Origin of the sequence: Flavobacterium humidisoli (assembly GCF_023272795.1) — a bacterium.
In the GTDB taxonomy this organism is placed as follows: domain Bacteria; phylum Bacteroidota; class Bacteroidia; order Flavobacteriales; family Flavobacteriaceae; genus Flavobacterium; species Flavobacterium humidisoli.
Map to the genome: position 1 here is coordinate 749,210 of NZ_CP096829.1, position 115,343 is coordinate 864,552.

Sequence of the window (115,343 nt, forward strand, 5' to 3'; positions counted from 1 at the left end):
TGAAGAGTCATCCCTAAAAACTTTAACGTGCTTCTCTATTATCACATCAAACTCTCTTCGATGAATCTGTCTAATAATATCTCCATACGTTAGATTTACTGCATCTTTAAAATTCACACCATTGAGGCTAATTGCAGAAACGATTTTATTTTTTTCAAAAACAACTTCTCTTTGTTTAAATATTTCTGTAGGGTTCTGAAAACAATCTTTTAATATTTCAAAAATACTTCTTGGAGTTTTTATCTCAAACATATAAAGTAATGCAGATTGACTAAAAAGAAGCAAAAAGAGAACCAATATAACCCTATAAGTTTGTTCTGCAATTACAGATTCTTTTCCTAGAAATATTCCTATAAAAAATGATACAGCACAAATCAATGATAAAATTACCAGCCTACTCCTATTAGTTCCAGCGTAGTAACAAAATTCTTCTTCAGAGTATAAATTTACCAGCAGAGGTTTAACAATGAAAAATAATCTGCAAAGCAGATAAATAGGAACGATAATTTTTGCAAAAATTATGATAAATGACAAGATGTAGATATAAATGGTCATATTATAAATCATTAACTTATATAAAAGTAAACAAAACTAATTGATTATAAAACAACTAATGTTCGTCAAATGCTCGTCAGAAGAAAACAAAAAAACCTTTACATTTCTGTAAAGGCTTGATTTTGCTAGTGGTCCCACCTGGGCTCGAACCAGGGACCACCTGATTATGAGTCAGGTGCTCTAACCAGCTGAGCTATAGGACCGGTTTAGAGGATGCAATATTACTACTATTTTTCATTCACTCCAAATATTTTAAGACATCATTTTAATTTAATTTTTAAATCTTTCTTCGAATCTCAAAAACGAAATTGATTTTCAACATCTTATTCAAAAATTAAAATGACATTTTTTTATTTAATTTCTTGGCAAAGCTCCACCAAAACGCCATTTGTGTTCTTCGGATGCAGAAAAACGACCAATTTATTGTCTGCTCCTTTCTTCGGAACTTCATTGATCAAAACAAAACCTTCGTTTTTTAAACGTGTAATTTCAGCTTCGATATCATCAACATCAAAAGCGATATGATGAATTCCTTCTCCTTTTTTCTCCAAAAATTTAGCAATAGGACTTTCGGGATTTGTTGCTACCAAAAGCTCTATTTTACTATTTCCTGTCTGAAAAAAGGATGTTAAGACTCCTTCGCTTTCTACAGCTTCCATTTTATAAGACGGAACACCAAGCATTTTTTCAAACAAAACATTCGCATCGTCCATATTTTTTACCGCAATTCCAATATGTTCTATTTTATTTACCATCTTTTCGAAATTATTGATTTACATATGTTCTAAAATAACCGCATTCTGCAATTACATCCTGATAATATTTCGTATCCGAATAGTCTTTTCTTAAAGCTTTGAACGAGTTCCAAGCTATAAAATTAACTTTATCATCTTGAATTTCCCAATAGCTGTTTATGTTAGTGTATTTTTTATTGTAGTAATCGTTTCGCTCACATTTCGAAATCAGATACAAACATTTTGCTTTTTGTTCTTTGTTTGAAGCCGCTTCAAAGGCTTTCTGATAATACATTTTAGAAACTGAATTATTGGTAATCATTTCTTTCATCGAATCTCTAAACGAATACGGGCCAGACCCATACCCCACAATACTCATTTCGTAAAAAGTTCTTCCGTTTCCAAAATGAGAAATATTATAAAACGCATTTCCTAACAAAAGACTGTTGGTGTAAACATCTTCTTTTTGAGCCAATTTATCCTGCATTTCTTTTATTGTGGTCAAGAAATCCATAAAAGTATATTTTCGTTTCTGATACGCCGTGTGCTCACAATCGTGGCAATCTTTTATATTTCCATTAAACGGATTTCCTAAGAATTTAACGTACTGAACAGAATCTGTTTGTTGCATAAAAGCAATTGCTTCTGGAATTTTATTTTTGAAAGTAGACTGAATGGCTTGAAAATTATTAATATCCTTCAGTTTTAAACTATAAATTCCTGCGCCAATTTTCTCAATTTCGGTTTTATTAGATTTTTCCAAAAAGCTTTTTATTGCCAGCAAATTCTTTTCATTGTCATAATATGCATTTCCGTCGTTCCAATAACTATAGCGTGATTCTCCGTAAATCTCGGCCATAACCAAATTGCCTTTTTCTTTATACAAATGCGATAAATAGCTTCTGCTCCATGAAGAAGCATTTTGATAACGAAATACGTCTCCTTTATAATTTTTAGGAAGCTCAGTGTATAACCAATTTAAATCGGCTAGAATTGTTTGCTCATTTTTATCTGTCAACTTATCAATCTTGCTTAAGTTATTTACGAAACGTAATAAACGAAGCTGCATTCCTGCCAATTCTGTTTTTGGAAGTGTTTTTTCAGCTTTGCTGTAATTTTTATCCGCATTGGCATAATCGCCTTTTAGCGTTTGAAGATAACCAAGTGCAATATCCCACAAATATGGCTTTTCGGTATTTCCTGCAGCAGAAATTTTTGCAATTAAATCGACAGCGCTATTATCAACTTTTGCCTTATTCTCTGTTTTATTTTCAGCAACAGTCTGTGGTTTTGGTTTCTGATTTTCTCCTTGTCCGTCTATCTGAAACGAATTGTTTATTTGTTGTTCTAACGAATTAACCAATCTTGTTCCGAGATAATTTAAATGCTCGCTTTTAGGATCCAATTCGTAGATTTTTTCAATCGCTTGTTTTTCATCTTTATAATATCCATGAATTGCCCAAAGTGCCGCTTTTTCTTTATTGTCTTTTGCCAACGCTAAAGCCTTAGTCCAATCTGATTCATTTTTTGGACGGAAACTATAAGCCGTTACAACACGTAATTCTGGACATTTATCAAAAACTTGAGCATATAAATAGTTTGAAGCTGCGTATTTTTTCTGTTTGTAATTAATTCCGGCAACATACGCCAAAGCGCGATAATACAAAGTATTTCTGGCAACAGAACTTTCTGTTTTATTAAAAAAATCAATTGCTTTTTGTTTGTCGTTACTATAAAAACGTGCTTTCATAGTCAAAAACCAATATCTGTTTTTCAAAAACGGATCTGACAAAGTATTATATACATTTTCTATTGACTGAATCATTTTGGCATCATTGAAAGTTTTTGCCACAACAGGATCATAACTCCAATAATCTTCACCAATCGAAACCGTTTCTATTTTTTGAGCCAAATACAGAAACTCAACAAAGTTTTTTACTTTCTCATCTTTCAGATTAAGCTTTTTGCCCCATTTTTGCGTGCTTTTATTTTCTTTTTTCGTTTTATAATACACATGTAAGCCTTCGATTTCTTCTTTATTTTTAATGACATTTTTGTCATCAGAATAATATCTAGGCTTTTCATCCCCAATCAAAAAATAATTGACTGTTGTGGTATCGACTTTTCCTTTTAAATAATCCGCCCAATCTGATTTTATATTTTTATTAAAACGAGAATTATGCTGGGTATCAAAACCAATTCCGTAAAAAATTCCGCCTGATAAGAACAAAGGCGAATACGATTTGTCGGCAAAAGTTTCTGGAGTAAAATTTGAATTATAAGATCCTAAATAATCCCAATCTCCGTCTGCACACGCATATATAATTCCGAATGCAGAAAGCAAAACGGCACTAGAAGCAAGAAATAATCTGCTTAAAAGTATTTTTTTCATAATTGTTTAAATTGAATTCGTCTAAATCGTAAAATATAATTTCGTTTGGCTTTTCTACAAGATGATCTTGCAAATCTTCTGCCATTTCTTTTAAATCTTTTGGTTTTATTTCTTCTATTTTCAAGAGATCGTTTTCTTCATAAAAAACACCATTTTTATAATTGGAATGTTTTACTCTAAAAAAAATTGGACTCGTTTTTTCAAAATTAGAATCTTTTTCTAGTGCTATGCTATTCATTTTAGAACGAAGTCCGATCACTTTATTATTTCTAATATGAACTCCCCAAGAATAAATTGGAAAAGCAAAATCTAAATGAAGCGGATATCTTTTTAAACTTTTAAGATATCGTTCTGCCACTTTCTTATCGTAAATAGAATTTAGAGAATCGGGCGCAATAGATCCCATATTATAATACATTAAAACTCCAGAATCGACATTTGGAATTTTTGTTTTTTTGAAATATTTGACTTGATGCAGTCGAATAGTTGCTGAAAGTTTCTTCTTCGAAAGCTTTTTAAAAACTTCTATAAATTTTAGATAATTGTCTTTACTTTTTAAGGTCCAATCGCAATCAATTTGAATTTCTTGACACACAATTTTATTTTTAGAATTGATTTGTTCTATAAAATCAAAGGTTTTTTGTGCCAAATCCTTCACATCAAGATTAGGTTGGAGCATCACTTTATTTTGAATAAAAACAACCGGAACAATAGCATATTCTTTCGGGTTTTCTTCAAAACGAATAGGACTGATGGGAATTGGAAAATTAGATTCTGGATGAATTCCAATGTCAAAATACCTTACATAAAGTTTCTGAACATTGTTTTCTTTCAATGCTTCTTTTTCCGTTTCAGAAAACTTGAAGATTGTTTTCCAGTAATAAAAGGAAATTACGGGCTTTTCACTTTTAGTGCATGACAACATTAAAAAGAGAAACAAAACTGGGAAAAATCGCTTGAACAAAACTTAGGAAAATTACATTTTACTTCAAAAGTAAGAAATTATAGCATTTTAAACACTAAAATTTTTGAAGATTTCCAAAAGTCTCAAATCCTAATAAATGGATAAAAAATTTCAATTAAAGCAAATATAATCGTTATTTTGTGCAATCAAATTGAAAAACCGTTATGTTGAAAGACACCTTAAAATACATTGCATTTGTAATTCTAATATCAATGATAAGCTGCGCCAAAAGAGGCAGCATTACCGGCGGTTTAAAAGATACGTTACCTCCTGTTTTGGTATCTAGTTTTCCTAAAAATTTTAGCACAGATTTTAAAGGAAATACAATAACCTTAAATTTTGACGAATATGTCAAACTTAAAAACACCAATAAACAGCTTATTATTTCTCCGCCGTTAAAAAATGAGCCGTTAATTACACCTACAAATGTCAGCAAATTTATAAAGATCGAGCTTCGAGATACTTTACAGCCAAATACAACTTACAGTTTAAATTTTGGGCAGGCGATTACAGACAACAATGAAGGAAACGCACTAAACCAATTCAAATACGTGTTCTCGACAGGATCGCATATTGATTCGCTTAAACTGAACGGAAAAATTAAAGATGCGTATGGAAAATATGTTGACAATTTCGTTTCTGTAATGTTATATGAAGTAAATGATAAATTTAAAGATTCTACCATTTACAAAGAGTTTCCGCGCTACATTACGAACACTTTGGACAGTATGCGAACTTTTCAGTTTGAAAATTTAAGAGAAGGAAAATATCTTTTGGTAGCATTAAAAGATAAAGGTTCAAATAATAAGTTTAATCCAAAAGATGATAAAATCGGATTTTTGAAAAGCTATATCACAATTCCGACGGACACGGTTTATGAGGTGGAATTATTTAAAGAAACGTTACCATTAAAAGCTTTCAAACCTATTCAGGCTTCAGGAAACCGTTTGTATCTTCCTTATGAAGGAAAACAGGATTTCAAAAATTCAAAACCAAAAATTACACTTAAAAATGGCGACGAAGTTCTTGAAACTATCGTAACGCAGTTTCCTAAAAAAGATTCGCTTCAAGTTTGGTACAAGCCAATAAAAGCCGATTCGCTATCAATGGAAGTTGAAAAAGGAGATTATAAAAAAAGATTTTCGTTCAAGATTAAAGCCTTGAAAAAAGATACTTTAAATATTAAAGCGATACAAAACGGTCAGATTAATTTTAGAGAACGTTTTACTTTGGAAACCGAAACTCCATTAGTAAAATTTGACAAATCTAAAATTGCTTTGGTTAATAAAGATTCTGTTGCTGTTCCTTATACAACAGAATATGACGAATTTGAACAGAAATTATATTTCGATTTCAAAAAAGAACCATTGGATAAATATAGTTTCACTTTCTTACCAGGTGCTTTGACCGATTTTTATGAAAAGACAAATGATACTTTATCGTATAAACTCAGCACTAAAGAATATGCCGATTACGGAAATCTGATATTGACTCTTAAGAATGTCAAACGTTTTCCTATAATTGTTGAATTGACCAATAAGAAAGGAGATGTAGTTTTAGCCGAAGGATATTCTGAAGGCGAAACTACTTTAGAATTCAATCTATTGCAACCTGATGTTTTTACTGTACGCATTATATATGACGACAATAAAAACAAACAATACGACACTGGTAATTTCTTAGAAAAGAAATACGCAGAAGAAGTATTTTATAATCAGGAAGAATTTGATGTCCGTGCCAATTGGGATCGGAACGAAACAATCGACTTGAGCATTCCTTTTAATCCAGAAGTCGAGAAGAAACAAGACGATAAAAAGAAAAAAGAAGCAGAAAAGAAACGAAAAGCCTTTTAAAACTTAATTTCAAACTGATCTCTATCGCTTAAAAAGTCTAATTTTTTACGCGTTTCATACATGGTGTTTTTGTCTAATTCTACGACAAAAACACCATTTTTTTCTTGTGGCTCTAAAATATAATTGCCCAAAAAATCTATTGCTTGAGAATGACCAATATGTTCATAATCATGAGCATCATTCCCAATTCTGTTTACCCCAACCACATACGAAAGATTTTCTATGGCACGTGCTTTTAGCAAAGCATCCCAAGCATTTGTGCGTACTTTTGGCCAATTGGCGACATACAAAATAAGGTCGTAGTTTTCTACATTACGTACAAAAACCGGAAATCTCAAATCGTAACAAACCTGCAGACATATTTTCCAATCTAGATAATCGACAATTACCTTTTTATTTCCGCACGTATACACTTTGTCTTCGCCTGCGAGAGAAAAAGAATGTCGCTTATCGTAATACTGAATTTCTCCTGACGGAAAAACAAAAAACATCCTATTATAAAACTTTTCGTTTTCTGTGATAACAACACTTCCTGCAACTGCAGCATTTTTTTGTTTTGCTTTCAATTTCATCCATTCAATCGTTTCTCCTTGCATTGTTTCGGCAACTTCAGAAGCATTCATTGTAAATCCGGTCGAAAACATTTCGGGAAGCACAATAAGATTTACTTCCGATTGAATTTCATCAATTTTCGAATCAAAATTTTCTCTGTTTTTACTGGCATTTTGCCAAAGAAGATCGGTTTGGATTAAAGCAATTTTCATCTTAAGAATTTTTATATAAAGGTAGAAAACATAAGCTTATTACTCCTTTATCTCTCTATAATTTTAACATTACAATTGCAAAAAAAACGCAGTTTTTGCAAAAAAAATGCGACATGTAGAATTATTTTATATATTTGAAATTCCAACCACAATTATAACTAACTAAAAACCAACCACCAATCATGAGCATTCTCATACTCACTGCATGCATTATTTTCTTGATTTTACAGATTGCTTGGTTCAAAATTAATCCGTTTATCGCGTTTATCATTACCTCACTCTTGGCTGCACTTTTTCTTGGTTTGCCCATAGAAACGATTTCACCTGTTTTGCAAAAAGGCCTTGGTGAAATGCTCGGATCTATTACCTTAATTATTGTTTTTGGAACGTGTATCGGAAAATTGGCTGTTTCGTCTGGAGCTGCAAATGTCATCGCTAAAACAGTTATGAATTGGACAGGAAAAAAATACGTTCGTTTGGGTTTAATGATTACCGGATTTATAATCGGAATTCCGCTTTTTTATAGCGTTGGATTTGTGCTTTTAGTTCCACTGATTTTTTCCGTTGCGCATCAATTCAAATTATCAAAAGTATATTTAGGAATTCCGATGCTGGCTTCGCTTTCTGTGGCACATGGTTTTCTTCCTCCTCATCCATCGCCAATGGCATTGAGCAGCATTCTAAAAGCAGATATCGGTTTGGTTTTAATTTACGGAATTATAATCGCCATTCCGACCATTTTAATTGCGGGATTATGGTTTTCAACTCGTTTTAAAAACATCAAAACCGAATCGGATCATGAAATTTTAAATGTTGAAGAAATAAAAAACGAAGGCAAACTTCCTAGTTTTGGCTTGAGTTTATTCTCTGCCTTATTTCCCGTTTTCGGATTAACGATTACTTCTCTACTACCATTAATTTCAGATAATGAAAAACTAATTGCTATCTGCAAAATTATTGGAGACCCAAGTATCATTATGCTTTTGTCACTTCTTTTATGTACTTATACTTTAGGAATTAAAATGAATAGAAGCATGTCATCTGTTATGGACGACTATACACAAGCGATAAAAGATGTCGCTTTAATTGTCCTAATTGTTGGCGGTGCGGGCTGTTTAAAAGAAGTTATGATTGTAAGTGGAGTAAACGAAACCATTGTTGCTACTTTAAATCAAGTCAATATTCATCCGTTTTTATTAGCTTGGATGATGGCCGCCATCATCCGTATTCGTGTTGGTTCTGCAACTGCTGCAGGTTTAATGACTGCGAGCGTTTTATTACCTTTACTACAATCAAACGATCTCGACCCCAATCTCTTTGTCCTTTCTGTTGGCGCTGGAAGTTTAATGTGTTCGCATGTAAACGATCCGAGTTTCTGGATGTTCAAAGAATATTTCAACATTAGTCTAAAAGACACTTTTAAATCCTGGACCGTAATGGAATCTTTGGTTTCTGTTTTAGGAATTGTATTTATATTTATTTTAAACGCTTTAATACATTAAAATCATGAGTTTAAATCCGCAAGAAAAATTCGAAAGTCTTGGTTTGTCACTTCCCCCTGCTCCACAGCCTTTAGGAATTTACAAACCCTATTTAGTAGACGGCAAATACTTGTATCTTTCAGGACATGGACCTGTACAAGACGATAAATCTTTAATTATCGGACGCATTGGAGAAGATATGGATATCGAGGCAGGAAAATTAGCAGCAAGGCAAGTTGGACTAACAATGCTTTCTACAATCGTAACCAATTTTGGAAGCTTAAGTAAAGTCAAAAGAGTGATCAAAGTGCTCGGAATGGTAAATTGCACATCTGATTTCTTAAAACATCCTTATGTGATTAATGGATGCAGCGAATTATTTGCAGAAGTTTGGGGACAGGAAAACGGAATCGGAGTAAGAAGTGCAGTCGGATTTGGTTCGCTTCCTGACAATATTCCTGTTGAAGTTGAGGCACTTTTTGAATTGTATTAAGCCTAAAACACTTTTATAAATTGCTAAAAACCAAGATTTATGCAAAAGAACTGGTGGGAAATAAATTCCGAAACACTTATCGACACTCCGTTTTTAGCAGTTTACGAAGATCGAGTACGTCAAAATATCGAAAAGTTGATTTCTTATGTGAAAGGCGACACGCAACGATTGCGTCCGCACATTAAAACACATAAAAATGCCGAAGTTTTAGAGCTTTTTAAAATTTACAACATCAAGAAAATAAAATGCGCTACAATAGCCGAAGCAGAACTTGCCGCAAATCAGCAAATTGAAGATATTCTTTTAGCATATCAACCTGTTGGATTAAAAGCGGAAAGATGGATTTCATTAATTAAAAAATTTCCTGAAACTCATTTTTCAACTATTGCAGACAATCTGAAAACAGCTTCAGATTTAAACGAAATTGCCAAAAGAAATAATCTCGTTCTTTTCGTTTATTTGGATTTAAATACAGGAATGAACCGAACTGGTTTTTCGATTTTAGAAAATTGGACTGGTTTAATTGATGCTATTTCACAATTAAAAAATCTTCAGTTTGAAGGAATTCATATTTATGATGGCCATATAAAAGGAACTGTTGAAGAAAGAAATTTAGAAGCTTCTAAGTCTTTTGAACAGATTATTAATAAAGCAGAAAACTTTAAAATTGTCGCTGGCGGTTCTAATACTTTTCCATTTTATGCAGCGCAGGAAAATGTAGAGTGCAGTCCGGGAACTTTTGTTTTTTGGGATTCGAATTATCAAATCCATTTACCTGAACAAGATTTCAAACCTGCGTTAGTAATCGTTGGAACAATAATTTCTAAACCGACTAAAAATACATTTTGCGTAGATATTGGTTATAAAGCCGTTTCATCTGAAAATCCGATTGATAAAAGATTGACCATTTTAAATGATGAAAACTTGATTCCAATCGCACATTCAGAAGAACATTTAATTCTTGAAAATAAAGGTCAAAACGAATATGAAATTGGCGATATTATTTATGCGGAACCTTATCATGTCTGCCCGACTGTTGCTTTGTACGATAATCTTCAGGCAGTAAACAAAAAACAGCAAATTTATGCGCAATGGCCAGTTGGTGCGCGAGGCCGAAAAAATACTATTTAAATTTTAAATCCTATGTTTATACTAGATGCCCACTTAGATCTCAGCATGAATGCGATGGAATGGAATCGTGATCTGAGAAACGATGTTCCGACTTTACGAAACTTAGAAAAAGGAATGACCGACAAACCAGATCGCGAACGTGCAACGGTTTCTTTTCCTGATCTCAGAAGAGGTAATATCGGAATTGTGGTCGCCACTCAAATTGCAAGATTTGTAAAACCTGATAGTATTATTCCAGGCTGGAATTCTCCAGAACAAGCTTGGTCGCAAACACAAGGTCAGCTTGCGTGGTATAAAAGCATGGAAGAAGCTGGGCAAATGACGCAGATTACAGATAAAAAATCGCTTTTAAATCATTTTAATTTATGGAATGACGGAACTCCAAACGATAATAAACCAATTGGATATATTTTGAGTTTGGAAGGAGCAGATTCCATAATCGATATTTCTTATTTAGAAAAAGCCTATAATTACGGATTGAGAGCCGTTGGCCCCGCACATTATGGTCCAGGCCGATATGCAAACGGCACCGATGCAACTGGAAAAATGAATCAAAATGGCATCGAATTATTGAAAGAAATGGAGCGTTTAAATATTATTCTCGATGCAACGCATTTGTGCGACGATGCTTTTTGGCAAGCCTTGGATCATTTTAATGGCGCGGTTTGGGCAAGTCACAACAATTGCAGAGCTTTGGTTGACCATAATAGGCAATACAGTGATGAAATGATCAAAGCTTTAGTTTCAAGAGGAGCGGTTATTGGCGGCGCTTTAGATGCCTGGATGATGGTTCCAAATTGGGAAAGAGGAATTTCTGATCCAAAAAAAATGAATTGCAGCTTAGAAACTGCTTTTAAGCACATGGATCATATTTGCCAGCTTGCGGGAAATGCAAATCATATCGGAATTGGTTCTGATTTGGATGGTGCTTTTGGAACAGAACAATGTCCGTATGATTTAGATACGATTGCTGATTTACAAAAACTGGTGTTAATTTTTAAAAATCATGGTTATTCCGATGAAGATTTAAAGAAAATTTTTCATCAAAATTGGATTGATTTTTTAGTAAAACATTGGGATTAGATCACAATAAGACTTGGAACGGCGCTTTTGTATTTCTGTAATTTTTCGTGATTGGGTTCTTCTTCGGTAATTACATAATTCAGTTCAGATAAATTAGCAATTTTCATTTTAAGAACTGTATTTAATTTTTCTGTAATAGTCAAAACTGCCGTTTTTTTAGAAGCTTGAATCATTGCTTTTTTTACCTGAACGGTTTCCCAATCAGAATCAGAATAACCGCCATCTACGTCTAAAGCATTTGTTCCCAAAACCAAAAGATCTGCTTTTATATTAGCCAATTGATGAAAAGCTTCTCCACTCACACACATCTGACTGTAAGAAGAAATGCTTCCGCCAATCATAATCGTTTTAATATTGGGTTTGTCTAAAAGCTGAACCGCTGTTAAAGCCGTAATCGTAAAAACAGTTAAATTAAGATCGTTTGGAATTAATCGGATGAACTCCCGAATGGTAGTTCCTCCGTCAACAATTAAAACCATTCCGTCATGAAGAAGACCAACAGCTTTTTGCGCAATAACTTGTTTGGCTTCGACTGCATAAGTCTGGTTCGATGAAGAATAGTGATATCCTTTGGTCATGGCGCCACCTTTAACTTTAATTAAAAGTGCGTCAGCGTCAAGTTCATTAATATCACGGCGAACAGTATCTTCGGAAACACCAAGTTTAGCCGAAAGAGTTTCAAAACTCACACGTGTGTGCAAATTGATCTCTTTTAGAATATGATTTTTACGTTCTTCTTTACTGTAATTTAAAACTTCATTTTCAGTGCTCATGCCGATTGTTTTTTTCTAATTACAAAAATAAACATTTCATTAAATAATTCATCGAAACCAAAAGCCGTATTGGCAATAAAAATTTTCAATAAATTAGTTTTAAAAGCATTTCGATGTATTTCAAACTGTTTTTAATAAAAATCTAAAGTTTTTCTCCTATGAAAAAATTCCTTTTTTTATTTTTTGCTGTTTCTTTTTTAAATGGAAAAGCACAAAACTCCCAACAAAACATTTCTATTATTCCTGCTCCAAATTTGTACAAATTAACTGGAGACAGCATTCGGATAAATGGAAAAGTTCAAATTAATTTTAAAAATAAAAATTATAGTGAAAAGGAACTAAAATCGGCTAAAATTTTAAAATCAGCATTGAATGCAAAGGCCAATTCGAAAAAATCGAATCTTAAAATTGAATTTGATTCCAGCAAAAATCTTACGTCAAAAGAAGGATATAAAATTGAAATTACTTCGAATAAAATTACAATTACGGGTCAAGAAGAAGGACTTTTTTATGCCGTTCAATCTTTATTGCAGCTTCTTCCAAACAAAATTGTTACAGAAATTAAACTTCCTTGCGTAATTATCGAAGATTCACCTCGATATTCTTACCGAGGCTTGCATTTAGACGTGTGCCGTCATTTCTTCTCTGTTGATGTTATAAAAGATTTTATCGCACAAATGTTCAGTTATAAATTAAATAATTTCCATTGGCATTTAACTGACGATCAGGGATGGAGAATTGAGATTAAAAAATATCCAAAACTGACCGAGGTTGGTTCAAAAAGAGCTCAAACTTTAGTCGGAAATAAATTCGAAAGAACTCCTTTTTTCTTTGACGGAAATCCGTATGGAGGATTTTATACACAAGAAGAAATCAAAGAAGTTGTAAAATTTGCCGAAGATAATTATGTGAATGTAATTCCAGAAATCGAAATGCCAGGACATGCTTCGGCGGCGGTTACGGCTTATCCAAATTTGGCTTGTTTCCCTGATCGCAATTATAAGGTTGTAGAATCTTGGGGCGTTTTTGAAGATGTTTTCTGCGCAGGAAAAGAGGAGACTTTTACATTCTTAGAAGATGTTTTAACTGAAGTTATGGCTTTGTTTCCAAGTAAAAACATTCATGTTGGCGGAGATGAATGTCCAAAAACAAGATGGCAAATTTGTCCAAATTGTCAAAAACGAATCAAAGATTTAGGTTTAAAAGACGAGCATGAACTGCAAAGTTATTTCATTAAAAGAATTGAAAAATTCCTGAATGCTAATGGAAGACAGATTTTTGGTTGGGATGAAATTCTCGAAGGAGGATTGGCTCCAAACGCGGCGGTGATGTCTTGGAGAGGAGAATCGGGCGGAATTCATGCCGCAAAACTGAAACACCCCGTTGTAATGACTCCAGAAGGAACGGTTTATTTTGATTACAATCAAGGTTATTCACCAAACGAACCTCTTACAGTGGGAAGATTGAGTACTTTAGAAAAAGTATACAGCTACAACCCAACTCCGGTTGATAGTTTATCGGTGGAAGAACAAAAATATATTATCGGAGTTCAAGCCAATCTTTGGTCTGAATATTTAACTAGCCCAGCAAAATTGAATTATATGCTTTATCCGCGTGTTTTGGCTTTAGCAGAAATCGCTTGGACAGAGCCAAAAAATAAAAACTACAACCATTTTATTCAAAATCAACTGTCCTATCATTTAGAAAAGTTAGAGGTACAAGATCGATTATATAAAGCTCCAACTCCTTTTGGTGCCGATGAAACGGCTTTAATTGCATCAAAATATATTTTAGATTTAAAACCAACCATCAAAAACGGAAAGATATTTTATACGATTGATGGTTATAATCCCGATGAAACGGCAAATTGGTATCAAAATCCTGTCACTATAAACATTCCGAAAGGAGAATATCGAATTATCAAAACGATTCAAATTAGCGAAAGTGGCAAAAGAAGTTCCATCAATAAAATTATTGTTCGAAACCCAGATTTAAAACCTGCTTTGACTATTCAACCCAAAAAAAATGGTTTGAAATATGAATATTTTACTGGAAATTTTTCGCAGGTTCAGGATTTAGAACTTACAAAACCTGTTTCTTCAGGAATTTTAGAAGGGAAAATAAGTGCTGAAAAATGGAAAACAAAATTAGAGCGTTATATAGGCTTAAAATTCAACGGATATATCTTTATTCCAGAAACAGAAAATTATACTTTTTCGACACTTTCAGACGATGGATCGAAGCTTTTTATAGATGATGAACTCATTGTAAATAACGACGAGATTCATTGGGCAAATGAAGCTTATGGAGCTGTTAAACTAGAAAAAGGTTTTCACAAACTTAACATCAGTTATTTTGACTTAACTGGCGGAACGATTTTAAACTGTTTCATTCAGAAAGAAGGTCAAAAGAAAGAAGAAATAAGCGCTTTGCAATTGTATTATGAATAGAAACAAAAAAACGCTTCCGTCGTAACGGAAGCGTTTTTTAAAATATACTAAATTGTGTATTATCCTTTTAAGCTTGCCGCTAAATACTCACGGTTCATACGTGCGATATTTTCAAGCGAAATTCCTTTTGGACATTCGATTTCACAAGCTCCTGTATTAGTACAGTTACCGAAACCTTCTAAATCCATTTGGTGAACCATGTGTAAAACACGATCCGTTGCTTCAACTTTACCTTGTGGCAATAATGCATATTGAGAAACTTTTGCAGCAACGAATAACATTGCTGAAGAGTTTTTACAAGTTGCTACACAAGCTCCACAACCAATACAAGCAGCAGCATCAAATGATTTATCTGCATCGTCTTTTGGAACTGGAATAGTATTCGCGTCGATTGTATTTCCTGAAGTATTTACAGAGATAAATCCTCCTGCGTGCTGAATTCTGTCAAAAGAACTTCTGTCAACCACTAAATCTTTAATTACAGGGAAAGCTTTTGCTCTAAATGGCTCAATAAAAATTGTATCACCATCTTTAAACATACGCATGTGCAACTGACAAGTTGTAACTCCTCTGTCTGGTCCGTGTGCTTCACCGTTAATAAATAAAGAACACATTCCGCAGATTCCCTCACGGCAATCGTGGTCAAATGCAACTGGTTCTTCTCCTTTGTTAATTAGACCTTCGTTAAGAACATCTAACATTTCAAGGAAAGACATGTCCGGCTCGATTCCGTCAATAGGATATTCTACAATCCCTCCTTTATCTTGAGCGTTTTTTTGACGCCATATTTTTAATGTAAGTTTCATACCTTTTTCGTTTGAAAGTCATAAAGTCGAAAGTCGAAAGTCGCTTGGCACATTTTGCCTTTTGACTTTAAGACTTTGGGCTTTCGACCAAATTCTTATTTATAACTTCTTTGAACTAATTTAATGTTTTCGTAATTAAGAGGTTCTTTGTGTAATACTGCATCACTTGGTTTTCCTTTGTATTCCCAAGCTGCAACGTATGCAAAGTTTTCATCATCACGAAGTGCTTCTCCTTCTTCTGTTTGGTATTCCTCACGGAAGTGACCACCACAAGATTCGTTACGGTGTAAAGCATCTTTCGCAAACAATTCTCCTAATTCTAAGAAATCGGCAACACGAGTTGCTTTTTCTAATTCCTGATTAAATTCGTAAGCGCTTCCAGGAACTTTTACATCTCTATAAAACTCTTCACGTAAGGCAGCAATTTCTTCGATAGCTTCAGTTAAACCTTTAGCATTACGAGCCATACCTACTTTATTCCACATAATTTTTCCAAGTTTTTTATGGAAATAATCTACAGAATGTTTACCGTTATTATTGATGAATTTATTGATTTGATCTACAACCGCTTTCTCAGCCTCAACGAATTCTGGTAAGTCTGTCGAAATTTCACCCATTTTAATATCTGGAGCCAAATAATCTCCGATAGTATATGGCAATACGAAATATCCATCAGCTAAACCTTGCATTAAAGCAGAAGCTCCAAGTCTGTTTGCTCCGTGGTCAGAGAAGTTAGATTCTCCAATTGAGAAACATCCAGGAATTGTCGTCATTAAGTTGTAATCAACCCAAGTTCCACCCATTGTATAGTGAACTGCTGGGTAAATCATCATTGGTGTAGTATAAGGATCTTCATCGACGATTTTGTAATACATCTGGAATAAGTTTCCGTATTTACTTTTCACGATTGCAGCTCCTAATTTAGTTACCAAAGCAGCATCTTTATCATCTAAACCTTTTACATAAGCATCTTCAGTTCCGTAACGTTTGATAGCTGCTGCGAAATCTAAGTAAACTGCTTCTCCCGTTTTGTTAACTCCAAAACCAGCATCACATCTTTCTTTAGCTGCACGAGATGCAACGTCACGAGGCACTAAGTTACCAAACGCAGGATATCTTCTTTCTAAGAAATAATCTCTTTCGTCTTCAGATAAATCTGTTGCTTTTTTCTTTCCTTCACGGATAGCCTGAGCATCTTCTAATTTTTTAGGCACCCAAATACGACCATCATTACGTAAAGACTCAGACATCAAAGTCAATTTAGACTGGTGATCTCCTGAAACTGGAATACATGTTGGGTGAATTTGTGTGTAGCAAGGATTTGCGAAAAACGCTCCTTTTTTATGAATTTTCCAAGCTGCTGTTGCGTTACTTCCCATAGCATTTGTTGAAAGGAAAAATACGTTTCCGTATCCTCCAGAACCAATTACTACCGCGTGAGCAGAATGTCTTTCTATTTCTCCAGTAATTAAGTTACGAGCGATAATACCTCTCGCTTTTCCGTTCACGATTACAATGTCAAGCATTTCGTGACGGTTGTACATTTTAATTTTTCCACGACCAATTTGACGGTTCATTGCAGAATAAGCTCCTAACAATAATTGCTGTCCAGTTTGTCCTTGTGCATAAAATGTACGAGAAACCAAAGTTCCTCCAAAAGAACGGTTATCTAAAAGTCCGCCATATTCACGAGCCAATGGCACCCCTTGAGCCACACATTGGTCAATAATATTACCCGAAACTTCAGCCAAACGATAAACGTTTGCCTCACGAGCACGGTAATCACCACCTTTTACAGTATCGTAAAACAATCTGTAAATAGAGTCACCATCACCTTTATAGTTTTTTGCTGCGTTGATACCTCCTTGTGCCGCAATAGAGTGCGCACGACGTGGAGAATCTTGAAAGCAGAATGCTTTTACGTTATATCCTAACTCAGCTAAAGTAGCCGCAGCCGAACCTCCAGCTAAACCTGTACCAACTACGATAATATCTAAATTACGTTTGTTAGCAGGGTTTACTAAATTAATATGATCTTTATAATTTGTCCATTTGTCCGCTATAGGACCATTTGGAATTTTTGAATCTAATGCCATTATAATTGATATTAATTATTGAAATGATGAAATAAAGCGATAATTACAAAAAGCGCTGGAACTACAACTGCGAACCAGTAACCTACTTTTGATAAAAATCTAGAGTATTTGTTGTGCATCCCTACAGATTGAAGAGAAGATGCAAACCCATGCCATAAGTGGAATCCTAAAAGGATAAACGACACACAGTATAATGCCGTACGAATTGGGTCGTGAAATTTGTGAACTAACTCACCATAATACCTCGTAGCATCTGGTGCCGTACCAGCTATATATTTATAGCTAACTTCAGGAAACCAGAAATCATAAAAGTGCAATCCTAAGAAAGCCAAAATAACCAATCCAGAAATAATCATATTTCTAGAACTCCAAGAAGCGTTTGCCGCTCCGTTGTATTTAGCGTACGCAATTGGTCGTGCCGCGCTATTTTGAGCGGTAAGAATAAATCCCATTACGAAATGGAAAATTACTCCGAATGCCAAAACTGGCTGCATTACATATTGTATCAGCGGATTGTATCCCATAAAGTGAGAAGCCTCGTTGAAAACATCTTCACTCAAAATAGAAATAAAATTTAAGGAAACATGCAGCGCTAAAAACGTGATTAAGAATATTCCCGAAAGAGCCATAGCTACTTTCTTTAAGATGGAAGCATTCAATAGTGCAGATTGTGCCATAAGTGTTAAGTAGTTTGTTTTAAAAAATTAGACAAAAATAACTCAATTACAAAAGAACTACAACCATTTCGCTGTTATTTATAATGATTTTAAAATAGCATGATTCTACGTATTTTTACGTACAAAATTAAAACTGGTAAAAAATAATTTACTATAGAAAACTTCAAATCATTACTTTGTAAAACAGAATCAAGGATTTCGACTCTAAGTAGATTACCAAAAATTTATGATATTGTTATTTTATTCGAAGTTTTGATTTGTTTTCTTCAAAAGTGTAGGGTCATCAAAATTTTATCAAAGTAAAAAATTGTCATTCCGCAACATAGTTTTACCTTTAGCGGCTCAAAAAAATAAGAATGAAAACAGGAATTGATGCTATTTCATTTGACGTAGCAAACATACATTTACCCATAAAAACTTTGGCCATTGCCAGAAATATTGAACCTGAGAAACTAGAAAAAGGTCTTGGTCTATTAAAAATGACTTTCCCAGATGCACATCAAGATGCGGTTGTTTTTGGAGCAAATGCTTTAACAAAACTTATCATTGACAATAAAATTGACTTAAAAGAAATCAGCCGAATCTATGTTGGTACCGAAAGCGGCATTGACAGTTCTAAACCAATTGCTTCTTATTTAATTAGTTTAATGGAGCAGAAATTTGGCGAAGATTCACTAGCAGAATGCGATGTTGTAGATTTTACTTTCGCTTGTATTGGCGGTGTAGACGCTTTGCAAAACTGTCTTGATTTTGTAAAACTAAACCCTACCAAAAAAGCAATTGTCGTTACAACTGATTTTGCAAAATATGATTTGAACTCTGGAGGAGAATATACTCAAGGTGCTGGAGCTGTTGCAATGCTGATTACCGCAAATCCAAAAATTATTGCTTTTGATGATAATTGGGCAACGAGCACAAAAGGTGTTTTTGACTTCTTTAAACCATATAGAACTATTTCTAAAGAAGAAATTACACAAAACAGCAACAACGATTCTTGGTTTGACAATTTAGAAGCCGAAATCGAAATCCATAAAGACCAGCCGGTTTTTGACGGTCAATATTCTAACCAATGTTATATGGATCGTACGCGAAATGCTTACTTTTCATTCAAAAAATTAAAAAATACAACCGAAACTCTTTATAACACTTGGCATAGTATCGTGATGCACTTGCCTTATTCTTTCCAAGGAAGAAGGATGTTATCTGAAATCTATGCTTTAGACAGCGCTGAAAAAATTATTGCTGATGATATTGCTCCTGCAGATTATCAAGTTAAAATTAAGGAAGTAGCAAAATCTGATGATTACAGAAGTTTTGTAACTGAGAAATTACAGCCTGCTGAATTAGCTTCTTCTTTAATTGGAAACCTTTATACAGGTTCTATTTTCATGGGATTGTTGTCGACTTTGGCGCATTTTTATGACACCAATAAAGAAGTCGCTGGAACTAAATTCGGTTTCCTAGCTTACGGAAGCGGATCGAAATCTAAAGTTTTTGAAGGAACAATTCAGCCAGAATGGAAATCAGCTTTAGAAAATGTAAAGCTTTTTGAAAATTTAGCTGAAAGCGTAGAAATTGATTTCAACACTTACGAAAGTCTTCATAAAAAAGAACAAAAACAAAGCATAAGAACTCCAAAACAAGAATGGGTTTTAGACAGAATCGAAAAAGAAATTCCTGTTCTGATTGGGGCGAGATATTATAAATGGGTGGAATAAATTTTTAAATTCCAATAAAGAAATTCCAAATTCCAATAGAAAACCGAAGTATTTTACTTCGGTTTTTTTATTTTATAGATATCGTTTGTCATTTCGACTGAAAGGAGAAATCACACTAGTAATTCGACATGCAAAATCGCCAATCCTTGTAGAGCTTCTAGTGTGATTTCTCCTTTCAGTCGAAATGACAAAACTAGACTGATAATTCTTTATTTATAAATCGTAAACTTATTATGACTCAAAGTAAAACCTAGATTTTCATAAATCGCAACGTTCTCTATTCGTTTTTTATTTGTTGTGACTTCAATACTTTTTAGATTATTTTGAGCAGCAAAATTCTTGATTTCATTGATTAATAAACGTCCGACGCCTTGACCTCGGTATTTTTGATGAATGAAAAACTCCTGAATCTCACCAACCAATCCGCAATGATGGAGAAGATTTTGAGTATGAAAACTAATAAAACCTAAACCTTCATTTTCATTTTCGGCAATTAGATAAAGATTTTTTGGGTTTGAGATATTTTCATTCAAAATTTCTTCAAAAACTTTAAAATCTAAAACTTCATTTTCGAGTTCGCAAATTGCTTTGTAGACGAAGTCGAAGTCGTGATTTTCTACTTTTCTAATGTTTACTTTTAGATTCATAACTCTAACTAATATCAGTCAGTTTTACAATCTTATCGTCCAAGAATTGAAAAATCGATTTTCCCTTCATATTTAATTCTTGACCTGCTTTTAATCCGTTTGGAAAATCTATTGCAAGAACTGCATAATAATCAATATCGATTATTGCTGTAATTTCATCTTGTATTAGTGATGTAATGGTTTGTTTTCTTGCCGAAAAAAATTCTTTCCCTTTTTCGGCCTGAGCTGTAAATTCTTTTATTCCATTCAAAGTCAGGTTGACTTCGCCATTTTGAATGTTTTCAAAAATAACCGATTCATCAAAATCAGCAATCATTTTATTGATATCAAATTGATTATACCCTTCGATATAATTTTGGATTATTTTTTCTTTGTTGGTCATGGTATTTTTTATTAAATGCTTTTAGAAATCAAATTATCTGCTATTGTCTTCCAAATCAATCAGCCACTCAATTCTAATGTATTGAGTACTAAATTTTTTCAAAAAATCACTTCTATCGGTTATTATAGCAGATCCAGTATTTCCAATTTCTTCCTTTACAATTTTTGCTGCGTGTTCCATTCCTTCCCAATCTTGTGCTATCAAATCAAAAATAATGTTATTTGTTTTTGATAATACAGAATATAATGAAATTAGCTTTCTAGGATTTCCTGGCAATCTATTAACATTTGTCTTTTTATTAATCCAATCAATTTCATAAATCTTATTGACAAATTTACTTTTCGGATTAGCATTTTTCCTCAGATATTCTCCAACCGTGGTAGGAAAAAATCGATATCTAAATTCTGATTCTTTAAAATGTTTTACAAAAGTATGCGGTTTGTTGATAGTAACATTTTGATGTTTTTCTTTTCCAGCAAAAATTGCAATAAGTTTTTCTTCAACATCGCAAGACGCAATATGATTTTCAAGATGAATTAAAACAAAATCACCTTCTCTAACTTCAAAAGGCGGTATAAAATATTTATCTGTTTTTATTCCTTTACTTTCAATTAGTAGCTCTTTCATTTCTCAAGTCTTTCAAATTTATTTTTATATTTCTGAACATACTTACCCCATTCCGCTTTATGCATTTCATTATCATAAACAGAAGCTGCATAATCTGCCGTTTCTTGGCTAAAATGATTTCCAAAAATAGTATCCAGATATTCTATTCCAGAGTCGATTGCTTGTTTTAAAACCTCCAACTTATCAATTCCAGTTGCTTTACAAGCTTTATCAAGCCACAAGCCCTTTCCAATTTTTACATATTCTACCAGAAGACTTTCGGTAATATATTTAGACGGAACATCATTAATATCCGGCTCATGTCTTCCGTTTTTAAAAACTAACAGAATCAATTCTTCAGAATAATATTCCTCTGGAATTAATCTTAACAGTGTACCACTTTTGGAAGCTTTAAAAGAAAGTTCTTTTGTGATAAACTCATCAGGAATAGCCTGAATTGCAAAACCATCTTTACTGACTAATCTTTCGCAGAGTTCGTATGTTATTAAATCCTGATCGATAAATGGCAGAGCGTGAAAGGTGTTATTCAATGCCAAATTACAAAGTTCTTCGGTTTTAAATTCCTTCGGAACGAGTTTTAGATTTCTATAATTTTCTGAAACACGATTATGCCAATATTCGTAAGTTTTGACTGGCGGATTATTATGTTTTAAAACCAATTCGCCTCTTGCCAAATCTCTTTCTAATTCTTCAAAAGTTTCAATTAACGGATTATCTAGTAATTTTCGGAGTTCGTTTGAAATAATTTCTTCCTCTGTTTCCTCATCACATTCACATTCATTTTTCGGGTCAACATCATTATGCCTATCACTATAATAAAACAAATCATTTTTTCTTTCTGCAAATGTTGTATTGTGATCTGTTACTATAAAAACTGGAGCTTCAATTAAACCTGTACAATTAAAACTACCATGATTATAATAGGTCATAACAGCTTCCTTTACTGTAATTTCCCCTTTTATTTCAACATTAGCACCACCAAGTAAAAGACTTTGACAATTCACATTTCCGTTAATGAAAACATACGGACCATAATCGCCTTCTGCATTAATAATTGAACCGCCAACAGAAAAATTTCCATTTATAAAAATGCCTTCAATTCTTATTTCTTCGATTTTCTTTGGGGGAAGATTTAATAAATTGGCAAGCCATTTTTTCCCTTTCTCTTCATAAAGATCTAAATAAAAATTGTCATCAAAATTTATATCTTCGTCTGCAATTAGAAAAAAATCTTCATTTTCCCAATCTTCAAAATAATCGAATTTTTCATCTTCTGTTAAAAAAGGATATTTTGTTTTGATTTCGGCTATTGTGATTAATTTGAAATTGGAAGTTTGCATTTTATTGATATTAATCGAAGTTGATTTTTTTGAATATCAAGATTACACAATTCTAAATTCAAAACCAATTCGATAGTCAGAAAAATTGTATTTTTACTCCACAAAAAAGAACTTGCAACTGCAAACTTGTTTTCTGCATAAACCAAAAAAGTAAAAGAATTTTAAATATCTTTGAATCATGAGCACAGCAATAAAACCAAAACATATCGGCAGAAACATTAGCCGAATTAGAGAACTGAGAGATATGAAGCAGGAAGCGCTTGCTATTGCAATTGGCACAAACCAACAATCGATCTCTATTATTGAAGGAAGCGAAAGTGTTGATGAAGAAAAATTAAAGAAAATTGCAGAAGCTTTGGGCGTTACACCTGAAGCAATAAAAAACTTTTCTGAAGAAGCTGTTTTTAATATTATCGGGAATACTTATAATGATGATTCTTCATCTATAAAAAACTATAATTGTACTTTTAATCCGTTAGATAAACTTATCGAATCTATTGAAAAGAATGAAAAACTTTATGAAAGATTGATTCAAGTTGAAAAAGATAAAGCGGCTTATTTGGAAAAGTTGCTTGATAAGAAATAAATTCTAAGAAAGACATATTTATAGAAAAACCGAAGTTTTCAAATTGAAAGCTTCGGTTTTTTCTTTTATTTTATTTCACAAATCAATCAAAAATCATAAACATAAGTTACGATACTATTTATTAATAGAGATTCTTTAATTAATGGTTCAACTTTTTCCCAAGTTCCCCCTGCAAGACCACAGCCAATTCTTGGCATATGAACAGATGCTTTGTTTTCTTTTGCAAATTGGGCAACTTTTTCAAGTCCTACTTTAATAGCGTCATAACGAATTGGTACATTTCCATTTTCATCTTTATTTATTTTATGCTGACCTATTATGTTTGACACCCAAATATTATCTTCTACTTTTACGATTTGTACTTCTCCAAGTAAAAAATTCTCTTTAGACTTAAACCATTTTCTATATTCGTGCTCAGGTTCTTTCCAACGTTTAGAAATTGCCATTACAAATCCTTTTCCCCAACCACCAATATCATTACAGATGTGTACAATTATTTTATTTCCTTCCACATTTGGAGCGGTTGCGTCTCCAATGACATAACTTATCATCCTTTCCATTGCTCATCAAAATCTTTTTTGGTAATTGTAAAATCCTTAAATTCAATCAAATCTATTTTTTGATCTGAAAGAAAACCAAACTCATCTCCTATAAACTCTTCGCTGTATTTTAACTTTTTCCCGTTTTCATAAACCTCAATCTGACGAATTATTTCTCCATCCTCATTTGATTCCAAATAATAAATAGAACTACCCCAATTCTCATTTTTTTCAATCCGAGGTTCGTAAAAATATCTTCTGAAATATAACATCTTTTACTTTTTTAAGCCAATATACAAAATCTACAATTGAATATAATTTCTTTCAGAAACAATAATTTTCCTTATAAAAACGTGAGCGTGAGGGATAGAGGCGGTATCCTTTTATGCAGCGGAGCGGAATAAAAGATATAGCCGAAAGCCCGACCCCGGAGGGGCACGCCCAAATTAAAATTATGAGATTTTTTCCAATCTTTGCCGAGTTTCTAGTGTGATTCTTCGTTCCTCAGAATGACAAACTTTGTGTTTATCAATCTTTATAGAGTTACTTGCGAAGATTTCTCTCCCGAAGTCTCGGGATCGAAATGACAAGATTGCGGTTAATCGTAAATTTGAAAAGAAAAAAATCTGCAGAATCTGCTAAATCTGCGTGAGATAAAATTGCCAATCTTTGTGGAGTTCCGAGTGTGATCTCTCCTTCGTTGAGATGACAAGATTGGGTAAATAATTTCCTTAGATTCTTCGACTTCGCTCAGGAACACAAAACAAAACTTATACTTCGTATTCTTTGTAACAAAAAAACTTTGCGACTCCGCGTCTTTGCGAGCAAAAATCTCTTGCGCCCTTTGCGTAAAACCTTAGCGCCCTTTGCGGTTAAAAAAACTTCGTGACTTAGCGCCTTAGTGGCAAAAACAACAAATAAGAAAACTTTAATAAATCTGCTATACGTCACTAAATCAAAAATTAGTAATTTTGAAATTCGAAGTTCAAAAATGAAATAATTATGAAATATCATCAAATAAACAGCGCTCTTTTTGTAAAAAACCGCAGAAAGTTCATGGCTGAAATGAAACCTAATTCTGTTGCAGTATTCAACTCAAACGACATTTACCCAGTTAGTGCCGATAGTACTTTACCTTTTGCTCAACACAGAGATATTTTTTATCTGAGCGGTGTAGATCAAGAAGAAAGCGTTTTGCTTTTGTTTCCAGATGCGCCTTATGAAAGTCAGAGAGAAATTCTTTTCTTGAGAGAAACCAACGATCATATCGCCGTTTGGGAAGGTGAAAAATTGACTAAAGAACGTGCTTTTCAGGTTTCAGGAATTAGAACGGTTTATTGGTTACAGGATTTTCATAAAGTTTTGAACGAAATGATGACGTATGCTGATACGATGTACATTAATACAAACGAACATTACCGCGCTAGTGTTGAAACAGAAACTCGTGAAGCTCGTTTTGTAAAATGGTGGAAAGAGCGTTATCCTGCACACAATGTGGCAAAAAGTAACCCAATTTTACAAAGATTGCGTTCTGTAAAAGAAAGCGAAGAAATCGATTTGATTCAGCACGCTTGTGATATCACAGAAAAAGGTTTCCGCAGATTATTAGGATTCGTAAAACCAAATGTTACGGAATATGAAATTGAAGCCGAATTGGCGCACGAATTCATCCGTAACCGTTCTAAAGGTTTTGCTTATACTCCAATTATCGCTTCTGGAAACAATGCAAATGTTTTACACTACATCGAAAACAATCAACAATGTAAAGAAGGAGACTTGATTTTATTAGACGTTGCTGCTGAATATGCTAATTATTCTAGCGACATGACGAGAACAATTCCGGTTTCGGGTCGTTTTACAGATCGTCAGAAAGCAGTTTACAATGCGGTTTTAAAAGTAAAAAATGAAGCTACTAAAATGCTTACGCCAGGAACACTTTGGAAACAATATCATGTTGAAGTAGGTAAAATCATGACTTCTGAATTATTAGGTTTAGGATTAATTGACAAAGCTGATGTACAGAACGAAAATCCAGAATGGCCTGCTTACAAAAAATATTTCATGCACGGAACGTCTCACCATTTAGGACTTGACACGCACGATTACGGATTGCTTCACGAACCAATGAAAGCGAATATGGTTTTCACGGTTGAGCCAGGGATTTACATTCCAGCAGAAAAATTCGGAATTCGTTTGGAGGATAACGTTGTGGTTCAGGAAAAAGGAGAACCTTTTAACTTAATGCGCAACATTCCGCTTGAAGTAGATGAGATTGAAACTTTGATGAATGCATAACTAAACCACTCTGCACTGAAAGTGCAGAGGTTTGTTTGACCAGAGACTGAAAGTCTCTCAATTTTGAAAACTTTTTATCAAAACTAAAAAAGTCAAAAGATTATATTTTTTCATATTACTAAAGTACTGCAATAAATTGCAGGGTTTTAAACCCCGATCTGAGACCAATAAAGAAAGCCCTTAATAGTAATTATTAAGGGCTTTTTAAATTATATAAATCGGTTAATTATCCGATTTTAGAAATCTGAAGGTCTAATTGGAATTTACCGTCAGCTTCGTTTCCGTTAATTAGTTCGAAAAGTTCTAATGCTCTTCTTGCGTTTTTCTCTTCTTCTCTTTGCTCAGCTACATACCACATCATGAAATCTTCTGTAGCGTAGTCATTTTCAGCTCTACATTTTGCGATTACTTTATTGATCGCCTGAGTAACTGCAATTTCGTTTTGCAAAGCAATTTCGAATACTTCTTTAAAAGAAGCAAATTCTTGCTGTACCTCTGGAACAGATGGCGTAATTGCAATCCCTCCCATATCTGTAATGAATTTGAAAATTTTCAAGAAATGCTCTCTTTCTTCTTCGGCTTGCTTATACAAATACTCCGCTGTATGTGCAAAACCGTTTCTATCCAACCATGAAGCCATAGCTAAATATTTGTTTGAAGCGTCGCTTTCTAATTTTGCTTGTAAATTCAATATATTTTCTACACCTTCAGTTAATGAAGTGCGTGTTCTTAGTAAATCTTTCATAACCTTTAATTTTTATACGTGTAAAATTACAAAAATTAAAGAAGCCGATCGTAACCCCTTGAAAATTTGGATTTAATCTAAGTAAGAATCTAAATAAGCTCGACGTTTACAATATTGCAAAGCATAGAATGCAGGTTGAGGGTAAATTTTGTTCCGTTTAATAAATCTCTTAATTGCACTATTTCACAGATAGTAAGATTTCTAGAAAAATTTCTTTTGGTAGTTTCAATCAGCTGTGCATCCGATTGATCAGATAAGTCATAAAGCATGTTGAGAATGTCCACACTATTAACCTTTCTTTGAAAAATCAAAAAATCTTGAATTTTATAACTTGACGTAGTATCAACAAAATTGATGATTATACTATCGGTCAAATCACATTGGTAACTGTATCCTTTTTCGGTTTCAAATAATACTTTGGTGGTCAAATCGCTAACTAATGACATTCTGATAAAATTATAACGATGCAAAAATATAGAATTTAAAGCAAATAAGCACATAATTAAGACTAATTTAAAATAACAAAATCACATAAAGTTCTTAAAAACAGCCAACGTACGTTAAACACTGTAACATTCTACAGCATTTTTTGTCTAATTTTAAAAACAAATACCTAAGAAATTATGCAAGCACACGAAATAGATTATCAGATTTTTGGAGAAGAAATGCAGTATGTGGAAATAGAACTGGATCCACAGGAAATTGTAATTGCCGAAGCAGGCAGTTTTATGATGATGGAAAACAATATCCAAATGGAAACTATATTTGGAGACGGTTCTCAACAACAAGGTTCGGGTTTGTTTGGCAAACTTTTAAATGCTGGCAAAAGAGTTCTTACTGGCGAAAGCTTGTTTATGACTGCATTTTTAAATCAGGGCCATACCAAAAGTAAAGTTTCATTTGCATCACCTTATCCTGGAAAAATTCTTCCAATTGATTTAACTCAATTTCAAGGTAAATTTATCTGTCAAAAAAGCTCTTTTTTATGCGCTGCTAAAGGCGTTTCTGTCGGAATTGAATTTTCTCAGAAACTAGGTCGCGGCTTATTTGGTGGCGAAGGTTTTATCATGCAGAAAATCGAAGGAGACGGTATGGCATTTGTACATTCTGGGGGAACAATGGCTAAAAAAGAATTAGCTCCCGGTGAAGTCTTAAAAGTAGATACTGGATGCATTATTGGTTTTACCAAAGATGTAGATTATGACATTGAATTTATTGGCGGCATTAAGAACTCTATTTTTGGTGGCGAAGGTTTATTTTATGCCACTTTAAAAGGTCCGGGAACAGTCTTTATACAATCGTTACCTTTCTCAAGATTGGCTGACCGTATTATTGCATCGGCACCGCGATCTGGCGGAAACAGTCGTGATGAAGGAAGCCTTCTTGGTGGACTAGGAAATCTTTTGGATGGTGATAACCGATTTTAATTTTAAAATGGCTTTCAGAAATGAAAGTCATTTTTATTATTTTACAAATATAATTTTGTCATAAATAAATTTATAACTCTTTTAAAGATTTCCCAATTAAATCAAGACATCATGATATTTTACTTCAGCTTTCTTAACTTTGTGCTTCACAAAAAAAATCTTCATTTTGAAAACGATTTTATATAAAAACACTAAAATATCATACTCAGATTCTGGAATTGGAAACACAATAGTTTTACTTCACGGCTTTCTTGAAAACAAAAAAATGTGGTCAGAATATAGTAATCTGCTTTCAGAAAAAAATCGCGTTGTAGCAATAGACTTATTAGGTCATGGCGAATCTGATTGCTTAGGATACATCCATAAAATGGAAGACAATGCAGGTGCTGTAAATCAAGTTTTAGAACATTTGAATATTGAAAAAGCTTCAATTGTCGGACATTCAATGGGGGGTTATGTTGGTTTGGCTTTTGCCGAATTATATCCAGAAAAAATTCAGAAATTAGTTTTACTAAACTCTACTTCAAAAGAAGATAGCGCAGAAAAAAAACTAAACAGAACACGAGCCATTAAAGCTGTAAAACAAAATTATGTCAATTTTGTAAGTTTAGCGATTGCAAATCTATTCAGCGAAAACAACAGAATTCGATTAGCAGAAGAAATCGAAAAAGTAAAAACGGAGGCTTTAAAAACACCTTTACAAGGAATTATTGCTTCTCAGGAAGGAATGAAAATTAGAAAAGACCGAGAAGAACTACTTCGCAAAAATTTATTTCCGATTTTACTGATATTAGGCAAAAAAGATCCTGTTTTAAATTACGAAGAAAGTCTTTCTCAAATCGAAGATACGACAGCAGAATTGGTTTCTTTTGAAGACGGACATATGAGCCAAATTGAAAACAAGGAAGCTCTAAAAGCTGTTTTATTAGATTTCTTCGAATAAAAACCAAACTATTAAAATCAAAAAAGGCCATTTCTAACCTAGGGTTGAAATAGCCTTTTTCTCATTCTTGGGGGCAAAATATCGTTATAACTTTGAAGTAATGTCTTTCTTGTATTTAGATAAAGTCGCTCTTGTTAATCCAAGATTTGCTTTAGTAGAATCTACCGCTAAGTAGATAAAATATCTTCCATCTTCAGAAACATCAATAATATGAATCTGATCTGTAAGGGTAATTAAAATATCATTAATTTTTTGATTTAATCCTAAAGCTCTAAGCGCATTTAATTTAGCTTTAACAACTTCTAAATTATAAGCCGAAGCCAATTCTGGATCAAAATCAGATTTTACTGTTAGGGAGCAGTAAGACATTCCTGTTTCAACTTCTGTAACCGAAACAGCGATAAATCCGTTAATATTTTCTTTTAAATCGTTTTGAAAATTTTGCAAAAAATCTGACATGTGTATTAAAATATTTGGTTTTTAAATTAGTTGTTAAAAATAGAATCCATTCTTCTCAGCAATAGACCCATTTTGCTTAAATCTTTAGAAAGCAACGCGATGCAATTATCATCTTGATTTTTGCTTGCTACAACAATTCCGTCGTTATTTTTTATCATAACTTGTTTAAGATCTCCATTATTAACGTCTTCAGACATTTCAAGGCACATCTTTAAAATCATTCCGATCATTGCTGCAACATTCCCGTCGTATTCTAAATTAACAGACTCATTCAAGATTCCATCAATATTAAAACTTAGTCCAGACTCTGCGCCAGTCTCTTCTACTAGTGTTTGTAAATCAATCATTTTCTTATTTGTCATGTTTTTGGAAGCCCCAAAGATATTTTAATATTGGTAATTGTGCGATGAACACTTGTTAAAAAAAAGTGCAGTATAACGTACTGATGCACTTTTATTTATCACTTAATTAATCCTATTTTTTTGCAAAAAATCTGCAAAAAAAATTAACATAAAAAACAAATAATACTAAAAACGTAACATTTCACTTAACAAAACTCATTTCTAAAATTAACATTTGCAGATTGTTGCATTTGACAAAAGTTTTTCTATAGCTTTGCAAAAAAATTTAATAAAATGAAAACTGTTGACGAATTACGCTTTGACTTAAATGTAAAACTGGAGAAGTTTAGAAGATTTCGTATTGAAAACGGACACATTAACAACTCGACTTCTGGAGAAAAATCTAAAAAAGGTTTTTTCAAAAAAATATTCAGCTAAAAGCATCTAAAAAATTGCCGAATTTATCAGATAACCTTTCTGTAAAAGTTCGGCTTTTTTATTGATTACCTGCAACTTACCATTATGTAATATTCTTAAATCTGTTGCAATTTCCATAACACTTCTATAATTGTGATCTGTAACAATTATACCTTTTTCTTGAGAATTTTCTTTAATTAGCAACATTACAACCTCTATCATTTTAGGAGACAAACCACTAAACGGCTCATCCAATAATACAAATTTTGACTGATTGGAAAGCATCAATTTAATCTGGAGATATCGCAATTCTCCAAAAGACAAATCCCTAATTTTTTGATTTAAAAGAGATTTAAAAAAATCATCTTCACAAACAGAATGCGCTTTTTGTTTATCGACAGATAACAAAATGGTTTGCAAAACCGAAAAATGATTTGGAATAAATTGGTTTTGATGTAGATAACCAATTTCATTTAACAAAGTAGAAGCATTATTTTTTGAAATTCCGTTAATAAAAATACTTTTATCCAAAGCGGGCACTATTCCAAATATAATTTTTAACAGTGTAGATTTTCCGGAGCCATTTCTACCAAACAACCCTATTATTTGACCTGTTTCCAATTTCAAATAAATATCCGAAAGCAATAATTTATTATTATAGCTTTTTTTAATTCCGCTTACTTCAAGAAATATATTTTTTCAAGATATTTTTTGAATTAAAACCCAAATCGTCGAAAACAGAAATACAAAAACAAAATTTAGCAAAAGACTACAAAACAAAAGTCTTCTTTTTGAAAGACCATTGTTCCTATAAAACAAATATTCATTTTGGCGATACGCTTCTTTAAATCCAATACTTGAAACAAAACCTAGTGTAGCTATCATCATTAAAAAATGATTAAATCCGCCAAAAAGAAATGCAATGGCAGAAGCGGCTAGATTTACGATCAAAGTCGACTTATAAAATTCAAATATGTTTCTAAATTTCCTGATAAGATGTTCTAGATTTTTTCCTCAAAAGGAATATTAATATCCAAAATCTCACTCAGCAAATTCGCAATTTCTTCCAAATAAGAATTCAAGATTTGAGGTGACACTATAACATCTAGATCTTTTTCTTCTTTAAAACCAAAAGGCAAAAAACCCGATTTTAAGTTTTTGAATGATATAATTCCAACTTCTATAGGAAGTTCGCCAGCCTGTTTTTCGAACATGAAAGCATAAGCCAAAACTTGAATGATTTTATCATTTTTAAGCTCTTGTGTCAATCCATTCCAGGTTTTCAAGACAACATTAGACTTTTCTACTTTTCCAGTCTTATAATCGATAATTCGTATTTTCCCATCTCGACGTTCAATTCGATCGACATTTCCTTTAATTAAAACAGGAAACGGCAATTTTGGATGGACAAACTCTCGTTCAAAAGTCTGCTCTAAAGCAATTATCTGAATCGCCTCATTGTTTCTTACCGATTCTAATTCCATTTTCAAGAAATTAGAAACATTCCGTTTTGCGACTTCAAAAGCCAAAAGATTTCGCCCTTTCTTGATTTCCCCTTCTTTATAAACCAATTTAAATTGCTTGAGAACTTCATCATCTAGCAATTTAAAACATTTTAAAAGATCGTTCTCAGAAATAAATTTCCCAATAAAAGGCTCATAAAGCGTTTTTAATGTTTCGTGAATAATCGTTCCCAAAGTATTCAAAGCAATATTTTCTTCCACTTCTTCCACTTCACGAATTCTCAATATCTTCTGAAAATAAAACTCAATCGGATTTCGAATATAACTCGTCAATGCTGAGGGCGAAAAACCATTAACAGCAATCTCTCTCAATCGCTCCATTACCAACTCAGACTTACGAACAGAAATGGGTTCATAAGCTGTATTTGGAAGATCAGGATTATAAATATCAAAAATAACATTATGTTGCGGTTTCTTTTCTACTTCTAGTTGCGTAATAAAACGACTTCGTTCTCCAGCATCCAATCCGTCATTTTCAGTATTATAAATCAAATAAATATTTTTAGCCCTCTGTAATAAGTGATAAAAATGATACGTATAAATAGCATCCTTTTCCTTGAAAGTTGGAAGTCCAAGTTCTCTTTTTACATCATAAGGAATAAAGGAATTCTGCGATTTTCCGGCTGGAAATTTACCTTCATTCATAGAAGTTATAATGACAGTATCGAAGTCCAAAACACGACTTTCTAAAACCCCCATGATCTGTAAACCTCGTAATGGCTCACCCTCGAAGGATACTTCTGCTAAATCTATAATCTGTTTGTAAATCGAATGCAGTGTATCGATATTATCAATATGATGATGTTTAGAGTAATAATTTATAAGCTTATTTATTACTTTAAAAACGCCATACACAAAAGCTTTGGCAATTTTTTCTTCTTCATTGTCATTACTAAAGTGATCTTTAATTGCGATCAACAAAGTCGAAATGTTTTTTAAAACTGTAACCGAACCATTTTCCCATTTTTCAAATAATAAATTAAAAAAACTTGAAGACTCCGGATGAAGTTCTAAAATTTTCTGATACGTAATAAAAGTATAATTATTCTCTTTTATAATCCTTACCAATCTATGTGCATTCGCATAGGGCTCCACCAAAGGATGTGTCAAAATATCAAGCACGTCTTTATAATAAAAAACATAACTCCCCCCTTTTCGAGAAAGCGCATTGGTATGCATTTTAAATAATTTGGCAACAAATATCTGCGACGGGTTGTTCTTTCCAGAATATCCCATCGTAATATTTAATGCTCCAACAGATGAAGGAAGCGAGTATAAAACTGGCACCAATAAATTTTCCTCACCAAGCACCACTGCAACTTTATCTAGCGAAGCATCAGGATTTTGATCTATTAAATTCTCAATAATACTTCCCGCTAATTTTGCTTGGCCAATTGTTTTTGGAGTTCCTATTATTTGAATGTTTTTTGACTGCGAAAAATCATCAACAATCCATTCAAAAACATTTGACTTATAATGTTTCCAACTTTCTTTAAATCGTCTTAAAAAAAGTCCCGCATCATGATATGGATCATTTAGAAAAGCCTGGTCAGCATCCCAATAAATCCTAGCTTGATCTAAAGCTAATAAATGCTGTACTATTTTTTCTTCGGCAGCATTCAAAGCATTGAAACCAGCAAAAATAAATGTGCGGTTTCCAATAGTATTCGAAAAATGATTAAGATTATTCACCGCTTCTCTATAAATCAAACCTTGATATCCAATTGACTTAAAAAGCAAATGATTGTACAACGACTCGTAGTACAACGGCAGCAACTTCCAGAAATCTATGTAGTTTTCAAGAAGCTTTGTTTTTTGATCTACTTCCAGCCCCCATCTTTTTATATCTTCAATATCTTTCAGATAAGATAGAACATGCGAAGGGTTCAGAAGATATCTGTCAATTTCATTAAAGTCCTGTAGAAGCGTTTTTGCCCAATTTGCAAACAGCTCAAAAGATTGTTGCTGTTTTTTTTCTGTAATAGATAAATAAACTTCATAAAACTCAAACAGAAGCTCAATCGAATCAACCGAACGAATTGAAGCTACATCTTGAACAAAATCTTCTATACTTGTAATCTCTGGAGCAATAATAGTTTTTGAAGTCTCTTTTTTAAGAGCTTCGATCAAAAAAACTTTTGCCCTTTTATTAGGAAGAATTATTGTTATTTCAGAAAGTTTACCTGCAAAGTCCTGAATTACAATAGAGGCAATTTTTTGAAGAAAAGAAGTATTTACCATAGGATAAAAATAAAAAAAGCCATTCAATTAAGAATGGCTTTTCCTGTTTATTTAGAAAACTAATTATAGTTTACCTTGGTATTTAGAACCAATGTGTCTAATTTCAGTTCTTCTGTTTTGTGCTTTACCTGCAGCAGTTTTGTTACTTGCAACTGGTTGGCTAGCTCCAAATCCTTTAGACTCTAAGTTCTCTGGGTTAACACCTCTTTGAACTAATGCATCTAACACAGCTTTAGCTCTGTCTTCAGAAAGTTTTTGGTTGATTTTAGCAGAACCTGTACTATCTGTGTGTCCTTCAATAGAGAATTTCGCGTTTGGATAGTTTTTAAGGATTTCTTTAACAGCATCTAATCTAGCTTGAGTTTCTTTATCTCCAGTTTTGAAAGTAGCTTTTCCTGAGTTGAAGTATACCGCTCTAGCTTGAACTTTAAGATCTTCTAACGCCTCAGAAGTTACTTCTGGACATCCTCTGTTACTAGCAGGACCATAAACTGTAGGACAGTCATCATCTTTATCAGCAACACCATCTTTATCAGCATCTAAGAATGGGCAACCACCGTTTTCTTTAGGACCAGCAACTGTAGGACATTTATCGTCTTTATCAGCAATTCCGTCTCCGTCAGTATCAGGACAACCTTTTAAAGCAGCTAAACCAGCAACATCTGGACAAGCGTCATCTTTATCAGCAATTCCGTCTCCGTCTGTATCAGGACATCCGTTTAATGCAGCTAAACCAAATACATCTGGACAAGCATCAGAAGCGTCAACGATTCCGTCACCGTCAGTATCAGGACATCCGTTGAATTGTTTTAAACCAGCAACATCTGGACAAGCATCGTCTTTGTCATAAATTCCGTCTCCGTCAGTATCTTTACCTCCGAATTTGAAAATTAAACCTGCAGTATGTTGGAAGTGAGATGGAGTATCAATTTCTCCATTGTAGTCATTTCTACCAGGATTATCTCCTGAACCTGCAGCAACAGCCCATTTGTATCTTGTAGCAAGCTCAAGACCAATAGCATCTGTAAACCAGAAAGTAATTCCAGCTCCTGGGTTAACAGTTCCAAAACTGTCATCTCCTAAGAAAGTATAACCTCCACCAATAGATAACGAAGGATCAACCACTTTAGATTTGATTAATTCTTGGAAGCTGTATTTGATAGTAGCATCAATTCCGTAGTACATTAAGTCACCAGGATTAGTTACAACGTTACCTCTTCCATCATGTCCTGGAGCAGTTGGTCTAAAATAAACAGCTTTATCAATTTTGTTTACAGATCCTTGTAAACCAACTGAGAAACCGTGTCCAACATATCTATTTACTCCAATGTAAGATAGAGAAGGAAGAATATTCCAGTTGTCTTTTACAGCGAATGGCTGAGAGAAGTGTTGATCAAAAAACCCATGACCAGCTCCTGAACTTGTTCTAGTATCCACAGCATTAACCCCGAAAGAGATCGCCCATGGATTGTTACTGTCTTGCGCGTGAGAACTTAAACCCATCGCCATCAATACAGCAACTAAAAGTTTGTTAAGATGTTTCATACTTAATTTTTTTAATTACAATTTAGTTAATTACAAGCAAAAGTAACACCAAATTTTTTAAATACAAAATGAAATGTTAAAAAAAACCTACAAAAATTTGACCAAAGTGGTAATTATATAACTTTTAACATTTTACCGACAACTGTGAAGGCTTCTATCGCTTTATCCAAGTGTTCTTTTTCATGCGCCGCAGATAACTGCACACGTATTCTAGCTTTATCTTTTGGAACCACAGGAAAGAAAAAACCAATAACATAAATTCCTTGTTTCAGAAGCTCGTTTGCCATTGTCTGAGACAATTTTGCATCATACAACATTACTGGAACAATAGCAGAATCTCCATCAATAATATCAAAACCTGCTTTTTTCATACCTTCTTTAAAATAGTTGGTATTCCATTCTAGCTTATCACGAAGTGTAGTGTCTTTTTCCAACAACTCAAATACTTTTATTGAAGCCCCAACAATTGCAGGCGCCAATGAATTTGAAAACAAATAAGGTCTAGATCTCTGACGCAATAATTCGATTATTTCTTTTTTCGCAGTAGTATATCCTCCCATAGCTCCTCCCAAAGCTTTACCTAGAGTTCCAGTAATAATATCTACTCTTCCCATTACCCCTTTTGCTTCAAGAGTTCCTTTTCCTGTTGCCCCGATAAAACCAGCGGCGTGACATTCGTCCACCATAACCATTGCATCGTATTTATCAGCAAGGTCACAGATTTTATCTAATGGCGCTACTAGACCGTCCATAGAGAAAACTCCATCAGTAACAATTAATTTAAAACGAGCTCCTGCTTCATTTGCTTTTATTAATTGCTGCTCCAAATCTCCCATATTATTGTTTTCATAACGATAACGAGCCGCTTTACATAAACGAACACCATCGATAATAGAAGCATGATTTAAGCTATCTGAAATAATTGCATCATTTTCTCCCAACAAAGGTTCGAACACTCCTCCATTTGCATCGAAGGCTGCCGCATATAATATGGTGTCTTCTGTACCATAAAAATCAGCAATTTTTTTCTCTAATGTTTTATGAATATCTTGGGTTCCGCAAATGAATCGTACAGAAGACATTCCGAAACCATGCGTATCCATTGCATCTTTAGCAGCCTGTACAACTTCTGGATGCGAAGAAAGTCCTAAATAATTATTAGCACAAAAGTTCAACACTGTTTCACCTGTCGAAATTGTGATTTCTGCTCCCTGAGGAGAAGTAATAATGCGTTCCTTTTTGAAAATTCCATTTTCTTCAATTGCCTGCAATTCTTTTTGCAGATGTTCTTTTATTTTACCGTACATTTTCCATTTATTTAAAACGTTAAAAATTAACAGCTTAACAAAAATAAAGCTTCGTTTTTCTTTAACATCTGATTAATTTTTTCACAAATTTACCACTTCAATTTCTGTTCCTATATACACTAATGCCTTTTTTAGAACCGTGTACCCTAAATCTTCAATTGCATCTTGATACTCCTGAATTTGCTGCTGATATTTTGCATTAACAGCTCCAGTTTTATAATCCAACAAAAAAGCTTGTTTATTTTCCAAAAAGACAACTCTATCTGGCTTTAAAATCCTTCCTTCTTTCTGCACGATGGTCTGTTCATTCAGAACTCTATCTTTTCCATCAAAACAAACATTCAATTCTGGGTGATTGACTATTTCTTTTAGAGTTTTCAAAACCTGATCTACTTGGTCGTACGTTATCAAACCATTCTCGATAGCTTTTGTTACTGCCAAATCAACATCCGATTTATCTTTCACATAAGCCAGAATTTCATGAACAATATTTCCATATGAAATAGCTTCTTGCTGATGCGTTCCCCACATCAAAGCTTCGCGTTGCGCGATTTTAATATTTTTCGAATTTAAAACCTCTCTCACAATAGGAATCGACTTAACCGTATCTACTGTTCTAGTAATTTTTGACAACCTGGTTTTATTTCCAAACTCGTAATTCAATTTTTCTTCCTCATAAACCCCTTCATTGATCAAGAATTTAATAAAAAAAGAAGCCATATTATTCGGATATTCACCATCGCTTTTAGCTTTTAACGATTGAGAAATCACATACAACTGTTCTTCGGCACGAGTTAGAGCAACATACAGCACATTTATATTATCTAAAAGCTCTTCTTGTTTTTTCAAATTGAAAACTGCCGAAGCGCTTTCTCCGAAACCCTCAACAGCGCTGCTATTATCGACCAAAGCTTTTGGAACTCCTAAATCGATTTCCTCCGTATCTAGCCACAACTTATCTTTTGGTTTTCTGTTATAATCTTCATCTGCAAAAGGCATAATTACAACCGGAAACTCTAATCCTTTAGATTTATGAATGGTCATAATACGAACAGCATTATTTCCTTCTGGAGATGGGATGCTAAATTTCTCAGAATTTTTATCCCAGAAAATCAAAAAGTCTGCAACCCCAGATTGATTTCGAATATCTCTTTCTAAAACAATATCTAGAAAAAACTGTACATAAGCATTTCCTTCAGACGGAAGAATAAATTTAGAAATTATGATCTCTACTGCTTCGTACAAAGATTTCTTTCGCACATCTTCGAATGAAAAAGAAACATCAAAAGTCATAAGCCATTCTTCAAATTCTTTCTCAAATCTGTAACTCATTCCCAATGCGATGAAATCATGAACAGGCATTGACAAATCTTTTGTTGAAGAAAGAAAATGCAAAAAGTTGGCTTTCGATTCTAAATCAGCACTATTGTTTAAATATCTTAAAAGATGAATTATCAAACGAACTTCCGATGCATTTTGAATCATCAAAGTTTCTGAAGAAAGAAGCGGAACACCCTGTTCTGTCAAATAATTTGCAACCGCAATTCCTTGATCTCTTTTTCGGGTCAGAATTACAATATCTTTATATTCAAAACCTTGCTTAACTACTTCTCTAATTGTATTTAAAGTTGCCAAAACATACAGATCAGATTTCTCTAAAACCTCTTCTTCATCTACAGATTCATTTTTCTCAGCAATCGGAAGAAAAGAAATATTTACATAACCGCCTTTTTTTGAATTCGTATTTTGAAAACTGTGATTTTCATATAAATCCTTATAATCTTCATTTGTAAATTCAGCCGAAATTAATTTAAAGAAAGCATTATTGAATTCAATAACTTCACTATAACTTCTATAATTGGTATCTAAATGCTTCACTATTTTTTCATGATGAAAAAAAGCGACCTCTTCTTTACTTAATTCGATAAATTGCTCTGCTTTTCCTCCGCGCCAGCGATAAATAGACTGTTTCGGATCTCCCACAATCATCAAAGTTCCTTTATTTCCAAAATCATCTAGACCAGAAAGCGAATTGTCAATAAGCGGAATCAAGTTCTGCCATTGCATTTCTGAGGTATCCTGAAATTCATCGATAAAGAAATTACGATAGCGCTCCCCCAAACGTTCGTAAATAAAAGGCGCTGGCTGATTCTGAATTTCGCGATGAATGATTGCATTGAATTCTGAAATCGATAAGATATTTTGTTCTGACTGAATTTTTGCAAGCTCATTACTCACTGTATTCAGCAAAGAAAGTGGTGTTATGTTTTTTAAAAAAGCTTTATAAAAATCTCTTTTTTCAAAGTTTTGATAAACCTCTTTTAATATTTGAAGCAATTCTGGAATAATATTTTCAATTAACGCTCGGTCCTTTGCCGTTTTGTTAATTGCAATATCATCAAACTCATGAAAGGTCTTATTTTTTGGATTGAATTTCCCATCTCGAATACTTTGCAAATGATTTGGAAAAGTTCCTCTCGAAAATGATTTTAGATCAATTCCGTTTTTATCAATCAATTCAATTGCTTTCGTTGCAAGACCTTCATTTACATCTTCCAATTCTTTGCAAAGCGCTTGCATCTTCTTTTTAATCTCAACAAACTCTTCAATTGTTTTATCTTGAAAATGAAGAATTTCATTTCGATTGTTTTCATTCAAAACCAACCTTCCTGTTTCAAGAATTTCACGAGAAACATCCCAGCTTTTATCATCATCGGTTTTTTCCATTGTAAAATCGATGAGCAGTTTGGTCAATGTTTCGTCCTCCCCAGCTTGTGCGATAATAGCGTCAACAGCTTCAACCAATAAATTTTCGGTATCCAGAGTAACCTCAAAAGTCATTGGAAGATTTAAGTCATGTGCAAATGCACGGATAACTTTATGGGTAAATTTATCAATGGTAGAAATATCAAAAGCGGCATAATTATGAATTAAGTGCTTTATGATCTGCTGCGATTTGGTTTTAATTTTAATAATCGAAAGTCCAGTCTCACGCGATAGATCTTCCATTAAATCAGCTGCCTTTGGAGACGGTTCGTCTTTTGCAAATTCAGATAAATTTCCAACAATACGGCTTTTCATTTCATGAACTGCTTTGTTGGTAAAAGTAATTGCTAAAATATTTCGGTACGCATCGTTTTTTGGAGAAGAAAGAATAATCTTTAAATATTCTTTTACCAAAGTATACGTCTTTCCTGATCCCGCAGAAGCATCATAAATGAAAAAAGACGGACTTTGCATAAGTTTGGTTTTAGTATTGTAAAAATAGCACAATTAAATATTAAATCCCAATAATGAAAAATTCCAAATTCCAATTTTTGAAGCATTAATTGCAAACAAATATTAGAATTTGGAATTTTTTATGTTGTATTTTTAAATAATTAGTGTTTTGGAAAAGCTCTTTTGTTGAAAACTAAAAGTATACCTACACCTGTAGAAATTGCCACATCGGCTACATTAAAAATCGCATTGAAGAAAGCAAAGTGTTTTCCGCCAAATAATGGAAGCCAACTTGGGAGTTCTCCTTCCCAAATAGGAAAATAAAACATATCTACAACCAAACCGTGAAACCATGTCCCGTATGGAACTGGAGAAAAAATAGTCGCTAAGTTATGTGTACTATCATCAAAAATAACTCCGTAGAAAACAGAATCAATAATATTTCCTGCTGCTCCAGCAAAGATTAATGCAATAGCCGCTATTAAATAATTCGAATGACGCTTTTTTACTGAATCAGAAAGCCACCATCCAATTCCAACAACTGCAAAGATTCTGAATACTGTCAAAATTAATTTTCCATATTCTCCAGGAATTTTTGTTCCCCAAGCCATTCCTTCATTTTCAATAAAATGAATTCTAAACCAATCAGCAATAACAAATTCTTCGCCTAAAACGAAATTTGTTTTGACATAAATCTTAGAAAGCTGATCAACAATTAAAACTAGAAATATAAGGAAATACGCTTTTCGTAATGACATTTTATAATTTTTTGATGGGCAAAAATAACAATTTAATCAAAAAAAACGCTCCTAAAGGAGCGTTAATTGTTTTGTAACAAACTAAACAAGTTTATCTGCTAATCTAAACCTAGTAAAGTTTACTTTTTTACAGCAGCTTTTGCTGGTGTCTTTGGACTGTCGGAGAAAAAATCTGAAATAGATTTGAATATCCCCTTACTTTCTTTTCCGGCTGCCAATTTCTTAGCTTCTCCCTTTTTTACATCAGCTTTAAACTTAACGCGCAGTTTTTCAAATTCTTTCATTCTGCGCTCTACATCAGAGTTTACTTCTTTGAATTTCAATACTTTAGCCATAATGTAAGTTTTTGGTAGTAAATAATTTAAATTATTAATGATTTGGCATTACAATGATACATAAATTAATTTATATTTGTTAAACAAAATTAACAGTTGTTTAGGATAATTAACTATTAATTTTAAAAAGAAATACCAAAATAAACTGAATTTAACATTCCTCCCAAAATCCTACAAATCATGAATGAAATCACAACTACACTAAACGACTTTCTTGTCAGCACAAAATCTACTGCTGCATTAATTTTAAATGGAAAAGGAAAACTAATTACTTCCTTAAATCTTGATTATGGCGACAGTATTGCCGCAATGAGTGCAGCTATTCTATCTATGAGCGAAAAATTCTTAATTGATTTGGAAAAAGGCTCTCTAAAACAACTATATCTAAAAAGTGCCGAAGGCGTCATTGTTGGAAACAAAATAAGCGGCTCTAACTTTATCGTTGCTTTCTCTAAAGAAGGAAGTAACTTAGCATTATTGATGCGCTCTACAGAAGAAGTCTCTGTAGAATTAAGCAAAAATTCCCTATTGAAATAATATAAATTCTATTAACAAATTAACCCAAATGAACTATGAGTAATGATTTTTTAAACGTGTTTTTAAATGAAATGAAAACCAACGTAAACGGCTTTATCGCTGTAGCAGTAACAGAAATTGAATCTGGATTAAGCTTTGGAAATTTAACGATTGATCCAAGTTTTGACCCAGAACTGGCCGCTGCCTATAACTTAGAAGTTGTAAAAGCTAAATTAAGCGCTGTAAAAGCATTGAATTTAAACCAAGACATCGAAGATATTTTGATTACTTTATCGAATCAAATTCACATTATCGATATTTCTCCAAACAAAAAATTCATGATCTACCTTGCAGCAGATGCTTCAAAAGCAAACCTTGGTATGACTAGAGCTATTTTAAGAAAGCACAAAGCTGAAGTTGAAAAAAACCTAGCCTAAGTTTCTTGAATATAACGCACTGAAAAACCGTCTTTAAAGACGGTTTTTTTATTTGAAAAGCACACGAAAAACAAAAAAGAATCAAACTAAATAGTTCTTACAAAAACCAACACCTCATCTTTAAAATTATTTTGATTAATTATAAATAATTTCTTTCAAAGCATAAATTCGACCATGAACTCGCTCATAGCTAAATGTTAAACAAAAAAAACGCCCCTTAAAGGAGCGCTTTTCTCTTACGTAGTTTTACGAAATTTTATCTTTGCAAGTTTTTAGCTTCGATACTCATTGTTGCATGAGGAACGATTTTAAGCCTTTCTTTGCTAATTAATTTACCTGTTACTTTGCAGATACCGTAAGTTTTGTTTTCTACACGGAATAAAGCATTTTTTAAGTCACGAATGAATTTCTCTTGTCTGATAGCCAACTGAGAGTTTGCTTCTTTTGACATGGTCTCACTTCCTTCTTCAAAAGCTTTAAAAGTTGGAGAAGTATCGTCAGTACCGTTATTCAAATCGTTCATATAGGCACTTTTGATCAAATCAAGATCTTCTTGTGCTTTTTTAATTTTTGCTTGGATTATTTCTTTGAACTCTGCTAAATCTGCATCAGAGTATCTTGTAATTTCATCTATCATTTTCTAACTATTTTGAAATTAATATAATGGTTTTAATGTCATCAAACTCAATTTCTGTGCCGTTTTCTAAAGCGTCAGCAAAAACCAGTTCGTCTGTTAATGTTTCAGACTTAATATAGTCTTCATTTTTTAAAACAGCTTCTTCTAAAATACCGTTTCTTTTTATTTGAACTTTAATCTTATCCGTAACCTCAAATCCTGAATCTTTACGAATGTTTTGTATTCTATTTACTAACTCTCTAGCGATACCTTCATTTTTTAATTCTTCGGTAAGAGTAATATCAAGCGCAACTGTTATTCCGTTTGAATTAGCAACCAACCATCCTTCGATATCTTGTGATGTAATTTCCACATCTTCTAATGATAAAGTTACACTATTTCCTGCAATAACAATATTTAGCGTTCCTTGCTTGTCCAGCTGATTGATCTGATCTGCAGAAAAACCTTGTATCTCCTTAGAAATCAAGCCCATGTCTTTCCCAAAACGTGGACCAAGAGCTTTAAAATTAGGCTTAATTTGCTTAACCAAAATACCAGAAGCATCGTCTAAAAGTTCTATTTCCTTAACGTTTACTTCGGCTTTTACAAGGTCAGAAATAGCTTCGATTTCAGCACGCTGATTCTCGTCAAGTACTGGAATCATTACCTTTTGCAGAGGTTGACGAACTTTAATCATTTCTTTTTTACGTAGTGACAACACCAAAGAAGAGATTGTTTGCGCCTTCTGCATTTTGCTTTCCAACGTTTTATTAACAAAGTTTTCGACAAATTTTGGGAATTCAGCCAAGTGAACACTAGCAAAATCCTCACTTCCCGTTGAAGTTGTTAAATCACGGTATAATTTATCCATAAAAAATGGAGCTACCGGAGCGCTTAGTTTACTGATTGTAAGCAAACAAGTATAAAGCGTTTGGTAAGCTGCAATTTTATCCTTTGCATATTCTCCTTTCCAGAAACGACGACGACATAAACGAACATACCAGTTACTTAAGTTTTCCTGAACGAAGTCAGAAATTGCTCTTGTCGCTTTTGTTGGCTCATAATCTTCGTAGCATTCGTCAACAAATTTGATTAAAGAGTGTAACTCAGAAATAATCCATTGATCGATTTCTGGTCTTTCATTTAACGGAATTTCAGCTTCTGCATATTTAAATCCGTCGATGTTAGCATATAGCGAGAAGAATGAATAGGTATTGTAAAGCGTTCCGAAGAATTTACGTTTAACCTCAGCAATTCCTTCAAGATCAAACTTCAAGTTATCCCAAGGATTTGCATTCATAATCATATACCAGCGGGTAGCATCTGGACCGTTTTCTGCAATGGTTTTAAATGGGTCTATGGTATTTCCTTTACTCTTAGACATTTTAATTCCATTTTTATCCAAAACCAAACCGTTTGAAACTACGTTTTTGTATGCTATTTTATCAAAAACCAAAGTTCCGATTGCATGCAAAGTATAAAACCATCCGCGAGTCTGATCTACTCCTTCTGCAATGAAATTTGCTGGAAAATCTTTGTTGCCATCAATTTTTTCTTTGTTTTCAAAAGGATAATGCCATTGCGCATAAGGCATTGCTCCAGAATCGAACCAAACGTCGATTAGATCACTTTCGCGCTTCATTGCTTTTCCAGAAGCAGAAACTAAAGTAAGCCTATCAACAACATTTTTATGCAAATCGATCAAATCATAATTTGACTCAGACATGTTTCCGATTTCAAATCCTTTAAACGGATTTTCTTTTTGAAAACCTGCTTCGATTGATTTTTCGATTGCATTGTACAATTCTTCAACAGAACCGATAATAACTTCTTCTGTTTTATCTTCTGTTCTCCAAATTGGCAACGGAATTCCCCAATATCTAGAACGAGATAAGTTCCAATCGTTGGCATTTTTAAGCCAATTTCCAAAACGTCCTTCACCAGTAGATTTAGGTTTCCAATTGATAGTTTCGTTCAGGTCGAACATTCTATCTTTTACATCGGTTACTTTGATGAACCATGAATCTAGAGGATAGTATAATAACGGCTCGTCTGTTCTCCAGCTGTGTGGATAACTGTGCACGTATTTTTCAACTTTAAAAGCTTTGTTTTCTTCTTTTAAACGAATAGCGATTTCAACATCTACAGATTTCTCTGGAGCTTGTCCTGCATCGTAATATTCGTTTTTAACGTATTTACCAGCCAAATCACCTACATGAGAAGTGAATCTTCCTTGTAAATCTACTAATGGAACTGGAGTTCCGTTTTCGTCTAACACCAACATTGGCGGAACTTCTGGCTTTGCTTCTTTTGCTACTTTAGCATCATCTGCACCAAAAGTCGGAGCTGTATGCACAATTCCTGTTCCATCTTCAGTTGTAACAAAATCACCCGCAATTACTCTAAATGCATTTTCAGCATTTTCAAAAGGCAATACATAAGGCAATAATTGCTCGTAACGGATTTCTACTAAATCTGCTCCTTTTGCTTCGGTTAAGATTTTATATGGAAGTTTTTTATCTCCAGCTTTTACGTTATCAAAATCAGCATCGTCTTCACTTAAGAAATATCCTTTTCCGAATTGTTTTCCAACTAAGTTTTTAGCCAAAACAACATTGATTGGCTCAAAAGTATATTGATTGAATGTTTTAACTAAAACATAATCGATTTTTGGCCCAACTGTCAAAGCTGTATTTGACGGAAGTGTCCAGGGAGTCGTCGTCCAAGCTAAAATGTGGATGTCTCCAAAACCTTGCAAGAATGAAGGCAATGTTTCTGGCAAAGTTTTAAACTGAGCTACGATTGTAGTATCTGTTACATCACGATACGCTCCAGGCTGGTTTACTTCGTGAGAAGACAATCCAGTTCCTGCTTTTGGAGAGTAAGGCTGAATTGTGTATCCTTTGTACAACAAACCTTTATCGTAGATTTGTTTCAAAAGCCACCAAACAGATTCCATATATTTAGGTTTGTAAGTCACATACGGATCTTCCATATCTACCCAATAACCCATTTTTTCGGTCAAATCATTCCATACGTCCGTATAACGCATAACGGTTTTTTTACACGCTTCGTTATATTCTTCGATCGAAATGGTTTTACCAATATCTTCTTTTGTAATTCCTAATTCTTTTTCGGTACCCAATTCAACAGGCAAACCGTGAGTATCCCATCCAGCTTTTCTTTTTACCTGAAAACCTTTTTGAGTTTTATATCTGCAAAAAATATCTTTAATCGCACGCGCCATTACGTGGTGAATACCAGGCAATCCGTTTGCTGAAGGCGGACCTTCAAAAAATACGAAAGGCTCAGCACCTTCGCGAGTTGTTACACTCTTTTCAAATATATTTTCTTTCTTCCAAAAATCAAGAACTTCAGACGCTACAGTTGGTAAGTCAAGTCCTTTGTATTCAGTAAATTTTGTACTCATTTTATCCTTTTCTTAAACGAGGTGCGAAAGTAGTAAATTTAAGTCAGAAGTAGAATATCTAAAGCCAAAAGTTGGCACTTTTAAGGCAATTTTTAAGACTCAAAAAGAAATCATTATCAAAAAAAGAAATTACGAGCGCTTTTTTTCAAAAATTCTTAATTCAAATACACTTTTTTAAAAGATTAACAGCATTGCACTTTAGAGTTATGAAATTTTGTTAAATTTTAACATAATGAAATCTATTATTAGGAATTGTAAGATTAATAATTGTAGTTTTATGCCCAACTTTAAAAAATGTGTATGAGAACAAAATTACTTATCCTATGCTTACTTACAGTAAGTTTTGCAAAAAGCCAGAATCTTCTACAAAACGGTAGTTTTGAGAATTTTACTGATACAACTCCTAATTCATGGTTTTTTTTAACAGGAGCGACCTCACAACAAAGTACAATATTTAGCGACGGAATTTCAAGTCTTGATGTTTCGCCTGTAGGATTTTTTCCTGTTCAATTACCTAATGCTATTTTCTCTCAGGATTTCACAGTAAGTGATTTAGAAACTTACACTTTAAAATTTGATTATTTCATTCCTGGCACCAGTTTGACTAATTACATTAGTAGCCTAACATTTGAAATTTCCAAAAATGGCAATGAGGCAATTTTCGCTCCACCACCAACTCCTACAAATGCTATTACTTATGGCACTTGGAAAACGGTAACTTATGATTTTAAAATAGCAATGTTCAATTCTGGATACACTTCCGCAAGTCTTAAACTAAACTATGTTGTAAGTATCGACCAAGATTTGGCAGATCACCACATATACTTTGATAATGTAAGCATCGTTAAAAAATCTACTTTAGGAACTGTTGATTTTGACAAAAAAGCCAACCCGATAGCATCTATGTCTAAAGAAGAAATAAGATTAAACAGCGATTTTAAAAATTCTTCTTATGTAATTTATTCTATTGATGGTAAAGCCGTAAAAAGAGTAAACAACAACTCTTCTGAAATCATCGGAATTTCTGGATTACCAAACGGAGTTTATTTATTAAAATTAAACGACTTAGGCACTTCAGTTAAGTTCATCAAATAATAAGGTTAAGCAACCTCAAACAAAAAAAGGATCGAGTTAAACTTGATCCTTTTTTGTTTATATAATTAAAGAAAATATATTCTTAAGAAAAAACCTCTTTTAAAATCTCCAAAGATTTCGGCCTTTTAAAACCTTCCAAATGCAGACTGTAATAATCAATTAGAATTTTAAGAAGAATCTGTCTTTCTAAAACATGAAAGACTTTTTGATCGTTATCGAATTTTAATTCCAATAGTTTCTTAAACAGATTGGTCTCGTGCTCTGAAAGCACATTTCCTTTTTGAAAAAGTGTAAAAACGCCTTCATTCATTTCAAAAAAAGGCAAATCAATTTCAGAGATATCAGGATAGAAACCAAGATATTTTGTGATTTCTAAAAGCAGAATCAAATGAAAATTAGAAATTTCATCATGATGGTCCAGCCAAGTTAGCGCCGTTTCTAAAAAAAGAAATAGCTGCTCGTTTTTTTCTTCTTCTTGAATGGAATAATGAAGCATTTCGGACAAGAACATTACCATAGTACTTTTCACAATATCAGTATGAATAGTCTGAAACGGAACAGCACTTTTTATTTCTTTAAAATTCTCTAAAGTTCCTTTATTCTTATGAACAGCTTCAATTTCTAAAATCGAAAAAGGCTGAAAATAAGCAATTTTCTGACTTGCCTTTCTGCTTGAAAAAGCATCGCGCACAAAATAAGATTTCAGTCCGCTTGAAAGTGTAAAACATTTTACAATCAAGCTTTTCTCCTGAAATTTTAAAGATGAAATTACTATGGCTTTTGTTTTGACGAGCACAAATTTTTGTTTTTTTGTTTCAAGTTTCAGGTTTCAGGTTTAGCAAATGACGATAAGCTGAAGACTAAAAAAGACTGAACACTCAACACTGATCTTATCGTATAATCATTACTTTCTTAACTTTAGTTTCTCCTCCATCTTCTGCAGAGATAAAAACCATGTAAACACCAGATGCTACTTTATATTTGCCAAAAGCAGTGGTGTCCCATTCGATTGTTCCTCCAGAAGAGGTAACTTCGTAAACTAAATTCCCTTCTATATCTGTTATTTTTACATTTGCCTTATCAATTAATCCGGCCACTTTAACTGTTCCCGAATAAGTTGGACGCACTGGATTTGGATAAACATACACATTGCTTAAATCGTCATTTGCCCCTGTTGCAATTCCACCAAACGAAACCAATCCTTTGTCGGTTGCAATAAAGACCTCTCCCGTTTTAGCATTTATCTTAACATCATTAATATAATTACTTGGCAATGGCGAATTGTTTATTGTAAAATGATATTTTGTCTCCTGACCATTTGGCGAAACCATAAATATTCCAGAATCTGCCGTTCCAATCCATTTATTATTGGCGCCGTCTACTGCTATCGAAGTTACAAACTGTTCATATAATAGCTCTTGAGCCAAATCGTCTTCGGTTATAATAATCGAATTTGCTTTTAACTGACTATCTGTTTGAAAACTAGAAATATTAGAGAGAACTCTCAAACCTTTTGTTGTTCCTATCCAAAGCTGATTTTTTGCATCTAAAGCTATTGCTCTAACATCGGCAATGGGCAGATTTCCAGCATCGGTTCCAAAAGTCATTTTTTTAAAGGTATTTGTAGCTTCATTAAACCCTACAACTCCATTTTTATAAGTTCCAATCCATTTTACATTATTGCGATCTACCACTATACTTGAATAATTATCTTCCCCCACATCGTCTGATATAGAAGTCATCGAATAACTACCCCATTGCCCATTTGTTTTTAAAACTTTCAATCCATTATTGATTCGGCTGTTGGTCACCCAAAGATTTCCAGATTTATCAAAAGCCGTTGCATTGATTCGGACATCTACATAATCTGGCGAAGCTGTTTTAAGTGATTCTAAACCACTATTCTCTTCGTTATATAAATGAGTTGGAATATCGCTTTCAATTTTCAATAATCCAGAGAAAAAAGAACTCGCATAAACCTGTTTTTCGTTATTAGGATTTATATAGATTCTCGTTATTGATTTTGCATCATAAACATCAGAATATGGAAGATTTAACCATCCTGAAGCATTAAATCGACTAATCCCGTAGCTATCCAAAGGGTATGGATTATAAACAGCATCATAATCTCCATAAACTGCCCACAAAACATTTGAACCAGCATCTATAGAAAAAATATCATTACGCACTGGACCGCTAGGTGTACTGTTTTCGAAAGCTGTGGCATTATTTAAAGTAGAGGTAAACAATCCTTTTTCTTTTGTTCCAATAAAAATCTGATTTCCAACTGCAGTTGCACAACTAAAATTCAGGGTATTATCTAAAACTTGAGAATTTGCAATTTGTCGACTCAACACCATTTGATTATTATAAACATATACGGTATTGGCAGTTGTGACAAATAAATTATGATTTTTCGCTCGTGTATCAACAGCTGCTTGAGGCAATTGTAAAAAGCCCACAAAAGTATTGGAGTTAAACCTATGAATATACCCCGCACTATTTATTGCAATAAGTTCTGAATCCAAAGCCTCTACACTTGACCAATCTCCACCATTTACTATTGACCATTGGCTATAATCTACAAGATTAGCATTTGTAATGTCTGCTTTTCTCATACCGCTTGATGTTGCTGCAAAAATAAATCCGTTAAACATTGTGGTTTGCTTTACGCTTATTTCTGCTCCATTATCGCCAATAAAATACGTGTCGCCAAATTGAGACGTTTTAAGATTAAATTGAACAATTCCAAAATTGCAAGAGACATATATCAATCCATTATTTTCCATAAAATGATTGATCTTTTTAGTATTTGCTGGCAATTGCTTATTAATTATATCCACAACCTTTAGAATACTCCCGTCGACTTCATTAATCAATATCATCAAACCATTTTCATAACCGATAATTGTTTTTTTTGATGCTTCGCTGTAATAAACTGCCGAAATGGTCTGGCCCGAAAGTCCGTCAACGGTAGTTGTTGTTTTAAGGACATTTGTTGCTGAATTTTTTGAAAATAATGCATTTTCGGAGGCCGCAAAAACAGTTGTTGCAGATTCTGAAATGTCTTTTATTTCATTAAATGAAAAATATCCCTGCCAAGACAATTTGCTCTGCGCTCCGCAAAACTGAATTAGAAGTAAAAACAAACCGCAGAAAAATACTTTTTTCATCATATAATGTATTCGAATAGACAAATATAATACAAACGGGATTTTATTTAATTTTTAGCACAAATAAAATACCCCCGATATCCTATTAAGATAACGAGGGTAATTCTAATTATTGCAATTAATTCTTAAACCACACCTTGTGCAAGCATAGCATCGGCAACTTTTACAAATCCGGCAATATTAGCTCCTTTTACATAGTTAACATATCCATCTTCTTCTGCACCGTATTTTTTACACTGGTTATGAATTCCGATCATGATTTCTTTCAATCTCAAGTCTACCTCTTCACTAGTCCAGTTTAAACGAATTGAGTTCTGAGTCATTTCTAATCCTGAAGCAGCAACACCTCCAGCATTTGCAGCTTTTCCTGGCGCGAATAACACTTTACTATCTAGGAAAAGTTTAATAGCATCTAAAGTAGAAGGCATATTGGCAGCTTCTGTAACACATAAAACGCCATTATCTATCAATTTCTTAGCATCATCACCATTTAATTCATTTTGAGTAGCACATGGAATAGCAATATCTACTTTTACTTCCCAAGGGCTTTTTCCTTTGTGGAAAATAGCATTTGGATATTTCTCTAGATATCTCTCTGCTCTATTATCTCCAGTAGCTCTCATTTCAACCATATGTTCGATTTTTTCTCCAGAGATACCTTCTTCATCATAAATATAACCATCAGGTCCAGAAATAGTAACTACTTTACCTCCTAGTTCATTTACTTTTAAAGCAACACCCCAAGCCACATTTCCGAATCCAGAAATAGCAACTCTTTTTCCTTTAATTTCATGACCAATTGTGCGAAGCATTTGATCTGTAAAATAAACTACTCCGTATCCTGTAGCTTCTGGTCTGATTAATGAACCTCCATAAGCCAAACCTTTTCCAGTTAAAACTCCTGTAAATTCATTTCTAATTCTTTTATATTGACCAAATAAGTAACCGATTTCACGTGCACCAACACCAATATCCCCAGCTGGAACGTCAAGATCTGGACCAATATGGCGACATAATTCTGTCATGAATGACTGGCAGAAACGCATAATTTCAGCATCAGATTTTCCTTCTGGGTCAAAATCAGAACCTCCTTTTCCACCTCCCATCGGAAGTGTTGTCAAACTGTTTTTAAATACTTGTTCAAATGCCAAGAATTTTAAAACTGATAAGTTTACTGAGTGATGAAATCTAATTCCTCCTTTGTAAGGTCCAATTGCAGAATTCATTTGAATTCTGAAACCTCTATTTACAATAATTTCGCCTTTATCATCTACCCACGGAACTCTAAATATTATTGATCTTTCTGGTTCAGCGATTCTTAAAAGGATATTCTTTCCGTCATATTTTTTACGCTCAGATATAAACGGAATTACAGTTTCTGCGAATTCTCTAACTGCTTGAAGAAATTCTGGCTCGTTTGGATTTTTTGACTCAACAAGAGCCATAAATTCATTTATTTTTTGTTCCATCTTTAAAATAAATTTTCAGATAATTTAGATTTAATTTTTACTCTTATAAAAAATAAGAAACTACGTTTAAGAAAACGTTTTCGTTTTAACGGACAAAGATATATCAAATAATGATTCGATGTTACATTTTTCACTTTTTTGAAGCGATTTGTGTTTTTTTCAAACATTAGAAAAAAACGCATTTTACATGTAGGTGTTTACATGCAAAACACCTTTTAAAAATTAGTAAATTAAGTATTTTGCTAGTTATTTTTCAATACAGTAATTTAATATTTTGAATCGATTATGTTTTTTATATATTTGCCGAGATTTGTAAGCCCCTAAAAAATGCCTAAGCACCTATTTATCACATTATTTGCCTTATTGGGCATCTCAACTGCTGTATCAGCACAAGGATTAGCCCAAGAGATCGGAATCTATGCAGGACCAGTAACTTTACAGTCCGATTTTGGAGAAAGAAACAACTTTGATAATAATGTCGGAAACACAGGTTTTGGCATTGGAATCATGCACTTTATAAACTTTTCTGCCAATAACAATAGAGAAAACTATTTTACAGAACATTTTAAAGTAAGATCTGATCTGTCTTATAGCAAAACTACTTTAAAACACCATGGCCAATGGGTTGATTACAAACCTAACGGAGTATTTGCAACACAACTAAGAAATATGCATGCAAGTTCTAGTATAGTAAGCTTGGGAGCACAGATGGAATTTTCTCCTTTTATGAAAATCCACGATTTCGAAAATACAGTTGGTAGCTTCAGTCCGTATGGAGCTTTAGGGTTTCAGGTGAGCTACTATTCAGCAAAAGTTGGATCACATTTAGGAGACATTACACTTCCTGCTAATACTCCGGGGAAATACTTAACTCCATCTGACGGACGCGCACATGGATTTTCTACTGAAACGGGTATAGCCTTAGCGGCAACAGCGACGGTAGGTGTACATTATAAACTGACTGAAATGAGTGATTTAATGTTTGAAACTCGTTTTCATATGTACAGCTCAGACTGGATTGACGGATTAAACCCAAATAAAGATATTTACAAAGAAAACAAATCTAACGATTGGCAGGTTTGGTTTAACTTTGGATACATCTACTATTTAGAATTCTAAAAAAATTTAAATCTCAAAATATAAAATCCCAAATTCCAAAGCTATTAAATGGAATTTGGGATTTTTTCATTAGACATTTTATCGTCTTCTTCTTTAAGAAATTTTAAAATAAGAAATCCCAAACTGCCAAAATAAAAATTGGAATTTGGGATTTTCTTATTGTAATTTATATTAAGCTAAAGCTTGCTCTAAATCGGCAATTAAATCTTCTGCATCTTCGATACCAACACTCAATCGAACTAAATCATCAGTAATACCTACTTCTGCTCTTTTATCTGCAGGAATAGAAGCGTGAGTCATTAAAGCTGGGTGATTAGCCAATGATTCAACTCCACCAAGAGATTCTGCTAGAGTAAACACTTTCAATTTTTCTAAAAACGAGATAGAATCTTCTTTCTTCCCAGACTTAAAATCAAAAGAAACCATTCCTCCAAAAGCTTTCATTTGTTTCTTAGCAATTTCGTGAAACGGATGATTCTTTAAACCTGGATAATAAACCGTTTTAATTTTAGGATGTTTGCTCAAATATTCAACCACTTTTTCTCCATTTTCACAATGTCTTTGAACTCTTAAAGCTAAAGTTTTGATTCCTCTTAAAACCAAGAAACTATCCATTGGTCCAAGAGTCGCTCCTGTTGCAAATTGCTGAAAATGCAATTGATCTCCAAGGGCTGCGTCTTTTACAATTAATGCTCCAGCAATAACATCAGAATGCCCTCCTAAATATTTTGTTGCAGAGTGCATTACAATATCTGCTCCTAAATCTAAAGGTTTTTGCAAATAAGGTGTTGCAAAAGTATTGTCAACCGCTAGAAGGATTTTTTTCTCTTGAGTAATTTTTGCTATTTCTTGGATGTCTGCCAATTTCATCAACGGATTTGTTGGTGTTTCTACCCAAATTAACTTCGTGTTTTCGTTAATTAAACTTTTCAGTTTTTCGATATTTGTCATATCAACAAAATGAAATTTAATACCCGAATCTTTATACACACGCGAGAACATTCTGTACGTTCCGCCATATAAATCATCCATCGCAATGATTTCGTCTCCAGCTTTAAAAGATCTTAAAACACAGTCAGTCGCGGCAAGACCAGACGAAAATGCCAATCCTCGAGTTCCGTTTTCAATACTAGCCAAAGCGTCTTCTAAAGCTGTACGTGTAGGGTTTGAAGCTCTACTATATTCGTAATCTGCCAAAGGTTTCCCTGGACTTGTTTGTACAAATGTTGAAGTTTGATACACTGGCGGCATAACAGCGCCTGTGCTTGGATCATGATGCTGTCCTCCGTGAATAACTTTTGTATTGAATTTCATATAGTTATAAATTTTAAATCCTTAATTCTTTTACAAATTTACCGCTTAATTTATTTTATCGCGACACAACTTCTTACCTTTGTAGATAATTAACACTTTTTGATATGAAAAATTCATTATTTATACTCTTTTTGTGTTTGATTTTTACAAGTTGCAAAAAAGAGCTTTCATTTGAAAATGAAACGTTTGAAGAGAAATCTACTATACCATGCGCAAATGACTGCCCAAAAATCACCATAGAAGTTCCAATTGCTAAAAATGTTAAAGTAACATCAGACAGCATTAATAAGAAAGTATTTGCCGTCATTAAAGAGATTGTATTTTTTGAAGACGATTCGGTAAAAGTTGATGGTTACAAATCATTAGCGAAATCTTTTATTGACTCCTATCAAGAAATGCATCAAAAGTTTCCGAACGATACTTTTGGCTGGGAAGCAAAAATTATTGGAAATGTCGAATTTGAATCTGACCAGATTTTAAACCTTAAAATTGACCATTATACTTTTACTGGCGGCGCTCACGGTTATCAAGGTTACCGCTCTTTATTATTCGATAAAAAAACAGGAAAAACCATTTTCAATAATCAGTTATTTAAAAACGAAAACGAGTTTAAAACATTCGCTGAAAAAACATTCAGATCAAAATATAAAATTCCAGAAAAAGCCAATATCAATGCCACAGGTTTAATGTTTGAAAACGACAAATTTCAACTGCCTCAAAACATTTTCTACACATCAGCAGGTTTGCTTTTATATTACAACTCATACGAAGCCGCTTCATATGCAGATGGTCCAAAAGAACTTCTATTTCCATACGAAGAAGTAAAAAAATATTTAAATTTTCAATAAATATTTAAGATTAAATAAATTCAGCATCTACACAATCTTTGTAGATATGCTGGATGTAGACGCACTGCGGTTCGCCTCTACAGAAAACCTTTGTCACTTTGTTTCTCTGAACCTCTGCACCTTTTTATTGAACATCATACTTCATTTTACGTAACACCCTCAAAGCCTCTTTAAAAGAAGAATAAACATTTTTATAAGGCTTTAAAAGCAATTTTGCATCTATTAATTTTTGTCGGGCATCCTCAAAACCATTCAAATGACAAATCATAAAAGTAGAAGGAAGATTTTCCAGATCTTTCATTTCACGATCAGATAATGCAATTTCTTTTTGAAGTTTTCCCAGCAATGCCATATTTGAATTATAAATATGATACAGCATTTTTCGGTTAAACTCCGGCGGCTGAAAAAGCATTTGGCGATCTATTTTATAATAACCATTATCAAAGAAATGAATCGTTTGTTCTTCTAACGGATAATAACTCGTTTTGTCATTTAATCCCAACGGAACATATTCTGTAATGGTAAAAGTATCATCGTTATATTCTATTGTAACAACATCTTGTGCGGAATAAAAAAGTTTAATTTGTTCGTTTATCAATTCGATATCTACACGAGACAAATACGTTTTATCGCGTAATTTTTTCGGAACTCCAGCCCAACAAATCACGAATAATTCTTTAAAAACACGGTATTTTGGCGACATATCTTTATGTCTGAAATTCATAAAATCGATAACACCGTCTAAAGTATATTGAATACTATTTCGAGAGCTGTTTTCTATTCCGATAACCGTTTCTGTATTCTGATTATTTTTTTCAATTTCCTCGTGTTCTTCAAGAGGAATCGAATTACTGCCACGTCTTATGAAGATGCTGTTGGCAAGAATAGTATGAATTCCTTTTTTAAAATAAGAAATTTTACTTTTAGGTTTTATGGTAACCAGACCGATTACTTTGTCTTTTGGAAGATTTGGAAAAGGGACGTTTTCGTATTGAATTTTTGGAGGATTTTCTAAAAATGCGTTGACCAGATTCTGAATTCGGCTGTCATCAAAGAAATCATCGCCGACAATTTCGTTATCTTGGTCTTCTACCCCAACAACGATATAAGAATTGTTATTCGGATTTGAATTAGATAATGCGCAAATGTGCTTTAGAAATTTTCCTTTCCCTTCTCTGGAATGTAGGTTCAATTGCCTTTTCTTATCATAAAAACTGCTTTCGTCATTATGAGCAAGGAGATTTTTTATTAAAAGGCGCTTATTGATCATTATTCCCGATTATTAGACTGACTTAGATTTTTAGACTTCTTAGATTGATTTTCAGATTTCTAATTTAAACTAAAGATCTGATTTTCTAAGAAGTCTAATCATCTAGTTTTAAATATTCTTTTTAACAATCGTCGAAGACGCCTGTGCTGTACTCATCACAACCAAATCTGCAATATTTACATGATAAGGTCTTGAGACCACAAAGTGAATAATATCCGCAATATCTTCAGCCTGCAGCGGATCAAATCCTTTGTAAACATTTGCGGCTCTTTCGACATCTCCTTTAAAACGGACTTCGCTGAATTCTGTTGCTACCATTCCTGGGTGAATGCCTCCAACTCGAATTCCAAACGGATTTAAATCGATTCGCATTCCTGCTGTAATCGCATCAACGGCATGTTTAGAACCACAATATACATTTCCATTTGGGTAAACCTCTTTTGCTGCTGTTGATCCAATATTAATGATATGTCCAGATTGTCTCTCCACCATTTGCGGAATTATCGCTTTTGAAACGTACAAAAGACCTTTGACATTAATATCGATCATGGCATCCCAATCGTCTAAATTTCCATTTTGAATCGGATCTAAACCGTGGGCATTTCCAGCGTTATTAATTAAAACGTCTATTGTAGAAAAATCGTTTGGCAAAGCACCTATTTTTTCTAAAACCTCCTCTTTGTTACGAACATCAAATTCTAAAGAATGTACTTCTGTAAAAGCCGAAAGTTCTTTTTGAAGTTCTTCCAAACGGTCTTTACGTCTTCCGCAAAGAATAACTTTATAATTGTTTTTTGCTAGAATCTGAGCGGTTGCTTTTCCAATTCCGCTTGTAGCGCCAGTAATTAAAACTGTTTTTTTCATTTTTAGGTTATATTTTGGTACGCGGATGACGCGGATTTACTTCGTAAAGACACGGATTATTACGGATTTTTTTTTGTAATAAATAAAATCTGCGTCAATCTGCGTCTTTACGAAGTAAATCCGCGTCATCCGCGTTCTATTTTTGCAAATATTTTAGAGTTCTAGCTGAACACTAAAATTCTGAATACTGAAAAACTAAAAATTAAGGCACATCGTCGCCCATACTTTCAGTCCAGATCGCGAACCAGTCTTCTTTATCCATTTCTAATTCAATAGCTTTTGATAGAGATTGAATTCTAGCAATATTTACTGTTCCTGCAATCGGAATTACTTTTGCCGGATGCTTTAAAATCCATGCTAATAGAAGTGTATCTGCTCCTAAGTGATATTTTTCTAACAAAGTAGAAAACAGTTTTTTCAAACGGCGAGTCTGTTTCGTATCTTCTCTAAAAACAGTTCCAAGCGGATTCCATGATAAAGGACGAATGCCTTGCGTTTGCATGTAATCTAAACTTCCATCAAGCATTGGCTCATAATGCGTTGCAGAAAATTGAACTTGATTGTAACTAACTTCTGTTTTCTGACGAATTAATTCTGTTTGAGAACTTGTAAAATTCGAAAGACCAAAATCAATAATTTTTCCTTCTCCTTTTAATTTCTCCACCGCTTCAGCGATTTCGTCAGCCTGCATTAACGGACTTGGTCTGTGAAGCAGAAAAACATCTACGTAATCTGTTTTTAAATTTTTTAGAGATTTTTCTACAGACTTAATAATATAGTCTTTAGAATAATCGTAATGTTTGATTTTGTTTTCGGGGCGTTTATCAGCAATCATTTGAATACCACACTTGGTAATTAATTGTAATTTTTCGCGTTGAATTTTACTTGCGTGAAAAGCTTTTCCAAAATCAGCTTCGGTCGTATACGAACCGTAAATATCCGCGTGATCAAAAGTCGTAATTTTGTTTTCGATACTCACTTGTATCATGTTTTCCATTTCGCTAGTTGTAAGGTTTTTATCCCAAACTCCCCAATTCATAGTGCCTGAAATTATAGGCGATAAGACTGTTTTGCTCATAATAATTATGCGTTATTTTTGGTAATAATTATGCTTTTATAAAACATAATCATCAAAGTTCTTAAAAATATAAAAATAGATTCACAATTAGTCCTTAAAATTAAGTCATTGGTCGAAGTTTTAACCATTCTTTAACATCTTACTTCTCAAAAAATATTCAATTTGCACTCTCAAAAATTAGGCGTTAAAATCAAGGTTTTAAAAATATTTATATGGAAGAAAATACAACGACTTTAGACATTAGAGCGATAAATGAAAAAATTGAGAGAGAAAGTGCTTTTATAGACCTTCTTACAATGGAAATGAACAAAGTTATTGTGGGTCAGAAACATATGGTCGAGCGTCTATTGATTGGATTATTGGGGCAAGGGCATATTTTATTGGAAGGAGTTCCTGGTCTGGCAAAAACTTTAGCCATCAACACGCTTTCTCAAGCGGTTCAAGGATCTTTCAGCCGTATCCAGTTTACGCCAGATTTATTACCTGCCGATGTTATCGGAACCATGATTTACAATATTAAAGCAAATGAGTTCTCAATTAAAAAAGGACCTATTTTTGCCAATTTCGTACTTGCAGATGAGATTAACCGTGCGCCTGCAAAGGTTCAGTCAGCGTTATTAGAGGCAATGCAGGAAAAACAAGTTACTATTGGTGACACTACATTTAAATTAGATCGTCCGTTTTTAGTATTAGCAACACAAAATCCAGTTGAGCAAGAAGGAACTTATGCACTTCCTGAAGCGCAAGTTGACCGTTTTATGTTGAAAACTGTTATTGATTATCCAAAAATTGATGAAGAGCGTTTTGTAATTCGTCAAAACTTAAAAGGATCTTACGAAAAAGTAAATCCAGTGGTTTCTGTAGATCAGATTCTACGTGCTCAGGAAGCTGTTCGTGAAGTTTATATGGACGAAAAAATCGAAAAATATATTCTTGATATTATTTTCGCTACACGTTACCCAGAAAAATACAAATTAGCCGATTTAAAACCGCTTATCAGTTTTGGAGCTTCTCCTCGTGGAAGTATCAACTTGGCTAATGCTGCTAAATGTTATGCTTTCATCAAACGTCGTGGTTATGTAATTCCAGAAGACGTTCGTGCAGTTGTTCACGATGTATTACGTCACAGAGTTGGAATTACTTACGAAGCAGAAGCAGAAAACATCACTTCTGTAGACATTATCAACAAAATCGTTAACGAGATTGAGGTACCTTAAAAAATTTTAGATTTTAGATTGCAGAATTTAGATTTAAATCTGCAGTCTAAAAAATAATCTAAAATCTAAAATCTAAAATCTGCAATCCGAAAAATGGATACAAAAGAGCTTTTAAAAAAAGTACGGAAAATAGAAATCAAAACCAAAAGACTGAGTAATCATATCTTTTCGGGAGAATACCACTCTTCATTTAAAGGACGAGGAATGACGTTTAGCGAGGTGCGTCAATACCAATACGGAGATGATATTCGTAACATCGATTGGAATGTGACCGCACGCTACAATGAAGCTCACGTTAAAGTATTTGAGGAAGAACGCGAATTGACCATGGTTTTAATGGTTGACATTTCGGGTTCGGAATCTTTTGGTTCTAAAAATCAATTCAAAAAAGACATCGTAACCGAAATTGCGGCAACGATGGCTTTTTCGGCTACACAGAATAATGACAAAATTGGTTTAATCTTATTTTCTGATACTGTAGAATTATATATTCCGCCAAAAAAAGGACGTTCGCACGTACTTCGCATCATTCGGGAATTAATCGAATTTGAACCAAAAAGCCATAAAACAGACATTGCTCAGGCATTAAAATTCTTATCTGGAACCCAAAAAAAGAAAGCCATTATTTTTATGATCTCCGATTTTATGTCTGATTCGTATGAACATACTTTAAAAATTGCTTCAAAGAAACACGACATTACAGGTGTTCGAGTTTACGATATTCGTGAAGAAAGAATTCCAAATTTAGGAATGGTAAACATGCTGGATGCCGAAACTGGAAAGATACAGTTGGTTGATACAAGTTCGAAAGCAGTTCGTTTGAATTACGAGAAGCACTATCAGGAAAAACTAAATTATTTTAAAGATACCTTCCGTAAATCTGGAGCAGGAATTGTAAATACCAGAGTAGACGAAAATTACGTTACTAAATTATTAGGCTATTTCAAATCGAGATAAGTATTTTTGATTTTTGATTAACGATTTTTGATTTATGATGTGTGTGATTTGAGATTAAAGGGAGTATTTAAGAAATGACCAAACAAGAATTAGAAAATAGATTGATTGATTTTGCAGCAACAATTATAATTATAGCAAGTAAGTTTGAGAAAAATTATGCAGGAAATCATTTGTCAGGACAAATAATCCGATCGGGAACATCGCCAGCGCTAAATTACGGTGAAGCGCAAAGTGCAGAGAGCAAAAAAGATTTTATTCATAAAATGGGGATTTGTCTGAAAGAATTAAGAGAAACATTTGTTTGTTTGAAAATCATAGAAAAAGCAAATTTATCAACAGACAGAGAAAGTTTAATGCAAGTAAAAATGGAAGCAAATCAATTAATTTCCATTTTTGTATCCAGCATTAAAACATCAAAAAATAATTCATAAAAATTAAAGATTACTATTTTAGAAAACAATTGACAATCCTTGGAAAAATCAAAAATCAAAAATCGTTAATCTTCAATCACTAATCAAATGAAATTTAAACTTTATATATTTTTATTGCTTTTTTCTACTATGATTTTTGCACAGCAGAAACCAATAGAAACGAGTATTGATACCACCAAAAATAAGATTGGTGCTGAGTTCAAACTGACGCTTAAAACGGTTGTGACTTCAACATCAAAAGTTGAATTTCCTAAACTTAAAAATATCGGTCCGTTAGAAGTTATCCAGTCTTATCCGATTGATACGGTTAAGAAAGATGCCACTAATTACGAACTTATAAAAAAATATGGTTTAACGCAGTTTGATTCTGGCCGTTACACGATTCCGAGCATCAAAATTTTAATTGATAAAAAACCTTTTTACTCTGATTCTATTAAAGTTGAAGTTGCTGCAGTAAAAGTTGACACTTTACAGCAGAAAATGTATGATATTAAAGACATTTCTTCTGTTGATGAGGGAATAGGAAATTGGTGGATTTACACTTTAATAGTTCTAGCCATTTTAGGAATTGGCGCTTTCGTTTACTGGTATGTTAAAAAACGCCAGTTGAAAAAAATCGAAGAAGAAGTTTATAAAACTCCTATCGAAAAAGCGACTAGTTTATTAAACAACCTAGAACAAAAAGAACTGGTTCAAAAAGGAGAAATTAAAGAATACTATAGCGAACTAACAGATATTGCTAGAAATTATATCGAAGAAGCGATTCATATTCCAGCAATGGAAAGCACAACTTCTGAGTTAATTGCTGCGATTAGAGAAGCTTCGACCAAAAAGAAAATGACCCTTACGCCAGAAACGGTTGAAAATTTAGAGCGCGTTTTACGTCAGGCCGATTTGGTAAAATTTGCCAAATCTAAACCGCTTGATTTTGAAATTACTGATGATAGAAATAAGATACAAAAAGTAATTTTAACCCTTGATAATGCAATTCCAACTGAAGTTCCAGAAGAAATTGAAGATCAGCTATTAAACGAAGCGCAAAGACAAAAACAAATTAAGGAACAACTTCGCAAAAAACGTAATGCCAGAATTGGTTACGCTGTTGCAGCTATCATACTATTATTGTTTGCCACAACGACTTTCTTTATTGTAACCAAAGGATTCAATTATGTGAAAGACAATATAATTGGCCATCCTTCTAAAGAATTATTAGAGGGCGAATGGGTAAAAAGTGCTTATGGAAGTCCAGCTGTTCTTATTGAAACGCCAAAGGTTTTAAAAAGAATGGACGCACAAAAAGCACTTCCAAAAGAAGCGATGGCACTTATCAAAGAAATGCAGCTTTTTGCATACGGAAGTATGATTGATAATTTTTACGTAACGGTTTCAACATCTAAATTCAAACAGCCAACAGATATTGATTTAAGTAAAACGCTTGAAGGTACTTTAAAAATTATTGAGGCTCAAGGCGGACAAAATATTATAGTAAAACAAGAAGATTTTCAAACTAATGAAGGTATTCAGGGAGTAAAAGGTTACGGAACAATGACGGTTTTGAATCCAGCAACCAAAACGAGTACAAAAGCATATTATGAATTGTTACTTTTCAAACAAGATCAAGGTTTACAGCAAATCCTTATTTTGCACGAAGAAGGCGATACCTATGCAAATGAAATCACGACCCGAATATTAAATTCTGTTGAACTTCAAAGAGCAAACAACTAATGAGCAAGATCACTTTTTTAAATCCAGAATTTCTTTGGTTGTTCCTATTGATTCCGATTACGATAATTTGGTTTTTCTGGAAACGCAATCAGCAGTCGGCTACCTTAAAAATGAGTTCTACAGCAGGTTTTCAAAACAGCGAATCGTTTTTGACAAAATTCAAACCTGCTCTATACGTTTTCAGAATTCTTGCTTTATGTTCATTGATTATAGCATTGGCTCGACCAAGAACAGTAGACATTAGTAATCAGACTAAAACAACAAAAGGAATTGATATTGTAATGGCAATTGACGTTTCTGGATCTATGCTGGCAAAAGATTTAAAGCCAAATCGTATGGAAGCTTTAAAACGAGTTGCAGCCGATTTCGTTGAAGAAAGACCAAACGACAGAATCGGATTGGTTTTATATGCTTCTGAAGCTTACACCAAAACTCCTGTTACCAGCGATAAAGCTATTATTCTTGAAGCCATAAAAGGCATTAAATACGATACGGTTTTACAAGACGGAACCGGAATTGGAATGGGATTGGCAACTGCTGTAAATCGTTTGAAAGATAGCAAAGCAAAAAGTCGCATTATTATCCTTCTTACTGACGGTGTAAACAACGCTGGTTTTATCGAACCAGAAACAGCGTCAGATATTGCGAAACAGTACGGAATTAAAGTTTACACGATTGGTCTTGGAACAAACGGAATGGCAGAATCTCCATACGCATATGCTCCAAATGGCGGTTTCTTATTTAAAATGCAGAAAGTCGAAATCGATGAAAAGCTAATGAGAAACATCGCTAGAAAAACAGATGGAACGTATTTTAGAGCAACAAGTAACGACAAATTAGCAGAAATATACAACTCGATCAATAAACTGGAAACTACAGAAATTCAGGAACTGAAATTCTACGATTACGACGAAAAATACAGGTTTTTTGTCTTATTTGCAGGTTTAATGTTATTGCTTGAAGTTGGATTAAGAAATACGGTTTACAGAAGCTTCATTTAATTTTAGATTAAAAAAAAAATCTAAAATCTAAATTCAGAAATCTAAAATTTAAAATGGAATTAGACGAAAAAAAATATTTATATCTCTTATTACTTATCCCAATTGTGGTATGTATTTTTCTTTTCAATATGTATTGGAAAAGAAGAACGCAACGTGAATTTGGTGATTTGGAAATGGTAAAAAGATTGAGCCCTGAGAAATCGGTTTTTAAACCTGTTTTAAAAATTGTTGTAATTCTTTTGGCACTTACTTGTTTGATTATTGGCTTGGTAAATCCGAAAATCGGAACCAAAATGGAAACCGTAAAACGAGAAGGTATCGATATTGTTTTTGCCGTTGATGTTTCTAAAAGTATGCTTGCAGAAGACGTTGTTCCTAGCCGTTTGGACAAAAGTAAACAGTTGGTTTCTCAAATCATTAACAATTTAGGAAGCGATAGAATCGGAATTGTAGCATACGCAGGAAGTGCTTTCCCTGTTTTACCAATCACATCAGATTACAGCGTTGCAAAAATGTTTTTACAGAGTATGAATCCAGGAATGGTTTCATCTCAAGGAACATCTTTGGATGAAGCGATTAAATTGTCTTCTACTTATTTTGATGAAAAGAGTAAAACCAGTAAATTATTAATTCTGATTTCTGACGGTGAAGATCATTCTGAAGGTGCGACTGCTGCGGCAGAAGAAGCCAATAAGTTAGGAATGAAAATCATCACAATTGGTGTTGGAACAGAAAGAGGAGGAACAATTCCTTTAAAAGAAAATGGCGTTGTAAGAGGGTATCAAAAAGATCAAAACGGAGAAACAGTTATTACCAAATTAAATCAAGAAGGTTTAAAAACAATTGCAAAAGCAACAAAAGGTGGTTATGTTTACGGCGGAAGCACGAAAGAAGTTTTAGAATATGTAAAAAATGCTTTGAACAATATTCAGAAAACAGAATTTGAAGCTACACAAATGGCAGAATTTCAATCGCAGTTCCAATGGTTTATCGGATTTGCATTTTTACTGCTTTTCCTAGACATTTTCTTGTTAGAAAGAAAAACAAGCTGGATCAAAGAGTTGGATTTATTTAATGAAAAGAAATAAATGTTCAGAGTGAAATTCAGAACAGAAAACAAAATTAGAATGAAAAATTTACTCCTTTATATTTTACTAACGGTTTCTTTTGCAGTTGCTGCACAAGAAAAGGACAAATCATTGCCTGCTGGTAATGAAGAATATAAACAGAATAAATTTACTGATGCTGAGGCAAACTATAGAATTTCGGAATCAAAATTTCCTAAAAAATCAGCGGCACCCTATAATTTAGGAAATACCATTTATAGGCAAAATCAGATTTCAGAAGCTAAATTTGCTTACGCGAAAGCGATAAAAAATGCCAAAACGAGACCTGAAAAGCACAAGGCTTATCATAATCTTGGAAATACTTTCATGAAAGAAAAAGATTACTCTCAAGCCGTTGAAGCTTACAAACAAGCACTTCGTAATGACCCGACTGATGAGGAAACACGTTACAATTATGCTTACGCAAAACAAAAACTAAAAGAGAATCCTCCTAAAAACGATCAAAAAGATAAAAACAAGGACAAAGACAAGGATAAGGATAAAAATAAAGACAAAAACAAGGACAACAATAAAGATAAAGACAAGGATAAAAAAGACGATAAAGGCGACCAGGACAAAGACAAAAAAGACGGTAAAAACGATCCTAAGAAAGATGACAAATCTGATAATCAAGGAGAGCCAAAACCGCAGCCTGGAGGAATATCAAAAGAACGTGTCCAGAATTTGCTTGACGCTGTAAATAATGAGGAAAAGAAAATTCAGGACAAAGTAAATGCTCAAAAAGTAAAAACTAATCCTAAGAAAACAGAAAAAGACTGGTAAAATTTGGTTAATCGTTTAACCGTTAATTTGTTTATTTAATCCAAACAATACGATTAAACAAAATAACGTTTAAACGATTAAGCATTAAAAACAACGATTAAACAAGTAATGAAAAGATATTTAATTCTATTTCTACTCACTTTTCAAGGACTTATGGCTCAAGTACAATTTGAAGCCAGAGTCAGCAAAAACTCGCTTGGAATAAACGAAAGACTTCGTATAGATTTCATCATGAATGTTGACGGAGATAACTTCGAGCAACCTTCTTTTGATGGGTTTAAAATGGTTGCAGGACCAAGCCAACAGATTAGTCAGTCTTGGATAAATGGGCGAAGCTCTTTTCAGAAAATATATTCTTACATCTTGCAACCTGAGAGAAAAGGAGTTGTCACAATTAAGCAGGCAGCAATAGAATTCAATGGTCAGGTTTACAAAACAAATCCGATTAAGGTTACGGTGACCAATGCCGTGGCTCAAGAAAGAGATCCAAACGACAGACCTCCAGGATCTGGAAATGAATTATTGACTCTTGTTGCCGAAATTTCAAAAACAAATCCGTATCTAAACGAGCCAATAACAGCTGTTTACAAATTGTATTTCAATAATATTGGAGTTACAGGATTTAAAGAATTGGCAAAACCTAAATACAATGATTTCTGGAACCAGAACATTGATATCAAACAATTGGCAATTGAAGAAGGAAATTTCCAAGGCCAAAAATGTTATTATGTTATCCTGAAAAAAACCATTTTATATCCTCAAAAATCAGGAAAACTTACTATTGAACCTCTTTCACTGGATATTGGCGTGCAATTGCCAACAAATCGTCGTGATATGTTTGGTCAAATGATTATTACAGAAGACAATAAAATAGTTTCTGCTGGAGCAAAAACAATCAATGTAAGACCTCTTCCAGAAAGCACAAAACCAGAAGGATTTACTGGAGCAGTCGGAAGATTGAATTTTACCGTTACTCCATCCAAAACAACACTTAAAAATGGTGAAGGTCTTGACTTAATCGTAAGTGCACAAGGAACTGGAAATATGAAGTTGTTTACGCTTCCAAAACCAGTTGTTCCAAATGCATTAGAAATGTACGATCCTGTTCACGACGAACAAGTAACGACTTCTCTAAGTGGCATGTCTGGAAGAATCACAGACAAATATACTATTGTACCACAATACCGAGGAAAATATGCGATAAAACCAATGCAGTTCTCTTATTTCGATTTGAGTTCTGGTACTTATAAAACCATCACTTCAAAAGAAATTATGATTGATGTTTTGGACGGGCCAACACCTGCTGAAGCAAATCCAGGAGCATCGGCTTCTAAAAATGCTGTGGCAAAAGCAGATCAATTCAAAAATATTAAACCTAGAACAGCATTAATTCCTATTGAGAAAAAAGATTTTTACGACTCAAACTTATATTTAGGATTATTGTTTGCTCCATTTATCATTATTCCGATAATCATTTTAGCTAGAAAGAAAAAAGAAGCTATGGATAGTGATGTTACTGGAAATAGAATTAGAATGAACAATAAGCTGGCGAAGAAATATTTATCGCAAGCGAAGAAACATCTTAACAACAAAGAGCCTTTCTATATTGCACTTGAAAAAGCTATGCATAATTTCTTGAAAGCAAAACTGCATATCGAAACTTCAGAAATGAGTAAAGACAATATTAGAGAATTGCTGTTATCTAGAAATGCAAATCCAGAAACGGTTCAGAATTTTATTGCTCTAACTGAAAACTGCGAATTTGCACGTTATGCACCAGCATCAAGCGCTTCAATTCAACAGGATTATGATAAGGCTGTATTGATTATTTCTGAACTAGAAAAACAGATTGTTTAATTTTTTTTACGCAATCGCCGATAGCTATCGGGAGCTAAGAAAATTGATTTAGATTGAGTCGAATTTAAGTTCGCAAAGTTGATAATCTTTATTATAATAGAAAATGAAAAACATACTATATCTCTTTTTATTCATCTCGCAGGTTTTCTTTGCGCAAGGTCGCTTTGAATCGGCTAATGCATTGTACCAAAAAGGACAGTACAAAGAAGCGGCGCAGGTTTATGAAAACATCATTAAAGAAGATAAATTACATTCTGCTGAAGTGTATTTTAATCTTGGAAACTGTTATTACAAACTAAATCAGGTTGCGCCTTCGATTTACAATTATGAAAAGGCTTTGGTTTTGAAACCAAACGATCCTGAGACTTTAAACAACTTAAAATTTGCTAAAAAACTAACGATTGACGAAATCAAAGAAGTGCCAAAAGTAGGTTTTGCCAAACTGATTCAGAACTTTACTTCTATTTTTGACTATAATACTTGGGCCAAAATTTCTGTTGTGCTTGGTTTTGTATTTTTGTTGAGTTTTATTGGGTATTATTTTTCGAATGCTACACTTGCAAAAAGAATTTATTTTGTCGGAATGTTTATCATTTTGGTGGCTTTTGCTTTAAGCATTTCAGCAGGAATGTCTGAAAAAAATCATTTTGAAAACGATCGTGTTGCCATTGTTTTTTCTGAATTAAGCCAAGTTAGACATGAACCTAAAAAATCTTCGAATGGAATTATTTTATTGCATGAAGGAGCAAAAGTATATGTTTTGGAAAGTATTGCAGGCTGGAAAAAAATCGAATTAACAGATGGAACTCAAGGATGGATAGATTCTTCAACGATTAAAGAAGTGAAATAAAGTCTTAAAAATATTCAAATAAAAAATTCCAAATTCCAATTTTAAGTTGGAGTTTGGAATTTTTATTTTTTGGAATTTGAAATTAATTTACTGCATCAACCAATCGTACAAATTCAGATCTGTAACCTTCTTCGTCGTTTGACAAACCCGATTTTGCTAATCTTTTGATATCAGAACTTGAACTGTTTGCTATATATTTTGATTCACGTAATTTTAATCCGAACCAAGAAACTGCAGTCGTGAATTTGAAATCTTGAGAACTGTTTTCTAAGTCCGTTTTCTTGTCTGCAATTACATTTACAATTTCAATACTTTTGTTGCCATCAGGTTTTTTATACCTAAATTTTACTGTGGCTAATTCATCACTATGATTTCCAGCTACTTTCTCTGTTTTAGTATATTTTAAATCTGAAGGAACATAATCACTTTCTACGCCAGTTGGAACAATCTCATACAAAGCCGTAACCGAGTGCCCGCTGCCTAATTCACCTGCATCAATTTTATCATTTTTAAAATCTTCAGCATTTAATTTGCGGTTTTCATAACCAATCAATCGATACGCTTGAACGTGATTCGGATTAAACTCTATTTGGATTTTTACATCTTTTGCGATAGCAAACATAGAACCTTTAAATTCTTTTCCAAGAAAACGATTTGCCTCTTGAATGTTATCAATGTAAGCGTAATTTCCGTTTCCTTTATCGGCAAGAATTTCCATTTTACTGTCTTTGTAATTTCCCATTCCAAATCCAAGAACGGTTAAGAAAACTCCAGATTCTCTTTTTTGTTCAATCAATTTCAGCATATCATCATCTGATGAAGCACCAACATTAAAATCACCATCAGTAGCGATCACAACTCTATTATTGCCCTCTTTGATAAAATTTTGCTGTGCCAATTTGTACGCTAATTCGATTCCTTCTCCGCCTGCCGTACTTCCGCCTGCATGTAAATCATCAAAAGCATCCATAATTTCATCTTTATTATCTCCAGAGGTTGGCGCTAAAACCACTCCCGCAGATCCCGCATAAACCACAATCGAAACTTTATCAATGCTTCGAAGTTCTTTTACTAAAACTTTCATTGATTCTTTCAGCAACGGTAATTTATTCTGCTCATCCATCGAACCCGAAACATCAACTAAAAAAACCAAATTAGTAGCCGGCAGATTCGCCATAGGAATGTCTTTTCCCTGCAAACCGATCTTTAGCAATCGGCTGCTTTTATTCCAAGGACAATCACTGTATTCTGTGTTAATAGAAAACGGATGCTGACCATCTGGCTGTGGATATTTGTATTTAAAGAAATTAATCATTTCTTCGACACGAACGGCATCTTTTGGAACTTTCTGGCCTTCGTTTATAAATCTGCGAATATTGGTATAAGATGCATTATCAACATCTATAGAAAAAGTAGAAAGCGGTTCTTTAAGCGGAGATTCAAACGGATTTTCTTCTAATTCTGCGTAGCTTTCTGTATTGGTTTCAGGAATATAATTTTCCTCTTCCATTAAATCTGTAGTTACTGCAACTGCAGTAGAATCAACAATTTCCCCTGTAGCGTAATCAGCTTTCTTACAGCCGAAAATAGTAAGTACAAGTAATGCCATCATAAAGAAATTAAGATTTCTCATAAAGTAAATTTTTAAAAATTAATAAAAGGTTATAGGCTTCAAATAAGGACTAGCATTCCGGATGTACTAGAGGCGATTATTTGCATTTTTTCGAGTAAGCAAAATCGTGCCAAAAAAATTAAAAATCTTTTTCTTACGTGAAAACAAAATGAGAAACCTTGATTTTAAAGGTATCTTGCGTAGAATATTTTTTGTGATGCGAATATTTTTTTGCCACAGATTAAAATGATTAAATAGATTAATCTTTTTAAATCCTCTAATCTGTTGCATTATTTTTTTTTACACATAGATTGTAGAGACGCACCGCAGTGCGTCTACACCCAGCATGTCGAAAACAAAAAGTGAAAATTATTTTTTTTTGCCACAGATTATAATGATTAAATGGATTAATCTTTTTGAATCCTTTAATCTGTGGCATTATTTTTTTGTAACATAGATTGTAGAGACGCACCGCAGTGCGTCTACACCCAGCATGTCGAAAACAAAAAGTGAAAATTATTTTTTTTGCCACAGATTATAATGATTAAATGCATTAATCTTTTCGAATCCTTTAATCTGTGGCATTATTTTTTTGCAGTTAAATTAAAATTTATAAATTTTATCAGGAGTAACGCAATAATTTAATTTGATATCCGATTCAAAAACATCATCAATCTGGCTAACAGCTTCAAAAAAAGAAAGCCCTATTTTTAAGGTTTCAGGCTTACACTCGGCAAGAAATTTATCGTAGAAACCTTTTCCGTAACCAATTCTATTTCCAAAAACATCAAAAGCTAAAAGTGGTACAAAAACTACTTCTACTTTAGTAGACGCAACTTCAATTCCGTCAACAGGTTCTGGAATATTATATTCGTTCTTTTTAATTTTGGTATTATCTGTCAATAGAAAATGCGTCATTTTTCTAGTTTCAAAATCACTTTTAGAAATCAGGATTTCTTTGTCTTTTCCAGAAAGCAAATGCAGAACAAATTCGGTGTTGACTTCTTTATGCTCTTCAATCGGAAGAAAAACATGATAATAAATTTTATCCCAAATTGGCATTTGAATCAATTGGTTTGTAATTGCCAAACTCTTCTCTTCTACTTCATCAAAAGAAAGTGCTTTGCGAAAATTTTTGTATTCTATTCGAAGTTCTTTTTTACTCGTCGGCATTGTCTGGAGTTTTAGATAAATGATAAATGGCATCGCCTTCATAGACAATTGGCGAATGATTGGCATTAATTACATAACCATCGTGCGGCGCTTTGATTTTTTGCTCAAACTTCCCAAACGGATCTGTAATAATCGCCAAGATAGTGCCTTTGGTTACAAATTTTCCGATCAGATTAAAATCATGAAGCAAACCCGAACATTTTGCTCGAAGCCAAACCGATTGTTTGATGTAAATAGAAGGTGTTAAGGCGGGCTCCATAATTTGTTTAGAATCTAACATTCCTAGATAATGGAGCAAACGTTTTGTTCCTAAAACACCATGATTTGCAATTTCATTATTGATATCTAAAGATTTTCCTCCTTCAAAAAGAAGCATTTTTACGTTGGCACTTTCAGAAGTTTTTCTAAAAGAACCGTTTATATTTTTAGAATAAAGTGTAAATGGCGCATTAAAAATATCGGCCAAAACTTTCAGTTCCGGATTATTTTCTGTGATTCTAATTTGTGGCGCATTGAATCGGCTTGCTCCGCCCGCATGAAAATCGACTGCATAATCTAAAATTGGCAAAATTTCTTCGACAATATGATAAGCAAATCTACTGGCAAGCGAACCTTTTTTACTTCCTGGAAAAACACGATTCAAGTCGCGTCCGTCTGGGAACTCGCGAGATTTATTCACAAAACCATACATGTTAATTACTGGGATACAGATTATTGTACCGCATGCAGGTCTGTTGATTTTTTTACTGATAATCTGACGAACAATTTCAACGCCGTTAATTTCGTCTCCGTGTATTCCGGCAGAAAATAAAACAGTCGGTCCTTCGTTCTTGGAACGACGAACAATAACAGGAATATTTAGTTTTGTTGTAGTATGAAGCCGAGCAATTTCGACGTTTATCGTCCTGTGTTCCCCTGGCAAAATCGATTCGCCAAAAATAACCAATGGAGTACTATTTTTCATGTAGAATTATAAAATCTAAATATAGAAATTATTCTTTTGATTTTGTAAATTTGAAACTAATTCAATGTTAAGCTTCATTTAGAAATCGGAATGGTTTTTGAAAAAAGCTTTTCGAGTATCTTCAGACATAAAAAAGAATGCAAAAACCAGCCTTAGATCTTCAAATTTTAACTTTACCAGACAATCCTGGCGTCTATCAATATTATGATAAAGACGGCAAAATCTTATATGTCGGCAAAGCTAAAAATTTAAAAAAAAGGGTTTCTTCATATTTCAATAAAATTCACGATACTGCCAAGACAAATGTACTGGTAAAAAAAATCGTAACGATAAAACACATCGTAGTTCCAACCGAAACCGATGCGCTTTTATTAGAAAATAATTTAATTAAAACACTTCAGCCACGATACAATGTTTTACTTCGTGATGACAAGACATATCCTTGGATTTGTATCAAAAAAGAACCTTTTTCTAGAATATTTTCTACCCGAAGAATGGTCAAAGACGGCTCAGAATATTTTGGCCCATACACCAATTTCAAAACGGTACACACGATTTTAGAATTAATCAAAGAATTATATCCGCTTCGAACTTGCAATTACGATTTAAGCGAATCGAATATTAATTCTGGCAAGTTTAAAGTTTGTTTGGAATATCATATTGGCAATTGTAAAGGTCCTTGCGAAGGCTTGGAACCTTTAGAAGAATACCAAAAACAAGTCAACGCCATTCGCGAAATCCTAAAAGGAAACTTCAAAGAAAGTTTAAAGGATTTCAAGAAACTGATGAACAATTATGCGCAGAATCTACAATTTGAAGAAGCGCAAAAAATAAAAGAAAAAATTGAGGTATTAGAAAACTATCAATCAAAATCGACGATTATTAATCCGAAGATCACCAATATCGATGTTTTCTCAATTGTTTCTGATGAAAGTGCCGCTTTTGTCAACTTCCTTCAGATTTCTCACGGTTCGATTATTCGTTCGCACACTTTAGAAATGAAGAAAAAGCTCGACGAAAGTGACGAAGAATTATTAGAATTGGCCATTGTAGAACTCCGTGAACGTTTTCAATTATTATCAAAAGAAATCATTGTTCCTTTTGAAATGGATTTGGGCGAAAACATCAAAACGACTGTTCCTCAACTTGGAGACAAAAAACAGATTTTAGATTTATCGATTCGAAATGCTAAATTCTATAGAATCGAACAATTGAAACAATTGCAAATTGTAGATCCAGATCGTCATGTGAAACGAATTATGGCTCAGATGCAGAAAGATTTACGTCTTCCGTCTGAACCTCGACATATCGAATGTTTTGATAACTCGAACATTCAGGGAACAAATCCTGTTGCGGCTTGCGTAGTTTTTAAAGATGGAAAACCAAGCAAAAAAGATTATCGTCATTTTAATGTCAAAACGGTTGAAGGCCCGAACGATTTTGCTTCCATGACCGAAATTGTTTATCGCCGTTACAAAAGATTGTTAGACGAAAATGAACCTCTTCCGCAGCTGATTATTATTGACGGCGGAAAAGGACAGCTTTCTGCCGCATTAAAAAGTATCGATGATTTAGGATTGCGAGGAAAAGTTGCTATTATTGGAATCGCAAAACGTTTGGAAGAGCTTTTTTATCCTGGAGATTCGATTCCGCTTTACTTGGATAAAAAATCGGAAACCTTAAAAGTCATTCAGCATTTAAGAAACGAAGCACACCGATTTGGAATTACTTTTCACAGAGACAAACGAAGTAAATCGGCACTTAATTCTTCTGTTGAAAGCATTCCTGGAATTGGCGAAAAAACCATGCTTGCATTAATACAACATTTTAAAAGTGTTAAAAGATTGAAATTGGCGACAGAAAAAGAAATTTCGGATGTTGTAGGTGTTTCTAAAGCCAAAAAAATTGTCGACTTTTACAAAACCAATTAAAATTTTTATGCGTTCATTCCAACTGTACATTTCAAAAATTTGGTTCAAAGGAGCTTCTTCGTACGCATTCTCATTTGTTTTATTGCTGACCTTTTTGTTTTCGTCAAAATCATTTTCACAGGAAACAAAAAAAGATAGTGTTAAAAGACCCAAAATAGGATTAGTTTTAAGTGGCGGCGGCGCCAAAGGTTTTGCACACATTGGAGTTTTGAAAGTTTTGGAAGAAGCTGGAATCAAAATCGACTACATTGGCGGAACCAGTATGGGATCTGTAATTGGCGGACTTTATGCTTCTGGCTACAATGCTTCTCAAATCGATTCTATTTTCAAACAAACCAATTTCGACGAGTTAATAAACGATTATATTCCGCGCTCTTCTAAGAATTTTTATGGCAAGAAGAATGACGAATTATATGCGATTGTTTTACCTTTCAGTAATTTCAGAGTAGGCATTCCAGAAGCCCTTTCAAAAGGAATGTACAATTATAATTTATTAAGCAGTTTAACTAGAAATGTACGTCACGTTCGCGATTTTAATCAACTGCCAACTCCTTTTTTATGTATTGGGACTAATATTGAAACAGGCGAAGAAGTTTTGCTCAACAAAGGAAATCTGGTTCAGGCCATGATGGCGAGTTCGGCTTTTCCTTCCCTATTTACACCCGTCGAAATTGACGGAAATTTGTTGGTTGATGGTGGCGTTGTAAATAATTATCCCATACAAGAAGTTCGCAATTTAGGTGCAGATATTATTATCGGTGTAGATGTACAAGATGATTTGCTGAAAAGAAAAAACCTGAAAAACGCTACGCGAATCTTGGTTCAGATTACCAATTTGCAGTCTATTGAAAAAATGAAAAGCAAAATAAAGGACACAGATGTTTACATCAGACCCGATATTCGTGATTTTGGAGTTATCTCGTTTGACAGAGGAGAAGAAATCATTAGAAAAGGAGAAGAAGCCGCTTTTGCAGTTTATGAAAAAATCAAAACTTTGAGTGATGAGAACAACTTTTACAAAAAGCCAAAACTAAAAGTTGAAACAGACACACTTCATATTCAAAACATAAATACAGACAAATTAGAAAACTATACCAAAGAATACATTCGTGGTAAACTTCGTTTCAAACCTGGAAGCACTATAACTTATAACGGTCTTAAAACCGGAATAAACAATTTGAATGCTACACAAAACTTTAGCACGATTTCATATTGTCTTCAGCCCAATGGAGATAAGGACGATCTTGATTTGGTTTTAAAAGAAAACCCAACTCAAACATATTTAAAACTTGGACTTCATTATGACGGACTTTATAAAAGTGGTATTTTATTAAATCTTACGCATAAAAAGACATTTATTAAAAATGATGTTACTTCTCTTGACATTATCCTAGGAGATAATTTCAGATACGATTTTAACTATTATATCGAAAATGGTTTTAATATCAGCTTTGGTTTCCGTTCCCGATTAAATCAGTTTAATCGAAATGTAACTACTAGTTTGAGCAGTGTTCTTAACGAAAATCAAAATGTCAATCTTATCAATGTTGACTTTATGGACATTAATAATCAGGCTTATTTCCAGACTATTTTTGTTCAAAAATTTTTAATGGGTGGAGGTTTAGAATATAAATATTTAAAAATCAATTCGCCAACACTTGCCAATGAAGATAATATTATAGACAAGAGCAGTTATTTTAGTGCTTTTGCTTATCTAAAATATGACTCACTCGATGAAAAATATTACCCAAGTTCTGGAATGTATTTTTCTACAGATCTGCAAACTTATATGGCGTCTTCAGATTACACCAAAACTTTTAAACCATTTTCAATTGCAAAAGCCGAAGCTTCTTATGTGAGTACTTTATTCAAAAAAGCAACATTTAAGATTGATGCCGACGCTGGTTTTACTTTCGGAAATAGCAGTGTTCCGTTTTTTGATTTTATCTTAGGAGGTTATGGTTACAGCAAAATCAATAACTTCAATTATTTTTATGGATATGACTTTTTAAGTATTGCTGGCAATAGTTACATCAAAACTGGAATTACACTCGATTACGAAATTCTTAGAAAAAACCATATTAACCTATCTGCCAATTTTGCCAATCTTGGAGACAATATTTTCTCTGGTGTCGACTGGGTTTCTATGCCAAAATATACAGGATATGCAGTTGGTTACGGTTTAGAAACCATAATTGGACCTATAGAAATCAAACAATCTTGGTCTCCAGAAATGTCAAAAAGCTTTACGTGGTTTAGTATCGGGTTTCAATTTTAGTATTATAATCGAGAATACTTCAATAAAAACAGTGTATTTTTTTACATCATAAAAATTAAATCAAAAAAACTAAGTTATTTTATAGTTATAAATAATATAATTTTTATTTTTACTCCGAAAAAATTACGACATTTGTTATAATGAAAACAAATTGGACAGGTTTATTAGAGTATCTTCAATTTCTTATTAAGAGAAATCCAGAATAATGCTTCTATCGAATTGAAATAATTAGTCAATTGAAAAAATTGAACTGATTATTCACTCTGCAATTCAAATTTTCGAATTATCTAATTTACTAATTATCTAATTGAAAAGCCATGCCATTATATCACAAACTCGGAGAATTTCCGCAAAAGCGACACACCCAATTTGAAAAACCAAACGGAGGTTTTTACTACGAACAATTGTTCGGAACCGAAGGTTTTCACGGACATTCATCATTGTCTTATCATGTACACAGACCAACGCAGGTTAAAGAAATTTTAAACTCTTATTCGGTTGAACCTAAAATTGCAATCGGAAAAAATATAAAATCACTTCTTTTTAAAGGTTTTGAATTAAAACCAGAAAATGACTTTTTAGACAGCCGAAAAGCCATGTTAGTCAATAAGGACTGTATTATTGGTTTGGCTGCTCCGAAAGAATCGCTTCGAAATTATTTCTACAAAAATGCCGATGCAGATGAAATGCTTTTCATTCACAGAGGAAAAGGAAAATTAAGAACCATGTTGGGAAATATTCCATTTGAATATGGCGATTATTTAATTATTCCGCGAGGTATTATTTATCAAATTGATTTCGAAACCGAAGACAATAGACTTTTTTACGTAGAATCATATTCTCCTTTTTACACTCCAAAACGTTATAAAAACCAATCTGGGCAGCATTTAGAACATTCTCCGTTTTGCGAGCGCGATTTTATTTTGCCAAGCGAATTGGAAACTCATGACGAAAAAGATGATTTTTTAATTAAAATCAAAAAAGAAGGAATGATTCATGAGATGGTTTATGCCACACATCCGTTTGACGTTGTAGGCTGGGACGGCTACAATTTCCCTTACGGATTTTCAATTCACAATTTCGAACCTATAACTGGACGCGTACACCAACCGCCTCCAGTGCATCAAACTTTTGAAACGGCAACTTTTGTCGTTTGTTCATTCTGCCCAAGACTTTACGATTATCATCCGAAAGCAATTCCGGCGCCATACAATCACAGCAATATAGATTCTGACGAAGTGCTCTATTATGTTGATGGCGATTTTATGAGTCGCAATAATATTGAGCAGGGTCATATTACTTTACACCCAAAAGGAATTCCACACGGACCAGCGCCGGGCGCTATGGAACGCAGTATTGGTCACAAAGAAACCCAAGAATTAGCTGTTATGGTTGATACTTTCAGACCGCTTATGGTAACGGAAGAAGCTATGGGATTGGATGATGGCAAGTATTACAAATCTTGGTGTGAATAATTAGTTAATGTGCCAATTTGATAATTAGATAATATCTTAATTCGAAAATTAGACAATTAAAAATTGTAATTTTAAACCTACAAAATAAATTATTTAATTATCAAATTAAACAATGACTTTTAACGAAAAGTATAAAGACAATGCTCTTTTAATTAAAACATTCAATTTTGCATTAAACATAATTGATTATACAAACGAACTTCAAGAACAAAAGAAATTCGTAATTGCTAATCAATTATTAAAAAGCGGAACATCAATTGGAGCAAATTCTAAAGAATCACAGAACGCAGAAAGTAAAGCAGATTTCATTCATAAATTAAAAATAGCAATTAAAGAAGCTGACGAAACTGAATATTGGTTGTTTTTATGTGATGCACACAAAGAATATCCAAATTGCAAACATTTATTAAATGATCTTTCTGAAATTTTAAAAATTTTAAATAAAATAATATCAACATCTAAGAGGAATTAGAAATTAGAAAATGTGTCAATTAGTAAATTGATCCAATTGAAACATTTCAAAAATTATCTCATTTTCTCATTATCAAATTATCTAATTATGAAACAAGTAAAATCAGTAGAATACGGATTAGAAAAAATCTTTGAAGGAGCACAAGATTTCCTTCCATTATTAGGAACAGATTATGTAGAATTTTATGTAGGGAATGCAAAACAGTCTGCGCATTATTATAAAACTGCTTTCGGATATCAGTCATTGGCTTATGCCGGATTAGAAACTGGAGTAAAAGACAAAGCATCTTATGTTTTAAAGCAGGACAAAATCAGAATTGTTTTAACAACGCCTTTAACAGCAGATTCTCCAATAAACGAACATTTAAAAAAACATGGCGACGGTGTAAAAGTTGCAGCTCTTTGGGTTGAAGACGCTACAAAATCTTACGAAGAAACCATGAAACGTGGTGCGCGTTCTTTTATGGAACCCACTGTAGAAGAAGATGAATTTGGACAAGTGATTCGTTCTGGAATTTACACTTACGGAGAAACGGTTCATATTTTCGTTGAAAGAAAAAACTATAATGGTGTTTTCCTTCCAGGTTATAAAGAATGGAAATCTGATTACAATCCAGAACCAACGGGTTTAAAATACATTGACCACATGGTTGGAAATGTTGGTTGGAACGAAATGAATACTTGGGTAAAATTCTATGAAGATGTAATGGGATTTGTAAATTTCCTATCTTTTGATGACAAACAAATTACTACAGAGTATTCTGCTTTGATGAGTAAAGTAATGTCTAATGGAAACGGAAGAATTAAATTCCCAATTAACGAACCGGCAGAAGGAAAGAAAAAATCTCAAATTGAAGAATATTTAGATTTCTATGGCGGACCTGGAATTCAGCATATTGCTATTGCTACAGATGATATTATTAAAACTGTATCACAACTGAGAGCACGCGGTGTTGAATTTTTATCAGCTCCTCCACATACTTATTACCAGGCAATTCCTGAAAGATTAGGTGTTCATATGGACATGATGAAAGAAGATATCAATGAAATCGAAAAACTGGCGATCATGGTCGATGCCGACGAAGATGGTTACTTATTACAGATTTTTACAAAGCCAGTTCAAGACAGACCGACGCTTTTCTTCGAAATTATTCAAAGAATGGGTGCAAAAGGGTTCGGTGCAGGTAACTTTAAAGCCCTTTTTGAGTCCATCGAAAGAGAGCAAGAATTGAGAGGAACGCTATAAAATGTTAATTTTAATGCACAAAACAGCATAATTCACCAAAAAACGATGCTTTTTTTGCAAATGTTATGTTAAACTTGACTTTTGCTATTTTATTTTTGAACTTTCTATCTATCTTTGCACCGCAAATCAGGAAGGGGTGGTTTCCTTCCGAATTGATATAAATTTCATAATTTATAGTTTTTTGGTTAGTTAATAGCATAAAAACTCAGTCATTCTTGACTGAGTTTTTTTGTTTTGGTACATTTGGAATAGAATTTGCATTTGTCTATCTTTATAATAAAATGTAAAGAATGTACTATGAAAAAGCTCATCCTCACTATATTAGCACTAACAACACTCTCATTTGCGCCTCAAAAAGAAGATGCCTTCGATACTGGAGAATATTTCAAATTTAGAATACATTACGGAATTGTAAATGCTGGCTATGCTACTCTTGAAGTTAAAGACGCCACGATAAACAACAAAAAGGTATACCACTCTGTTGGAAAAGGTTACACAACTGGAATGTCTAAATTTTTCTTTAAAGTAGAAGATTTATACGAAAGTTACTTTGACAAAGAAACAGGAAAACCCTATCGTTATGTTAGAAAAATTGACGAAGGTGGCTACACCAAAAATCAAGAAGGATTTTTCAATCAGGCAGAAAATAGAGTTTTAGTAAAAGACTATAAAAGAAAATCAGAAAAAACGATCCTAGTATCAGAAGATGTACAAGATATTGTATCGGCATTTTACTTTTTGAGAAACCATCCAAATATCGATAAACTTAAATCTGGTGAAGCTATTACAATCGACATGTTTTTTGATGAAGAAATCACAAAATTTAAGTTAAAATTTGTAGGCCGTCAAGATATTACGACTAAATTTGGAACCGTTTCTACTATGGTCTTTAAGCCATTGGTACAGACAGGAAGAGTATTTAAAGAAAAAGAGAGCTTAACACTCTGGATAACAGACGATGTAAACAAAGTTCCTATTAGAATTAAAGCAGATTTGGCCGTCGGATCGCTTAAGGCAGATCTTGATGATTATAAAGGATTAAAAAGTCCACTTAAAGTAAAAAAATAATGAACCCTACAGATAATTCTGAAGCACTTTTAAAAGAAATTGATCTTAAATTTCAAGCCATAAATCAAAAAACTGATGTTCAATTAGAAGGATTGCTTTGGGCCAAACCTATCACTTATTGGGATTACATTCAAACTGATGCCTTATTAAATTTACAAATTCAGCGCACCACGCTTCCTGACGAAATGGTTTTTATCATGTACCATCAGGTAAACGAATTGATTTTTAAAATGATTCTGTGGGAAATTGATCAGATTGCTGACACAGAAAAAATTCAAGTTGATTTTTTTAGCGAAAGACTATCAAGAATCACAAGATATTTTGACATGCTTACCAACTCTTTCAGTATTATGGAAAATGGTATGGAAGTAGATCAATACATGAAATTTAGAAACACGCTTACTCCTGCCAGCGGATTCCAGAGCGCTCAATATAGAATGATCGAATTTGCTTCGACTGATGTGATCAATTTGACAGACCGCAGATACAAAGCAAACTTTGACGAAAATACCGATTTAGAAACTAGCTTTGAACATCTTTATTGGCAAGCTGCCGGAAAAGATTATCATACTGGCGAAAAATCATATTTGCTAAATGAGTTTGAGAAAAAGTACAAAGAGCAGTTTTTAAGACAAATGGCTTCTTTTAAAACAAAAAACCTTTGGCAAAAATTCATTCAATTACCTATTGAAGACCAACAAAATACAGAACTAATTGCAGCAATGCGCCATTACGACAAAACGGTAAACATTACTTGGGTAATGCAACACCTTAATACGGCTAGAAAATACATTTTGGAAAGCGGAAAAGGTAACGGGGAAGCTACTGGAGGAAGTGATTGGCAAAAATATATGCACCCAAAATACCAAAGACGCATCTTTTTTCCTAAATTGTGGACCGAAGAAGAATTGTCCAATTGGGGAAATGAAACCGAAATTTAATTTCACCACAAAAAAATATTAAAAGTTTGAAAAAAGCAGTCGTAATTTTAATTGTCTTGTTTTCTATTTTTTCATGTAAAAAAGCAGAAGAAAAAGTAGAAGCAAAAATTACTAAACCAACAACCAAAAAAATAGAATTCGGTTTTAATTACGCAGACTTTAATGTTGTTAATGATACTATTTCAAAAGGAGATTCTTTTGGCTCAATACTTCAAAGTCAAAATATTGGAGACAAAAAAGTACATGATATTGTTGAGCAGGTAAAAGATTCTTTCAATGTTAGAAGTATTCGTTACGGCAAACCCTTTACTTTGCTTCGCGCCAAAAACAAAACCAACAATCTGGAAGTTTTTATTTATCAGCCAGATGCGTTAAGTTATTATGTTATTGATTTAAGAGACAGCATTGCCAAAGCTTATAAAAAAATAAAACCTGTTACTTTAAAAAGAAAGATAATCGGCGGTGTTTTAAAAAGCTCATTATCTGAAACTTTAGGAAACGAAAGTGTAGAAACAGCATTGGCGAGTAGAATCACAAAAGTATTTTCTTGGTCTATTGACTTTTTTAAACTTAAAAAAGGAGATCGCTACGGGCTAATTTTCACGGAACGTTTTATAAACGGAAAGACATATGACGGCGTCGAAGAACTAGAAGCCGCCTTTTTTGAATATAAAGGTAAAATCGTTTACGCCTTTCCTTTTGAAAGAGATACGACTTCTGGAAAAATAGAATATTATGATGACGAGGGGAAAACACTTAAAAACTTCTTCTTAAAAACTCCAATCAAATTCAGCCGAATCACTTCTAGGTTCACAATGAATAGATTTCACCCAGTGCAGCACACTTGGAAAGCGCACAAAGGAACGGATTATGCCGCTCCGACTGGAACACCAATTTCAACAACCGCTTCTGGAGTTGTAGAAACTACTGGATACACAGCAGGAAACGGAAACTTTGTAAAAGTAAAACACAACGGAACCTATTCTACCCAATATTTACACATGTCTAAAATCTTGGTTCGCCGCGGGCAGCGCGTAACACAAGGACAGACAATTGGTTTGGTCGGCAGTACAGGTTTAGCTTCTGGCCCTCACGTTTGTTACCGTTTCTGGAAAAATGGCGTTCAAGTAGATGCACTTAGATTAAATCTTCCAACTGGGGAATCTTTGACAGGAAACGACAGGACTCGTTTCATGAAACAGATTGAGCCTTTGAAAAGAGAACTGGATAGTATTGGGAATCTATAATTCATCCACTTTTATATTTTCTTTAAATCGAAAGTCATGAAAAATGAACGTCTTAAAAGCATTTACCATGAAACCTTTTCAGGACTAAAATTATTTTACAGAGATACTAATCTTTCAGAAGATTTAATTTCAAAATATAAAATTGGTCAAATCATTCAAGAAAAAGGCTTTACCGATATGAGTTCTATTGGTGGTGGTCTTTCTGGAAATTTGAGATATTTAATTGCAAGTTCTCACCCCAAAGATTTGTCAAAATTTAATCCTAATTCGGCAAAAATTGGCCATTTTCTTTTAGATTCTATTGCTTATTTTAAAGTATTAGATATTCAGAAAATTGATAATAAAACTCAAGTGTTTCTTTTAAACATCCCAGATAATTCAATTTCACTTTTTAAAAATTCATCTTCAAATTTAGAAGAAGAAATTATAGAAAAAGCTCAAAAACGCTTTCGCGAAAAAATCGATTTGCCTTCAGTTTCAGAATTACAAACTGAGAATTGGAAAGAAAGAACAAAATCTCCACTTGGGATGAGCGACATCGGCGAATTATTTTTTGATGATTCTAAAATTAAAACAGAATCTCCGAAAAGAATTGATGTTGATATTATGAAGAAAGTCATAGAAATCAACAAAAAACCTTGGTGGAAGTTTTGGTAAAATCATCATTTCATAATCTCACTAAATAATGAAACAAATTTTTCTACTACTTTCATCAATAATAGTAATTGGATGTTCCAGTCCAAAAGTTTTCATATTAGATGATAATGAAGAAGGCAAATATTTTGTTCAGAAATTAGTCAATACTGCTTTTGAAAAAGATTTAATTGGAAAATCACCTTTGATTGTCATAAATGGAATTCCTTTTCAATACAATAAGGAACAAGACACAATCTTATTACCTTTAAAAAAATCTGAGATTGCTAATTTGGATTTTTTAAACCAAAATAGCAGCCGTATAATTTACAATGAAAAGGAAAATGATGGCGCCATCATCATAACTTCAAAAGTCCGAAACTAAAACCTAAAAAACGTTTTCGTAACTAATTGTTATATAATCTCGAACCTTTATCCTTTTAAAAGTTATTTCAGTATTTTTGTGTTTCATAGAACAAACTCAATTATAGATAAAAATGGCTTTAAACACAACAAACCCAACTGGGACTGAAGCGTGGAAAAATCTGCAAAACCACTATAACGCAATTCACGAAACCACTATACAAGAATTGTTTCAACAAGATAGTGCCCGCGTTGAAAAATTCAACCTGCAATGGAATGACTTTTTAGTAGATTATTCTAAAAACAATATCAGTCAGGAAACTGTTTCTCTTTTATTAGAGCTGGCAAATTCAATTGGACTGAAAGATGCAATCGCACAATATTTTGGAGGAGAATTAATCAATAAAACGGAAAATCGTGCAGTTTTACATACAGCATTACGTGCTCCAGAATCGGCAGTTATTAAAGTTGACGGAGAAAATGTAATTCCTGAGGTTTACGAAGTAAAAAATAAAATCAAAAACTTTACTCAAGAAGTAATTTCTGGAGAAAGAAAAGGATATACTGGAAAAGCTTTTACTGATGTTGTCAATATCGGAATCGGTGGTTCTGACCTTGGTCCGGTTATGGCGGTTGAAGCTTTACAATTTTACAAAAATCATTTGAATCTTCATTTTGTTTCAAATGTAGACGGTGATCATGTTAATGAAGTCATCAAAAAATTAAATCCTGAAACTACTTTATTTGTAATTGTTTCTAAAACTTTTACAACTCAAGAAACACTTTCAAATTCAGAAACTATCAAAGAATGGTTTTTGAAATCGGCTACACAGGAAGATATTGCGAAACACTTTGCAGCGGTTTCTACTAATATTCAAAAAGTAACAGAGTTTGGAATTAATCCAGACAATGTTTTCCCAATGTGGGACTGGGTTGGAGGAAGATTTTCTCTTTGGAGCGCAGTTGGTTTAAGCATCGCTTTAGCAATTGGTTTTGATAACTACAACCAATTACTGGTTGGAGCAAATGAAATGGATGAGCATTTTAAATCTGCAGAATTTGACGAAAACATTCCGGTTATTTTGGCTTTATTAAGCGTTTGGTACAATAATTTTTATGGTGCCGAAAGCGAAGCTTTGATTCCGTACACACAATATTTATCAAAATTAGCTCCTTACTTGCAGCAAGCAACTATGGAAAGTAACGGAAAAAGTGTTGGCCGTGATGGCAAACCTGTTAATTACCAAACTGGAACAATTATCTGGGGAGAACCAGGAACAAATTCGCAGCACGCTTTCTTTCAATTGATTCACCAAGGAACAAAAAGAATTCCAACAGACTTTATCGGATTTGTAAAACCTCTTTATGGCAATGAAGATCACCACGATAAATTAATGTCAAATTTCTTTGCTCAAACAGAAGCTTTAATGAATGGCAAAACTCCATCTCAAGTTCAAGCAGAATTTGACAAACAAGGACTTGCTGCTGAAAAAGCGTCATACTTATTACCATTTAAAGTTTTTACAGGAAACAAACCCACTAATACAATTTTAATTCAAAAACTTACTCCAAAAAGCTTAGGATCTTTGATTGCATTGTACGAACACAAGATTTTTGTTCAAGGTGTTATCTGGAACATTTTTAGTTTTGATCAATGGGGAGTTGAATTAGGTAAGCAATTAGCAAATTCAATCTTAGATGAAATCAATTCTAAAACTGTTAAAAATCACGATAGCTCTACTTCATTTTTGTTAAAGCATTTCTTAAAAAACAAATAGAAACATTGGCTTAAATATTTTATAACTTTTGAAACGTCCTAATTACTAGTAAAATTAGGACGTTTTTTGTATAAAATTCCGACAAAAGACAGAAAAATCCGCTCATTTACAATTTTGACATTGCTTGACTATTAAAATAATTACATTTTTAACAAAAAAGCATTGCATTAATTCAACAAATCAATATTTTTTCTAATAAAAAGAGAAAAATTCATTTTAATGCGCAGCACAAAAAGCAAAACTTGTTTTTCTTAACATTTCGATAACATTATCTGAGTTATTTGTTATAATTTTGCCAAAAACAATAAACTCAATAACAAAATGAAGAAAATGAAAAATTGGTTACTGACCGGACTATTCTTTATGATAGTTTCAACCGTATTTTCTCAAGGAAAAGTTACTGGTAAAATTACCGACGGAACAGGTGGATTACCAGGAGCAAATGTAGTGATCAAAGGATCTACTACAGCAACTTCAACAGATTTTGATGGTAAATTTACTCTTACTTCAACATCAAGCACAGGAGAGATTGTTATCTCTTTCTTAGGTTATGACAACCAAACTGTGAAATTTAATGTGTCAAATGGCGCAACTACAAATTTAGGAACTATTACTTTGGTTTCTAACTCAAACGAATTGAGCGAGATCGTAGTTAAAAGTAGCACAGTAGATATTGCAAAAGACAGAAAAACTCCTGTTGCAGTATCAACAATTAAAGCTTCTGAAATTCAGGCAAAACTAGGAAACCAAGAACTTCCTGAAATGTTAAAAAGCACTCCATCTGTTTATGTAACTAAATCTGGTGGTGGATTTGGAGATTCTAGAATCACGATTCGTGGATTTAGCCAAAACAACGTTGCAGTAATGGTTAACGGTATGCCAGTTAACGACATGGAAAACGGTGCTGTTTACTGGAGTAACTGGGCAGGTTTATCTGATGTTACTTCTTTCATTCAAGTACAAAGAGGTTTAGGTTCTTCAAAATTAGCTATTGCTTCTGTGGGAGGTACTATGAACTACGTAACTAAAGCTTCAGATTTAAAGCAAGGTGGTACTGTTGGTACTTCTTTTGGTAACGATAATTTCTTCAAATCTAACGTTGCTTACAACACAGGAAAATTAGACAGCGGATTCTCTGCTTCTGTTTTATACAGCCACACTCAAGGTGACGGATATGTAGATGGAACTCAATTTAACGGAGATAACTACTATGTAGCTCTTGGTTATACTACAAAAAATAACAAACACGATTTCCAATTTACAGTTACTGGTGCTCCCCAATGGCACGATCAAAGATCTACATTTATCACTATAGCACAATACCAACAATATGGTTCTGTGTCTGATCCGAACATTAAATATAACTCTGATTGGGGTTACAAAGATGGTCAAGCATTTAACATGGTAAGAAACTATTACCATAAGCCAGTTGTTTCATTGAACTATGATTTCCAAATTAACGAAACATCTAAATTATCTACTGTAGGTTACGTTTCTTTCGGACGTGGAGGAGGATCTAGAGGAGCTGGTTTCATCAAAGGATTAAACTATGCTAACAGTGCATTCAGAACTGCAAACGGTTTAATTGATTATGACAAAATCGTAGCTTACAACTCAGGTCAAACTGTAAACATCAACGGAGTTGCTTCTACTCGTACAACAACTGGTACAAGTGGTGAGTACAGAAACACTGCACTTACAGGAAACAATACTACAAATGGTATTTCTCAAATTTCATCTGTTAACTCTCACAACTGGTATGGTGCAATTGTTAACTTCAACAAAAAATTCTCAGACAATTTAACTTGGGATCTTGGAATTGACGTAAGAGGATACAAAGGTCTTCACTACCAAAACGTAAACAACTTATTAGGAGGAGATTCATTCGCTGATAATTTTGATGTGAATAATCCAAATAGAGTTTTATACGGAACATACACTACATACCCAGCTTGGAATGTATTCAAAAGCACTGACAAAGAAGAAAAAATCAACTTCAACAATGACGGTGACGTAAGATGGTATGGTGGATTTACTCAATTAGAGTATACTTCAGATAAATTTACTGCATTCGTACAAGGTGCGCTTTCTCAACAAGGATTCAAAAGAGTTGATTACTTCAAATACTTATCTTCTGATCCATTATCTAGTACAGATTACGAAAACATCTTAGGTGGTAACGTAAAAGGTGGTGTGAACTATAACATCAACGAACACCATAATGTTTTTGTTAACTCAGGATACTACTCAAAACAACCATTCTTTAATGCAGTTTACCCAAACAACGCATCTCTTGTAAATGGTAACTTGACAAACGAAAAAATCTTCGGTATTGAAGCTGGTTACGGATTACGTACAAGCAAATTCACTGCAAACGTAAACTTATACCGTACTTCTTGGAAAGACAGATACCAAAGACAAAATGACGGAGCTGCAGACAACCCTGGAGGTTACTATGACTTCGCTGGAATTACAGAGATCCACTCAGGTATCGAGATCGATGCTACTGCAAAAGTACTTGACAAACTTACTATTACAGGTATGCTATCTCTTGGAGATTGGAAATATGACGGAACAAGTACAAGTAACCGTTACGATTCAGCAAACAACCCTGTTGCTGGAGGAACTGCTACAACATTATACCTTGACGGTGTAAGAGTTGGTGATGCTGCTCAAACAACTGCTGCTTTAGGAGCAACTTACGAAATTTTACCTCGTTTTACTGTAGATGCAAACTACAACTATGTTGACAAATTGTATGCTGCTATCTCTCCAGGAAACTTTACTAAAGAAGATAACAGAGGAGCATTACAATTACCATCTTACGGTACTGCTGATGCTGGATTATCTTACAAATTGTTAGTTGGTAAAAACAAAAGCAACTCAGTAGGTTTCAGATTAAATGTAAACAACCTTTTTGATTACACTTACATTGCTGAAGCAAAAACAAATATATTTGCTGCTGATGTTCCTACTGTTTCAACTTACAAAGGTATTGCTACTACAAACCAAGTATACTTTGGTTTCGGTAGAACTTGGAACTTCGCATTACGTTACGATTTCTAAGAATTTAGAATCTAAATAAATAATAAAAACGGCATTGACTTTTAAGTTTAATGCCGTTTTTTTATAGCCTTTTTTGTTATATTTGTTTTTGAACAAAAAACACAGTTTATGTATAATTTTCTACAAAAATTTCACTCTGGCTGGGCGTACTTGGCATTGCTTCTTTTAGTAATTGCAGTTGTTAACGCTATCATCGGAGTAACTTCAAAAAAAGAATTTACTGGTAAGGATCGTAAAATCGCTTTATTTGCTTTAATTGGCACACACACTCAATTATTGATTGGTTTAATCTTATATTTTGTTTCTCCATTAGGAAAAGCAGCATTTGGACAAATGTCTAATGCAGAATTAAGATTAACATCATTAGAACACCCTCTAATTAATATTATTGCAATCATCTTGATTACTATCGGATGGTCTAAACATAAAAAATTAATCAATAGCGAAGCTAAATTTAAAACCTTTGCTATTTTTTACGGATTAGGATTATTGCTTATTTTAAGTAGAATTCCTTGGAACCTTTGGTTCTAAAAAATACCAATTAAAAGCCCTTAATCAGGGCTTTTTTTATCTCGGCATATTATTTGTACAAACTCCCCCCAAGTCTGAAAAAGAATAACCCATGAGAAATAAAAAGAACATTTTATTCGCCACAATCGCTTTAACCCTAATTAGCGGCTTTACGTATGTCATAAGCCAGACCAAACCTACAACAGAACCTAAAATCATTCAAGACACTGTTAAAAATGTAAAACCAGCTATTATCCCTTTGCCGGATTCTGTTTTTACTGACAAAGGTTTAAAACTAAGGCCATACAAGAAAAACGCTCATGCTTCCTACTACGCAGATCGTTTTAATGGAAAAAGAACCGCTAATGGAAGTAGATTTAACAACAACAACTATACTGCAGCTCACAAAAAACTTCCCTTTGGAACTAGAGTTAAAGTTACTAATGAAGCCAATGGCAAATTCGTTATCGTAAAAATTACAGACCGTGGACCTTTTGTAAAGACCCGCGAAATCGATTTGTCCAAAAGAGCTTTTATGGACATTACAAAACACAAAGGTGCCGGAGCTATGAAGGTTACCATTGAAACCATAATCGAATAAAAAAAGTCCCGCTTAAAGCGGGATTTTTTTTTAAACCAATTTTCTTAATGCCATTATAACTCCAGTATGAAGCCCTTCGTGGTAATTATTAAAATCTAAAGCTCCTTGAACATGACGAAGCGTGAAACCGATACTTGTAGTATATTCATGGTAATCAACAAAAAGTCCGCTTTCAAAATCATTTTTTGTTTTTTCTAATGTTGTTGAAAGCAATGTTCGAATCTCATCAACTTCAGCTTGAGAAACATCCCCTTCTGGTTTGGTTCCTTTTCTGTATTTGTTAATGAAATCTTCAGAAACCATTGTCGGAAGGCCCGATAATTTATAAACCAAAACCTGCTGCGACGAAATACAATGACCTATATTCCAAATAATATTGTTGCTAAAACCATCTGGAACTTTGTTTAGTTGCTCTAACGAATGACTATCTAAGATTTTTAAAAGAATTTCTCTAATAGTTTTCTGTACATCAAAAACTGAACTCATAAATTTTATTTTTTTTTCTAAAAATACTCATTTTTACGTTTCAAATGGATTTTCTTTGCATTCTAACAAATTCTGAAAATGATGAATAAAATATACTATTTAGCGTCTTGCGATACGTGCAGAAAAATTATCAAAAGTTTACCTCAAAACAATTTGGTTTTTCATGATATTAAACAAGACCCAATTACAGAAGCCGAACTGGAAGAAATGCACAAACTTGCAGGGAGTTACGAAGCATTATTCAGTAAAAAAGCACAATTATACAAGTCAATGGATTTGAAAAACAAGTCTTTGACCGAAGCCGATTTTAAAAAATACATTTTAGAGCATTATACTTTCTTAAGCCGTCCGGTTTTTATTATTAACGGAAAAATTTACATTGGCAACAGCCAAAAAAATGTAGCCGAAGTTATAAATGCACTAACGTAAGAATAACCGCAGATTTTGATCTATAAAACTGATTCACAATTTACAACGTAAAGCATCAAACTTTTATTTATCTTTGCGCCTTTATACTCAATTATATGATACAATCTATGACAGGGTTTGGCAAAGCTTCTTTGCAATTGCCTACAAAAAAAATCACCGTTGAAGTAAAATCTCTAAACTCTAAAGGTTTAGATTTAAATGTAAGAATGCCATCGGTTTACCGTGAGATGGAACTTGGATTGCGAACTCTTATTTCGACTAAGTTGGAAAGAGGAAAAATTGATTTTGCAATCTATGTAGAAAGTACTGCAGAACAAACTTCAACTAAAGTAAATGTGCCTGTCGTAAAAAATTATATTGCGCAGTTAAAAGAAGTAAATCCAGATGCTGATGAAACTGAATTAATGAAAATGGCCGTTCGTATGCCTGACACATTAAAAACAGAACGTGAAGAAATTGACGAGAATGACTGGGAGCAGATTCAGGTTATTATTGATGAAGCACTTCAAAATATTTTAAACTTCCGTAAAGACGAAGGAGAATCTCTTGAAAAAGAATTCAATTTAAGAATTGGAAACATTCGTCAATTCATGAATGATACATTGGCACTTGATCCAGAACGCGTACAAGCAATTAAAGATCGTCTTCAGACTGCAATTTCAGAATTACAGGTAAATGTTGACGAAAACCGTTTTGAACAGGAATTAATTTATTATTTAGAGAAATTAGATATTACTGAAGAAAAAGTACGTTTAGGCAATCATTTAGATTACTTTATAGAAACTCTTAATGGAACCGAAGCTAATGGACGAAAACTTGGTTTCATTACTCAAGAAATGGGACGCGAAATCAATACAATGGGTTCTAAATCGAATCATGCACAAATGCAGAAATTGGTCGTGATGATGAAGGATGAACTAGAGAAGATTAAGGAGCAAGTATTGAATGTTCTTTAAAGATGAAATATTATTTTATCTTTTTCTTTTTCACAATATTCAACTGTTTGAGTCAAGAAGCATCTGAAATAAATAAAATTTTAGAAATACCAAATACTTTAGAGTATAAGCAAGAAATACGCATTTATAAAGATTCTATTGGAAATAAAACTGTAGTTTTAAGAATATTCAAAGACCAGATAAATGAATGGATTGCTCAGAAATTTTGGTATTCTAAAAACATTAAAAGTGTTACCAAAATTGATGAAATACGTTTTCCTAAAGAAAGTATTGGTAAATTAAAACCAAAAGATCCAGAATTAATTTGGCTTAATTTACTTATTACAAATGTTGAATTCCTTCCAAATATGGAAGCCATAAGATATAAGTTTGGTAAACCAAAAATTGATTCAGATAGAGGAGAACAAGTAACCTCTCGAACAAAAAAACATGTCCTAGATGGAGTCGGATACAAAGTATATGTTAGAAATGGAAAGAATACAAATAGCTTTTCTTTCGATAATCCAAAAACATATTTAGGATATTACCCAACAGTCGATGAATTAATTTCATATAATGAATTACTATCTGTCCTAGAAAAAGAATTTAGCTTTTAAAGACAGATCACACATAAGCACACAATGAACAAAGGAAAATTAATTGTTTTCTCAGCTCCCTCAGGATCGGGAAAAACAACTATCGTAAAACATTTACTAGGGAAAGAAGATTTAAATCTAGAATTTTCGATCTCGGCCGCTTCACGTGATCCGCGCGGAGAAGAAGAGCATGGAAAAGATTATTATTTTATTTCGCTAGAGCAATTTAAAAAGCATATTAAAGCCGAAGAATTTTTGGAATGGGAAGAAGTTTACCGTGACAATTTCTACGGAACTTTAAAATCGGAAATTGAAAGAATCTGGGCTTTAGGAAAAAATGTAATCTTCGATATTGATGTTGCTGGCGGTCTGCGCATTAAACATAAATTTCCAGAAGAAACTTTAGCGGTTTTTGTAAAACCACCAAGTGTTGACGAATTAAAACGCAGATTAAAACAGCGTTCTACAGAAAGCGACGACAAAATTAATATGCGTATTGCTAAGGCATCGGTTGAATTGGCAACTGCTCCTCAATTTGATACCATTATTAAAAACTACGATTTAGATACTGCTAAAGAAGAAGCATATCAATTAGTGAAAGAATTCGTAAATAAGTAATTTTATTACACAAAGATTCACAAAGACAAACATGGAGATTCGCAAAAGGTTTTTTAAACTTTGCGAATCTTTGTGCTATCTTAGCGACTCTATGTGAAACTCTAGAAAATGAAAATAGGTCTTTATTTCGGGACATATAACCCAATTCATGTCGGGCATCTGATTATTGCCAATCATATGGCAGAATTTGCCGATTTAGATCAGATTTGGATGGTCGTTACACCTCATAATCCGTTGAAGAAGAAATCAACGCTTTTAGACGATCATCAGAGATTGGAAATGGTTTTTTTGGCAACAGAAGATTATCCGAAAATAAAACCATCAGACATCGAATTTAAATTACCTCAGCCGAGTTATACTGTAATCACACTGGCTCATTTACAGGAAAAATATCCAACCCATGAATTTTCATTGATTATGGGAGAAGACAATCTGAAAACGCTTCATAAATGGAAAAACTATGAAGTGATTCTGGAAAATCATGATATTTATGTATACCCGAGAATTTCTGATGAACCGGAAAACGTTGAATTAAAATCGCATCCCAAAATTCATGTGATTGATGCACCCATTGTAGAGATTTCTTCGACTTTTATTCGAAACAGCATTAAAGAAGGGAAAAATATTCAGCCGTTATTACCACCGAAAGTTTGGGAATATATTGATCATAATAATTTTTATAAGAAATAAACAACTTGAATTGCCTCTAGTTTCAACTGGAGGTTTTTTATTTTCAAAAAATCATTCCATAGCAATGTATCATCGGTAGAATTAAATTTGAATTATGAATGATACGTTCCGTAGGAACGTTTGATAAATGAGGTTTACCATTTCCATAAAAACAAGTGTCCCTACAGGACACGACGCAAAAACGATACTATTTTTTTTCTACCGATGAGATATTCCTACGGAATATGATTAAGCATAAAAAAAGCCTGAATTTAAAATTCAGGCTTTTTGCTATAATTAAGCTTCGATGCTTACTTCACTTTTTACTCTAGTTCTTATTTCACTTAGCGATTGATCAACCAAAAGTTTTCCGTCTCTGAAAACCTCCTTCAATTCGCCTTGTTTTTCTTCTTCCCAAGAAACATTATCTGTTAAATGATACTTACCATCAATCAAATCGATTTTCATTAATCCTTTAGCCGACTTTTTCGTTCCGTCATCTGTAATTGGATCTTTGAAGATGGCTCTTCCTTCTCCGTTTACTTCTCCGTAAGTTGCTTTCATCGCAAAACCGAAAGTATCTCTGGTGTTATATTGATAAGTGAAAGAACCAATTCCAAGAACAACATTAGTAGAAGCAAATCCTTTTTCTTTTAATCTTTCGCAAATTTGAGTCGCTCTTGCAACGGTAATACTATCTCCGTAAATAGCTCCGATTTGCGGAACCAATTCTTTAAATCCTTTAACATTTGTAGTTCCTCCAAAAACATCCCAAAGCAATTCGATAACGCCTTTTTTCTCTTGTTCTGTTTTTCCGTTTGGATTTCCGCAGATAATATCAACCGGATCACCACTGTCAGGACGAATTACAACTTTTCCTTCTCTTGATACGATCTCTTCTTTTAATCTTGGAAGATAATCGGTTAAAACTTTCCATAAATCCCAAGTGTCAGAAACGATAGAAACAATTCCTTTTGGATATACTTCTGTAATTAATCTTTTGAAAGTCTCGTACTCCCCTTCTGTTGTTCCCATACACATAACAGAATGTTCTGTTGCTGCTACTGAACCTGCAACCAATTCCTGATCTGAATTAGCATTGTAATATTCTTCTAAGAAATCGATCGCCGGAATTGTATCAGATCCTGTAAAACTTAATAAATGTCCAGCTGCAGAAGTCAAAGCAGCTTCAATTCCGCCCATTCCTCTCATAGAGAAATCATGTGCTTGCCAATCTACAAATTCTGGAACAGAAGAAGTTTCTGCAGCATATTTGTCTAATACTTTTCTGTATTCTTTTGCGATGGTTGCTGAGTTACAAGGCAGCCAAATTACTGCAGAAAGTAACGTTTCGAAATAATTCGTCAACCAGAAAAATTCTGGAATCGTATTATACATTGTAAACATTGGAACTCTCAACGGAACGCTTGCACCTTCTGGCAAAGCTTTGAATACCATCGGAATATATCCTAAATCGTGTAAATCTTCTATATGTTTAGTTCCAACTAGATTTTCACCTAAATAATTGTTGATTCTGCGAGAATATTTTTTAATTACTTCTTCTTTTGGCTTTTTGAAGAATTCCTCTTCGAAGTCATGAATGATATATTTTTTAATGAAATACTGCAATCCAAAAAAGATTACTTCATCAACTGTTTCAATTCTAGATTTTCTTGGTGTCCAGTTAGAATATACAATTGTAGTTCCGTCTGGGTATTGTCTTCTGTGGTCAACTTTGTAACCGTCAGTTAATAGTAGTGGGTTCATATATAAGTTATTTATATTTTACTTGATAAGCGTTCTGCTAAATCTTTTATATCGTTTGTTCTTGCTAAATTCTCCATCCATTTTTGTGGAATTCTCTCGATTCCATAATAAATTCCTGCCAATCCTCCTGCAATTGCAGCAGTTGTATCTGTATCTTGCCCTAAATTGACTGCTTTTAAGACAGCTTCTTCATAAGAATTCGAATTTAGAAAACACCAGATGCTTGCTTCTAAACTATGAAGCACATAACCCGAAGAATGAATTTCGTTTTCATTGTATTTTGAAATATCATTTTTCAAAATTCTATCAAATAATCCGATTTCAACAGGATTAAAACTTTTTTCTTCCAGAAATTCAGAAAGAATAAGTTGGGTATTTTTATAAGCTTCGAATTTATCTTTATCTTTTAAAATTTCCAAACAATAAATCATGTAAATAAAACAAGCAAATACAGATCTGAAATGCGCGTGTGTTATTGATGATACTTCTTTTACTTTTTGATAAATAACTTCAATATTATTTTCTTTCTGAAGATAAAAAACCAATGGCAAAATACGCATTAATGAACCATTTCCGTTATCACTTTCAGAAAATCCTCCGCATAAATCAGGCTGATGTCCTTTAGCAATATTTAGAATTGCATTTCTGGTTGCTATTCCAATATCAAAAACTTGTCCGTGCGGCGTCCACAATTCTGCGCTATACCATTTTACAAAATTCCTTGCAATATCATTCAAGTCATAACCCGAACATAAACTTTCAGCTAAACAAAAAGCAAGTGAACTGTCGTCACTCCAAGTTCCAATTGGCTGATGATGTGTTCCAAAACCAAACATTTCTGTAACTGGATTTTGTTTTAAATAAGCTCGAGATTGAAATTCAACCGGAACTCCCAAAGCATCACCAACAGCAAGGCCAAATAAACCAGATTCTATTGTATTTTTCATTTTATTTATTTCTTCCTTTCTCGTTAGGATATAGTGTTTGCGCGACATCACTCTGCCAAAATTCTTTTGATTCTATATCGATACAGGAAAGTTTTCCATAAAAGCCCGCTCCAGTATCAATATTCCAAACATTACATCCCTGCATCGGAATTTCGACATTGTAATGAAGTGTCGGCGTATGTCCGATATAGATTTCATTATAAAGCAATAATCTTTTTGGATATAAAAGTGAATCCTTTTTAATTCGTTTATCCATCGTCAAAGCCATTTCCCAAAGTGTTCTGTCCCAAGAAAAATTAGTTTGGTAATGTTCTTTTTCGGGTCCGTGCATAGATGAAAAACCGGCATGAATGAAAAGATTGTTGTTTTCATCAACTAAATAATCTCTCATCCCGCTAAAAAAATCCAGATGTTTTTGTTTTCTTGAAAGTTCCATATTCTGATAACTTTCTATCGTTGATTTTCCGCCATGCATAAACCAGATTTCGTTTACAAAATCATTCATAAGCCATTCATGGCACCAGACATCATGATTTCCTCTTATAAAAATACACTCTTGTTTTTGCGATAAATCAATGAGAAAATCTACAACCTGTGTCGATTCGCTCCAGCCATCTACATAATCGCCAAGAAAAATTAATCTATCATTTTCAGACAAATCTATTTTTTCTACTAACTGAATCAAAGCTTTTAATCCGCCGTGAATATCTCCAAAAACTAGTGTTCTTTTCATTAATTAAATACTGTCTTTACTTTTATACATAATATCACTTCTTAAAACATATTTTATTCCCGAAATCAAAGATGCTCCTTCATGACGCTGTTTGTGTTCAAAAATAAGAGCTGATCCTGTTTTGGGTTCAATAATTTCACCAGAAGCAAATTTTGTCTCTCCGCCTTCATAGCCATCATTCAGATAAATAAGAAATGTATAATAGCTAGATTCAGATTCATTACGTTTATAACTTCCATCAATATGCATTTTAAAACGCTGACTTGGATTATACTTATAAAATCGGAACATCTCATTTAACCCTATCGCTCTAATATTTCCTACTTCTGATCTCACATATTGTTCCAGTTTCTGCCATAACAAAGAGGCGTATTCATCATCCTGATACATGATACGCTCGTTATTCCGTACCATTTTCATCATTTTTTGTGCGCCATCAACATTTACTTCAGCTTCTTCAAAGCCAATTTGTTCGCTTCTCTCTATTAACTCGTTACACTCCTCAACGGTAAGGAAATTATCGATTGTGTAAATTTCCTTTTCTTCATTAATAATATTCAGCATGATTATGTATTTAGGGATTACTAAAATTGTTTCTTGAAAAGTCTTATCTCTAAAGCAATCTTTTTATTATGATGCAAACTCAATATACTTTGCCGGAACCTCATCAGTCAACCAGACATTGTTTTCGGATAAATAAAATTTAAATCCGTCTCTATGCATCGCACCGCTTCTAACGGTTAAAATTTGTGGTACGCCTCTTCGGCTTCCGACTTTTGTTGCTGTTTCTTTGTCTTTGCTTAAATGCACGTGTTGACGGCTCATTTTTTTCAAACCTTCTTTTCGAATGTTCTCCATGAATTTACCAACGGTTCCGTGATACAAATATTCCAAAGGTTCTGTTTCTGCTAGATTTAACTCAACCGAAATGGAATGCCCCTGACTTGCACGGATTTTGGTTTTATCTTCATTGTAAGCGAAACGCTTTTTATCGTTATTTTCTACAACGTAATCTAGAAGTTCTGCATCAAGACGTTGTCCTTTTTTATTACATTTTACAATTAATTCTTCCACATCTGCCCAACCGTTTTCATCTAATTTTAATCCGATTTTTTCTGGCGAATGTCTAAGCACCAGACTTAAAAACTTGCTGACGCTTTTTGTTATATTTTCATTCATTTTTTTACCAATCAAACGTTCCTACGGAACGTAAATTCAATTAATCAATATTTTTTCTACCAACGAGATGTTCCTAACGGAACAATTTATCGTTTGATAATTAAATTACTTCAATTCATCTCTAACTTCCATCAAAGCAAACCCTAACAAATTCAGTCCTTTCCATTTTTCAGGATTCAACGCATCTTTGTGATCGCCCGCCATGCCGATTCCCCAGATTGGATCTACGGGACTTGCTTCTACAATAACTCGATCGTTCGTATTTATCAGGAATTCTTTCAAATCTGGGTTTTGACTAAATTTATAATAGTTCCCTTGTTTTACGATTTCAAATCGATTTTCTAACCAAACTTTGTCATCATAATTTCTAACCTTTCTTCCTAGCTTTTTTGCTTCCGCTGGAGATTTACATGCTATAATTTTAGCTAAAATTTCCTGATCTTTAAATATTTCGGCTTTCTTTGCCATCATCCAATGTTCAGCAGTTTTGTACGTTACATTATCTACTTCAAAAGAACTCAACCACCATTGGCTAAAACAGGTTTTGGAGATACTTCCGTCTTGAGTTGGCTGATGTCCCCAGAAAAATAAAAACTTACTTTCTGGAGCTATATTTTCTATATTGTATTTCATTTTTATTTATTGATATAAAGAAGTTATGTTTTTGAAATCTTTCGAATCAGGTGAAAATGATCCGTAGATTTCCTTAAATTCTGTTGTGAGACTTTCAAACTCATAATCCTGCTCTTCTAACTGATCCATACAGGTTACAACCAAATTTCGTTTTGCCATTGGGCTGTAAGCGGCATCGAGTTGTAGAGCGTAATTCAACAAATTATAATCCAGAGTTCCAAAACGTAAATGCTTTTGAAATTCGTTGAAAACACAAGTTTCTTCTTCGTTATTTTTTAATTTTATTTCTCCTTCATTAGGCATCCAGCCCTGTCCGTGGCGCGTGGTATAACTTCTGGTTGTGTAATATATTTCTACATCTTCAATCCTTAGTTTATTACAAATTTCGATGGCATTTTTTGAAGTGGTATTCGCATACGTTACATTTGGAAAAACGCCATGATCCATGTCGAGTAAAATTCCCTGACTACCTTCAAAAATTAGATTTTCATAATTGTTCAGGAAAGTATAATCAACAATATTCCATTTTAATTTATCGATTGCTTCCAGATATTGATTGACTTCTTCATCAATTCCGCTTTCGTTTAAAAAGCCATAATAATAAGCGATTTGTTTTAGTTTTTCTAAAAGCATTTCACGAGGCGCAATCAAATCGATGGCAAATAATTTATATGGCCCTTCATTTCTTTTCATGGTTGAACCAATACCTTTTCCGCAGGTTCCATGGTCAATATTCCTAGCATTTCCTCTGTTGTGCCAAACATCAAAAGGAGTTGTGACTTTTGCTAAAGGATGAATGTACAAATCCAGATTAGCATTTTTTTCTTTTAATTCTTCTCTTTCATTATATAAAAAGAGCGGATGAATCGTACAATGTTCGCTGTAATAAGACGGAAGACCGCGAAGTGCTCCGCTTGCAAAGCTTGAATGCACGTGTTTTCTGTCACCGATCATAACCGTATGTGCGGCTTGTTGTCCACCAGAAAACCGAATAACTATAGATTCAGGATTTTGTTTTGCCAGAAAATCTGTTGTTATGCCTTTTCCTTCATCACCAAATCCTAAACCTATAACTATTTTCGCTGTTTTCATTTTTATTTATTTTTTTAATCTCGCAAAGACGCTAAATCGCAAAGTCTTTTTTATGCTTGTATTTTAACAATCTTTGCGACTTCGCGTCTTTGCGAGCAAATTTCCTTTCGCTAAAAAAACTTTATTTGTTAATCTCGCAAAGACGCAGAGACGCAAAGTTTTTAAAGCATTTCGATATTATCTAAACCTCTATCATTTGAATCAGAAACGGGTATGGTTCCTAAACCAGAACTTTTGTGTTTATCACAGATAATCTTTTTAATTACGTTTGGAATTTCTCTATGATCTTCGATAGACAAACAATTTTGCCCTAACAATTCTTTCCATTCTACATCGGCATTAATCGCCTGACCTGAATGCAAAACACTAATGTGATATACATCGTATTTTTTTTGTGCTTCTGCTAATAATTCAAGATGCGTATAAGTCTGTTGTCCCTGCCCCATAATTTCTTTGATCGCAGAAGCTGGAAGTGTTTTCAAACCTGGCTCATCACCAACAGTAAACAGCAATCCTTTTTGTCCTCTTTTTTCGAAAGCATCGGTTTTGGTGTGAAATGCTGCGAAATACCAAGCCAAAAGGTAACTTTCTCCAGCGTTTCCTCCGCCGCCGCCTTCAATATAAGTTCTCGTTAACCACATGTCCAATTCTTCATCGCCAGATTCAAACTGTCCAACCTGAAGCGGATATCTGTCGCATTCGTGATCTCCGATTCCTAAGAATAAAAGTGCCGGATCTGGAACACCACCCTGAATGATACCGCCCATCAATTTTGGAAGCCCTTCTTTGATTAATTCATGCGGGATATGTCCCATACTTCCAGTAACATCCAATCCTAAGATAATCGGAACTGTATTTGGATGCACATCAGAATCTCTTGCTTCTCTAAAAATCACTCCGTTTGGGTTCATAGATTCATGAGCCATTCGTAATGCATTCTGTGTAAATATCTCTGCAGCAGATTTGCTAGCATAACCTACTTTTTTTGCTCTACTCTCGCGAGCACCGAAATCATATCTTGTACCTCCCATGACTAATACTTTTTACCAAATAAATATTCAAATCTCTTTTTTGTAACCTCAAACTGGATGTTTAAATTTCTAATGGTCAGCGAAATTTCCATGTCTTTCTGAACAAAGGCTTCTGGCTGAAAATCGGCAAAAGTCAAACTGTTTTTATCCAGTGGACTAATATCAATCAGCCCTTCTTGTTCTCTTTCGAGTCTCTTAATTTTTAATTCAATATCTTCAACTCTTCTTCTATATATTAATTCTGAATCCTCACCAATTACTTTGGCTCTGTCTTCTCTTATCTGATCATTGTTTCTTTTTAAAGATTCAATAAATCTTGGTTTTAAATCGTCGCTCATAATTTTTGTGGTTGTTTAAATTTTGTTTCAAGTTTCAGGTTTCAGGTTTCAAGTTGTTTACATAACTTGAAAATTGGTTTTAAACTTGAAACGGTTAATAGCTTTTTTGTTTTGTTTCAGATGCTCCGCTTAACTTGAAACTTGAAATTTTCTTATTGAAACTTCTCTACCAATCTATTATCTAAACTGATCAGAAAATCTTTTCCGTAAGTGCCGTTTTCTAAATCATCATACAGAAACTGTGGCAGTGTTTTTTCGCAATCTTTTTTCTGACTTAAAATCGCCATGCACAACGCTGCTACAGTATCTGTGTCGCCCCCAAAATCAATTCCTTGTTTCAAACAATCTTGCATTGAATTGGCTTCAGAAACGATTTTGAGAACAGCTTGCGTGGTAAAATAACCATGCATGTCAATTGGCGAAGTCACTTTATAGATTTCTTTTTCTTTTAAAGTATCGTTTACAAAATCAATCAACGAACTTTTATCTCCCAATTGATATTTGTAAAAATGAACAGCTAAAGCAATTCTTTTGGCACAACTGATTCCTTCCGCTGTATTGTGAGATGTTTTGGCCTGAATCTCGCAAAAATCAAGTATCTGTGGTATCTCTTTCAGCAATCCGATTGAGTACGCTCGCATCGCAGAGCCGTTCCCGCTGCTCCTATTATCGATGATTTTTAAAAAATCATTTCCGTTTTTGCTGGCATCTAACGCATTGTAAACACGATCAGAATAACCTCTTCTTTTATCTCTGTGGAAAACTTCTACAAATTTATCGGCTACTTTAACTTCATTCCAGTTATCTTCTTCTAACAAAAGTTCTGTGATCGCAATTGCCATTTGTGTATCATCAGTATATCTTTTGTAGATTTCAGTATACATTCCGTGTTTAAGATATTGCGTTACATCATTGTTTTTAATTATGTAATCTAACTCCTGAAATTCAAATCCTGCACCGTATGCGTCTCCTATTGCTGCTTCTAATATCATTTTTTACGATTCAAAAGTTAAACTAATTGATCTAATCCTATCACTTGAACACTTTCTCCTTCAAAATCTTTAAAAGAGTTGGTTGTGAAAATACCGTCGAAGCAGTTTAAAACTTCAAAACCTTTATTGAAAATTCCGTGGCTTACCGCTAAGTATAATTTTCCGGCGTTTTTCTTTTTTAGTTCTTCCGCTAATCCTACAAAAGTTCCTCCTCCGTCGCAGATGTCATCTACAATTAAACAATCCATTCCTTGCAAATCGTCATTGTAAACTTTAAAACCAGATAATTTCCCCGTTTTTACATCACGGCTTTTACTACATTCTACAACCTCAACACCGCCTAAAAACTCAGATACTTTGTAAATTTTTTTCAAAGCCCCACCGTCTGGAGAAATCAATTTTACGTTTTCGCCAATTCTATTCAAAACTTCTTTAATAAAAGTATAATTCGGAATTACAGTACTATTATTCAACAAAGCTGGAGTTACCTCTGAATGAGCATCAAAAACAAAAACTTTGTTCAATTGCATTGCATTAATAATATCGGCATATACTTTTACAGACAATGGTTCACCAGGAATCATAACACGGTCTTGTCTCGCAGCTGGGAAATACGGAATAAAAAGATCAATGATTTTAACATCCATTCTTCTTAGTGCATCAACCGTAACGCACAACAAACCTAAATCGTTGAATGAATTCAATCGGTGTGTAATGGTAACTTTTCTATTTGGATCAAAATCTGGAGCGATTTTGATGTGTGGTTCTCCTCCAGAGAAAGTAAAACTTTGAAATTTGATTTCTTCCTGATTTTGAAATGGAGCGAATTTTGGGTCGAGATTTAGTATCATAGTTTTATAGTTTGCGTTAATTATACGCAAATGTAGGATTAAATTTTAAATAAACAATTTATTTTGTGTAAAAATTACGCAAACTTTATTTCGAAGTGAAAGCCTTCTTTAACTAACTCGCTATATTTCAGTTTATTAAATCGAAATAATTTTGCTGGACGGCCTGTTTTTATTGGCGAATAATTTTCTGTTTCTTCGACAATTCCGAAACTGAGGATTTTTTTTCGGAAGTTTCGGCGTTCGATTTCTTTTTCTAAAATCGTGCAGTATAAGTTTTCAAGTTCCGAAAAAAGGAATTCTTTCGGAAGCAGATCAAAACCGATTGGTTCATATGTCAGCTTGGATTTTAAACGTTCAACCGCTTTTTTAAGAATGCTGTTATGATCAAATGCCAGTTTCGGAACTTCATTAATTTTAAACCATTGTACTTTATCGGCATCAGAATCGGCTTTGATTTCTAGTTTTGAAGGATCAACCAAAGCAAAATACGCCACCGAAACAACCCGGTTTCTAGGATCTCTTTCAATATCATCTCCAAACGTAAACAGTTGTTCAAAATAATCAACATCTACATTGGTTTCTTCTTTAAGCTCTCGCTTTACCGCGTCTTTTAGAGATTCCTCATTTTTTACCAATCCGCCGGGTAAAGCCCAATACGAATTCGTAGAACCAAATTTCTGCTGAATCAAAAGTACATATAACTGACTGTTTTGATACCCAAAAACAATGGCATCAACCGCTACTCTAATATTTTGTAATTCTTTCATATTATAATCATATCGAACAAATATAACGAATGAGAGCCTATTTTATAATTTATTACACAGGCATAAATTATAAAATTGACTCTCATCAATATCTACTAATTTTCTAGTTCACAGTCACAGTTCTCTTAGGAACAGAAGTACATTCTGCACCATCTTTTTTAACTGTAACCTCAGCCTTAGCTTCATATGTTCCTGCAGCAGTATAAGTGTGTGTAACCACAGCACCAGTTCCCGTAGTTCCATCTCCAAAGCTCCATTTTACAGAACTTAGCGTTCCTGTTCCAGTATATTCAACGGAATAATTCATTAATTTCGGATTACTAGTATCTGTAGAATTATGTATTTTAACGTAAATAGATTCAGCTAGACAATCAATAATTACTTCATCGTCATGTTTACTGCACGAATTGCTAGTAAACAAAACTGTGACAAATATTAAAACGGGCACTATCTTTCTCATAATCAATCTTATATTAGGAGTTCAATTTACTCAAAGTTATTGTTTTATTTTATACCTCAAAAGGGTAAATAATAAAACTACATTCTATTCCCAAAGAACAATTTGAGTTCTTTCTCTATTACATCAAAAATTGATTTGACATTATTATTTTTTGGAGCTAACAAATACACAAATTCTTCTGGAACGTGAAAACTGTTCCATACTAATTGCAATTTATTTTCTTTAATGTAATTTCTTGCGTTACAATTCCATGTAACTGCTACGCCTTCATTTTTGGCTAAAAGTCTAAGCATTTCAGATTCTGATGGAATAATATAATTAGGAACCATTGATGGTCTTTTTTTATTAAAAGCATGTAACCAGAACAATTTGATATGCGGAATTCTGGCATCATGGCTGTACCATTTTTGTTCGTTAAGCCATTTTTCTATTTCGGTATAATTATCTGCTTTTAACTTAGAACGGAAATCGGTTATGTCCAAATTTGTGGGCGCAACCATAATCAATTTAATTTTTCCGACAATTTCATAAGTCGTATCAAACGTATCAAACCTTTTTGTAGTAATGGCAAAATCCAGCTTTTTAGAATCTACTAAAGCAAAAAGTTCATCATTTTCTGCAAAAGTAAAATCGATTAAATCAAATTTTGAAATGAGAAGATTTCCAACGCAGTCAAAAAGATGTTTGGAGATTCCGATAGAAATTAATCGGTTCGCATCTTCTGCTTTGGCGCGAAAACCAGTTTCGACACTTTCCAGACGATCGAGCGCGTCTATTATCAAATTATTCAGTAACTTAGCATATTCCGTTGGCTCAACTCCTTTTGATTTCCTGTTGAATAATTTATTTCCAACATGGGCTTCGAGCATTGAAATCTGCTGACTAACGGCAGGCTGACTCATAAACAACTCTTTTGCCGCCACCGAAAAATTTCCATTTTTATAGACTGCCTTAAATGTTCTGTACCATTCGAGATTTACCATGACATAAATTTATTTATAACAAACATAGTTTATTTTATTTTTACTAATATCACATAAGACGTAAATTTGTTCAAAATTTAATATTATGAAGAAAATAGCATTACTCGCAATAATTGCATTTACAGCCGTAAGCACATCGGCCTTGGCTCAAAAATCAAATAAAAAAGGTATGAAAAAAGTATTATTTGTTGTGACCAGCAATGATAAACTGGGCAACACAGGAGAGAAAACAGGTTTTTGGTCAGAAGAATTTGCTGCACCATATTATGAATTATTAGATCAGGGAGTTGAAATTACGATTGCCTCTCCGCTTGGAGGTCAGCCGCCAATTGATCCAAAAAGCGCTGATCCGTCATCTGCAACAGAAGACACCAAACGTTTTGACGCCGATAAAGTGTTGCAAGAAAAATTAAAAAACACTTTAAAACTTTCTACAGTTAACCAAAAAGATTATGATGCTGTTTTTTATCCAGGAGGGCACGGTCCGCTTTGGGATTTGGTAGAAGATAAAAATTCTATCGCGTTAATCGAATCTTTTTACACACACAATAAACCTGTAGCTTTTGTTTGTCACGCACCAGCTGTATTGAAAAACGTAAAAGTAAAAGGGGAATATTTGGTAAAAGGCAAAAAAATAACTGGTTTTACTAATGAAGAAGAGGAAGCTGTTGGTTTAACAAAAGTGGTTCCGTTTTTATTAGAAGATGCTTTATCATCAAACGGAGGCGTTTTTTCTAAAGGACCAAACTGGGCACCTTATGCTGTTGAAGATGGTCTTTTAATTACAGGTCAAAATCCAGCTTCATCTAAATTAGTAGCTGGAAAATTGCTTCAAAAATTGAATTAATAATAGGAACAAAGGCGCAAAGGTGCAGAGCTACATAGATAAAAAAGCTTTGAACCTTTGTAGCTTAGTATCTCTGTAACTAAATAAAAAAAAATCATGCTCAACTTTGAATTATATAATCCGACGAATTTAGTTTTCGGAAAAGGACAAATTGAAAAACTTTCAACTCTGGTTCCAAAAGATGCAAAAATACTTTTGGCTTACGGTGGAGGAAGTATCTTTAAAAACGGAATTTACGATCAAGTAATCAATAACCTGAAAGGTTTTGAAATTGTAGAATTTGGTGGGATCGAACCAAATCCGAGATTTGAAACTTTGATGAAAGCGGTTGATGTGATCAAAGCAGAAAAAATCGATTTTATTCTTGCTGTTGGTGGTGGATCTGTAATTGATGGCGTGAAGTTTATTTCAGCTGCTGTTAATTTTGAAGGAAATCCGATTGACATTCTTCAAAAAAGAATTTTAATTACAGAAAATGCAATGCCATTTGGAACAGTTTTGACTCTCCCTGCAACAGGAAGCGAAATGAATTCTGGATATGTGGTAACGATTGACGCAACTCAGGAAAAATTATCTTCTGGCGGAAGCGCTTTGTTTCCTCAATTTTCAATCTGTGATCCTACAGTAATTTCGTCTTTACCAAAAAGACAGATCGAAAATGGTGTTGTAGATGCTTACACGCACGTTATGGAGCAATATTTAACGTATCCAACTGATGCATTTCTTCAGGATAGAATTGCCGAAGGTGTTCTTCAGACTTTAATTCAAGTTGGTCCTGGAATCGTAGAAAATCCAACGGATTACACTTTGGCTTCCAACTTTATGTGGAGCTGTACAATGGCTTTAAACGGATTAATTCAGAAAGGTGTTCCAAGCGATTGGGCAACGCATATGATTGGTCATGAATTAACGGCACTTTACGAAATTGATCACGCTAGAACTTTGGCTATAATTGGCCCAAGTTTGTACCATGTAATGTTTGAAACTAAAAAAGCAAAACTGGCACAATACGGAAGAAGAATCTTCAACCTTACAGGTTCTGATGACGAAGTTGCAAAAGAAGCAATCAATAAAACGGTTGAATTTTTCCATACAATGGGAATGGACACTAAACTTTCTCAATACACAGAAGACTATTCTAAAACGGCCGATTTTATCGTAAATCGTTTTGAAGAAAGAGGCTGGAAAGGTTTAGGAGAAAATCAATTGGTAACTTTAGAAAAAGTGAAATCAATTGTGGAGCTTTCTTACTAAAGATAAATTCCAAATTTAAAAAAATCCAAATTCCAAAAGTTTAAGTATTGGAGTTTGGATTTTTTTTATTTGAATTTCATTAAAAAAGGCGTTCTTAACAAGTTTAGGAACGCCTTTTCAAAATACTAAAACAAAACTAACTAACTCAATTTTTTTTAAATTCATTAAAATTCTAATTTATAAATTGTTATAACGTAAGTCAGATAATTTTATTGTTTGGGCATTAAAAAAAATATTTTGTTCTTAAACTTCTTGAAAGTCATTGCAATTAAAGCGCATTTTCAAAATTTCTTAAAACAGATTTTGCTTTATTAGCACATTATTAAGTACTTTTGTTTTAAATTATTAAAATAATGAGCGAAAACTTAAAATTTGCAGTGATTGGTGGAGGAAGCTGGGCAACGGCAATTGCAAAAATGTTATGTGTAAATCTTTCTGAAATTTCGTGGTACATGCGTAATGATGCCGCTATCGAGCATATCGAAAAATACAAACACAATCCGAACTATTTAAGTTCTGTTGAATTTGATACTAACAAGCTTAAATTGACCAACAATATAAATGAAGCAATTGAATACGCAGATTATATCATTTTTGCTATTCCATCTGCTTTCTTAGATGCCGAATTAAAAAACATGACGGTTTCTCTAGCCGATAAAATCATTTTTTCTGCTATTAAAGGAATTGTTCCTGAAACGAGTTTAATTGTTGGCGAACATTTCCACATTCAGTACGACATTCCATATTACAACATCGGAGTTATTACAGGTCCGTGTCATGCTGAAGAAGTTGCTTTAGAAAGACTTTCTTACTTAACAATTGCTTGCGGCGATCCTGATAAAGCTTGTATTGTGGCAAAATCACTTTCTGGAAATTACATTAAAGCCAAAATTTCAGACGATATTATTGGAACTGAATATGCAGCGATGCTAAAAAACATTTACTCCATTGCTGCCGGAATTGCTCATGGTTTAGGTTATGGCGACAACTTCCAATCGGTTCTAATGAGTAATGCGATTCGCGAAATGAAGAAATTCATTAGAAAAGTACATAGAATGAAACGTAACATTAACGATTCTGCTTATTTAGGCGATTTGCTGGTGACAGGATATTCTGTTTTCTCTAGAAATAGAATGTTCGGAAATATGATCGGAAAAGGATACACCGTAAAAAGCGCCATGATGGAAATGAGCATGGTTGCCGAAGGTTATTACGCTACAAAAAGTGCTTACAAACTAAATCAGGGTTACGGCGCTAAAACACCAATTATAGATGCTGTTTACGCTGTTTTATACGAAGGAAAAGATGCTAAAACGGTTTTCAGAAAATTAACAGAGTCTTTGGATTAAATTTTAGAAAATAGAAGAAAGAAGAAAGAGTCAAGACTGTGTAATATCAGTTTGACTCTTTTTTTATTTCAACACAAGTCTTTTTTCTTGCTTCTTGCTTCTATTTTCTTATCTCTACTTCACCATTACACCCTCAACAAACAAAATCGGCACTTCTTCCGTATCGTTTTCATTGATTGAATTAGCTTTAAAAATGAATTTCTTATCGTACAAAGTATTTCCGATAAAGAAAGTCACCATGAACTCGTTATTAAGCGCTAAAAGGCTTTTTTCTACTAATTCTATTTTTACAACAGAAACCGAAGGAACTTCAACAAAAGCATGACGCAAGATTGAAGTTTTTTTCATTTCTCCCTCAATAGTTCCAAACGCTTTCGAAACCACCATTACGCTGTCTAAATTAAAATCGCTGTCGTTAACTAAATAAGCGTACCACACTTTTTCCATAAAATCGTCACTCCATTCCTGCACTGCTGCAAGAAATACGTTTTCAACTTCTGGAATTATTATATCTTTTTTCATATGAGTCAAAAGTTTAAAAGTCGAAAGTCGTAAAGTCGAAAATCAAAAGCCTTTAATCTGACTTTCAATTTTCGACTTTACGACTTTATGACTTAAATTATATATTTGATTTGAACTGCTCTAAGAAACGAACATCATTTTCATAGAACATACGGATATCTCCAATTTGGTATAAAAGCATTGCAATACGCTCTACTCCCATTCCGAAAGCAAATCCGTTGTATTCATCTGGATTAATATCACAGTTTTTCAAAACGTTTGGATCTACCATTCCGCATCCTCCAATTTCCAGCCATCCAGTTCCTTTTGTGATTCTGTAATCTGTTTCGGTTTTTAAACCCCAATAGATATCAATTTCAGCACTTGGCTCTGTAAATGGGAAATAAGACGGACGAAGACGAATTTTAGATTTTCCGAACATTTCTTTTGTAAAATAAAGCAACGTCTGTTTCAAGTCGGCAAAAGATACATCCTTGTCAATGTATAATCCTTCCACTTGATGGAAAATACAGTGCGAACGAGAAGAAATTGCTTCATTACGAAAAACACGCCCTGGAGAAATCGTACGAATTGGCGGTTTATGATTTTCCATATAACGCACCTGAACTGATGATGTATGTGTACGCAATAGCACATCAGGATTGGTCTGAATGAAAAACGTATCCTGCATATCACGTGCCGGATGGTATTCTGGCAAGTTCAATGCAGTAAAGTTATGCCAGTCGTCTTCAATTTCTGGACCTTCAGAAACGTTGAAACCAATGTTGGCAAAAATATCTATAATCTGATTTTTAACGATAGAAATCGGATGGCGAGAACCAATAATTACAGGTTCTGCTGCACGTGTTAAATCACCAAAAATACCTTTAGACTCTTCTTTGCTTTCCAGCTCTTCCTGAATAACTCTTACTTTCTCTTCAGCAACAGCTTTTAAAGTATTGATTACTTGTCCAAAATCCTTTTTCTGGTCGTTTGGAATATTTTTAAATTCAGTAAAAAGTTCTTTCAACAAACCTTTACTTCCTAAATATTTAATACGGAATTGTTCTAACGATTCTTTATTTTTCTCATTAAAGGCTTTAGCTTCCTCTATATGCTGTTTTATCTTATCTATCATTTTCCTTCGATAATTGAGAGTACAAATTTAGTGTTTTTAGTTGAAAGTGTGCGGTCTCAGTCGCAGTTTTAGGTTTTCCGTAAATTATTTTATCAGATTTAACTTTTCTTCAACTTGTTTAATCTTTACATGCCAATAATCTAAACCTTCTTGATTGGTTACTATTTCCTTTTTGTAATTAGAAGAAATACTGCTTAATTTATGCCAGTTTTTATTTAAATCCCTTTCTTTTTCTTGTTTATTGGTGGGTTCAATTCTAGTGCGCCAAAAGCCCATATTTTCAAGATATCTTTTTTTTATCCCTTCAAAATACTCTATTAATTTTTCTTTTGAATTTGGAATATAGCCAGGCCCACTACAACCGCACGAATGAAACGTAATGCCTACCGAAAATAAACTTTTAATATGTTCCCATTTTTTGATATCATCTTTCTTAGGTGACTCAAAATCTAATCCCATATTGGCCATAAACTCTGCGCATTGCGGACATTTGGCTTCAAAAACCGATGCTTCTCCTTTTTTTACATCAACCATTAATCTTCTTTTAAATGTCTTTCGACAATTAAAACAAGCATAATGAGGCTTGTAGGATGTCATTGCGTATCTGCACATTCTTGTTTAGTTTTCAGTATTTTAGTCTCAGTCTCGGTCCAGTAAACCGAGACTGGAACTGTAACTCAAAGATTCTATTCAATAAGTTTTCTTTCTAAAAAATAACTTACAATCGCTTCTTTCATTAAAACCGATTGTTCACCAGCTTTTAACGGCGGCAAATTTTCTTTTACTTTGTAATGAGGCCATCCTTCGTCGTCGAAATATTCGAATTCATAAAATCCATATGGCTCTAGCAATCGACAGATTGCAATGTGCATTAGATTCAATTTTTCGTCTTTTTTATATTCGCGGTGCACTTTTCCGTATTCCTGAACTCCGATTAAGTAAATTATGGCATCCAAATCTAAATCTTCGCCTTGCGAAAACTGATTGGAAAGTATATCAACGAGCTTTTCCCAGCGCTCTTTTAGTTGTGTATCTCTAGACATTGTATGATTTTAGATTGTTGATTTTAGATATTAGATTGCTCAAAAATTCAATTCTGAAGGGGGCAGAATTACAATCTGTACTCTAAATTTGATTTGCAAAGATACAGAGTTCGAACTCAATGTGCCTAAAAAATTTAAACACATACAACTACATCTGCCATAAAACCCATGAACCTTTGTCTCTCTGCACCTTTGAACCTAAAAAAAATCTATATTTGCGCCTTTATTAAACACCCATAAAAAATGAGTTTTTTTGATATTATTGTAGCCGCACTTTTAGGATACAGTTTGTATAAAGGCATTAAAAATGGCCTTTTTGTAGAAGTTGCCTCTTTCATTTCTCTATTATTAGGAATTTATCTTGCCATTAAATTTTCTTCGTTAATGACTGGAATGATTTCAAAACACGTTTCTTGGAATCCGACCAATATTCAAATTACGGCTTTTGTCTTAACTTTTATTCTAGTTGTAATTGGTGTTTATTTTCTAGCTAAAATATTAACAGGAATTGCCGATTTTGCTATGTTGGGATGGATGAACAAATTAGGTGGAGGTCTTTTCAGGATTTTAAAAACCATTCTTATTTTAAGTGTTTTTATCGCTTTGTTCGAAAAAATCAATTTCAATAATACTTTCGCTAAAAAAGAAACTTTAGACAATTACATTTTTTATAATCCAGTAAAGAAAGTTGCCGCTTTTGTGTATCCATCAATCGAAAAATGGTACGAGACTTTTAAAAAGGAACATTCTGAAAAGCCACAAGAAGAAAAAGAAACTTCTGAATCTGAAAAAGAATAATTCGTATATCAAACCCGACAGGTTTTATCCCTAGGCTTCGGGACTGTCGGGTTTCTTATTTTTTAATAATTTACTGATTTCAATAGTGCCTCAGAGAGGCAAAATATTTATAGAAATTTAAATCGTGTGAATGTAAAAAAGCTCCAGCGGAGCGAAATATATTTCGTTCTCCGAAGCTTTTCTAAAAATACTATTTAGAATTTGATTTCTAGGCTTTCTCCTTTTTTCAAAACAATCTCTTGTTTTTTATCACCAAAAATCAAAGTTGTTTTTCCTCCATTTTTAGAAGAAACAATTACTTTTTCCGGTTTTTTATTATTCCAAGTCATTTCAATTTCAAATCCGCCTCTTGCGCAGATACCGCTTACAGAACCTTCGTCCCAAGCATCCGGTAAAGCAGGAAGTAATCGAATTTCGTTTTCGTCTGACTGAACTAACATTTCGGCAACCGCTGCTGCGCCTCCAAAATTACCATCAATTTGAAATGGCGGATGGGCATCGAATAAATTCGGGTATGTTCCTCCTCCTCTTCTTGGTTTTTCTGTTTTCTTTCCGTCGGGATCAACATAGCGAAGTAATTCACGATACATTTTATAAGCACGATTTCCGTCCCAAAGTCTCGCCCAAAGATTGATTCGCCAGCCTTTTGACCAGCCTGTAGTTTCATCGCCTTTTATTTCTAAAGTCTTTCTTGAAGCTTCAGCCAAATCAGGTGTTTTTAAAGGCGTAATGTGATCGCCCGGAAAAAGTCCAAATAACTGTGATTGATGACGGTGTTTTGGATCATTATCATCCCAATCAAAATACCACTCCTGAAGATTTCCTTTTTTACCAATTTGATACGGATAAAGCTTTGCAAGCGCTGTTTCTAATTTTGTTCTAAAATCAGCATCTGTATTCAGTACTTTTGAAGCTTTTATCGTTTTATCAAAACATTCACGAATCATAGCCAAGTCGGCTGTTCCGCCATATAAAGTCGCTCCGACAAAACCATCTGCCAGTTTATATTGATTTTCTGGCGAAGTTGATGGCGACGTAATGAGATTTCCGTTTTTATCTGGTACAAGCCAGCCCAAACAGAATTCGGCTGCGCCTTTCATTAACGGATATCCTTCTTTTTTCAAATAGGCTAAATCTTGCGTAAAAGTGTAATGTTCCCAAATGTGTGTGCTCAGCCACGCGCCCGCCATTGGCCAGCAAGCCCACATTGGATCTTCTTTTCCAAATTGCCCAACTGGATTGGTCATTGCCCAAATATCTGAGTTATGTGCCGCTGTCCAGCCTTTATTTACTCCATAAAAAGTCTTAGCCGTAACTTTTCCTGTTACCGAAAGATTTTTAATGAAACTCAAAAGTGACGAATGCATTTCGGAGAGATTGGTGTTTTCTGCCAGCCAGTAATTTTCTTCGAGATTAATATTCATCGTGTAATTACTACTCCAAGGCGGACTCAAATGCGGATTCCAAAGTCCTTGCAAATTAGCTGGAACGCCCAAAGTTCTTGACGAACTAATTAGCAGATAACGCCCGAAATTGAAATACAAAATTTCTAGATTTTTATCTTCTTTTCCATCAGCGTAGCGCAATAAACGTTCGTCTGTTGGTAAATCTGGAGCGGTTGTTTTTCCTAAATCTAAATTTACACGATTAAAGAATTTTTGATAATCGGCAATATGGGATTCTTTTACTTTATCGAATGGTTTTGCATACGCTTTATTCAAATTTTGCAATGCAATTGACACTTCATCTAAACCTTCTGTCGCGGGATTTTTATCAAAACCATTAAAACTTGTGGCAACAGAGACATAAATAGTAGCTTCTGTTGCATCTTTTAAACTTAAAGATTCTCTCGAACTTGTAATTTTTCCATCTGTTTTTTTGATTTGGATTAAAGTCGTAAATCTTGTTCCTCTTTCTTTTATGTCTAAATATTTGGGTAAAACGGTATATCCAGCATTTTCATGAATTGGTGCAGAACCTGTTAAAACCAAAATATTGTTTCTTACTTCAACATTTGATTTTAAGAGACTTTTTAAATTGACATCAAAATTTAAAGCGCCTTTTTGGTCGGCTGTCAATTTGATGATCATAATTTGATCTGGAGCCGAAACAAAATATTCACGCGTATATTTTATGCCGGCCATTTCGTAACTTACTTTGGAAATCGCGTTCGAAAGATCCAGTTCCCGATGATAATTTATTGCTTTTCCTTTTTCGGAATTATTGATTTCTAATGTTCCTAAAGGCGCATACGATTCGGAGTTTTTTCCCTGAACTTTTTTATTTAATTCTTCAGCCAGTTTATAGTTCTCGTTTTTTAAAGCTTCGCGAATTGCTGGAATGTTTTTATACGCATCTGGACTCATATTAGCATTTACGGGTTCGCCCGACCAAAGCGTAATATCATTCAAATAAATTTTATCCGAATTGGCGCCGCCAAAAACGGTTGCTCCCATTTTTCCATTTCCTAAAACTAAGCTTTCTTCAAAGAATTCTGCAGGCTGTTTGTACCATAAAACATTTTTGGACTGTGCTGAAATGTTTGTATAGAACGATGTAAAAAGTAAGATGAGAAATGTTTTTTTTATGAGCTTTGAATTCATTTTGCTGCGTTTTAAATATTACCGATCAGATGTTCCTACGGAACAATATTGTATTGTTAATTTTTTACAACGGATTTCATCCGTTGCTACCGATGAATTGTTCCTAACGGAACATTTTTAATTTATTTTTCATTCAAACAAGTTT

The 115,343-nt window shown here is 33.6% G+C and carries 107 protein-coding genes and 1 tRNA gene (1 of these 108 cut by a window edge); 49 read left to right on the forward strand and 59 right to left on the reverse strand.

Annotated elements, in window-relative coordinates; translation table 11 throughout:
• The 5 genes from M0M44_RS03570 to M0M44_RS03590 form a co-directional block, all read right to left on the reverse strand.
• On the reverse strand, window positions 1–534 hold the 5' portion of the coding sequence (locus tag M0M44_RS03570) for a hypothetical protein (protein ID WP_248728534.1). Its footprint begins 267 nt before the window's first position; 534 of the gene's 801 nt are visible here — the first part of the coding sequence; the start codon lies at window positions 532–534; its stop codon lies off the left edge, out of view.
• Window positions 535–684: 150 nt separating this feature from the next.
• Window positions 685–758: transfer RNA gene (locus M0M44_RS03575), tRNA-Ile, on the reverse strand.
• Between the two features lie 147 nt (window positions 759–905).
• Window positions 906–1,310, reverse strand: a complete 405-nt coding sequence (mce, locus tag M0M44_RS03580; protein WP_248728535.1) for a methylmalonyl-CoA epimerase — start codon at window positions 1,308–1,310, stop codon at window positions 906–908.
• Between the two features lie 10 nt (window positions 1,311–1,320).
• The gene (locus tag M0M44_RS03585; RefSeq protein WP_248728536.1) at window positions 1,321–3,681 is read right to left on the reverse strand and encodes a hypothetical protein; all 2,361 of its coding nucleotides are present in this window, start codon (window positions 3,679–3,681) and stop codon (window positions 1,321–1,323) included.
• Window positions 3,641–4,516 carry a hypothetical protein gene (locus tag M0M44_RS03590; protein ID WP_248728537.1) on the reverse strand — a complete coding sequence of 292 codons (876 nt, stop codon included), beginning with the start codon at window positions 4,514–4,516 and terminating at the stop codon, window positions 3,641–3,643. The genes M0M44_RS03585 and M0M44_RS03590 overlap by 41 nt, the downstream gene beginning before the upstream one ends.
• Before the next feature lie 293 nt (window positions 4,517–4,809).
• Between M0M44_RS03590 and M0M44_RS03595 the strand changes: the two genes are divergently transcribed.
• The gene (locus M0M44_RS03595) at window positions 4,810–6,498 is read left to right on the forward strand and encodes an Ig-like domain-containing domain (protein ID WP_248728538.1); all 1,689 of its coding nucleotides are present in this window, start codon (window positions 4,810–4,812) and stop codon (window positions 6,496–6,498) included.
• Here M0M44_RS03595 and M0M44_RS03600 read toward each other — a convergent pair.
• Complete coding sequence (locus M0M44_RS03600; protein WP_248728539.1) at window positions 6,495–7,262, reverse strand: amidohydrolase; 768 nt, start codon at window positions 7,260–7,262, stop codon at window positions 6,495–6,497. The two genes, M0M44_RS03595 and M0M44_RS03600, sit on opposite strands and share 4 nt — an antisense overlap.
• A gap of 182 nt (window positions 7,263–7,444) precedes the next feature.
• Between M0M44_RS03600 and M0M44_RS03605 the strand changes: the two genes are divergently transcribed.
• Genes M0M44_RS03605 through M0M44_RS03620 form a run of 4 tightly spaced genes read left to right on the forward strand, consistent with a single transcriptional unit; the run spans window position 7,445 to window position 11,450 of the window.
• Window positions 7,445–8,764: a GntP family permease gene (locus tag M0M44_RS03605; RefSeq protein ID WP_248728540.1), complete on the forward strand. Its 1,320-nt coding sequence runs from the start codon at window positions 7,445–7,447 to the stop codon at window positions 8,762–8,764.
• Window positions 8,765–8,768: 4 nt separating this feature from the next.
• Window positions 8,769–9,236 carry a RidA family protein gene (locus tag M0M44_RS03610; RefSeq protein ID WP_091135337.1) on the forward strand — a complete coding sequence of 156 codons (468 nt, stop codon included), beginning with the start codon at window positions 8,769–8,771 and terminating at the stop codon, window positions 9,234–9,236.
• A 39-nt stretch (window positions 9,237–9,275) separates the two neighbouring features.
• The gene (locus tag M0M44_RS03615; protein WP_248728541.1) at window positions 9,276–10,367 is read left to right on the forward strand and encodes a D-TA family PLP-dependent enzyme; all 1,092 of its coding nucleotides are present in this window, start codon (window positions 9,276–9,278) and stop codon (window positions 10,365–10,367) included.
• Window positions 10,368–10,379: 12 nt separating this feature from the next.
• A complete protein-coding gene (locus tag M0M44_RS03620; RefSeq protein WP_248728542.1) occupies window positions 10,380–11,450 on the forward strand; it encodes a dipeptidase in 1,071 nt (356 codons plus the stop codon).
• Here the strand turns inward: M0M44_RS03620 and M0M44_RS03625 are convergent.
• On the reverse strand, window positions 11,447–12,223 hold the full coding sequence (locus M0M44_RS03625; RefSeq protein WP_113676716.1) for a DeoR/GlpR family DNA-binding transcription regulator: 777 nt from the start codon (window positions 12,221–12,223) through the stop codon (window positions 11,447–11,449). The genes M0M44_RS03620 and M0M44_RS03625 overlap by 4 nt on opposite strands.
• 158 nt (window positions 12,224–12,381) lie before the next feature.
• Between M0M44_RS03625 and M0M44_RS03630 the strand changes: the two genes are divergently transcribed.
• Window positions 12,382–14,673 (forward strand): family 20 glycosylhydrolase, encoded by a 2,292-nt coding sequence (locus tag M0M44_RS03630; RefSeq protein WP_248728543.1) that lies wholly within the window; start codon window positions 12,382–12,384, stop codon window positions 14,671–14,673.
• A 59-nt stretch (window positions 14,674–14,732) separates the two neighbouring features.
• Here the strand turns inward: M0M44_RS03630 and M0M44_RS03635 are convergent, their stop codons facing one another.
• From M0M44_RS03635 to M0M44_RS03645, 3 genes are all read right to left on the reverse strand, one after another.
• On the reverse strand, window positions 14,733–15,479 hold the full coding sequence (locus tag M0M44_RS03635; RefSeq protein ID WP_111365707.1) for a succinate dehydrogenase/fumarate reductase iron-sulfur subunit: 747 nt from the start codon (window positions 15,477–15,479) through the stop codon (window positions 14,733–14,735).
• 95 nt (window positions 15,480–15,574) lie between these two features.
• Window positions 15,575–17,575, reverse strand: a complete 2,001-nt coding sequence (locus tag M0M44_RS03640; RefSeq protein ID WP_248728544.1) for a fumarate reductase/succinate dehydrogenase flavoprotein subunit — start codon at window positions 17,573–17,575, stop codon at window positions 15,575–15,577.
• A gap of 11 nt (window positions 17,576–17,586) precedes the next feature.
• On the reverse strand, window positions 17,587–18,252 hold the full coding sequence (locus M0M44_RS03645; RefSeq protein ID WP_248728545.1) for a succinate dehydrogenase cytochrome b subunit: 666 nt from the start codon (window positions 18,250–18,252) through the stop codon (window positions 17,587–17,589).
• Between the two features lie 356 nt (window positions 18,253–18,608).
• Between M0M44_RS03645 and M0M44_RS03650 the strand changes: the two genes are divergently transcribed.
• The gene (locus tag M0M44_RS03650; RefSeq protein ID WP_248728546.1) at window positions 18,609–19,970 is read left to right on the forward strand and encodes a hydroxymethylglutaryl-CoA synthase family protein; all 1,362 of its coding nucleotides are present in this window, start codon (window positions 18,609–18,611) and stop codon (window positions 19,968–19,970) included.
• Between the two features lie 209 nt (window positions 19,971–20,179).
• Here the strand turns inward: M0M44_RS03650 and M0M44_RS03655 are convergent, their stop codons facing one another.
• The 4 genes from M0M44_RS03655 to M0M44_RS03670 are packed head-to-tail and all read right to left on the reverse strand — an operon-like array spanning window position 20,180 to window position 22,966.
• Entirely contained in the window at window positions 20,180–20,617 is a 438-nt protein-coding gene (locus M0M44_RS03655) for a GNAT family N-acetyltransferase (protein ID WP_248728547.1), read from the reverse strand.
• Window positions 20,618–20,621: 4 nt separating this feature from the next.
• Complete coding sequence (locus M0M44_RS03660) at window positions 20,622–20,999, reverse strand: nuclear transport factor 2 family protein (protein ID WP_248728548.1); 378 nt, start codon at window positions 20,997–20,999, stop codon at window positions 20,622–20,624.
• Window positions 21,000–21,032: 33 nt separating this feature from the next.
• Window positions 21,033–21,626 (reverse strand): hypothetical protein, encoded by a 594-nt coding sequence (locus M0M44_RS03665; protein WP_113676728.1) that lies wholly within the window; start codon window positions 21,624–21,626, stop codon window positions 21,033–21,035.
• Complete coding sequence (locus M0M44_RS03670) at window positions 21,623–22,966, reverse strand: polymer-forming cytoskeletal protein (protein WP_248728549.1); 1,344 nt, start codon at window positions 22,964–22,966, stop codon at window positions 21,623–21,625. Before M0M44_RS03670 ends, M0M44_RS03665 begins: the two co-directional genes overlap by 4 nt.
• 178 nt (window positions 22,967–23,144) lie before the next feature.
• Between M0M44_RS03670 and M0M44_RS03675 the strand changes: the two genes are divergently transcribed.
• Window positions 23,145–23,552 (forward strand): helix-turn-helix domain-containing protein, encoded by a 408-nt coding sequence (locus M0M44_RS03675; RefSeq protein ID WP_248728550.1) that lies wholly within the window; start codon window positions 23,145–23,147, stop codon window positions 23,550–23,552.
• An 86-nt stretch (window positions 23,553–23,638) separates the two neighbouring features.
• On the opposite strand, the gene M0M44_RS03680 is transcribed toward M0M44_RS03675, so the two are convergent.
• Together M0M44_RS03680 and M0M44_RS03685 are read right to left on the reverse strand one after the other, a co-directional pair.
• Window positions 23,639–24,103, reverse strand: coding sequence for a macro domain-containing protein (locus M0M44_RS03680; protein WP_248729982.1), 465 nt, complete (start codon window positions 24,101–24,103; stop codon window positions 23,639–23,641).
• Window positions 24,100–24,363, reverse strand: coding sequence for a hypothetical protein (locus M0M44_RS03685; protein ID WP_248728551.1), 264 nt, complete (start codon window positions 24,361–24,363; stop codon window positions 24,100–24,102). The genes M0M44_RS03680 and M0M44_RS03685 overlap by 4 nt, the downstream gene beginning before the upstream one ends.
• A gap of 730 nt (window positions 24,364–25,093) precedes the next feature.
• Here M0M44_RS03685 and M0M44_RS03690 point away from each other — a divergent pair.
• Window positions 25,094–26,386 (forward strand): aminopeptidase P family protein, encoded by a 1,293-nt coding sequence (locus tag M0M44_RS03690; RefSeq protein WP_248728552.1) that lies wholly within the window; start codon window positions 25,094–25,096, stop codon window positions 26,384–26,386.
• 226 nt (window positions 26,387–26,612) lie between these two features.
• Here the strand turns inward: M0M44_RS03690 and M0M44_RS03695 are convergent, their stop codons facing one another.
• Both M0M44_RS03695 and M0M44_RS03700 read right to left on the reverse strand, forming a co-directional pair.
• Window positions 26,613–27,131 carry a ferritin gene (locus M0M44_RS03695; RefSeq protein ID WP_248728553.1) on the reverse strand — a complete coding sequence of 173 codons (519 nt, stop codon included), beginning with the start codon at window positions 27,129–27,131 and terminating at the stop codon, window positions 26,613–26,615.
• Between the two features lie 89 nt (window positions 27,132–27,220).
• Window positions 27,221–27,577: a hypothetical protein gene (locus M0M44_RS03700; protein ID WP_248728554.1), complete on the reverse strand. Its 357-nt coding sequence runs from the start codon at window positions 27,575–27,577 to the stop codon at window positions 27,221–27,223.
• A 177-nt stretch (window positions 27,578–27,754) separates the two neighbouring features.
• Between M0M44_RS03700 and M0M44_RS03705 the strand changes: the two genes are divergently transcribed.
• Together M0M44_RS03705 and M0M44_RS03710 are read left to right on the forward strand one after the other, a co-directional pair.
• A complete protein-coding gene (locus M0M44_RS03705) occupies window positions 27,755–28,558 on the forward strand; it encodes a TIGR00266 family protein (RefSeq protein ID WP_248728555.1) in 804 nt (267 codons plus the stop codon).
• A gap of 166 nt (window positions 28,559–28,724) precedes the next feature.
• Entirely contained in the window at window positions 28,725–29,501 is a 777-nt protein-coding gene (locus M0M44_RS03710; RefSeq protein ID WP_248728556.1) for an alpha/beta fold hydrolase, read from the forward strand.
• Window positions 29,502–29,585: 84 nt separating this feature from the next.
• Here M0M44_RS03710 and M0M44_RS03715 read toward each other — a convergent pair whose 3' ends face one another.
• Both M0M44_RS03715 and M0M44_RS03720 read right to left on the reverse strand, forming a co-directional pair.
• Window positions 29,586–29,960 carry a hypothetical protein gene (locus M0M44_RS03715; RefSeq protein ID WP_198855345.1) on the reverse strand — a complete coding sequence of 125 codons (375 nt, stop codon included), beginning with the start codon at window positions 29,958–29,960 and terminating at the stop codon, window positions 29,586–29,588.
• Between the two features lie 26 nt (window positions 29,961–29,986).
• A complete protein-coding gene (locus M0M44_RS03720) occupies window positions 29,987–30,322 on the reverse strand; it encodes a roadblock/LC7 domain-containing protein (protein WP_248728557.1) in 336 nt (111 codons plus the stop codon).
• A gap of 273 nt (window positions 30,323–30,595) precedes the next feature.
• On the opposite strand from M0M44_RS03720, the gene M0M44_RS03725 reads away from it, so the two are divergent.
• Window positions 30,596–30,739, forward strand: a complete 144-nt coding sequence (locus M0M44_RS03725; RefSeq protein WP_248728558.1) for a hypothetical protein — start codon at window positions 30,596–30,598, stop codon at window positions 30,737–30,739.
• A gap of 6 nt (window positions 30,740–30,745) precedes the next feature.
• Here the strand turns inward: M0M44_RS03725 and M0M44_RS03730 are convergent, their stop codons facing one another.
• From M0M44_RS03730 to M0M44_RS03760, 7 genes are all read right to left on the reverse strand, one after another.
• Window positions 30,746–31,363, reverse strand: a complete 618-nt coding sequence (locus tag M0M44_RS03730) for an ATP-binding cassette domain-containing protein (protein ID WP_420842757.1) — start codon at window positions 31,361–31,363, stop codon at window positions 30,746–30,748.
• Between the two features lie 356 nt (window positions 31,364–31,719).
• Window positions 31,720–34,482: a PD-(D/E)XK nuclease family protein gene (locus tag M0M44_RS03735; RefSeq protein WP_248728560.1), complete on the reverse strand. Its 2,763-nt coding sequence runs from the start codon at window positions 34,480–34,482 to the stop codon at window positions 31,720–31,722.
• 63 nt (window positions 34,483–34,545) lie between these two features.
• Window positions 34,546–36,027: an OmpA family protein gene (locus tag M0M44_RS03740; protein ID WP_248728561.1), complete on the reverse strand. Its 1,482-nt coding sequence runs from the start codon at window positions 36,025–36,027 to the stop codon at window positions 34,546–34,548.
• Window positions 36,028–36,140: 113 nt separating this feature from the next.
• Window positions 36,141–37,334: a glycine C-acetyltransferase gene (gene kbl, locus M0M44_RS03745; RefSeq protein WP_248728562.1), complete on the reverse strand. Its 1,194-nt coding sequence runs from the start codon at window positions 37,332–37,334 to the stop codon at window positions 36,141–36,143.
• Between the two features lie 81 nt (window positions 37,335–37,415).
• Window positions 37,416–40,574, reverse strand: a complete 3,159-nt coding sequence (locus tag M0M44_RS03750; RefSeq protein WP_248728563.1) for a UvrD-helicase domain-containing protein — start codon at window positions 40,572–40,574, stop codon at window positions 37,416–37,418.
• A gap of 140 nt (window positions 40,575–40,714) precedes the next feature.
• The gene (locus M0M44_RS03755; protein ID WP_248728564.1) at window positions 40,715–41,311 is read right to left on the reverse strand and encodes a lipoprotein signal peptidase; all 597 of its coding nucleotides are present in this window, start codon (window positions 41,309–41,311) and stop codon (window positions 40,715–40,717) included.
• A 119-nt stretch (window positions 41,312–41,430) separates the two neighbouring features.
• Window positions 41,431–41,646: a hypothetical protein gene (locus tag M0M44_RS03760; protein ID WP_129746639.1), complete on the reverse strand. Its 216-nt coding sequence runs from the start codon at window positions 41,644–41,646 to the stop codon at window positions 41,431–41,433.
• Between the two features lie 180 nt (window positions 41,647–41,826).
• On the opposite strand from M0M44_RS03760, the gene M0M44_RS03765 reads away from it, so the two are divergent.
• Both M0M44_RS03765 and M0M44_RS03770 read left to right on the forward strand, forming a co-directional pair.
• The gene (locus M0M44_RS03765) at window positions 41,827–42,183 is read left to right on the forward strand and encodes a roadblock/LC7 domain-containing protein (RefSeq protein WP_109190909.1); all 357 of its coding nucleotides are present in this window, start codon (window positions 41,827–41,829) and stop codon (window positions 42,181–42,183) included.
• Between the two features lie 35 nt (window positions 42,184–42,218).
• A complete protein-coding gene (locus M0M44_RS03770) occupies window positions 42,219–42,599 on the forward strand; it encodes a hypothetical protein (RefSeq protein WP_057115205.1) in 381 nt (126 codons plus the stop codon).
• A 256-nt stretch (window positions 42,600–42,855) separates the two neighbouring features.
• Here M0M44_RS03770 and M0M44_RS03775 read toward each other — a convergent pair whose 3' ends face one another.
• Together M0M44_RS03775 and ileS are read right to left on the reverse strand one after the other, a co-directional pair.
• Window positions 42,856–43,236, reverse strand: a complete 381-nt coding sequence (locus M0M44_RS03775; protein ID WP_012022792.1) for a TraR/DksA family transcriptional regulator — start codon at window positions 43,234–43,236, stop codon at window positions 42,856–42,858.
• Window positions 43,237–43,243: 7 nt separating this feature from the next.
• A complete protein-coding gene (ileS, locus tag M0M44_RS03780) occupies window positions 43,244–46,645 on the reverse strand; it encodes an isoleucine--tRNA ligase (protein ID WP_248728565.1) in 3,402 nt (1,133 codons plus the stop codon).
• A gap of 300 nt (window positions 46,646–46,945) precedes the next feature.
• On the opposite strand from ileS, the gene M0M44_RS03785 reads away from it, so the two are divergent.
• Window positions 46,946–47,740, forward strand: a complete 795-nt coding sequence (locus M0M44_RS03785) for a glycan-binding surface protein (RefSeq protein ID WP_248728566.1) — start codon at window positions 46,946–46,948, stop codon at window positions 47,738–47,740.
• A gap of 82 nt (window positions 47,741–47,822) precedes the next feature.
• On the opposite strand, the gene recO is transcribed toward M0M44_RS03785, so the two are convergent.
• The 3 genes from recO to gdhA form a co-directional block, all read right to left on the reverse strand.
• A complete protein-coding gene (gene recO, locus M0M44_RS03790; RefSeq protein WP_248728567.1) occupies window positions 47,823–48,536 on the reverse strand; it encodes a DNA repair protein RecO in 714 nt (237 codons plus the stop codon).
• Window positions 48,537–48,630: 94 nt separating this feature from the next.
• Window positions 48,631–50,913 carry a type IX secretion system anionic LPS delivery protein PorZ gene (porZ, locus tag M0M44_RS03795; protein ID WP_248729983.1) on the reverse strand — a complete coding sequence of 761 codons (2,283 nt, stop codon included), beginning with the start codon at window positions 50,911–50,913 and terminating at the stop codon, window positions 48,631–48,633.
• 125 nt (window positions 50,914–51,038) lie between these two features.
• Window positions 51,039–52,382, reverse strand: a complete 1,344-nt coding sequence (gene gdhA / locus M0M44_RS03800; protein ID WP_095928401.1) for an NADP-specific glutamate dehydrogenase — start codon at window positions 52,380–52,382, stop codon at window positions 51,039–51,041.
• Between the two features lie 327 nt (window positions 52,383–52,709).
• Between gdhA and M0M44_RS03805 the strand changes: the two genes are divergently transcribed.
• Window positions 52,710–53,501: a THC0290_0291 family protein gene (locus M0M44_RS03805; RefSeq protein ID WP_248728568.1), complete on the forward strand. Its 792-nt coding sequence runs from the start codon at window positions 52,710–52,712 to the stop codon at window positions 53,499–53,501.
• A 171-nt stretch (window positions 53,502–53,672) separates the two neighbouring features.
• Here M0M44_RS03805 and M0M44_RS03810 read toward each other — a convergent pair whose 3' ends face one another.
• Complete coding sequence (locus M0M44_RS03810; RefSeq protein ID WP_248728569.1) at window positions 53,673–54,815, reverse strand: cystathionine gamma-synthase; 1,143 nt, start codon at window positions 54,813–54,815, stop codon at window positions 53,673–53,675.
• A gap of 104 nt (window positions 54,816–54,919) precedes the next feature.
• Between M0M44_RS03810 and M0M44_RS03815 the strand changes: the two genes are divergently transcribed.
• Window positions 54,920–55,663, forward strand: coding sequence for a DUF3298 and DUF4163 domain-containing protein (locus M0M44_RS03815; RefSeq protein ID WP_248728570.1), 744 nt, complete (start codon window positions 54,920–54,922; stop codon window positions 55,661–55,663).
• 124 nt (window positions 55,664–55,787) lie between these two features.
• On the opposite strand, the gene M0M44_RS03820 is transcribed toward M0M44_RS03815, so the two are convergent.
• From M0M44_RS03820 to M0M44_RS03830, 3 genes are all read right to left on the reverse strand, one after another.
• The gene (locus M0M44_RS03820) at window positions 55,788–56,933 is read right to left on the reverse strand and encodes an ATP-binding protein (RefSeq protein WP_248728571.1); all 1,146 of its coding nucleotides are present in this window, start codon (window positions 56,931–56,933) and stop codon (window positions 55,788–55,790) included.
• A gap of 108 nt (window positions 56,934–57,041) precedes the next feature.
• Window positions 57,042–57,797, reverse strand: coding sequence for an SDR family NAD(P)-dependent oxidoreductase (locus M0M44_RS03825; protein ID WP_248728572.1), 756 nt, complete (start codon window positions 57,795–57,797; stop codon window positions 57,042–57,044).
• 202 nt (window positions 57,798–57,999) lie between these two features.
• Window positions 58,000–58,875 (reverse strand): aldo/keto reductase, encoded by an 876-nt coding sequence (locus M0M44_RS03830; RefSeq protein WP_248728573.1) that lies wholly within the window; start codon window positions 58,873–58,875, stop codon window positions 58,000–58,002.
• A gap of 212 nt (window positions 58,876–59,087) precedes the next feature.
• Here M0M44_RS03830 and M0M44_RS03835 point away from each other — a divergent pair, with 212 nt between their 5' ends.
• The 9 genes from M0M44_RS03835 (at window position 59,088) to M0M44_RS03875 (ending at window position 68,802) form a co-directional block, all read left to right on the forward strand.
• Complete coding sequence (locus M0M44_RS03835) at window positions 59,088–60,092, forward strand: AAA family ATPase (RefSeq protein WP_177211766.1); 1,005 nt, start codon at window positions 59,088–59,090, stop codon at window positions 60,090–60,092.
• A gap of 93 nt (window positions 60,093–60,185) precedes the next feature.
• Entirely contained in the window at window positions 60,186–61,049 is an 864-nt protein-coding gene (locus M0M44_RS03840) for a DUF58 domain-containing protein (protein WP_248728574.1), read from the forward strand.
• A 74-nt stretch (window positions 61,050–61,123) separates the two neighbouring features.
• Window positions 61,124–61,480, forward strand: coding sequence for a four helix bundle protein (locus M0M44_RS03845; RefSeq protein WP_248728575.1), 357 nt, complete (start codon window positions 61,124–61,126; stop codon window positions 61,478–61,480).
• 87 nt (window positions 61,481–61,567) lie between these two features.
• Window positions 61,568–63,205, forward strand: a complete 1,638-nt coding sequence (locus M0M44_RS03850) for a phenylalanine--tRNA ligase subunit alpha (RefSeq protein WP_248728576.1) — start codon at window positions 61,568–61,570, stop codon at window positions 63,203–63,205.
• Window positions 63,205–64,206: a vWA domain-containing protein gene (locus M0M44_RS03855; protein ID WP_248728577.1), complete on the forward strand. Its 1,002-nt coding sequence runs from the start codon at window positions 63,205–63,207 to the stop codon at window positions 64,204–64,206. Before M0M44_RS03850 ends, M0M44_RS03855 begins: the two co-directional genes overlap by 1 nt.
• 53 nt (window positions 64,207–64,259) lie before the next feature.
• The gene (locus M0M44_RS03860) at window positions 64,260–65,294 is read left to right on the forward strand and encodes a vWA domain-containing protein (protein WP_248728578.1); all 1,035 of its coding nucleotides are present in this window, start codon (window positions 64,260–64,262) and stop codon (window positions 65,292–65,294) included.
• Between the two features lie 39 nt (window positions 65,295–65,333).
• Window positions 65,334–66,095, forward strand: a complete 762-nt coding sequence (locus M0M44_RS03865) for a tetratricopeptide repeat protein (RefSeq protein ID WP_248728579.1) — start codon at window positions 65,334–65,336, stop codon at window positions 66,093–66,095.
• Window positions 66,096–66,203: 108 nt separating this feature from the next.
• A complete protein-coding gene (locus M0M44_RS03870) occupies window positions 66,204–67,952 on the forward strand; it encodes a BatD family protein (RefSeq protein ID WP_248728580.1) in 1,749 nt (582 codons plus the stop codon).
• 103 nt (window positions 67,953–68,055) lie between these two features.
• Window positions 68,056–68,802 carry a tetratricopeptide repeat protein gene (locus M0M44_RS03875; RefSeq protein WP_248728581.1) on the forward strand — a complete coding sequence of 249 codons (747 nt, stop codon included), beginning with the start codon at window positions 68,056–68,058 and terminating at the stop codon, window positions 68,800–68,802.
• A gap of 82 nt (window positions 68,803–68,884) precedes the next feature.
• Here M0M44_RS03875 and M0M44_RS03880 read toward each other — a convergent pair whose 3' ends face one another.
• The 3 genes from M0M44_RS03880 to M0M44_RS03890 form a co-directional block, all read right to left on the reverse strand.
• Window positions 68,885–70,435, reverse strand: coding sequence for a vWA domain-containing protein (locus M0M44_RS03880; protein ID WP_338030079.1), 1,551 nt, complete (start codon window positions 70,433–70,435; stop codon window positions 68,885–68,887).
• 582 nt (window positions 70,436–71,017) lie between these two features.
• Window positions 71,018–71,587: a 5-formyltetrahydrofolate cyclo-ligase gene (locus M0M44_RS03885; RefSeq protein ID WP_248728582.1), complete on the reverse strand. Its 570-nt coding sequence runs from the start codon at window positions 71,585–71,587 to the stop codon at window positions 71,018–71,020.
• Window positions 71,574–72,551 carry a succinylglutamate desuccinylase/aspartoacylase family protein gene (locus M0M44_RS03890; protein WP_248728583.1) on the reverse strand — a complete coding sequence of 326 codons (978 nt, stop codon included), beginning with the start codon at window positions 72,549–72,551 and terminating at the stop codon, window positions 71,574–71,576. The genes M0M44_RS03885 and M0M44_RS03890 overlap by 14 nt, the downstream gene beginning before the upstream one ends.
• A gap of 137 nt (window positions 72,552–72,688) precedes the next feature.
• On the opposite strand from M0M44_RS03890, the gene uvrC reads away from it, so the two are divergent.
• The 14 genes from uvrC (at window position 72,689) to M0M44_RS03960 (ending at window position 90,159) form a co-directional block, all read left to right on the forward strand.
• Complete coding sequence (uvrC, locus tag M0M44_RS03895; protein ID WP_248728584.1) at window positions 72,689–74,482, forward strand: excinuclease ABC subunit UvrC; 1,794 nt, start codon at window positions 72,689–72,691, stop codon at window positions 74,480–74,482.
• 7 nt (window positions 74,483–74,489) lie between these two features.
• Window positions 74,490–76,760 (forward strand): patatin-like phospholipase family protein, encoded by a 2,271-nt coding sequence (locus M0M44_RS03900; RefSeq protein WP_248728585.1) that lies wholly within the window; start codon window positions 74,490–74,492, stop codon window positions 76,758–76,760.
• Between the two features lie 317 nt (window positions 76,761–77,077).
• Window positions 77,078–78,235 carry a homogentisate 1,2-dioxygenase gene (locus tag M0M44_RS03905; RefSeq protein WP_248728586.1) on the forward strand — a complete coding sequence of 386 codons (1,158 nt, stop codon included), beginning with the start codon at window positions 77,078–77,080 and terminating at the stop codon, window positions 78,233–78,235.
• Window positions 78,236–78,347: 112 nt separating this feature from the next.
• On the forward strand, window positions 78,348–78,707 hold the full coding sequence (locus M0M44_RS03910; protein WP_248728587.1) for a four helix bundle protein: 360 nt from the start codon (window positions 78,348–78,350) through the stop codon (window positions 78,705–78,707).
• 84 nt (window positions 78,708–78,791) lie between these two features.
• Window positions 78,792–79,952: a 4-hydroxyphenylpyruvate dioxygenase gene (hppD, locus tag M0M44_RS03915; protein ID WP_248729984.1), complete on the forward strand. Its 1,161-nt coding sequence runs from the start codon at window positions 78,792–78,794 to the stop codon at window positions 79,950–79,952.
• A gap of 297 nt (window positions 79,953–80,249) precedes the next feature.
• Window positions 80,250–81,020, forward strand: coding sequence for a DUF3108 domain-containing protein (locus tag M0M44_RS03920; RefSeq protein WP_248728588.1), 771 nt, complete (start codon window positions 80,250–80,252; stop codon window positions 81,018–81,020).
• Window positions 81,020–81,961, forward strand: coding sequence for a tryptophan 2,3-dioxygenase family protein (locus M0M44_RS03925; protein ID WP_248728589.1), 942 nt, complete (start codon window positions 81,020–81,022; stop codon window positions 81,959–81,961). The genes M0M44_RS03920 and M0M44_RS03925 overlap by 1 nt, the downstream gene beginning before the upstream one ends.
• A 26-nt stretch (window positions 81,962–81,987) precedes the next feature.
• On the forward strand, window positions 81,988–83,208 hold the full coding sequence (locus tag M0M44_RS03930) for a peptidoglycan DD-metalloendopeptidase family protein (protein ID WP_248728590.1): 1,221 nt from the start codon (window positions 81,988–81,990) through the stop codon (window positions 83,206–83,208).
• 36 nt (window positions 83,209–83,244) lie between these two features.
• Entirely contained in the window at window positions 83,245–83,865 is a 621-nt protein-coding gene (locus M0M44_RS03935; protein ID WP_248728591.1) for a hypothetical protein, read from the forward strand.
• Between the two features lie 28 nt (window positions 83,866–83,893).
• Window positions 83,894–84,226, forward strand: a complete 333-nt coding sequence (locus M0M44_RS03940; protein ID WP_248728592.1) for a hypothetical protein — start codon at window positions 83,894–83,896, stop codon at window positions 84,224–84,226.
• 112 nt (window positions 84,227–84,338) lie between these two features.
• Window positions 84,339–85,982 carry a glucose-6-phosphate isomerase gene (pgi, locus tag M0M44_RS03945; protein WP_248728593.1) on the forward strand — a complete coding sequence of 548 codons (1,644 nt, stop codon included), beginning with the start codon at window positions 84,339–84,341 and terminating at the stop codon, window positions 85,980–85,982.
• Window positions 85,983–86,303: 321 nt separating this feature from the next.
• The gene (locus M0M44_RS03950; RefSeq protein ID WP_248728594.1) at window positions 86,304–89,048 is read left to right on the forward strand and encodes a TonB-dependent receptor; all 2,745 of its coding nucleotides are present in this window, start codon (window positions 86,304–86,306) and stop codon (window positions 89,046–89,048) included.
• A 108-nt stretch (window positions 89,049–89,156) separates the two neighbouring features.
• Window positions 89,157–89,579, forward strand: a complete 423-nt coding sequence (locus tag M0M44_RS03955) for a hypothetical protein (protein ID WP_248728595.1) — start codon at window positions 89,157–89,159, stop codon at window positions 89,577–89,579.
• A 91-nt stretch (window positions 89,580–89,670) separates the two neighbouring features.
• Complete coding sequence (locus M0M44_RS03960; RefSeq protein ID WP_248728596.1) at window positions 89,671–90,159, forward strand: septal ring lytic transglycosylase RlpA family protein; 489 nt, start codon at window positions 89,671–89,673, stop codon at window positions 90,157–90,159.
• A 30-nt stretch (window positions 90,160–90,189) separates the two neighbouring features.
• On the opposite strand, the gene M0M44_RS03965 is transcribed toward M0M44_RS03960, so the two are convergent.
• A complete protein-coding gene (locus M0M44_RS03965; RefSeq protein ID WP_248728597.1) occupies window positions 90,190–90,645 on the reverse strand; it encodes a DinB family protein in 456 nt (151 codons plus the stop codon).
• An 81-nt stretch (window positions 90,646–90,726) separates the two neighbouring features.
• Between M0M44_RS03965 and M0M44_RS03970 the strand changes: the two genes are divergently transcribed.
• From M0M44_RS03970 to nadD, 5 genes are all read left to right on the forward strand, one after another.
• On the forward strand, window positions 90,727–91,074 hold the full coding sequence (locus M0M44_RS03970; RefSeq protein ID WP_248729985.1) for an arsenate reductase family protein: 348 nt from the start codon (window positions 90,727–90,729) through the stop codon (window positions 91,072–91,074).
• 95 nt (window positions 91,075–91,169) lie between these two features.
• A complete protein-coding gene (locus tag M0M44_RS03975; protein ID WP_111425235.1) occupies window positions 91,170–92,030 on the forward strand; it encodes a YicC/YloC family endoribonuclease in 861 nt (286 codons plus the stop codon).
• 47 nt (window positions 92,031–92,077) lie between these two features.
• The gene (locus M0M44_RS03980) at window positions 92,078–92,626 is read left to right on the forward strand and encodes a hypothetical protein (RefSeq protein ID WP_248728598.1); all 549 of its coding nucleotides are present in this window, start codon (window positions 92,078–92,080) and stop codon (window positions 92,624–92,626) included.
• A gap of 24 nt (window positions 92,627–92,650) precedes the next feature.
• Window positions 92,651–93,223 carry a guanylate kinase gene (gene gmk, locus M0M44_RS03985; RefSeq protein WP_248728599.1) on the forward strand — a complete coding sequence of 191 codons (573 nt, stop codon included), beginning with the start codon at window positions 92,651–92,653 and terminating at the stop codon, window positions 93,221–93,223.
• A gap of 108 nt (window positions 93,224–93,331) precedes the next feature.
• Window positions 93,332–93,913: a nicotinate (nicotinamide) nucleotide adenylyltransferase gene (nadD, locus tag M0M44_RS03990; RefSeq protein WP_248728600.1), complete on the forward strand. Its 582-nt coding sequence runs from the start codon at window positions 93,332–93,334 to the stop codon at window positions 93,911–93,913.
• A gap of 276 nt (window positions 93,914–94,189) precedes the next feature.
• Here the strand turns inward: nadD and M0M44_RS03995 are convergent, their stop codons facing one another.
• The 14 genes from M0M44_RS03995 to M0M44_RS04060 all read right to left on the reverse strand — a co-directional run bounded on the left by M0M44_RS03995 (window position 94,190) and on the right by M0M44_RS04060 (window position 105,665).
• Complete coding sequence (locus tag M0M44_RS03995) at window positions 94,190–95,659, reverse strand: nicotinate phosphoribosyltransferase (RefSeq protein ID WP_248728601.1); 1,470 nt, start codon at window positions 95,657–95,659, stop codon at window positions 94,190–94,192.
• Window positions 95,660–95,670: 11 nt separating this feature from the next.
• Complete coding sequence (locus M0M44_RS04000; protein ID WP_248728602.1) at window positions 95,671–96,606, reverse strand: ADP-ribosylglycohydrolase family protein; 936 nt, start codon at window positions 96,604–96,606, stop codon at window positions 95,671–95,673.
• A gap of 1 nt (window position 96,607) precedes the next feature.
• A complete protein-coding gene (locus M0M44_RS04005) occupies window positions 96,608–97,339 on the reverse strand; it encodes a metallophosphoesterase family protein (protein WP_248728603.1) in 732 nt (243 codons plus the stop codon).
• 3 nt (window positions 97,340–97,342) lie between these two features.
• Window positions 97,343–97,903, reverse strand: coding sequence for a prolyl hydroxylase family protein (locus M0M44_RS04010; RefSeq protein WP_248728604.1), 561 nt, complete (start codon window positions 97,901–97,903; stop codon window positions 97,343–97,345).
• A 66-nt stretch (window positions 97,904–97,969) separates the two neighbouring features.
• The gene (locus tag M0M44_RS04015; RefSeq protein WP_248728605.1) at window positions 97,970–98,518 is read right to left on the reverse strand and encodes an RNA 2'-phosphotransferase; all 549 of its coding nucleotides are present in this window, start codon (window positions 98,516–98,518) and stop codon (window positions 97,970–97,972) included.
• Between the two features lie 105 nt (window positions 98,519–98,623).
• Complete coding sequence (locus M0M44_RS04020; RefSeq protein ID WP_248728606.1) at window positions 98,624–99,151, reverse strand: NADAR family protein; 528 nt, start codon at window positions 99,149–99,151, stop codon at window positions 98,624–98,626.
• A 6-nt stretch (window positions 99,152–99,157) separates the two neighbouring features.
• Entirely contained in the window at window positions 99,158–100,243 is a 1,086-nt protein-coding gene (locus tag M0M44_RS04025) for an adenylosuccinate synthetase (protein ID WP_248728607.1), read from the reverse strand.
• 161 nt (window positions 100,244–100,404) lie between these two features.
• Window positions 100,405–101,274: a hypothetical protein gene (locus M0M44_RS04030; protein WP_248728608.1), complete on the reverse strand. Its 870-nt coding sequence runs from the start codon at window positions 101,272–101,274 to the stop codon at window positions 100,405–100,407.
• A 2-nt stretch (window positions 101,275–101,276) separates the two neighbouring features.
• Window positions 101,277–101,612, reverse strand: coding sequence for a hypothetical protein (locus M0M44_RS04035; RefSeq protein ID WP_248728609.1), 336 nt, complete (start codon window positions 101,610–101,612; stop codon window positions 101,277–101,279).
• Window positions 101,613–101,764: 152 nt separating this feature from the next.
• Window positions 101,765–102,604: an ADP-ribosylglycohydrolase family protein gene (locus M0M44_RS04040; protein WP_248728610.1), complete on the reverse strand. Its 840-nt coding sequence runs from the start codon at window positions 102,602–102,604 to the stop codon at window positions 101,765–101,767.
• A 17-nt stretch (window positions 102,605–102,621) separates the two neighbouring features.
• The gene (gene prs / locus M0M44_RS04045; RefSeq protein ID WP_248728611.1) at window positions 102,622–103,455 is read right to left on the reverse strand and encodes a ribose-phosphate diphosphokinase; all 834 of its coding nucleotides are present in this window, start codon (window positions 103,453–103,455) and stop codon (window positions 102,622–102,624) included.
• Between the two features lie 74 nt (window positions 103,456–103,529).
• The gene (locus M0M44_RS04050) at window positions 103,530–104,222 is read right to left on the reverse strand and encodes an NUDIX hydrolase (protein ID WP_248728612.1); all 693 of its coding nucleotides are present in this window, start codon (window positions 104,220–104,222) and stop codon (window positions 103,530–103,532) included.
• A 103-nt stretch (window positions 104,223–104,325) separates the two neighbouring features.
• The gene (locus M0M44_RS04055; RefSeq protein ID WP_248728613.1) at window positions 104,326–104,682 is read right to left on the reverse strand and encodes a PKD domain-containing protein; all 357 of its coding nucleotides are present in this window, start codon (window positions 104,680–104,682) and stop codon (window positions 104,326–104,328) included.
• 77 nt (window positions 104,683–104,759) lie between these two features.
• A complete protein-coding gene (locus tag M0M44_RS04060; RefSeq protein ID WP_248728614.1) occupies window positions 104,760–105,665 on the reverse strand; it encodes a LysR family transcriptional regulator in 906 nt (301 codons plus the stop codon).
• An 85-nt stretch (window positions 105,666–105,750) separates the two neighbouring features.
• Here M0M44_RS04060 and M0M44_RS04065 point away from each other — a divergent pair, with 85 nt between their 5' ends.
• The 3 genes from M0M44_RS04065 (at window position 105,751) to M0M44_RS04075 (ending at window position 109,115) form a co-directional block, all read left to right on the forward strand.
• Window positions 105,751–106,512, forward strand: a complete 762-nt coding sequence (locus M0M44_RS04065; RefSeq protein WP_248728615.1) for a type 1 glutamine amidotransferase domain-containing protein — start codon at window positions 105,751–105,753, stop codon at window positions 106,510–106,512.
• A 96-nt stretch (window positions 106,513–106,608) separates the two neighbouring features.
• Window positions 106,609–107,766 carry an iron-containing alcohol dehydrogenase gene (locus tag M0M44_RS04070; protein ID WP_248728616.1) on the forward strand — a complete coding sequence of 386 codons (1,158 nt, stop codon included), beginning with the start codon at window positions 106,609–106,611 and terminating at the stop codon, window positions 107,764–107,766.
• Window positions 107,767–108,119: 353 nt separating this feature from the next.
• Window positions 108,120–109,115 (forward strand): NAD(P)H-dependent glycerol-3-phosphate dehydrogenase, encoded by a 996-nt coding sequence (locus tag M0M44_RS04075; protein ID WP_248728617.1) that lies wholly within the window; start codon window positions 108,120–108,122, stop codon window positions 109,113–109,115.
• A 114-nt stretch (window positions 109,116–109,229) separates the two neighbouring features.
• Here the strand turns inward: M0M44_RS04075 and M0M44_RS04080 are convergent, their stop codons facing one another.
• The 4 genes from M0M44_RS04080 to M0M44_RS04095 all read right to left on the reverse strand — a co-directional run bounded on the left by M0M44_RS04080 (window position 109,230) and on the right by M0M44_RS04095 (window position 111,797).
• A complete protein-coding gene (locus M0M44_RS04080) occupies window positions 109,230–109,637 on the reverse strand; it encodes a hypothetical protein (RefSeq protein ID WP_248728618.1) in 408 nt (135 codons plus the stop codon).
• Between the two features lie 97 nt (window positions 109,638–109,734).
• The gene (locus M0M44_RS04085) at window positions 109,735–110,754 is read right to left on the reverse strand and encodes a phenylalanine--tRNA ligase subunit alpha (RefSeq protein WP_248728619.1); all 1,020 of its coding nucleotides are present in this window, start codon (window positions 110,752–110,754) and stop codon (window positions 109,735–109,737) included.
• An 84-nt stretch (window positions 110,755–110,838) separates the two neighbouring features.
• Window positions 110,839–111,288 carry a hypothetical protein gene (locus M0M44_RS04090; protein ID WP_248728620.1) on the reverse strand — a complete coding sequence of 150 codons (450 nt, stop codon included), beginning with the start codon at window positions 111,286–111,288 and terminating at the stop codon, window positions 110,839–110,841.
• Between the two features lie 152 nt (window positions 111,289–111,440).
• Window positions 111,441–111,797 (reverse strand): hypothetical protein, encoded by a 357-nt coding sequence (locus M0M44_RS04095; protein ID WP_111377556.1) that lies wholly within the window; start codon window positions 111,795–111,797, stop codon window positions 111,441–111,443.
• Window positions 111,798–112,040: 243 nt separating this feature from the next.
• Between M0M44_RS04095 and M0M44_RS04100 the strand changes: the two genes are divergently transcribed.
• Window positions 112,041–112,595: a CvpA family protein gene (locus M0M44_RS04100; RefSeq protein ID WP_248728621.1), complete on the forward strand. Its 555-nt coding sequence runs from the start codon at window positions 112,041–112,043 to the stop codon at window positions 112,593–112,595.
• 194 nt (window positions 112,596–112,789) lie between these two features.
• On the opposite strand, the gene M0M44_RS04105 is transcribed toward M0M44_RS04100, so the two are convergent.
• A complete protein-coding gene (locus M0M44_RS04105) occupies window positions 112,790–115,198 on the reverse strand; it encodes a glycoside hydrolase family 95 protein (RefSeq protein ID WP_248728622.1) in 2,409 nt (802 codons plus the stop codon).
• Between the last annotated feature and the right edge of the window lie 145 nt (window positions 115,199–115,343).

What these genes read in the sequence shown, in the direction of transcription:
- mce (WP_248728535.1), bottom strand. Translation starts at nt 1,310, where the DNA reads ATGGTAAATAAAATAGAACATATTGGAATTGCGGTAAAAAATATGGAC.
- M0M44_RS03585 (WP_248728536.1), bottom strand. Translation starts at nt 3,681, where the DNA reads ATGAAAAAAATACTTTTAAGCAGATTATTTCTTGCTTCTAGTGCCGTT.
- M0M44_RS03595 (WP_248728538.1), top strand. Translation starts at nt 4,810, where the DNA reads ATGTTGAAAGACACCTTAAAATACATTGCATTTGTAATTCTAATATCA.
- M0M44_RS03600 (WP_248728539.1), bottom strand. Translation starts at nt 7,262, where the DNA reads ATGAAAATTGCTTTAATCCAAACCGATCTTCTTTGGCAAAATGCCAGT.
- M0M44_RS03605 (WP_248728540.1), top strand. Translation starts at nt 7,445, where the DNA reads ATGAGCATTCTCATACTCACTGCATGCATTATTTTCTTGATTTTACAG.
- M0M44_RS03610 (WP_091135337.1), top strand. Translation starts at nt 8,769, where the DNA reads ATGAGTTTAAATCCGCAAGAAAAATTCGAAAGTCTTGGTTTGTCACTT.
- M0M44_RS03615 (WP_248728541.1), top strand. Translation starts at nt 9,276, where the DNA reads ATGCAAAAGAACTGGTGGGAAATAAATTCCGAAACACTTATCGACACT.
- M0M44_RS03620 (WP_248728542.1), top strand. Translation starts at nt 10,380, where the DNA reads ATGTTTATACTAGATGCCCACTTAGATCTCAGCATGAATGCGATGGAA.
- M0M44_RS03625 (WP_113676716.1), bottom strand. Translation starts at nt 12,223, where the DNA reads ATGAGCACTGAAAATGAAGTTTTAAATTACAGTAAAGAAGAACGTAAA.
- M0M44_RS03630 (WP_248728543.1), top strand. Translation starts at nt 12,382, where the DNA reads ATGAAAAAATTCCTTTTTTTATTTTTTGCTGTTTCTTTTTTAAATGGA.
- M0M44_RS03635 (WP_111365707.1), bottom strand. Translation starts at nt 15,479, where the DNA reads ATGAAACTTACATTAAAAATATGGCGTCAAAAAAACGCTCAAGATAAA.
- M0M44_RS03640 (WP_248728544.1), bottom strand. Translation starts at nt 17,575, where the DNA reads ATGGCATTAGATTCAAAAATTCCAAATGGTCCTATAGCGGACAAATGG.
- M0M44_RS03645 (WP_248728545.1), bottom strand. Translation starts at nt 18,252, where the DNA reads ATGGCACAATCTGCACTATTGAATGCTTCCATCTTAAAGAAAGTAGCT.
- M0M44_RS03650 (WP_248728546.1), top strand. Translation starts at nt 18,609, where the DNA reads ATGAAAACAGGAATTGATGCTATTTCATTTGACGTAGCAAACATACAT.
- M0M44_RS03655 (WP_248728547.1), bottom strand. Translation starts at nt 20,617, where the DNA reads ATGAATCTAAAAGTAAACATTAGAAAAGTAGAAAATCACGACTTCGAC.
- M0M44_RS03660 (WP_248728548.1), bottom strand. Translation starts at nt 20,999, where the DNA reads ATGACCAACAAAGAAAAAATAATCCAAAATTATATCGAAGGGTATAAT.
- M0M44_RS03665 (WP_113676728.1), bottom strand. Translation starts at nt 21,626, where the DNA reads ATGAAAGAGCTACTAATTGAAAGTAAAGGAATAAAAACAGATAAATAT.
- M0M44_RS03670 (WP_248728549.1), bottom strand. Translation starts at nt 22,966, where the DNA reads ATGCAAACTTCCAATTTCAAATTAATCACAATAGCCGAAATCAAAACA.
- M0M44_RS03675 (WP_248728550.1), top strand. Translation starts at nt 23,145, where the DNA reads ATGAGCACAGCAATAAAACCAAAACATATCGGCAGAAACATTAGCCGA.
- M0M44_RS03680 (WP_248729982.1), bottom strand. Translation starts at nt 24,103, where the DNA reads ATGATAAGTTATGTCATTGGAGACGCAACCGCTCCAAATGTGGAAGGA.
- M0M44_RS03685 (WP_248728551.1), bottom strand. Translation starts at nt 24,363, where the DNA reads ATGTTATATTTCAGAAGATATTTTTACGAACCTCGGATTGAAAAAAAT.
- M0M44_RS03690 (WP_248728552.1), top strand. Translation starts at nt 25,094, where the DNA reads ATGAAATATCATCAAATAAACAGCGCTCTTTTTGTAAAAAACCGCAGA.
- M0M44_RS03695 (WP_248728553.1), bottom strand. Translation starts at nt 27,131, where the DNA reads ATGAAAGATTTACTAAGAACACGCACTTCATTAACTGAAGGTGTAGAA.
- M0M44_RS03700 (WP_248728554.1), bottom strand. Translation starts at nt 27,577, where the DNA reads ATGTCATTAGTTAGCGATTTGACCACCAAAGTATTATTTGAAACCGAA.
- M0M44_RS03705 (WP_248728555.1), top strand. Translation starts at nt 27,755, where the DNA reads ATGCAAGCACACGAAATAGATTATCAGATTTTTGGAGAAGAAATGCAG.
- M0M44_RS03715 (WP_198855345.1), bottom strand. Translation starts at nt 29,960, where the DNA reads ATGTCAGATTTTTTGCAAAATTTTCAAAACGATTTAAAAGAAAATATT.
- M0M44_RS03720 (WP_248728557.1), bottom strand. Translation starts at nt 30,322, where the DNA reads ATGACAAATAAGAAAATGATTGATTTACAAACACTAGTAGAAGAGACT.
- M0M44_RS03725 (WP_248728558.1), top strand. Translation starts at nt 30,596, where the DNA reads ATGAAAACTGTTGACGAATTACGCTTTGACTTAAATGTAAAACTGGAG.
- M0M44_RS03735 (WP_248728560.1), bottom strand. Translation starts at nt 34,482, where the DNA reads ATGGTAAATACTTCTTTTCTTCAAAAAATTGCCTCTATTGTAATTCAG.
- M0M44_RS03740 (WP_248728561.1), bottom strand. Translation starts at nt 36,027, where the DNA reads ATGAAACATCTTAACAAACTTTTAGTTGCTGTATTGATGGCGATGGGT.
- kbl (WP_248728562.1), bottom strand. Translation starts at nt 37,334, where the DNA reads ATGTACGGTAAAATAAAAGAACATCTGCAAAAAGAATTGCAGGCAATT.
- M0M44_RS03750 (WP_248728563.1), bottom strand. Translation starts at nt 40,574, where the DNA reads ATGCAAAGTCCGTCTTTTTTCATTTATGATGCTTCTGCGGGATCAGGA.
- M0M44_RS03755 (WP_248728564.1), bottom strand. Translation starts at nt 41,311, where the DNA reads ATGTCATTACGAAAAGCGTATTTCCTTATATTTCTAGTTTTAATTGTT.
- M0M44_RS03760 (WP_129746639.1), bottom strand. Translation starts at nt 41,646, where the DNA reads ATGGCTAAAGTATTGAAATTCAAAGAAGTAAACTCTGATGTAGAGCGC.
- M0M44_RS03765 (WP_109190909.1), top strand. Translation starts at nt 41,827, where the DNA reads ATGAATGAAATCACAACTACACTAAACGACTTTCTTGTCAGCACAAAA.
- M0M44_RS03770 (WP_057115205.1), top strand. Translation starts at nt 42,219, where the DNA reads ATGAGTAATGATTTTTTAAACGTGTTTTTAAATGAAATGAAAACCAAC.
- M0M44_RS03775 (WP_012022792.1), bottom strand. Translation starts at nt 43,236, where the DNA reads ATGATAGATGAAATTACAAGATACTCTGATGCAGATTTAGCAGAGTTC.
- ileS (WP_248728565.1), bottom strand. Translation starts at nt 46,645, where the DNA reads ATGAGTACAAAATTTACTGAATACAAAGGACTTGACTTACCAACTGTA.
- M0M44_RS03785 (WP_248728566.1), top strand. Translation starts at nt 46,946, where the DNA reads ATGAGAACAAAATTACTTATCCTATGCTTACTTACAGTAAGTTTTGCA.
- porZ (WP_248729983.1), bottom strand. Translation starts at nt 50,913, where the DNA reads ATGAAAAAAGTATTTTTCTGCGGTTTGTTTTTACTTCTAATTCAGTTT.
- gdhA (WP_095928401.1), bottom strand. Translation starts at nt 52,382, where the DNA reads ATGGAACAAAAAATAAATGAATTTATGGCTCTTGTTGAGTCAAAAAAT.
- M0M44_RS03805 (WP_248728568.1), top strand. Translation starts at nt 52,710, where the DNA reads ATGCCTAAGCACCTATTTATCACATTATTTGCCTTATTGGGCATCTCA.
- M0M44_RS03810 (WP_248728569.1), bottom strand. Translation starts at nt 54,815, where the DNA reads ATGAAATTCAATACAAAAGTTATTCACGGAGGACAGCATCATGATCCA.
- M0M44_RS03815 (WP_248728570.1), top strand. Translation starts at nt 54,920, where the DNA reads ATGAAAAATTCATTATTTATACTCTTTTTGTGTTTGATTTTTACAAGT.
- M0M44_RS03820 (WP_248728571.1), bottom strand. Translation starts at nt 56,933, where the DNA reads ATGATCAATAAGCGCCTTTTAATAAAAAATCTCCTTGCTCATAATGAC.
- M0M44_RS03825 (WP_248728572.1), bottom strand. Translation starts at nt 57,797, where the DNA reads ATGAAAAAAACAGTTTTAATTACTGGCGCTACAAGCGGAATTGGAAAA.
- M0M44_RS03830 (WP_248728573.1), bottom strand. Translation starts at nt 58,875, where the DNA reads ATGAGCAAAACAGTCTTATCGCCTATAATTTCAGGCACTATGAATTGG.
- M0M44_RS03835 (WP_177211766.1), top strand. Translation starts at nt 59,088, where the DNA reads ATGGAAGAAAATACAACGACTTTAGACATTAGAGCGATAAATGAAAAA.
- M0M44_RS03840 (WP_248728574.1), top strand. Translation starts at nt 60,186, where the DNA reads ATGGATACAAAAGAGCTTTTAAAAAAAGTACGGAAAATAGAAATCAAA.
- M0M44_RS03845 (WP_248728575.1), top strand. Translation starts at nt 61,124, where the DNA reads ATGACCAAACAAGAATTAGAAAATAGATTGATTGATTTTGCAGCAACA.
- M0M44_RS03850 (WP_248728576.1), top strand. Translation starts at nt 61,568, where the DNA reads ATGAAATTTAAACTTTATATATTTTTATTGCTTTTTTCTACTATGATT.
- M0M44_RS03855 (WP_248728577.1), top strand. Translation starts at nt 63,205, where the DNA reads ATGAGCAAGATCACTTTTTTAAATCCAGAATTTCTTTGGTTGTTCCTA.
- M0M44_RS03860 (WP_248728578.1), top strand. Translation starts at nt 64,260, where the DNA reads ATGGAATTAGACGAAAAAAAATATTTATATCTCTTATTACTTATCCCA.
- M0M44_RS03865 (WP_248728579.1), top strand. Translation starts at nt 65,334, where the DNA reads ATGAAAAATTTACTCCTTTATATTTTACTAACGGTTTCTTTTGCAGTT.
- M0M44_RS03870 (WP_248728580.1), top strand. Translation starts at nt 66,204, where the DNA reads ATGAAAAGATATTTAATTCTATTTCTACTCACTTTTCAAGGACTTATG.
- M0M44_RS03875 (WP_248728581.1), top strand. Translation starts at nt 68,056, where the DNA reads ATGAAAAACATACTATATCTCTTTTTATTCATCTCGCAGGTTTTCTTT.
- M0M44_RS03880 (WP_338030079.1), bottom strand. Translation starts at nt 70,435, where the DNA reads ATGAGAAATCTTAATTTCTTTATGATGGCATTACTTGTACTTACTATT.
- M0M44_RS03885 (WP_248728582.1), bottom strand. Translation starts at nt 71,587, where the DNA reads ATGCCGACGAGTAAAAAAGAACTTCGAATAGAATACAAAAATTTTCGC.
- M0M44_RS03890 (WP_248728583.1), bottom strand. Translation starts at nt 72,551, where the DNA reads ATGAAAAATAGTACTCCATTGGTTATTTTTGGCGAATCGATTTTGCCA.
- uvrC (WP_248728584.1), top strand. Translation starts at nt 72,689, where the DNA reads ATGCAAAAACCAGCCTTAGATCTTCAAATTTTAACTTTACCAGACAAT.
- M0M44_RS03900 (WP_248728585.1), top strand. Translation starts at nt 74,490, where the DNA reads ATGCGTTCATTCCAACTGTACATTTCAAAAATTTGGTTCAAAGGAGCT.
- M0M44_RS03905 (WP_248728586.1), top strand. Translation starts at nt 77,078, where the DNA reads ATGCCATTATATCACAAACTCGGAGAATTTCCGCAAAAGCGACACACC.
- M0M44_RS03910 (WP_248728587.1), top strand. Translation starts at nt 78,348, where the DNA reads ATGACTTTTAACGAAAAGTATAAAGACAATGCTCTTTTAATTAAAACA.
- M0M44_RS03920 (WP_248728588.1), top strand. Translation starts at nt 80,250, where the DNA reads ATGAAAAAGCTCATCCTCACTATATTAGCACTAACAACACTCTCATTT.
- M0M44_RS03925 (WP_248728589.1), top strand. Translation starts at nt 81,020, where the DNA reads ATGAACCCTACAGATAATTCTGAAGCACTTTTAAAAGAAATTGATCTT.
- M0M44_RS03935 (WP_248728591.1), top strand. Translation starts at nt 83,245, where the DNA reads ATGAAAAATGAACGTCTTAAAAGCATTTACCATGAAACCTTTTCAGGA.
- M0M44_RS03940 (WP_248728592.1), top strand. Translation starts at nt 83,894, where the DNA reads ATGAAACAAATTTTTCTACTACTTTCATCAATAATAGTAATTGGATGT.
- pgi (WP_248728593.1), top strand. Translation starts at nt 84,339, where the DNA reads ATGGCTTTAAACACAACAAACCCAACTGGGACTGAAGCGTGGAAAAAT.
- M0M44_RS03950 (WP_248728594.1), top strand. Translation starts at nt 86,304, where the DNA reads ATGAAGAAAATGAAAAATTGGTTACTGACCGGACTATTCTTTATGATA.
- M0M44_RS03955 (WP_248728595.1), top strand. Translation starts at nt 89,157, where the DNA reads ATGTATAATTTTCTACAAAAATTTCACTCTGGCTGGGCGTACTTGGCA.
- M0M44_RS03960 (WP_248728596.1), top strand. Translation starts at nt 89,671, where the DNA reads ATGAGAAATAAAAAGAACATTTTATTCGCCACAATCGCTTTAACCCTA.
- M0M44_RS03965 (WP_248728597.1), bottom strand. Translation starts at nt 90,645, where the DNA reads ATGAGTTCAGTTTTTGATGTACAGAAAACTATTAGAGAAATTCTTTTA.
- M0M44_RS03970 (WP_248729985.1), top strand. Translation starts at nt 90,727, where the DNA reads ATGAATAAAATATACTATTTAGCGTCTTGCGATACGTGCAGAAAAATT.
- M0M44_RS03975 (WP_111425235.1), top strand. Translation starts at nt 91,170, where the DNA reads ATGATACAATCTATGACAGGGTTTGGCAAAGCTTCTTTGCAATTGCCT.
- gmk (WP_248728599.1), top strand. Translation starts at nt 92,651, where the DNA reads ATGAACAAAGGAAAATTAATTGTTTTCTCAGCTCCCTCAGGATCGGGA.
- nadD (WP_248728600.1), top strand. Translation starts at nt 93,332, where the DNA reads ATGAAAATAGGTCTTTATTTCGGGACATATAACCCAATTCATGTCGGG.
- M0M44_RS03995 (WP_248728601.1), bottom strand. Translation starts at nt 95,659, where the DNA reads ATGAACCCACTACTATTAACTGACGGTTACAAAGTTGACCACAGAAGA.
- M0M44_RS04000 (WP_248728602.1), bottom strand. Translation starts at nt 96,606, where the DNA reads ATGAAAAATACAATAGAATCTGGTTTATTTGGCCTTGCTGTTGGTGAT.
- M0M44_RS04005 (WP_248728603.1), bottom strand. Translation starts at nt 97,339, where the DNA reads ATGAAAAGAACACTAGTTTTTGGAGATATTCACGGCGGATTAAAAGCT.
- M0M44_RS04010 (WP_248728604.1), bottom strand. Translation starts at nt 97,903, where the DNA reads ATGCTGAATATTATTAATGAAGAAAAGGAAATTTACACAATCGATAAT.
- M0M44_RS04015 (WP_248728605.1), bottom strand. Translation starts at nt 98,518, where the DNA reads ATGAATGAAAATATAACAAAAAGCGTCAGCAAGTTTTTAAGTCTGGTG.
- M0M44_RS04020 (WP_248728606.1), bottom strand. Translation starts at nt 99,151, where the DNA reads ATGAAATACAATATAGAAAATATAGCTCCAGAAAGTAAGTTTTTATTT.
- M0M44_RS04025 (WP_248728607.1), bottom strand. Translation starts at nt 100,243, where the DNA reads ATGAAAACAGCGAAAATAGTTATAGGTTTAGGATTTGGTGATGAAGGA.
- M0M44_RS04030 (WP_248728608.1), bottom strand. Translation starts at nt 101,274, where the DNA reads ATGGGAGGTACAAGATATGATTTCGGTGCTCGCGAGAGTAGAGCAAAA.
- M0M44_RS04035 (WP_248728609.1), bottom strand. Translation starts at nt 101,612, where the DNA reads ATGAGCGACGATTTAAAACCAAGATTTATTGAATCTTTAAAAAGAAAC.
- M0M44_RS04040 (WP_248728610.1), bottom strand. Translation starts at nt 102,604, where the DNA reads ATGATATTAGAAGCAGCAATAGGAGACGCATACGGTGCAGGATTTGAA.
- prs (WP_248728611.1), bottom strand. Translation starts at nt 103,455, where the DNA reads ATGATACTAAATCTCGACCCAAAATTCGCTCCATTTCAAAATCAGGAA.
- M0M44_RS04050 (WP_248728612.1), bottom strand. Translation starts at nt 104,222, where the DNA reads ATGAAAGAATTACAAAATATTAGAGTAGCGGTTGATGCCATTGTTTTT.
- M0M44_RS04055 (WP_248728613.1), bottom strand. Translation starts at nt 104,682, where the DNA reads ATGAGAAAGATAGTGCCCGTTTTAATATTTGTCACAGTTTTGTTTACT.
- M0M44_RS04060 (WP_248728614.1), bottom strand. Translation starts at nt 105,665, where the DNA reads ATGGTAAATCTCGAATGGTACAGAACATTTAAGGCAGTCTATAAAAAT.
- M0M44_RS04065 (WP_248728615.1), top strand. Translation starts at nt 105,751, where the DNA reads ATGAAGAAAATAGCATTACTCGCAATAATTGCATTTACAGCCGTAAGC.
- M0M44_RS04070 (WP_248728616.1), top strand. Translation starts at nt 106,609, where the DNA reads ATGCTCAACTTTGAATTATATAATCCGACGAATTTAGTTTTCGGAAAA.
- M0M44_RS04075 (WP_248728617.1), top strand. Translation starts at nt 108,120, where the DNA reads ATGAGCGAAAACTTAAAATTTGCAGTGATTGGTGGAGGAAGCTGGGCA.
- M0M44_RS04080 (WP_248728618.1), bottom strand. Translation starts at nt 109,637, where the DNA reads ATGAAAAAAGATATAATAATTCCAGAAGTTGAAAACGTATTTCTTGCA.
- M0M44_RS04085 (WP_248728619.1), bottom strand. Translation starts at nt 110,754, where the DNA reads ATGATAGATAAGATAAAACAGCATATAGAGGAAGCTAAAGCCTTTAAT.
- M0M44_RS04090 (WP_248728620.1), bottom strand. Translation starts at nt 111,288, where the DNA reads ATGGTTGATGTAAAAAAAGGAGAAGCATCGGTTTTTGAAGCCAAATGT.
- M0M44_RS04095 (WP_111377556.1), bottom strand. Translation starts at nt 111,797, where the DNA reads ATGTCTAGAGATACACAACTAAAAGAGCGCTGGGAAAAGCTCGTTGAT.
- M0M44_RS04100 (WP_248728621.1), top strand. Translation starts at nt 112,041, where the DNA reads ATGAGTTTTTTTGATATTATTGTAGCCGCACTTTTAGGATACAGTTTG.
- M0M44_RS04105 (WP_248728622.1), bottom strand. Translation starts at nt 115,198, where the DNA reads ATGAATTCAAAGCTCATAAAAAAAACATTTCTCATCTTACTTTTTACA.